The sequence below is a fragment of the Kitasatospora sp. NPDC057692 genome (assembly GCF_042799475.1).
Classification (GTDB): domain Bacteria; phylum Actinomycetota; class Actinomycetes; order Streptomycetales; family Streptomycetaceae; genus Kitasatospora.
In genome coordinates, this window is sequence record NZ_JBHVIV010000007.1 from 1 (window position 1) to 114,289 (window position 114,289).

92 protein-coding genes (1 of these 92 cut by a window edge) are annotated in these 114,289 nt (G+C 75.6%); 40 read left to right on the forward strand and 52 right to left on the reverse strand.

What is annotated here, in order from left to right; translation table 11 throughout:
- On the reverse strand, positions 1–10,019 hold a 10,019-nt coding region (locus ACFVFS_RS06160), incomplete at its 3' end, for a type I polyketide synthase (protein WP_380620680.1).
- Between the two features lie 588 nt (positions 10,020–10,607).
- Positions 10,608–11,666 (reverse strand): hypothetical protein, encoded by a 1,059-nt coding sequence (locus ACFVFS_RS06165; RefSeq protein WP_380620682.1) that lies wholly within the window; start codon positions 11,664–11,666, stop codon positions 10,608–10,610.
- A 347-nt stretch (positions 11,667–12,013) separates the two neighbouring features.
- Between ACFVFS_RS06165 and ACFVFS_RS06170 the strand changes: the two genes are divergently transcribed.
- Positions 12,014–12,571 carry a SixA phosphatase family protein gene (locus ACFVFS_RS06170; RefSeq protein ID WP_380620684.1) on the forward strand — a complete coding sequence of 186 codons (558 nt, stop codon included), beginning with the start codon at positions 12,014–12,016 and terminating at the stop codon, positions 12,569–12,571.
- Positions 12,572–12,784: 213 nt separating this feature from the next.
- On the opposite strand, the gene ACFVFS_RS06175 is transcribed toward ACFVFS_RS06170, so the two are convergent.
- The gene (locus ACFVFS_RS06175; protein ID WP_380620686.1) at positions 12,785–13,195 is read right to left on the reverse strand and encodes a RidA family protein; all 411 of its coding nucleotides are present in this window, start codon (positions 13,193–13,195) and stop codon (positions 12,785–12,787) included.
- A gap of 130 nt (positions 13,196–13,325) precedes the next feature.
- Here ACFVFS_RS06175 and ACFVFS_RS06180 point away from each other — a divergent pair, with 130 nt between their 5' ends.
- Positions 13,326–13,718, forward strand: a complete 393-nt coding sequence (locus ACFVFS_RS06180; protein WP_380620688.1) for a winged helix-turn-helix transcriptional regulator — start codon at positions 13,326–13,328, stop codon at positions 13,716–13,718.
- 1,078 nt (positions 13,719–14,796) lie between these two features.
- Here ACFVFS_RS06180 and ACFVFS_RS06185 read toward each other — a convergent pair.
- Positions 14,797–14,958: a hypothetical protein gene (locus tag ACFVFS_RS06185; protein ID WP_380620690.1), complete on the reverse strand. Its 162-nt coding sequence runs from the start codon at positions 14,956–14,958 to the stop codon at positions 14,797–14,799.
- A 139-nt stretch (positions 14,959–15,097) separates the two neighbouring features.
- Between ACFVFS_RS06185 and ACFVFS_RS06190 the strand changes: the two genes are divergently transcribed.
- On the forward strand, positions 15,098–15,676 hold the full coding sequence (locus ACFVFS_RS06190) for a hypothetical protein (RefSeq protein ID WP_380620692.1): 579 nt from the start codon (positions 15,098–15,100) through the stop codon (positions 15,674–15,676).
- 409 nt (positions 15,677–16,085) lie between these two features.
- Here ACFVFS_RS06190 and ACFVFS_RS06195 read toward each other — a convergent pair whose 3' ends face one another.
- Positions 16,086–17,555, reverse strand: coding sequence for an MFS transporter (locus ACFVFS_RS06195; RefSeq protein WP_380620694.1), 1,470 nt, complete (start codon positions 17,553–17,555; stop codon positions 16,086–16,088).
- Between the two features lie 261 nt (positions 17,556–17,816).
- Between ACFVFS_RS06195 and ACFVFS_RS06200 the strand changes: the two genes are divergently transcribed.
- The gene (locus ACFVFS_RS06200; RefSeq protein ID WP_380620696.1) at positions 17,817–19,298 is read left to right on the forward strand and encodes a hypothetical protein; all 1,482 of its coding nucleotides are present in this window, start codon (positions 17,817–17,819) and stop codon (positions 19,296–19,298) included.
- Positions 19,282–24,921: a hypothetical protein gene (locus ACFVFS_RS06205; protein ID WP_380620698.1), complete on the forward strand. Its 5,640-nt coding sequence runs from the start codon at positions 19,282–19,284 to the stop codon at positions 24,919–24,921. The genes ACFVFS_RS06200 and ACFVFS_RS06205 overlap by 17 nt, the downstream gene beginning before the upstream one ends.
- A gap of 213 nt (positions 24,922–25,134) precedes the next feature.
- On the opposite strand, the gene ACFVFS_RS06210 is transcribed toward ACFVFS_RS06205, so the two are convergent.
- Together ACFVFS_RS06210 and ACFVFS_RS06215 are read right to left on the reverse strand one after the other, a co-directional pair.
- The gene (locus tag ACFVFS_RS06210; RefSeq protein ID WP_380620700.1) at positions 25,135–25,425 is read right to left on the reverse strand and encodes a hypothetical protein; all 291 of its coding nucleotides are present in this window, start codon (positions 25,423–25,425) and stop codon (positions 25,135–25,137) included.
- Between the two features lie 200 nt (positions 25,426–25,625).
- Positions 25,626–25,913, reverse strand: coding sequence for a YciI family protein (locus tag ACFVFS_RS06215; protein WP_380620702.1), 288 nt, complete (start codon positions 25,911–25,913; stop codon positions 25,626–25,628).
- 196 nt (positions 25,914–26,109) lie between these two features.
- Between ACFVFS_RS06215 and ACFVFS_RS06220 the strand changes: the two genes are divergently transcribed.
- The gene (locus ACFVFS_RS06220; RefSeq protein WP_380620704.1) at positions 26,110–26,628 is read left to right on the forward strand and encodes a hypothetical protein; all 519 of its coding nucleotides are present in this window, start codon (positions 26,110–26,112) and stop codon (positions 26,626–26,628) included.
- A 36-nt stretch (positions 26,629–26,664) separates the two neighbouring features.
- Here the strand turns inward: ACFVFS_RS06220 and ACFVFS_RS06225 are convergent, their stop codons facing one another.
- The 3 genes from ACFVFS_RS06225 to ACFVFS_RS06235 all read right to left on the reverse strand — a co-directional run bounded on the left by ACFVFS_RS06225 (position 26,665) and on the right by ACFVFS_RS06235 (position 27,721).
- Positions 26,665–26,961 carry a hypothetical protein gene (locus ACFVFS_RS06225; RefSeq protein ID WP_380620706.1) on the reverse strand — a complete coding sequence of 99 codons (297 nt, stop codon included), beginning with the start codon at positions 26,959–26,961 and terminating at the stop codon, positions 26,665–26,667.
- Complete coding sequence (locus tag ACFVFS_RS06230; protein WP_380620708.1) at positions 26,931–27,278, reverse strand: hypothetical protein; 348 nt, start codon at positions 27,276–27,278, stop codon at positions 26,931–26,933. Before ACFVFS_RS06230 ends, ACFVFS_RS06225 begins: the two co-directional genes overlap by 31 nt.
- Before the next feature lie 188 nt (positions 27,279–27,466).
- Entirely contained in the window at positions 27,467–27,721 is a 255-nt protein-coding gene (locus ACFVFS_RS06235) for a hypothetical protein (RefSeq protein ID WP_380620710.1), read from the reverse strand.
- Positions 27,722–28,099: 378 nt separating this feature from the next.
- Here ACFVFS_RS06235 and ACFVFS_RS06240 point away from each other — a divergent pair, with 378 nt between their 5' ends.
- The gene (locus ACFVFS_RS06240) at positions 28,100–28,264 is read left to right on the forward strand and encodes a hypothetical protein (protein WP_380620712.1); all 165 of its coding nucleotides are present in this window, start codon (positions 28,100–28,102) and stop codon (positions 28,262–28,264) included.
- A gap of 38 nt (positions 28,265–28,302) precedes the next feature.
- On the opposite strand, the gene ACFVFS_RS06245 is transcribed toward ACFVFS_RS06240, so the two are convergent.
- The 3 genes from ACFVFS_RS06245 to ACFVFS_RS06255 form a co-directional block, all read right to left on the reverse strand.
- Entirely contained in the window at positions 28,303–28,698 is a 396-nt protein-coding gene (locus tag ACFVFS_RS06245) for a hypothetical protein (RefSeq protein WP_380620714.1), read from the reverse strand.
- A 340-nt stretch (positions 28,699–29,038) separates the two neighbouring features.
- Complete coding sequence (locus ACFVFS_RS06250) at positions 29,039–30,103, reverse strand: substrate-binding domain-containing protein (RefSeq protein ID WP_380620716.1); 1,065 nt, start codon at positions 30,101–30,103, stop codon at positions 29,039–29,041.
- Positions 30,104–30,271: 168 nt separating this feature from the next.
- Entirely contained in the window at positions 30,272–32,071 is a 1,800-nt protein-coding gene (locus ACFVFS_RS06255; RefSeq protein WP_380620718.1) for a beta-galactosidase family protein, read from the reverse strand.
- A 261-nt stretch (positions 32,072–32,332) separates the two neighbouring features.
- Here ACFVFS_RS06255 and ACFVFS_RS06260 point away from each other — a divergent pair, with 261 nt between their 5' ends.
- Positions 32,333–33,448: a substrate-binding domain-containing protein gene (locus tag ACFVFS_RS06260; protein WP_380620720.1), complete on the forward strand. Its 1,116-nt coding sequence runs from the start codon at positions 32,333–32,335 to the stop codon at positions 33,446–33,448.
- A 37-nt stretch (positions 33,449–33,485) separates the two neighbouring features.
- Here the strand turns inward: ACFVFS_RS06260 and ACFVFS_RS06265 are convergent, their stop codons facing one another.
- Positions 33,486–34,268 (reverse strand): sugar phosphate isomerase/epimerase family protein, encoded by a 783-nt coding sequence (locus ACFVFS_RS06265; RefSeq protein ID WP_380620722.1) that lies wholly within the window; start codon positions 34,266–34,268, stop codon positions 33,486–33,488.
- A 6-nt stretch (positions 34,269–34,274) separates the two neighbouring features.
- Entirely contained in the window at positions 34,275–36,206 is a 1,932-nt protein-coding gene (locus tag ACFVFS_RS06270) for a DUF2264 domain-containing protein (protein ID WP_380620724.1), read from the reverse strand.
- A gap of 325 nt (positions 36,207–36,531) precedes the next feature.
- Here ACFVFS_RS06270 and ACFVFS_RS06275 point away from each other — a divergent pair, with 325 nt between their 5' ends.
- The 9 genes from ACFVFS_RS06275 to ACFVFS_RS06315 all read left to right on the forward strand — a co-directional run bounded on the left by ACFVFS_RS06275 (position 36,532) and on the right by ACFVFS_RS06315 (position 46,658).
- Positions 36,532–37,884, forward strand: coding sequence for an ABC transporter substrate-binding protein (locus ACFVFS_RS06275; protein ID WP_380620726.1), 1,353 nt, complete (start codon positions 36,532–36,534; stop codon positions 37,882–37,884).
- Entirely contained in the window at positions 37,881–38,822 is a 942-nt protein-coding gene (locus ACFVFS_RS06280; protein ID WP_380620728.1) for a carbohydrate ABC transporter permease, read from the forward strand. Before ACFVFS_RS06275 ends, ACFVFS_RS06280 begins: the two co-directional genes overlap by 4 nt.
- On the forward strand, positions 38,819–39,724 hold the full coding sequence (locus ACFVFS_RS06285) for a carbohydrate ABC transporter permease (protein ID WP_380620730.1): 906 nt from the start codon (positions 38,819–38,821) through the stop codon (positions 39,722–39,724). The genes ACFVFS_RS06280 and ACFVFS_RS06285 overlap by 4 nt, the downstream gene beginning before the upstream one ends.
- 122 nt (positions 39,725–39,846) lie before the next feature.
- Complete coding sequence (locus tag ACFVFS_RS06290; protein ID WP_380620965.1) at positions 39,847–40,827, forward strand: hydroxyacid dehydrogenase; 981 nt, start codon at positions 39,847–39,849, stop codon at positions 40,825–40,827.
- A 90-nt stretch (positions 40,828–40,917) separates the two neighbouring features.
- A complete protein-coding gene (locus tag ACFVFS_RS06295; RefSeq protein ID WP_380620732.1) occupies positions 40,918–42,069 on the forward strand; it encodes a Gfo/Idh/MocA family protein in 1,152 nt (383 codons plus the stop codon).
- A 99-nt stretch (positions 42,070–42,168) separates the two neighbouring features.
- Entirely contained in the window at positions 42,169–43,317 is a 1,149-nt protein-coding gene (locus ACFVFS_RS06300) for a dihydrodipicolinate synthase family protein (RefSeq protein ID WP_380620734.1), read from the forward strand.
- Positions 43,314–44,168, forward strand: coding sequence for a sugar phosphate isomerase/epimerase family protein (locus ACFVFS_RS06305; protein ID WP_380620736.1), 855 nt, complete (start codon positions 43,314–43,316; stop codon positions 44,166–44,168). Before ACFVFS_RS06300 ends, ACFVFS_RS06305 begins: the two co-directional genes overlap by 4 nt.
- Positions 44,165–45,247: a glycerate kinase gene (locus tag ACFVFS_RS06310; RefSeq protein WP_380620738.1), complete on the forward strand. Its 1,083-nt coding sequence runs from the start codon at positions 44,165–44,167 to the stop codon at positions 45,245–45,247. The genes ACFVFS_RS06305 and ACFVFS_RS06310 overlap by 4 nt, the downstream gene beginning before the upstream one ends.
- A 112-nt stretch (positions 45,248–45,359) precedes the next feature.
- Positions 45,360–46,658 carry an LPXTG cell wall anchor domain-containing protein gene (locus ACFVFS_RS06315; protein ID WP_380620740.1) on the forward strand — a complete coding sequence of 433 codons (1,299 nt, stop codon included), beginning with the start codon at positions 45,360–45,362 and terminating at the stop codon, positions 46,656–46,658.
- 172 nt (positions 46,659–46,830) lie between these two features.
- Here ACFVFS_RS06315 and ACFVFS_RS06320 read toward each other — a convergent pair whose 3' ends face one another.
- From ACFVFS_RS06320 to ACFVFS_RS06340, 5 genes are all read right to left on the reverse strand, one after another.
- A complete protein-coding gene (locus tag ACFVFS_RS06320; protein ID WP_380620742.1) occupies positions 46,831–47,829 on the reverse strand; it encodes a helix-turn-helix domain-containing protein in 999 nt (332 codons plus the stop codon).
- Positions 47,830–48,181: 352 nt separating this feature from the next.
- The gene (locus ACFVFS_RS06325) at positions 48,182–48,520 is read right to left on the reverse strand and encodes a nuclear transport factor 2 family protein (RefSeq protein WP_380620744.1); all 339 of its coding nucleotides are present in this window, start codon (positions 48,518–48,520) and stop codon (positions 48,182–48,184) included.
- A gap of 152 nt (positions 48,521–48,672) precedes the next feature.
- Positions 48,673–49,278 (reverse strand): hypothetical protein, encoded by a 606-nt coding sequence (locus tag ACFVFS_RS06330; protein WP_380620746.1) that lies wholly within the window; start codon positions 49,276–49,278, stop codon positions 48,673–48,675.
- A 49-nt stretch (positions 49,279–49,327) separates the two neighbouring features.
- Positions 49,328–49,993 (reverse strand): HAD family hydrolase, encoded by a 666-nt coding sequence (locus ACFVFS_RS06335; RefSeq protein ID WP_380620748.1) that lies wholly within the window; start codon positions 49,991–49,993, stop codon positions 49,328–49,330.
- Positions 49,994–50,239: 246 nt separating this feature from the next.
- Entirely contained in the window at positions 50,240–51,034 is a 795-nt protein-coding gene (locus ACFVFS_RS06340) for an SDR family NAD(P)-dependent oxidoreductase (RefSeq protein WP_380620750.1), read from the reverse strand.
- Between the two features lie 237 nt (positions 51,035–51,271).
- Between ACFVFS_RS06340 and ACFVFS_RS06345 the strand changes: the two genes are divergently transcribed.
- Complete coding sequence (locus ACFVFS_RS06345; RefSeq protein ID WP_380620752.1) at positions 51,272–51,751, forward strand: GyrI-like domain-containing protein; 480 nt, start codon at positions 51,272–51,274, stop codon at positions 51,749–51,751.
- Positions 51,752–51,800: 49 nt separating this feature from the next.
- Here ACFVFS_RS06345 and ACFVFS_RS06350 read toward each other — a convergent pair whose 3' ends face one another.
- The 4 genes from ACFVFS_RS06350 to ACFVFS_RS06365 form a co-directional block, all read right to left on the reverse strand.
- Positions 51,801–52,829, reverse strand: a complete 1,029-nt coding sequence (locus ACFVFS_RS06350) for a homoserine dehydrogenase (protein WP_380620754.1) — start codon at positions 52,827–52,829, stop codon at positions 51,801–51,803.
- A 69-nt stretch (positions 52,830–52,898) separates the two neighbouring features.
- Complete coding sequence (locus ACFVFS_RS06355) at positions 52,899–53,363, reverse strand: phage tail protein (RefSeq protein ID WP_380620756.1); 465 nt, start codon at positions 53,361–53,363, stop codon at positions 52,899–52,901.
- A 208-nt stretch (positions 53,364–53,571) separates the two neighbouring features.
- Positions 53,572–56,541, reverse strand: coding sequence for an RNA repair domain-containing protein (locus ACFVFS_RS06360; RefSeq protein WP_380620758.1), 2,970 nt, complete (start codon positions 56,539–56,541; stop codon positions 53,572–53,574).
- Positions 56,541–58,286 (reverse strand): RNA ligase family protein, encoded by a 1,746-nt coding sequence (locus ACFVFS_RS06365; RefSeq protein WP_380620760.1) that lies wholly within the window; start codon positions 58,284–58,286, stop codon positions 56,541–56,543. The genes ACFVFS_RS06360 and ACFVFS_RS06365 overlap by 1 nt, the downstream gene beginning before the upstream one ends.
- 398 nt (positions 58,287–58,684) lie before the next feature.
- On the opposite strand from ACFVFS_RS06365, the gene ACFVFS_RS06370 reads away from it, so the two are divergent.
- The gene (locus tag ACFVFS_RS06370) at positions 58,685–59,284 is read left to right on the forward strand and encodes a choice-of-anchor C family protein (protein ID WP_380620762.1); all 600 of its coding nucleotides are present in this window, start codon (positions 58,685–58,687) and stop codon (positions 59,282–59,284) included.
- 169 nt (positions 59,285–59,453) lie between these two features.
- Here ACFVFS_RS06370 and ACFVFS_RS06375 read toward each other — a convergent pair whose 3' ends face one another.
- Complete coding sequence (locus ACFVFS_RS06375; RefSeq protein ID WP_380620764.1) at positions 59,454–60,137, reverse strand: CPCC family cysteine-rich protein; 684 nt, start codon at positions 60,135–60,137, stop codon at positions 59,454–59,456.
- A gap of 325 nt (positions 60,138–60,462) precedes the next feature.
- On the opposite strand from ACFVFS_RS06375, the gene ACFVFS_RS06380 reads away from it, so the two are divergent.
- Together ACFVFS_RS06380 and ACFVFS_RS06385 are read left to right on the forward strand one after the other, a co-directional pair.
- The gene (locus ACFVFS_RS06380) at positions 60,463–61,857 is read left to right on the forward strand and encodes a TolB family protein (protein WP_380620766.1); all 1,395 of its coding nucleotides are present in this window, start codon (positions 60,463–60,465) and stop codon (positions 61,855–61,857) included.
- A gap of 195 nt (positions 61,858–62,052) precedes the next feature.
- Positions 62,053–62,562 carry a hypothetical protein gene (locus ACFVFS_RS06385; RefSeq protein ID WP_380620768.1) on the forward strand — a complete coding sequence of 170 codons (510 nt, stop codon included), beginning with the start codon at positions 62,053–62,055 and terminating at the stop codon, positions 62,560–62,562.
- 48 nt (positions 62,563–62,610) lie between these two features.
- Here ACFVFS_RS06385 and fsxC read toward each other — a convergent pair whose 3' ends face one another.
- Complete coding sequence (fsxC, locus tag ACFVFS_RS06390) at positions 62,611–63,531, reverse strand: FxsC protein (protein ID WP_380620770.1); 921 nt, start codon at positions 63,529–63,531, stop codon at positions 62,611–62,613.
- A gap of 944 nt (positions 63,532–64,475) precedes the next feature.
- On the opposite strand from fsxC, the gene ACFVFS_RS06395 reads away from it, so the two are divergent.
- From ACFVFS_RS06395 to ACFVFS_RS06405, 3 genes are all read left to right on the forward strand, one after another.
- Positions 64,476–65,108 (forward strand): hypothetical protein, encoded by a 633-nt coding sequence (locus ACFVFS_RS06395; RefSeq protein WP_380620772.1) that lies wholly within the window; start codon positions 64,476–64,478, stop codon positions 65,106–65,108.
- Positions 65,109–65,256: 148 nt separating this feature from the next.
- The gene (locus ACFVFS_RS06400; protein ID WP_380620773.1) at positions 65,257–65,598 is read left to right on the forward strand and encodes a hypothetical protein; all 342 of its coding nucleotides are present in this window, start codon (positions 65,257–65,259) and stop codon (positions 65,596–65,598) included.
- 9 nt (positions 65,599–65,607) lie between these two features.
- The gene (locus ACFVFS_RS06405) at positions 65,608–66,315 is read left to right on the forward strand and encodes a hypothetical protein (protein WP_380620774.1); all 708 of its coding nucleotides are present in this window, start codon (positions 65,608–65,610) and stop codon (positions 66,313–66,315) included.
- A gap of 50 nt (positions 66,316–66,365) precedes the next feature.
- On the opposite strand, the gene ACFVFS_RS06410 is transcribed toward ACFVFS_RS06405, so the two are convergent.
- The 5 genes from ACFVFS_RS06410 to ACFVFS_RS06430 all read right to left on the reverse strand — a co-directional run bounded on the left by ACFVFS_RS06410 (position 66,366) and on the right by ACFVFS_RS06430 (position 73,059).
- Positions 66,366–67,937 carry a phytoene desaturase family protein gene (locus ACFVFS_RS06410; protein WP_380620775.1) on the reverse strand — a complete coding sequence of 524 codons (1,572 nt, stop codon included), beginning with the start codon at positions 67,935–67,937 and terminating at the stop codon, positions 66,366–66,368.
- A 73-nt stretch (positions 67,938–68,010) separates the two neighbouring features.
- Entirely contained in the window at positions 68,011–68,559 is a 549-nt protein-coding gene (locus tag ACFVFS_RS06415; protein WP_380620777.1) for an OsmC family protein, read from the reverse strand.
- Positions 68,560–68,587: 28 nt separating this feature from the next.
- A complete protein-coding gene (locus ACFVFS_RS06420; protein WP_380620779.1) occupies positions 68,588–69,334 on the reverse strand; it encodes a heparin lyase I family protein in 747 nt (248 codons plus the stop codon).
- Positions 69,335–69,471: 137 nt separating this feature from the next.
- Positions 69,472–70,875 (reverse strand): uracil-xanthine permease family protein, encoded by a 1,404-nt coding sequence (locus ACFVFS_RS06425; RefSeq protein ID WP_380620781.1) that lies wholly within the window; start codon positions 70,873–70,875, stop codon positions 69,472–69,474.
- A 510-nt stretch (positions 70,876–71,385) separates the two neighbouring features.
- Entirely contained in the window at positions 71,386–73,059 is a 1,674-nt protein-coding gene (locus ACFVFS_RS06430) for an FAD-binding dehydrogenase (protein WP_380620783.1), read from the reverse strand.
- Between the two features lie 722 nt (positions 73,060–73,781).
- Between ACFVFS_RS06430 and ACFVFS_RS06435 the strand changes: the two genes are divergently transcribed.
- Positions 73,782–74,582, forward strand: a complete 801-nt coding sequence (locus ACFVFS_RS06435; RefSeq protein ID WP_380620785.1) for an MHYT domain-containing protein — start codon at positions 73,782–73,784, stop codon at positions 74,580–74,582.
- A 76-nt stretch (positions 74,583–74,658) separates the two neighbouring features.
- Here ACFVFS_RS06435 and ACFVFS_RS06440 read toward each other — a convergent pair whose 3' ends face one another.
- From ACFVFS_RS06440 to ACFVFS_RS06465, 6 genes are all read right to left on the reverse strand, one after another.
- Entirely contained in the window at positions 74,659–76,224 is a 1,566-nt protein-coding gene (locus ACFVFS_RS06440; protein ID WP_380620787.1) for an alpha/beta hydrolase, read from the reverse strand.
- Between the two features lie 204 nt (positions 76,225–76,428).
- Positions 76,429–77,133: a nicotinamide riboside transporter PnuC gene (locus ACFVFS_RS06445; protein ID WP_380620789.1), complete on the reverse strand. Its 705-nt coding sequence runs from the start codon at positions 77,131–77,133 to the stop codon at positions 76,429–76,431.
- Between the two features lie 127 nt (positions 77,134–77,260).
- Positions 77,261–77,737 carry a riboflavin kinase gene (locus ACFVFS_RS06450; RefSeq protein WP_380620791.1) on the reverse strand — a complete coding sequence of 159 codons (477 nt, stop codon included), beginning with the start codon at positions 77,735–77,737 and terminating at the stop codon, positions 77,261–77,263.
- A complete protein-coding gene (locus ACFVFS_RS06455) occupies positions 77,730–78,254 on the reverse strand; it encodes a flavin reductase family protein (protein WP_380620793.1) in 525 nt (174 codons plus the stop codon). The genes ACFVFS_RS06450 and ACFVFS_RS06455 overlap by 8 nt, the downstream gene beginning before the upstream one ends.
- A 48-nt stretch (positions 78,255–78,302) precedes the next feature.
- Positions 78,303–79,649 carry an NtaA/DmoA family FMN-dependent monooxygenase gene (locus ACFVFS_RS06460; RefSeq protein ID WP_380620795.1) on the reverse strand — a complete coding sequence of 449 codons (1,347 nt, stop codon included), beginning with the start codon at positions 79,647–79,649 and terminating at the stop codon, positions 78,303–78,305.
- Between the two features lie 44 nt (positions 79,650–79,693).
- Positions 79,694–80,614 carry a ribokinase gene (locus tag ACFVFS_RS06465; RefSeq protein ID WP_380620797.1) on the reverse strand — a complete coding sequence of 307 codons (921 nt, stop codon included), beginning with the start codon at positions 80,612–80,614 and terminating at the stop codon, positions 79,694–79,696.
- Between the two features lie 132 nt (positions 80,615–80,746).
- Between ACFVFS_RS06465 and ACFVFS_RS06470 the strand changes: the two genes are divergently transcribed.
- Complete coding sequence (locus ACFVFS_RS06470) at positions 80,747–81,739, forward strand: LacI family DNA-binding transcriptional regulator (protein ID WP_380620799.1); 993 nt, start codon at positions 80,747–80,749, stop codon at positions 81,737–81,739.
- A 7-nt stretch (positions 81,740–81,746) separates the two neighbouring features.
- Here the strand turns inward: ACFVFS_RS06470 and ACFVFS_RS06475 are convergent, their stop codons facing one another.
- The gene (locus ACFVFS_RS06475) at positions 81,747–84,494 is read right to left on the reverse strand and encodes a cation-translocating P-type ATPase (RefSeq protein ID WP_380620801.1); all 2,748 of its coding nucleotides are present in this window, start codon (positions 84,492–84,494) and stop codon (positions 81,747–81,749) included.
- A 276-nt stretch (positions 84,495–84,770) separates the two neighbouring features.
- Here ACFVFS_RS06475 and ACFVFS_RS06480 point away from each other — a divergent pair, with 276 nt between their 5' ends.
- Together ACFVFS_RS06480 and ACFVFS_RS06485 are read left to right on the forward strand one after the other, a co-directional pair.
- Entirely contained in the window at positions 84,771–85,262 is a 492-nt protein-coding gene (locus tag ACFVFS_RS06480; protein WP_380620803.1) for a DUF1269 domain-containing protein, read from the forward strand.
- A gap of 109 nt (positions 85,263–85,371) precedes the next feature.
- A complete protein-coding gene (locus ACFVFS_RS06485) occupies positions 85,372–85,845 on the forward strand; it encodes a carboxymuconolactone decarboxylase family protein (RefSeq protein WP_380620805.1) in 474 nt (157 codons plus the stop codon).
- Positions 85,846–85,958: 113 nt separating this feature from the next.
- Here ACFVFS_RS06485 and ACFVFS_RS06490 read toward each other — a convergent pair whose 3' ends face one another.
- From ACFVFS_RS06490 to ACFVFS_RS06500, 3 genes are read right to left on the reverse strand one after another with little or no spacing between them, the layout of a single operon-like run.
- Entirely contained in the window at positions 85,959–86,960 is a 1,002-nt protein-coding gene (locus ACFVFS_RS06490) for a hypothetical protein (protein WP_380620807.1), read from the reverse strand.
- Positions 86,957–88,240 (reverse strand): MFS transporter, encoded by a 1,284-nt coding sequence (locus tag ACFVFS_RS06495; RefSeq protein ID WP_380620967.1) that lies wholly within the window; start codon positions 88,238–88,240, stop codon positions 86,957–86,959. The genes ACFVFS_RS06490 and ACFVFS_RS06495 overlap by 4 nt, the downstream gene beginning before the upstream one ends.
- 2 nt (positions 88,241–88,242) lie before the next feature.
- Positions 88,243–89,565 carry a discoidin domain-containing protein gene (locus ACFVFS_RS06500; protein WP_380620809.1) on the reverse strand — a complete coding sequence of 441 codons (1,323 nt, stop codon included), beginning with the start codon at positions 89,563–89,565 and terminating at the stop codon, positions 88,243–88,245.
- A gap of 432 nt (positions 89,566–89,997) precedes the next feature.
- Between ACFVFS_RS06500 and ACFVFS_RS06505 the strand changes: the two genes are divergently transcribed.
- From ACFVFS_RS06505 to ACFVFS_RS06520, 4 genes are all read left to right on the forward strand, one after another.
- Positions 89,998–91,383, forward strand: a complete 1,386-nt coding sequence (locus tag ACFVFS_RS06505) for a rhodanese-like domain-containing protein (RefSeq protein ID WP_380620811.1) — start codon at positions 89,998–90,000, stop codon at positions 91,381–91,383.
- A gap of 93 nt (positions 91,384–91,476) precedes the next feature.
- Positions 91,477–91,758: a metal-sensitive transcriptional regulator gene (locus ACFVFS_RS06510; protein ID WP_380620813.1), complete on the forward strand. Its 282-nt coding sequence runs from the start codon at positions 91,477–91,479 to the stop codon at positions 91,756–91,758.
- Between the two features lie 40 nt (positions 91,759–91,798).
- The gene (locus ACFVFS_RS06515; protein ID WP_380620969.1) at positions 91,799–92,188 is read left to right on the forward strand and encodes a DUF302 domain-containing protein; all 390 of its coding nucleotides are present in this window, start codon (positions 91,799–91,801) and stop codon (positions 92,186–92,188) included.
- A gap of 133 nt (positions 92,189–92,321) precedes the next feature.
- Complete coding sequence (locus ACFVFS_RS06520) at positions 92,322–94,517, forward strand: MMPL family transporter (RefSeq protein WP_380620815.1); 2,196 nt, start codon at positions 92,322–92,324, stop codon at positions 94,515–94,517.
- Between the two features lie 154 nt (positions 94,518–94,671).
- On the opposite strand, the gene ACFVFS_RS06525 is transcribed toward ACFVFS_RS06520, so the two are convergent.
- Positions 94,672–94,839, reverse strand: a complete 168-nt coding sequence (locus ACFVFS_RS06525; protein WP_376081403.1) for a hypothetical protein — start codon at positions 94,837–94,839, stop codon at positions 94,672–94,674.
- Positions 94,840–95,167: 328 nt separating this feature from the next.
- On the opposite strand from ACFVFS_RS06525, the gene ACFVFS_RS06530 reads away from it, so the two are divergent.
- The 4 genes from ACFVFS_RS06530 to ACFVFS_RS06545 are packed head-to-tail and all read left to right on the forward strand — an operon-like array spanning position 95,168 to position 98,720.
- Positions 95,168–95,998 carry a hypothetical protein gene (locus ACFVFS_RS06530; protein ID WP_380620817.1) on the forward strand — a complete coding sequence of 277 codons (831 nt, stop codon included), beginning with the start codon at positions 95,168–95,170 and terminating at the stop codon, positions 95,996–95,998.
- Positions 95,999–96,034: 36 nt separating this feature from the next.
- Positions 96,035–96,844, forward strand: coding sequence for a hypothetical protein (locus ACFVFS_RS06535; protein ID WP_380620819.1), 810 nt, complete (start codon positions 96,035–96,037; stop codon positions 96,842–96,844).
- On the forward strand, positions 96,841–97,683 hold the full coding sequence (locus ACFVFS_RS06540; protein WP_380620821.1) for a hypothetical protein: 843 nt from the start codon (positions 96,841–96,843) through the stop codon (positions 97,681–97,683). Before ACFVFS_RS06535 ends, ACFVFS_RS06540 begins: the two co-directional genes overlap by 4 nt.
- A complete protein-coding gene (locus ACFVFS_RS06545; RefSeq protein WP_380620823.1) occupies positions 97,680–98,720 on the forward strand; it encodes a hypothetical protein in 1,041 nt (346 codons plus the stop codon). The genes ACFVFS_RS06540 and ACFVFS_RS06545 overlap by 4 nt, the downstream gene beginning before the upstream one ends.
- A gap of 16 nt (positions 98,721–98,736) precedes the next feature.
- Here ACFVFS_RS06545 and ACFVFS_RS06550 read toward each other — a convergent pair whose 3' ends face one another.
- The 3 genes from ACFVFS_RS06550 to ACFVFS_RS06560 form a co-directional block, all read right to left on the reverse strand.
- Positions 98,737–99,534 carry an MBL fold metallo-hydrolase gene (locus ACFVFS_RS06550; RefSeq protein WP_380620825.1) on the reverse strand — a complete coding sequence of 266 codons (798 nt, stop codon included), beginning with the start codon at positions 99,532–99,534 and terminating at the stop codon, positions 98,737–98,739.
- 41 nt (positions 99,535–99,575) lie between these two features.
- A complete protein-coding gene (locus ACFVFS_RS06555; protein WP_380620827.1) occupies positions 99,576–100,583 on the reverse strand; it encodes a GlxA family transcriptional regulator in 1,008 nt (335 codons plus the stop codon).
- Positions 100,584–100,803: 220 nt separating this feature from the next.
- Positions 100,804–102,387: an FAD-dependent monooxygenase gene (locus ACFVFS_RS06560; protein WP_380620829.1), complete on the reverse strand. Its 1,584-nt coding sequence runs from the start codon at positions 102,385–102,387 to the stop codon at positions 100,804–100,806.
- A gap of 82 nt (positions 102,388–102,469) precedes the next feature.
- Here ACFVFS_RS06560 and ACFVFS_RS06565 point away from each other — a divergent pair, with 82 nt between their 5' ends.
- Positions 102,470–103,018 (forward strand): CGNR zinc finger domain-containing protein, encoded by a 549-nt coding sequence (locus tag ACFVFS_RS06565; protein WP_380620831.1) that lies wholly within the window; start codon positions 102,470–102,472, stop codon positions 103,016–103,018.
- A 57-nt stretch (positions 103,019–103,075) separates the two neighbouring features.
- On the opposite strand, the gene ACFVFS_RS06570 is transcribed toward ACFVFS_RS06565, so the two are convergent.
- Positions 103,076–104,113 (reverse strand): MsnO8 family LLM class oxidoreductase, encoded by a 1,038-nt coding sequence (locus ACFVFS_RS06570; protein ID WP_380620833.1) that lies wholly within the window; start codon positions 104,111–104,113, stop codon positions 103,076–103,078.
- A gap of 63 nt (positions 104,114–104,176) precedes the next feature.
- On the opposite strand from ACFVFS_RS06570, the gene ACFVFS_RS06575 reads away from it, so the two are divergent.
- Positions 104,177–104,740 carry a GNAT family N-acetyltransferase gene (locus tag ACFVFS_RS06575; RefSeq protein ID WP_380620835.1) on the forward strand — a complete coding sequence of 188 codons (564 nt, stop codon included), beginning with the start codon at positions 104,177–104,179 and terminating at the stop codon, positions 104,738–104,740.
- Between the two features lie 320 nt (positions 104,741–105,060).
- On the opposite strand, the gene ACFVFS_RS06580 is transcribed toward ACFVFS_RS06575, so the two are convergent.
- Complete coding sequence (locus tag ACFVFS_RS06580) at positions 105,061–106,014, reverse strand: GlxA family transcriptional regulator (RefSeq protein ID WP_380620837.1); 954 nt, start codon at positions 106,012–106,014, stop codon at positions 105,061–105,063.
- A 128-nt stretch (positions 106,015–106,142) separates the two neighbouring features.
- Entirely contained in the window at positions 106,143–106,970 is an 828-nt protein-coding gene (locus tag ACFVFS_RS06585) for a S1 family peptidase (RefSeq protein WP_380620839.1), read from the reverse strand.
- Between the two features lie 161 nt (positions 106,971–107,131).
- On the opposite strand from ACFVFS_RS06585, the gene ACFVFS_RS06590 reads away from it, so the two are divergent.
- Complete coding sequence (locus ACFVFS_RS06590) at positions 107,132–108,130, forward strand: GlxA family transcriptional regulator (protein WP_380620841.1); 999 nt, start codon at positions 107,132–107,134, stop codon at positions 108,128–108,130.
- A 108-nt stretch (positions 108,131–108,238) separates the two neighbouring features.
- On the opposite strand, the gene ACFVFS_RS06595 is transcribed toward ACFVFS_RS06590, so the two are convergent.
- The 4 genes from ACFVFS_RS06595 to ACFVFS_RS06610 form a co-directional block, all read right to left on the reverse strand.
- Positions 108,239–109,309, reverse strand: coding sequence for a phosphatidylinositol-specific phospholipase C domain-containing protein (locus ACFVFS_RS06595; RefSeq protein WP_380620843.1), 1,071 nt, complete (start codon positions 109,307–109,309; stop codon positions 108,239–108,241).
- 196 nt (positions 109,310–109,505) lie between these two features.
- Entirely contained in the window at positions 109,506–110,387 is an 882-nt protein-coding gene (locus ACFVFS_RS06600) for a glutaminase (RefSeq protein ID WP_380620971.1), read from the reverse strand.
- A 209-nt stretch (positions 110,388–110,596) separates the two neighbouring features.
- Positions 110,597–111,643, reverse strand: a complete 1,047-nt coding sequence (locus ACFVFS_RS06605) for a cytochrome P450 (RefSeq protein WP_380620845.1) — start codon at positions 111,641–111,643, stop codon at positions 110,597–110,599.
- A 115-nt stretch (positions 111,644–111,758) separates the two neighbouring features.
- Positions 111,759–111,980 (reverse strand): tryptorubin family RiPP precursor, encoded by a 222-nt coding sequence (locus tag ACFVFS_RS06610; RefSeq protein ID WP_380620973.1) that lies wholly within the window; start codon positions 111,978–111,980, stop codon positions 111,759–111,761.
- 384 nt (positions 111,981–112,364) lie between these two features.
- Between ACFVFS_RS06610 and ACFVFS_RS06615 the strand changes: the two genes are divergently transcribed.
- Positions 112,365–114,289, forward strand: the start of a protein-coding gene (locus tag ACFVFS_RS06615) for a tetratricopeptide repeat protein (RefSeq protein WP_380620847.1). It continues 1,990 nt past the right edge of the window; 1,925 of the gene's 3,915 nt are visible here — the first part of the coding sequence; its start codon is at positions 112,365–112,367; the stop codon falls past the right edge of the window.

Sequence of the window (114,289 nt, forward strand, 5' to 3'; positions counted from 1 at the left end):
ACCGTCCGACCGGCGACCACCACCCGGTGCTCCAGCGCCGCCCGACCCGAGGCCAGCGTCCGCGCCACCCCCACCGGATCGGCCTCAGGACGGTCGGCCGCCCAGTCCCGCAACCGCTCCGCCGCCGCACGCAGGGCCTCGGCCGATCGCGCCGACAGCGCCCACGGCACCACCCCGCCCGTACCCGCGGTCGTCACGGGCTCCGCCGGTTCCGGGGCCTGCTCGATGATCACATGGGCGTTGGTGCCGCTGATGCCGAACGAGGACACCGCCGCCCGCCGCGGCCGACCCGTCTCCGGCCACTCCGCCGACTCCGCCAGCAGTTCCACCGCGCCCGCCGACCAGTCCACGTGCGGCGACGGCGCGTCCACATGCAACGACTTCGGCAGCAGGCCGTTCCGCAGCGCCATCACCATCTTGATCACACCCGCCACACCCGCCGCCGCCTGGGTGTGCCCGATGTTCGACTTCACCGACCCCAGCCGCAGCGGTCGCTCGACCGGCCGGTCCTGGCCGTACGTCGCCAGCAGCGCCTGGGCCTCGATCGGGTCACCCAGCGTCGTTCCCGTCCCGTGCGCCTCCACCACGTCGACGTCCGCCGTGCTCAGGCCCGCGCCGGCGAGCGCCTGGCGGATCACCCGCTCCTGCGACGGCCCGTTCGGCGCCGTCAGACCGTTCGACGCACCGTCCTGGTTCACCGCACTGCCCCGCACCACCGCCAGCACCCGGTGCCCGTTGCGGCGCGCGTCGGAGAGGCGCTCGACCACCAGCAGGCCGACGCCCTCGCCCCAGCCGGTGCCGTCCGCGCCCGCCGCGAAGGGCTTGCAGCGGCCGTCCGCCGCCAGCCCGCGCTGGCGGGCGAACTCCACGAACACGTGCGGCGTCGACATGACCGTCACCCCGCCCGCGAGCGCCAGGTCGCACTCCCCCGAGCGCAGCGCGTTCGCCGCCAGGTGCAGCGCGACCAGCGACGACGAGCACGCCGTGTCGATGCTGACCGCCGGACCCTCCAGCCCCAACGAGTACGCGACCCGGCCCGAGACGACGCTCCCGACGCTGCCCGCGAGCAGCAGGCCCTCGTAGCCGTCCGGGGCCCGGTGCAGACGGGAGGCGTAGTCGTGGTGCATGACGCCGGTGAAGACACCGGTCCGCGAGCCGCGCAGCCCGGCGGGGTCGATGCCCGCGTGCTCCAGCGCCTCCCAGGAGGTCTCCAGCAGCAGGCGCTGCTGCGGGTCCGTCGCGCGGGCCTCACGCGGCGAGATCCCGAAGAACTCGGCGTCGAACTCGCCGGAGTCGTACAGGAAGGCGCCGTGCCGGGTGTACACCGTCCCGGTGCGGGACGGGTCCGGGTCGTACAGGGCGTCGACGTCCCAGCCGCGGTCGGTCGGGAAGCCGCCGACCGCGTCGGTCTCCTGGGCGACCAGGCGCCACAGGTCATCGGGTCCGGCGACGCCGCCGGGGTAGCGGCAGCCCATGCCGACGATCACGATCGGGTCGTCGTCCACCGGGGCGGCCGAGGGCGTCGGGGCGGACGCCGCCGGGGCGCCCGTCACCTCCCTGGTCAGCCGGGCCGCGAGGGCGGTGGCGCTGGGGTGGTCGAACACCACGGTGGCGGGCAGCCGCAGGCCGGTGAGCGTGTTGAGCCGGTTGCGCAGTTCCAGTGCGGTGAGCGAGTCGAAGCCCAGTTCACGGAAGGCGCGTTGGATGTCGACGGTGTCCGCCTCGCCGAGTCCGAGCACGGTGGCGGTCTGGCCGCGGACGAGGTCGAGTGCCGCGCGGGCACGGCGGTCCTCGGACAGCCCGGCCATCCGGTGCGCCCAGGAGGACGCGTCCCCGGCGCCGCCCGCCCGCCCGGCGCCCGCCGCCGCCCCGGCCGCACGCTGCAGCGGGGCGCGGACCAGGCCGCGGAGCACGGTCGGCACGGCGCCGGCCGCAGCGAGGTCGCGCAGCGCCGCGCGGTCGAGGCGGGCGGTGACGGCGTACGGCAGGTCGCGCCGCAGCGCCGCGTCGAACAGCGCGAGCCCGTCCTCGGTGGAGAGCAGGCCGATGCCGCCGCGCGCGAGCCGGGCGAGGTCGGCGGCGGCGAGGTGGCGGGTCATCCCGCTGCCCTCGGCCCACAGGCCCCAGGCGAGCGCGTTGCCGGGCAGTCCGGCGGCGCGGCGGTGCTCGGCCAGGGCGTCGAGGAAGGCGTTCGCGGCCGTGTAGGCGCCCTGGCCGGCGTTGCCGGTGACGGAGGTGACGGAGGAGAACAGGACGAACGCCTCCAGCTCCTGCTCCCGGGTCAGTTCGTGCAGGTGCCAGGCGGCGTCCGCCTTGGGGCGCAGGACGGTGGCGAGGCGTTCGGGGTCGAGCGTCTCCACCGTGCCGTCGTCGAGGACACCGGCTGCGTGGACGACGACGCCCAGCGGGTGCGCGGCCGGGATGGCGGCGATCAACGCCGCGAGCTCCTCGCGGCGGGCGGCGTCGCACGCGGCGATCGTCACCCGCGCGCCGAGCGCGGTGAGTTCGTCCCGCAGCCGCTCGCCGCCGTCCGTCCGCTGGCCGGACCGGCTGACCAGCAGCAGGTGGCGCAGGCCGTGCTCGGTGACCAGCCGCCGGGCGATCAGCGCGCCGAGGGTGCCGGTGCCGCCGGTGATCAGCGCCGTACGGTCCGGGTCCAGCGGGCGGGCTCCGCTCGGGGCCGTGGCCGGGGCGAGCCGGGGGCGGTGCGGGATCCCGTCGCGCAGGGCCAGTTGGGGCTCGTCGGCGGTGAGGGCGGTCCGCAGGGCGCGGCCGGAGCGCGCGGGGTCGTCGAGGTCGATCAGGGTGATCCGGCCCGGGTGCTCGGACTGCGCGGTGCGCAGCAGACCCCACACCGGGGACTGGCCGAGGCCCGGGACGGCGTCCCCCGGTCGGACGGCGACCGCGCCGCGGGTGACGACCACCAGGCGGGCGGCCTCCGGGCGGTCGCCGGCCAGCCAGGCCCGGACGGTGTCGAGGGCCCAGCGGGCGGCGGCGTGCGCGGCCTCGGCCGGGCTGTCGCCGGGGACGGCGGGAGCGGCGGGGACGGCGGCGACCACCACGGCGGGCGCCGGCTGCCCGGCGGCGGTGCGGGCGTCGAGTTCGGCGAGGCCCGGGAACGCGGCGCGCGGGTGGAGGCCGAGGTCGTCGGCGCCGAGGACCACGCAGTCCGGGTCCGCCCCGGTGGCGGGGGCGGGCAGCTCCGTCCATCGCAGTTCGAACAGCGTGTCATGCGGGACGGGTCCGGCCGGTGCGAGCCGGTCGGCGGGCAGTTCGCGCAGGCTGAGGCCGCCGACCGTGAGCACGGGCGCCCCGGTGGGGTCCTCGACGGCGAGTGCGGTGGTGCCGTCCGGCGCGGGCGACAGCCGGACGCGCAGCGCGGTGGCGCCGGTGGCGTGCAGCCGCACGTCGGTGAAGGCGAACGGGATGCGCGGGGCCGCGGCCCCGGCGGACGGGACCCCGTCGCCGGCTGTCCCGGCGGGGGCGTCGGCCAGCAGCAGCGGGTGGAGCGCGGCGTCGAGCAGGGCGGGATGGACGCTGTGCGCGGCCTCGCCCCGGCCGGGTTCGGCGGGCAGCCGGACGTCGGCGTACAGGTGGTCGCCCGCGCGCCAGGCGGCGGCGAGGCCCTGGAACCACGGGCCGTAGCCGTAGCCGAGGCGGTCGAGGCGGTGGTAGGCGTCGGCGAGATCCATCGGCTCGCTGCCCGCCGGCGGCCAGCTCCCCTGGGCCGTGGCGGTGGCGGGTTCCTCGGCGGCCGTCAGCGCGCCGGAGGCGTGCCGGGTCCAGGGCCGCTCCGCGGGCTCGTCGTCCGCTTCGCCCTCGGGGGCGGCCGGCCGGGAGTCCACGGTGACGGCGTGCCGGCCCGCCGGGTCGGCGGGGGCGACGGCCACCCGCAGCTGCGTCCACCCGGTGTCGGGCAGGACGAGCGGGGACTCCAGGGTGAGCTCCTCGACGCCGGGGCAGCCGGCGAGCGCGCCCGCCCGGAGCACGAGGTCGAGGAAGGCCGTGCCGGGCAGCACGACGGTGCCGGTGACCGCGTGGTCGGGCAGCCAGGGCTGGGCGTCCGCGGAGAGCCGGCCGGTGACCAGGGTGGTGCCGTCCGGGGTCGTGGTGACGGCGCCGAGCAGCGGGTGGTCGACGGCGTCCAGGCCGAGGTCGGCGGGACGGGTCTGCTCGGGACCGGCGGCCAGCCAGTAGCGGCGGCGCTGGAAGGCGTAGGTGGGCAGGTCGACGTGCCGGCCGCGGTGGCCCCCGGGGAGCAGCGCGTCGGCGGCGGGCTCCGCCCCGTGGACGATCGCCTCGGCGACGGAGGCGAGGAACTGTCCGGGGCCGCCGTGGTCGCGCCGCAGGGTGCCGATGGCCGTGCCGCCGGGGCCGTCGGTGCCGCAGGCGTCCAGGGTCTCCTGGGTGCCGATCTTGAGCACGGGGTGCGGGCTCGCCTCGACGAAGAGCCGGTGGCCGTCCTCGCTCAGGGCGCGCACGGCGGGCTCGAAGCGGACCTCCTGGCGCAGGTTGCGGTACCAGTAGTCGGCGTCGAGCGTCGTGGTGTCGGTCAGCAGCCCGCCGGTGACGGTCGAGTAGAAGGCGGTCCGGGCGGCGCGGGGCGCGAGGTCGGCGAGCGCGGCGAGCAGCGGTTCGCGCAGCGACTCGACGTGCGCCGAGTGCGAGGCGTAGTCCACCGGGATCCGGCGGGCGCGCAGCCCGGCCTGCTCGCAGTGGGCGAGGAGGGCGTCGAGGGCGTCGGCTCCGCCGGAGACGACCGTGGTGGCGGGGCCGTTGCGGGCGGCGATGCCGAGCTCGCCGCCCCAGGGGGCGAGGAGTTCGCCGGTCTCCTCGGCGGACAGCGGCACCGAGACCATGCCGCCGGTGCCGGCCAGGTCGAGCAGGGCGCGGCTGCGCAGCGCGACCACCTTGGCGGCGTCGTCCAGGGTGAGCGCACCGGCGACGTACGCGGCGGCGATCTCGCCCTGCGAGTGGCCGACGACGGCGCCCGGTTCGACGCCGACGGACCGCCACAGCCCGGCCAGCGCGACCATCACGGCGAACAGCACGGGCTGGACGACGTCGACCCGGGAGAGGTCGGGCGCGCCCGGCCGGCCGCGCAGCACGTCGGGCAGCGACCAGTCGGTCCAGCGGGCCAGCGCCGCCGCGCAGGCGTCCAGCTCGGCCGCGAACACCGGTGAGGCGTCGAGGAGTTCGACGGCCATGTCGGCCCACTGGGAGCCCTGGCCGGGGAACACCAGGACGGTCGCGCCGCGGGCGGTGGACTGGGCCCGGACGAGGGTGTCGGCCGGCTCGCCCTGGGCGAGCGCGGTCAGCCCGCTCAGCGCGTCGGCGTGCGTGCGGGCCAGGACGACGGCGGTGTGGTCGAACCTGGTCCGGGCGCGCAGCAGGGCGTGGCCGAGCGCCTGCCGGTCGGCGGGCCCGTCGGCCGCGTCCACCCCGTCGGGCCCGTCGGCTTCCAGGTGCCGGGCCAGTCGGGCGGCCTGGGCGCGCAGCGCGGCCTCGGTGCGGCCGGAGACGGTGAGCGGCACGGGCAGGTCCGGGTGTCCGCCGCCCTCGGCCTCCGGCGCCCGCCCGGCCTCGGCCGGTGCCTGCTCGACGATGACGTGCGCGTTGGTGCCGCTGATGCCGAACGAGGAGACGCCGGCCCGTCGGGGGCGCTCGGAGCCCGCGGGCGCGGGCCACGGGGTCGCGGCCGCCGGCACGGTGATCGCGCCGTCCGCCCAGCGCACCTTCGGCGAGGGCTCGCGCAGGTGCAGGACGCCGGGCACCAGCCCGTGCCGCAGCGCGAGGACGGTCTTGATCAGCCCGGCGACCCCGGCCGCGGCCTGGGTGTGGCCGATGTTGGACTTCACCGAGCCGAGCAGCAGGGGGTGTTCGGGCGCGCGGTCGGCGCCGTAGACGGCGAGCAGCGCGTGCGCCTCGACCGGGTCGCCGAGGGCGGTGCCGGTGCCGTGGGCCTCGACCACGTCGACGTCGCCGGGCGCAAGCCCGGCGGAGCCGAGCGCCTGCCGGATCACCCGCTGCTGGGCCGCCCCGTTGGGGGCGCTGAGGCCGTTGCTGGCGCCGTCCTGGTTGACGGCGGAGCCGACGACCAGCGCGAGCACCGGGTGCCCGTGCCGCCGGGCGTCCGACAGCCGCTCCAGCAGGACGACGCCGACGCCCTCGGCCCACGCCGTGCCGTCGGCGTCGGCGGAGAACGGCTTGCAGCGGCCGTCCGGGGCGAGGCCGCGCTGGCGGGCGAACTCGACGAACATCCCGGGCTCGGCCATCACGGTGGCACCGCCCGCGAGGGCCAGCGTGCACTCGCCGCTGCGCAGGGCCTGGGCGGCCAGGTGCACGGCGACCAGCGAGGAGGAGCAGGCGGTGTCGACGGTGACGGCGGGGCCTTCGAGGCCGAGCTCGTAGGCGATCCGGCCGGAGGCGACGCTCGGGGTGGTGCCGGTGAGCAGGTAGCCGTCCAGGCCGTCGGCGGGCTGGTGCATGCGCGGGCCGTAGTCCTGCGCGGTGGCGCCGACGAACACGCCGACGCGGTCGCCGCGCAGCCCGGCGGGGTCGAGGCCGGCGCGTTCCAGGGTCTCCCAGGACGTCTCCAGCAGCAGCCGCTGCTGGGGGTCCATCGCGAGCGCCTCGCGCGGGCTGATGCCGAAGAACTCGGCGTCGAACTCGCCCGCGCCGTCGAGGAATCCGCCCTCGCGCACATAGGTGCTGCCGAGTCGGTCCGGGGAGGGGTGGTGCAGCCTGCCGAGGTCCCAGCCGCGGTCCCGGGGGAACGGTCCGATGGCGTCCACGCCCTCGGCGGCCAGGCGCCACAGCTGCTCGGGGGTGTGGGCGCCGCCGGGGAAGCGGCAGCCCATGGCGACGACGGCGATCGGGTCGTCGTCCCCGCCGGCCGCCGGGGACGGCTCGGCGCGCCGCTCCCGCGCGGGCAGGGCCAGGGCGCGGGAGCGCAGGTGGCGGGCGAGGTCGGCGGGCGTCGGGTGGTCGTAGCCGGCGCTCGCGGGCAGGTCGAGGCCGGTCGCGGCGGACAGCCGCTGGAGGAGTTCGACGGTGGCGAGCGAGTCGAGTCCCGAATCGCGGTAGGCGAGGTCCGCGCGGACGGCGTCCCTGGTGGCGCGGCCGAGCACGGCGGCCGCGTGCGAGCGGACCAGGTCCAGCACCACGCGCGTCTGGTCGGCCTCCGGCAGCCCGGCGATCCGGCGGGCGAGCGGCGACGCCTGCGCCGCGGGCGCCGTCCCGGGCGCGGACTCCCCGGCGGCGGGCTCCGCGGACACGACGCCCTCGAACGCCACGCCCTCGGCCGCGACGTCCTCGGGGGCGGCGGCGCGCAGCCAGTGCCGGGAGCGCTGGAACGCGTAGCCGGGCAGCTCGACCCGGCGCCGCGCCGGTGCCGCGAAGAGCGCGGTCCAGTCGAGCGCGGCGCCCAGGGTGTGCAGCCGGGCGGCGGTCTCGGCCAGGGCGTCCGCCTCCGGCCGGCCGGCCCGCAGGGTGGCGACGGTGGCGAAGGCCTCGCCGCCCTCGGGCACCGGGCACTCCCGGGCCAGCGCGGAGAGGCTGCCGTCCGGCCCCAGTTCGACCAGGACGGTCGCACCGGCCTCGCGCAGCCGCTCGACGGCGTCCCCGAAGCGCACCGTCCCGCGCACCTGCCGCACCCAGTAGTCGGGCGAGCACAGCTCCTCGGCGGACGCCGGGCGGCCGGTCAGGTTCGACACCACGGGCGTCGTCGGCGGACGGAAGGCCAGCCCCCGCGCGACCTGCGCGAAGGCGTCGAGCATCGGCTCCATCCGCGGGGAGTGGAAGGCGTGGCCGACCCGCAGCCGCCGGGCCTTGTGACCCTGCGCCCGCCACTGCTCGGCGAGGGCGAGCACGGCCTCCTCGTCGCCGGAGACGACGGTGGCCGCCGGGCCGTTCACGGCCGCGATCGCGACCCGGTCCCCGAGGCCGGCGAGCGCCGCCGCGACCTCGTCCTCGCCCAGGCGGACCGCCACCATCGCGCCGCCGACGGGCAGTTGCTGCATCAGCCGGCCCCGGGCGGCCACCAGGGCACAGGCGTCGGGCAGGTCGAGGACGCCGGCCACGTGCGCGGCCGTGAGTTCACCGATCGAGTGACCGAGCAGCAGGTCGGGGACGACGCCCCAGTGCGCCAGCAGCCGGTACAGCCCCACCCCGACGGCGAAGAGGGCGGGCTGGGTGAACTCGGTGCGGTGGACGAGCTCCGCCTCCCGGCTGTCCTCGGGCGCGAACAGCACCTCGCGCAGCGGGCGCGGCAGGTGCGGATCGAGGTGGTGGCAGACCTCGTCGAAGGCGGCGGCGAACGCGGGGAACCGCTCGTACAGTTCGCGTCCCGCGCCGGGGCGCTGGCTGCCCTGGCCGGTGAACAGGAAGGCGGTGCGGCCGGGCCGGACCTCGCCGCTCACCACACCGGGGGCGGCGTCCGCGGTGCGCAGCGCGTCCAGGCCGGCCAGCAGCCCCGCGCGGTCGGCGGCGAGGACGACGGCACGGGCCGCGAGGTGGCTCCGGGTGGTGGCGGCCGACCAGCCGAGCTGCGCCGGCTCGACCTCGGGGTGGCGCAGCAGGTGGTCGTGCAGGCGGTCGGCCTGGGCGCGCACCGCCTCGGGCGTGGTGCCGGAGAGCGGGGCGAGGACCGGGACTCCGGGGTCCGCGACCGGCCCGGTGTCACCGGCGGCGGGCGCCGCCGGGGCCTGTCCGCTCCCGTCGGGCAGCCGTTCCGCCAGCACCACGTGGCAGTTGGTGCCGCCCATGCCGAAGGAGCTCACCCCGGCGACCAGCCGCCGCTCGGGCTGGGGCCAGGCGTCCGTCGCGTCCTGGACGCGCAGACCGAGCTCCGCCAGCGGGATACGGGGGTTGGGGGTCGCGTAGTTGAGGCTGCGCGGCAGCTCGCGGTGCCGGATGGCGAGGACCGTCTTGACCAGCCCGACGATGCCCGCCGCACCCTCCAGGTGACCGAGGTTGGTCTTCACCGAGCCGACCCGCAGCGGCGCGCCGGCCGGGCGGCCGGTGCCGAGCGCGGCGCCGAGGGCCGCCGCCTCCACCGGGTCGCCCACGGGGGTTCCGGTGCCGTGCAGTTCGACGTACTGCACCTCGGCCGGGCGGAATCCGGCCCGGCGGTGGGCCGCGCGGATCACCTGCTCCTGCGCCGCGGCCTCGGGCGAGGTGAGCGCCGCGCCGCCGCCGTCGTGGTTCATCGCGCTGCCCGCCACCACGCAGTGCACGGTGTCGCCGTCGGCGAGCGCGCGGGCCAGCGGCTTGAGCACGACGACCGCGCCGCCCTCGCCGCGCACATAGCCGTTGGCGCGGGCGTCGAAGGTGAAGCACCGGCCGTCCGGGGAGAGGCCGCCCAGCTTGCCCGCCTCGCCCGGGGCGTCGGGCACGAGGTCGAGGTTGACACCGCCGGCCAGGGCGATCTCGGACTCGCCGCGCCGCAGGCTCTCACAGGCCACGTGCACCGCGACCAGCGAGGAGGCCTGGGCCGCGTCGACCGTCAGGCTGGGGCCGCGCAGGCCGAACGCGTAGGAGACCCGGTTGGCGATCATGCTGCGGTGCAGGCCGGTCACCTGGCGCGCACCGGCCGCGATGCCCGCGCGGCGCAGCAGCACGGCGTAGTCGTCCCAGATCGCCCCGGCGAACACGCCCACCGGGCCGCCGCTCAGCCCGTGCGGCGGGATGCCCGCGTGTTCCAGGGCCTCCCAGCACAGTTCGAGCATCAGCCGCTGCTGCGGGTCCATGAGCACCGCCTCGCCCGGACCGATGCCGAAGAACTCCGGGTCGAAGCCGCTGACCTCGTCCAGATAGCCGCCGCGCCGGGGCCGGTCCGGCCCGTCGGCGGCGACCGCGCCGCCTTGGCGTTCCGGCGGCATCACATCGCGGCGGCCGTCAGGGAGTTCGCGAACGGAATCGCCTCCGGCACGCAGGAGTTCCCAGAACCCGTCCGGGGTGTCGGCCCCCGCCACACGGCAGGCGAAACCGACGATCGCGACAGCATCCGAATCGGCCATACCGTTCCATCACGTCCAGTCGATTAGCACGGGCGAGCGCGGGCAGCAGAACTCTGATTCGGGCGATCAATGATCCGCAAGCACCCGGTTTCGGCCAGCCGGACGCCATAAAAGGACATCGAAGTCACCCGAAGCCACTCGGCACTCTCCCGCCCCAGGGCCTGGAACTGCCCAAACGCGATCACCCGGCGAGCACACTGGTTCAGATCCCGCCATCGAGCGTTCCGAATCCGTACGTCCGATTCCGCTCCGAAAACCCCGATGAGATCCGGATCACTATTCGACCGCAATTCACTGGAGTCACACCCGTCACTCGACCGTGCGAACCCGATCCCGACCGGAGGCCCGAATTCCTCACTGCTCGAACATATGATGGATTATCGAAAGCGACGGCTTTCCGACCGTCCGGTGAATTCCGATCCATCGAGGACTGACCATCACCCGGGGAGCCCGGCGCCGCGCATCGCCGCCCAGCTCCTGACCAGCCCCCGCACCCTCCAGCGGCGACTCCGGACGGAGGACACCATGGCGGCGCGTCCGCCGCCGATCGGCCCCTGACCGGGCGCGCCGCCCCGAGCCCCTGCCCGGTCAGTCCGGGGCGGCGTCGGCGTAGCGGTCGGCGGCGAAGGCGCGGATCGCGTCGGGGACGCCCCGGCCCCGGTCCGGCAGGCGGTCCAGACGCACCAACGCGTAGATCTGGTGGCCGTCCACGGTGTGGGAGCGGTCGATGCCGAGTTCGGCGCCCGGTGCCGAGTACACCGCGAGCCACGGGAGCCGATCGGCCCGCCCCGGCACCCCTCCGCAGGTCACGGCGGAGAACTGCTCCCAGCGCAGGAACACCTCGTGCCCGGTCGCCTCACGGACCCCGATGCCGGCCGGGCCCACCCGCAGCCGCAGCGGCCGGCGCCAGTGCAGGACGGTCTGGAACACCAGGTAGGTCTCGACGAGGGTGAGGATCGGCCAGAGCGGGGGGCCGAGGACGACCGTCACGGGAACGGCGACGGCGGTGGCGGCGACCAGCAGCAGGAACGACCGGCGCCAGGCCTTGCGACCCGCGGTGAACAGCCGTTCCGGTCCGCCGCGACGGGGATCCACCACGTCCACCGGGCCGGCCGGGAGGACGCCGGGAGGGGCGCTTTCGAGCCGGGGCCCGGCGTGGCGGCGCAGCGCGTCGGCGAGGTCGGGGATCGGCTGGTCGAGGTCCTCGCAGTTCAGCACGGTGTAGGACCGCCCGCCGGAGCCGGACGTGTCGGGCCTGCGCGGCAGGGCCACCCCGGGCACCAGGGTGAGCACCAGCCGGGGCTTGGGCGGGACCGGCGGGGCGTCGTCCTGGCCGCGGGGCGTGCGGTCGGTGATCGGCGGGTGGAACAGTACGGCCGACTCGACGTGGTGCCAGGGCAGGCGGGCGTCGTGCAGGGTGATCCCGCCGTCGTCGATCCGCAGCCGGAACGGCTTCCCCAGGCGGGCCAGGTCGCGGAGCCCGATCAGACCGGCGGACGCCAGGAGCGCCAGGGCGAGCAGGGGCGCCGTCCCCGGCGGGGAGCCGGTGACTAGCGTCCAGGCGGCCGTGCCGGTCACCACCGCCAGCGAACAGAGGATGCGGAAACGGGCGCGTCGGCGGATCGTCCTCCGAATCGTGAACTCCACGTCCAGGCCTCCCTGTTGGACTGTCGCCGTCCCCCCGATCCTGCCCGTGCGGGGGCGCCGGGCGACCTCGGCTGCCGGGGTGTGGCCCGACCGTGACGCTCCCGGGACACCGCCTGCGGGCGCGGCAGCCGCTGATGCGGTCGACGGTCACGGCCTCGGAAGGCCCCGAGCGCGTCCAGGACGCCCGAACGCAGCACGGTGGTCGAACCGTTCGGGCCGCACATCCGGCTCCTCCCCTCCTTGACGGCGGCCCGGGGGAAGATCGACTCGCCAGGCCCGCCGGTTAGGCTGGGGCGGTGCACGGGAGCGTGCCCGTCGCGGGCCGCTTCCGGGAAAGGGGAAGCACGGTGAGTGTGGAGACCGGTCGCCGGATCGTTCTCATCCGGCATGCGCAGGCCGAGCGGGAGACGCCGGTCGACCAGGAGCGCCGACTGGACGAGCGGGGCCGGGAGGAGGCGTCCCGGGCCGGGCGGTGGCTCGCGGACTGCGGTGTCGTGCCCGACCTCGCGCGGGTCTCCGCCGCCCGGCGCACCGGGGAGACGTGGGAGCGGGTGAGCGCGGAACTGCTGACCCGGCAGCCCGGGGCGGTTCACGAGCAGGGGCTCTACGACGTCAGCGTGGCCGTCCACCGGCGGGAGGCCGGGGTCGGCGCGCTGGTCCCGCTGGTGCGGGAGACCGCCGACGAGGTCCGGACCCTGGCCCTCGTCGGGCACAACCCGAGCCTGCACGAGCTGGTCGGGCTGCTCACGGGGACGACGGGGCGGACGGAAGCGCAGGACGAGGTGCTGCGCCGGGTGACGGAGTCCGGCTTCCCCACGGCGTCCGTGGCCGTGCTGGACTTCGACGGCCCCTGGCGGAGCCTCGGGCACGGCACCGCCCGGCCGGCCGCCTTCTGGACGCCGTAGGCCCGGGTCCCGAGTCCCGCGGACCCGGGCAGGGCCATCGGCCTTTCGGGGACGTCGCCGTCGGAGCCCGACGGCTGATCATCCCGGAGGCCGGCGGCAGTGCCGGCGAGAGCGCCCTCGGCAACGCCGGGCAGCGGCTCCAGCGATTGTCCGCATGGCCGCCCGGCGGGTTCCGCGGGCCCGGGCCCGTCGGGTGCGTGCGCGGACCGGGGGTCAGTCCAACAGCGCGGTCGCCTCGACCTCCACCAGGACGTCCGGCTCGAAGAGGTGCTCGACACCGATGAGCGAAGCCGGTGGCATCGGCAGCGGCAGCCCGACCTCCCCGGCGACGGCCTCCACCCCGGCCATGAACGGTCCGATCAGCCCGGGGTGCCAGTGGGCCACGTAGAACGTCAGCCGGAGCACGTCCGCGAACGAGGCCCCGGCGCCGGCCAGGCCGACAGCGGTGTTCCGCAGCGCCTGGGCGACCTGCCCCGCCAGGTCGCCGGACGCCACCGGCGTCCCGTCGGCCAGGCGGGCGACCTGGCCGCTGACGTGGACGTGCCGGGCGCCGGTGCCGACGGCGACGTGGTGGTACGGGGCGGGCCGCAGCATGCCCTGCGGAGTGAAGTGGCGAACGGTCACGCTGGTGTCCCCTGTTCACGGGCGGCCGGACGACGGGAAGGCGCCGATGGGGCGCCCCTCTTGACGCCCGATCCGGTATCCGGAAGATACTTGGCAGCCCGAAGACACTTCAACGAGACCAGGTTTCGCCGTGGACACCGCCGACCCCGCAGGGCTGCGCATCGACGCCCCGCACCGTGAACTGCTCGACCAGGTGCTGGACAAGTGGTCACTCGCCGTGCTCGACCGACTGTGCGAACACCCCTGCCGCTTCAACGAGTTGCGCCGGGCGATCCCCGCCGTCACACAGAAGTCCCTGACGGCGACCCTGCGCCGGCTGGAACGCAACGGCGTGGTCGAACGCGAGGTCACCGCCACCCGCCCGGTGGCGGTCACCTACCGGATCACCCCGCTCGGCAAGACCCTGCGCCACCCGGTCGACGTCCTGCTGGCCTGGGCCGACGCGCACCTGCCCGCCATCGAGCACGCCCGCCGCGCCTTCGACGACCAGGAGGAGGACGGTCTGCGCCCCCGCGACCACTGAGCACCCCCGCCCCGCGGTGCACGGCCGACCCAGGTAGGCCCGGGTCGGAGGGGACGGCTCATGGATTCTCGTCCGTTGAGGCCGGGGGGTTCGGCCCTCGTGGTGCCGCAGTACTGTCGCCCGCCGCCGGGTCCCAGCATCCGCTCGGTGCGCTCAATGCCAGCCGGTGTACCCGTCCGGGCTCGGGGGCCCGTCGTTGGACAGGAAGCCGATCACGAAGAGGGCCAGCACGATCAGCGCGAGCAGCACGACCCAGAAAGTGCCCCCGGTCCTTGGACGGTACGGCGTCGGCGGAGGGTCCCACCGATCGCGTCGACCCCCGCCCCCGTCCTGGGCGGGCGCACCCTCACCGCCACTCTCGTCATCGGCCACCGCACACCCCTCCTGCCGGATCCATCGGACCTCCCCGCGCCGCCCGCGTCAACCCTCCCCGCAACCGTCGGCCCCCGACAGCCGTACAGGGGCGAACCGGCCCAAGCACCCGGCCGATGGCGGGGCGGCGGCCGGACAAGCGTTCCCATACCGCGGCTGAAGCGTTGTCGAACCCGCCGCGCCTAGTGTCCTGTCCGTGGGGCGACGGCCGCCGCGGACAGTGGGCCGCGACCGAGGAGGCCCGCCGAGCTGCCGGAACCGGGACGGGGCCGGGCCGGGGCCGGGGCCGGGCGGACGAACGACCATGTGGAGGAGACCCCTTGTTCGACACGCGCTCCCGACGGCTCAGTCGTCCTTCCGGGGCGCAGGCCGCACGCCCTGCGCCCGGACAAGCTCCTCAAGCGCCGCAACACGCTCCCGCAACTCCTCCACCTCTTGGTCGAGACGAGGAGAGACCGGGCCGAAACGGGACCTCCTCGGCGCCCCGGGGAGCGGCTCTCCCCCAGGACGGTGGACAAGGCCGATAGCGGCCACCAGCCGTCTGAACGGCGAGATCGGCACAGGAATGGTCATGTCCGGCAAGGTACCCGATCCCGTCCGACCGGACGACGGCAGGCGACCGCTCCCACACTCCACAGCACAACGCGGCCCCCGGCGCAGCGGAATCGGTTGCCGGGGAAGTTCGACGGGTCGGTGCGCGGGCGGGTCAGGCGCTCGGCCGGTCGCGGTGAAGCTCCGCGTCGCGCTCCCGGACGAAGTCCATCGCCTCCTGGGGCGTGCAGCCTGACGCGTCCAAGTACGTCTTGACCGCACGGATGACCCGCCCGCTCATGATCTCCCGGTCCACGCTCTCGCTCAGGTTCTCCATGGACCGACCGTACCGACAGCCACCCGACCGCGCCGGTCCATTTCACCCGGCAACCGGCCGGGAGGCACTGTCACTGGCACCAGGGATGATCGCGTGGTCGGCGCGGCCGCGTCGGCATCACGACTCCGAGGTGGCTCGAATGGATACGTGGCGGGAGCTGTCGGCGCTGGTGGAGGAGCGGTTGAAGTCGGCGTCGCCCGGTGAGCGCCGGGTCTTCGCCGCCGGTGTCGCGGAACGCCTCATGAGCCGCCACGAGGCATTGCCCGAGGACGATCGGGCGCCGTTCACCCTGAGCCTGCGCCCCCTGCTGAACTCCGTGTGGGCGGGCGTTCTCGGCGATTCCACGGCCTACTCGGCGGTGAACCGCGGTGTCGCCGAGTACATGCTCAGCGAGTACTGCCACAACGACGGCCAGGACGGCCCGGACGACGCGGACGAGTCCGCCGCGGCGGCAACCCTGTTCGCCGCGCACACCTACCTGTTCGGCTGCCACGACTTCGCCGTCTGGGCCAGCGGCAGGGCGGTCGAAGCCGTGGAGGAGGACGAGCTCCTGATCGACACGGACGAGGCACTGGCCTCCGAACTGCGGTGCCAGCTGCGGGATCTCGACCTCATCGCGGAGTTCTCCGAGGAACTCCGCTACTCCCTCATGGGATTGCCCGTCGACACGTCGGTCCGGCTCCGTGCGGAGCTGCGGAATCCCCTCTCCGGCCGGTAGCGGGCCGCCCGCCCGCGAAGCGGCCGCATGTCCCTCGCCCCGCCCCCGAACCGCGCAGCGGCGGCTCGTATCGTGTGCGAGCGAAAATGACCTGCTGGTGGGGAGAAGTGTGCGGTCCGAGGAACACGCGGCGTGGGGGCGGGACTTCCCGGACCGGTGCCTCCTGGTGCGGAGTACGACGACCACGAGAGGACGGACCGCGGACTCGGCCCCGGCGGCAGCTACGGCCACGGCACAAACCCGGGCCCGCCCGCCACTTCGGCGGCGGCGCCCCCGGCGCAGGGCGGTCGCCCCCGTCACCGCCGCAGCGCGCGGCCCCGGGCGCGGCAGGTCCCCGCTCGCCGGGGCCGCCGTCCGCCGTCCGCCATCCGCCGTCCGCCGAAGAGCCACCTCCGGCCGACGGCCGCGGTCAGCCGGTGGCCGCCCTGCGGCGGGACCACACCGACAGCCCGATCGCCACAGCCGCGCCGAGGAGCAGGACCGCCACCGCGACCCAGGTGGCGTGGCCGACCGCGTAGGTGAAAGCGGCGGGCGGGTCGCGGACTTCGGTGAGGCGATCCGCGAAGGTCGAGGTCATCAGCGTGCCGAGGATGCTGGTGCCGAGGACGGCACCGATCTGGCGGGCGGCGTTGACCGTACCGCCCGCCTCGCCCTCGCGGCCGTGCGGGACGTGGCTGACGGCGAGCGCGGTGGACGGGGCGTTGGCGAGGCCGCAGCCGAGGCCGAACAGGACGAAGGCGGCCGCGTATCCGGTGAACGCGGTGTCCGGTTCGATCCGGGCGAACAGTGCGGCCCCGGCCGCGGCCAGCAGGAGGCCCGTCGTGATCAGGACCCGCGGGCCCAGCCGGCGCACGAATATCCCCGCCAGGACCGAGGCCGCGATGAACGCCCCGAACTCCGCGAGGAGTTGGACGCCCACCTGGAGGGCGGTCAGCCCCCGTACCCGCTCCAGCCACATCACCTGGAGGAGGGACAGGCCGACGAAGCCGAACAGGACGGCCGCGGCCAGCAGGAGGGAGGCGCTGTAGGAGGGGTCGCGCATCAGCCGCAGGTCGACCATGGGCGCGGTGCGGCGCAGTTCGACGGCGGTGAAGGCGGCCAGCAGGAGGACCGCCGCCACGGCGGCGGCCACGGCCCGCGCGGAGCCGTAGCCGTGGTGGCCGCCGTCGATCAGCCAGAAGACCAGCAGCGCGAGTCCGGCGATGGCGGTGAGCTGCCCGGCCCAGTCCACGCGCCGCGCGGCCGGGTTGCGGGACTCGGCGACCCGGCCCAGCGCGACCGCCGCCGCGAGGCCGGCCATGACGATGTTGAGCCAGAACGCCGCGTGCCAGGTCGACCAGCGGAGCGCGAGGCCCGCGACGAGGGGGCCGACGGCCAGGCCCAGTCCGGAGGTGGCCGCCCATGCGGCGATCGCCCCGGCGCGGCGGCGCGGATCGCGGACGGCGTGGGTGATCAGCGCGAGCGAGCTGGGGGTGATCAGCGCACCGCCCAGGCCGGCGACCGCCTGGCCGGCGAGGACGGTGGCCAGGTCGTCGGCGCGGGTCAGGACCAGGGCGCCGGCGGCCATCATCGCGGTCCCGGCGAGGAAGACGCGCCGACGTCCCCACCGGTCGGCCAGCGCTCCCGCACCGAGCACGCAGGAGGCCACGACCAGGGTGTACATGCTCGGCACCCACACCATGTCGGCGGGGTTCACGCCGAGGTCGGCCTGGACGGAACCGAGCGTGCCGATGGTCTCCGTGGTCTGGAGGAACACCGTGAACAGCCCCAGGCAGGCGGCGACGAGGACCGGCCCGGGGCCGCTGTCGCGGACGCCGCCACGCTCCTCCGCCGCCACCCCGTCGGCGGCACGCGTGCGGGCGGATGGTGAAGCCCTCATTCCGGACTCCTCATTCGATCAGGCCCGCAGAACACCCGGGCCAGTTGGTTGGAAAGTAGGACTGACTCACTATAGGTGTGCAGGTTTGAAAATCAAACCATCAATCCACCGGGCCCACGCCCCGTTGCGCCCCCTGCACCACGGCGGCCGGACGCGCCCTCGGCGGTCCGGCGTTCGTCGCAGATCCGCTCAACGAGCCACAGCCGTACCGCGGTCGGGGATACTGGGCGGCCGGGAAGGCATTGGGGAGGGGGCCGGGACATGCCGGATCGTCAACACCTGGTGATGGTCGTGCCGGGCATCGGGGGCAGTCTGCTCGCGAGGAAGGGGGCGCCGGAGCGTCCGATCTGGTCGGCGGCCGTGCGCGACCTCACACTGCTGCACCGGCCGCAGGCGCTCAGCGTGGACGTGAACCCCCGGCTGGTGCCGGTGGGGCTGGTCCCGACGCGCAAGGCGGTGCCGTTCTGGACGCCGGTGCACGGCTACGACGGACTGCTGACGCGCCTGGGCGCGCTGCCGGGGGCGGTGCTGGACGACGGCACGCCGGGCGGGCGCACCACCGCGGCGACCGTCGTCGGTTTCGGCTACGACTTCCGCCTGGGCGTGCGCGACGCCGCCGAGCGGTTCGGGGACGCCGTCGACGAACGGCTCGCCGCGCTCTGGCCCGATCGCGGGACGCACGAGAAGCGATTGATCATCGTGGCGCATTCGCTCGGCGGGCTCGTCGCCCGCTACTGGCTGGCGCAGTCGAAGACGAACTGGAGCCGCTGCCGGGCCCTGCTGACCCTCGGGACCCCGCACGCGGGTGCCCCGAAGGCGCTGGACGTGCTCGTCAACGGGCTTCCGCTGCTGGGCGGCCACGTCCTGCGCAAGCGGCTGGGCCCGGTGCTCGGCACCTGGACGTCGATGGCCGACCTGCTGCCCGCCTACGCCGCCGTCCGGGCCGTGGGCCCCGCCGTCCGGGCCGCCGGCCCCGCGCGCGCCGGACAGGACGGCGGCCCGGCGTGGCTGTGGCCCGACGAGCTGCCCGTCCCCGGCCTCGCCGAACCCGCCGCGCGCGCACGCCGACTCCACCGGGGCATCGCCGACGGCTGGCGCGGCATCCCCCGGGACGGCCCGCAGGTCCTCGCCCGGATCGGCTACGGGCACCGCACCGTGCGCTCCGCCTCCTGGGACGGCACCCGCCTGCGGGCGTCCCGCGACGCCCCGGACAACGTCGACTTCGGCGCCTGGCGCGAAGACCTCGGCGACGGCACCGTCCCCGCCTTCAGCGGGCAGCCGTCCGAGCACCGCGGCCAGTACGAGAGCGGCCTGTTGGTCGCCGAGCGGCACGGCACCATCGCCGGCCTCGCCGAGACCGCCGACTGGATCCAGGGGCTGGAGGAGCGGCCCCGGGAGCTGCCGATCCGCGGCGAGGAGCGGCCCGTCGTGCTCGGCCTCGACCTCGACGACCTCCAGCTCACCGGGGCGGCGGTCGCGCTGAGCGCCTCCGTCGGCGGAACGGACGCCGATCTTCGCGACGTCCCGGTCTGGGCGACCGTCACCCCGGCGGCCGAGCCCGGCACCCTCCTGCAGGAGGCGCCGCTGGACCTCGACAGCGCCGGCCGCGCCTTCACCGGGGAACTGGACGCCCTCCCGCCGGGGCTGTACGACGTCCGGGTCACCGCCGAGGGCGTCCCGGGCGGCGGGGACCTCGCCAGCCTCGCCACCGTCGAGGTCCTCGACGATGCCGACCTCGACTGACGGCCCGGCGGGGCCGTCCGGGCCGTCCGGACCGCCCGGCTCCACGGTGCACTGGCCCGCCTGGTCGCTGGAGGGCGACCCGGCGGCCCTGGCCCGGTACGTGCTGCCCGACGCCGTCGCCCGGCACCTGCGGCTGCCCGCCGGATCGGACGAGTCGGCCGTCACCCGGCTGCGCACGGTCTGGGCGGAACTCTCCGGCGCCGGCATCCGCTACGCCCACGAGCCGCCCGGCTCCGGCACCGCCGGCCAGCCGATCCGGCCGCCGGCCGAGGTCCTGGTCGCCCCCGGCAACGGCACCTGCCTCGACCTGGCCCTCGTCCTGGCCGCGGCCTGCGGCCACGCCGGACTCCCGGCCGCGGTCGTCATCGTCGAACGCGGGCACCTCGCGCCGCTCCGCCACGCCCTCGTGGTCGTCGCCCTGGCCGGGGCATGGCCGCCCGACTGGACCGGCGCCGACCCGCTGACGAGCGCGCCCCCGGACCTGGACGGCCGCCTCCGGCCGCAACTGAACCGCCCCCGCCCGCTCGCCGCCCTCGACCCGGTCGGCCTGGCCCGGTCCCTGGGCACCGCCCGCACCGCCAACACCGCGCTGACCGTCGACGAGGCCACCGCGTCCGGCCACCGCTACCTCACCTCGGACACCTGGTCCTGGCGGCTCGGGCTACGGGTCGCCGGGCCGGGCGCACCCGTGTCCGAAGGGGAGCGCTACCGGCCGGCCGCCCTGCCCGCCGTCCTGCCCCTCGGCGAGATCCACCGCGAACGGGAAGCGGACGCGGCGCACCCGGACCGCCCGGACGCCTCCGCCCCTGCCTCCGCCCCCGGCGACCCGGACACCGACGGCCCCGCACTGCGCCTGCTGCGCCCCGAGTACCGGCTGACGCCCTTCCAGCCGCGCGACGAGCTGCCCGTCCTCACCGACCTGTGCGAACGCATCGCCCGGGGCGGCAGCACCGGGCTGGTGGTCGTGCACGGCGACGGCGGCTGCGGGAAGACCCGGCTCGCCCTGGAGGTCGCCGCCTGGCTGCGGCAGCGCGGCTGGTACGCGGGGCCCCTGCGCGAGGGCCTGCACCGGGCCGACCCCACCGCCCTCCCCTGGCTCGCCACCGTCACCTCGCCGCTGTGCGTGGTCGTCGACTACGCCGACGCCAGGGTCGAGGAGGTGACGGCACTGCTCAGCGTTCTGCGCGGACGGCAGGGACGGCCCGCCGCCGTCCTGCTCACCTCCCGCTCCGCGTACCAGGAGACCCCGATGGGAACGGAGGAGGCGGACTGGCTGCGCGACGTCCTCGACCGACTGATCACCGACGGCCATCCGCACCTGGTGGAAGGCTTCGCCCTCCCGCTGCGACACCCCCGCGGCGACGACGTCTTCGACGCCACCCTGGAGGCGCTGACCGGCACCGCGCCCCCCGATGCCCCCGACGCCCGCGACATCCGCGGGGGCCCGGCGCCCCGGCCGGAGACCGGCTCGGCCCACTGGTCCACCCTCGACCTCGTCCTGCTCGCCCAGCTGGTCGCGCTCGGCCGCACCGACCTGCCCGCCGATCCCGACCGCCTCTACCGCGAGACCCTCCGGCACGAGCAGCGCTACTGGGCCGCCGTCCACCGCCGCCTCTCCGGGACGACGCCCCGACGCGGTCTGCTGCAGTCCGCGGCGGCCTGTCTGACCCTGCTCGCACCCCCGCCGCAGGCCGCCGCGGCGGCCCTCGCGGCCGTCCCCGAACTGGCCCCGGCGGAAGCCGCGGGCCGGCGCCGGCTGATCGCCGACACCTTCACCGCATGCCTGCGCCCGGCCCCCGGGGAGGGGCTCGCCGTCCGCCCCGACCGGGTCGGCGACCACCTGATGGTGACGGTGCTCCACCGCGACCTGGCCGCCGCCGCCACCGCCGCGGACTCGCTGCTGGAACGCGCCCTGGACCACGCCGGCCCGAGCGGAACCCCCGCGGCCCTCGGCCGGCTCAACCGAGCCGGCCAGAACGGCCCGCTGCGCAGCGCCGGCCTCATCGAGACGGCGGTCGTCGCGGAGCCGGGGCGGTGGCGGGCGGTCCTCGACCTGGCCGCGAGCGAGCGCGGACCGGCCGCCGCGGCCCTGGAGAACCTGGTCGAGCAGCCCGACGGCCCCCTGCCGCTGGCGGAGCTGACCGACGCCCTTCCCCCGATCAGGCTGGGCCTGGTCACCCTGGCCCGGAAGGCGGCGGCCCGCCGCCTCACCGAGGCCGGAAGCGCCGACACCGCCCCGGCCGACCGCGCCCGCCTGCTGGCCGAGCTCAGCCAGCGGCGCGCCGACGAGGGCGACCTGACCGGCTCGCTGGCCGCCATGACGGAGGCCGTCGCCCTCCTGCGCGCGCTGGTGCGGGCCGAACCGGCGGCGCACCTGTCCGACCTCGCCCAGGCCCTCAACGACCAGGCGGTCCGGCGGGCGCAGACCGGCGACCGCGAGGGCGCCGTGGCGGCGGCCACCGAAGCCGTCGCCTGCTTCCACGACGCCACGGCCCCGCTCCTCGATCCCCGCACCCGCTCGTACGCCGGTGCGCTCAACAACCTCGCCGCCTGGCTCTCCGAGGTCGGGCGGGACGCGGAGGCGGCGGACACCATCGCCGAATCCGTCGCCCTGCGGCGCCGGATGTTCGCCGCCGACGCGGACGAGTACCGTCCGGACCTCGCCCAGGCGCTCGGCAACCTCGCCATCGCCCAGGCCGACACCGGCCGCCTCCCGCAGGCCCTGGACGCGGCGCAGGAGTCCGCCGAGCACTACCGGCTGCTCGCCGCGCGGGAGCCCGCGGCCTTCGCCCCGGACTGGGCCGACGCCCTCGGCAACCTCGGTGTCGTCCGGGCCGCCCTCGACGATCCCGCGGGCGCGCTCGCGGCCGGCGAGGACGCGGTCGCCGTGCGCCGGCAGTTCACCGCCGAGAACCTGCCGGGTCTCGGCGCAGGGCTGGCCGGGGCCCTGCAGAACCTCTCGAACCGGCGCCGGCGCACGGGCGACGACCGGGGCGCGGTGGACGCGGCCGAGGAGGCCCTGCGGATCCTGCGGTCGCTGGCCGTCGCGGAGCCGACCGCCCACGCCGCGGACCTGGCGGGCGTCCTGCTCACCCTCGCCCACGCCCGCAGCACGGCGGGCGACGCCTCGGCCTCACTGGCCGCCGCCACCGAAGCGGCCCGGCGCTACGCGGATCTGGCGGCCGACCTGCCGGACCGGTTCGCCCGGGACCACGCCGCCGCCCTGATCGCCGTCGCCACCGCCGCAGCCGAGGAGGGCGACCTCCGCTCGGCGGCGCGCGCCGCGGCCGAGGCCGTCGACCTCCTGACCCCCCGGGCCGAAGCCGCACCGCAGCGGTACGGCGGCGACCTGGCCGACGCCCACCTGGTCCTGTCCCAGGTCCGCTCCGCGGCGCACGACCCCGACGGCGCGGCGCGCGCCGTACACCGGGCGGTGCGGCTGCTGCGGGCCGCCGCCGGGGCCGGGCGGCCGGGCGCGCAGGAGGACCTCGCCCTGGCCCTGCGCCGGCTGGCCACCGTCCGGGCCGAGCAGGACGACCTCGCCGCGGCCCTGGCGGCGGCCCACGAGAGCTGCGAGCTCCACCGGGCCCTCGCGGCGACCGACCCCGCCGTCCACCGCGAGAGCCTCGCCGACGGCCTCGCCGTCCTCGCCCTCCTCCGGGACCGGGCGGGCGACCGCACCGGTGCGATCGACCTGCGGACAGAGGCGGTGCGACTGCTGCGACAGGCCCCGGTCACCGAGCCGGCCGTACGGTCCCGGCTGGCGGCAGCGCTCCACGAGCTGGCCCGGGAGCAGCTGGAGCGCGGGAACACCGACGCGGCCGCCGGGCCGCTCGCCGAAGCGCTGCAGCTGTGGGAGGAGGAGGCGGCCCACCAGCCGGACCGCCGTGCCGACCTCGGGACCGCGCTCACCACCCTGGCCCGCCTGCGCCTGGCCCTGGACGATGCGCGGGGCGCGCAGGAGGCCGCCGCCCGGGCCGTCGCCGCGCACCGGCCGCCGGCGGGGCAGGCCGGGAGGGTGGACCTGTTCGGACTCACCGACGCCTTCGGCGTCCTCGCCGACTGCGAGGCCCGCACCGGCGCGTGGACCGAGGCCGGCGCGAGCGCCGCCGAGGCCGTCCACCTGCTGCGCCAGGCGCTCGCCGCCGGACACCCGGCGGCGGCCGCCCACCTCGCCGAGGCCCTGAACACCGCCGCGTCGGTCCACGCCGCCCTGGGAGACCCGGCATCCGCCCGCGCCGCGATCGGGGAGGCCCTCACCCTGGTCCGCGGCCGCGCCGCCCACGGCGATCCCGAACGGCTCGCGGCCCTCGCCCGCTACCTGCACCAGGCGGGCCGGTGGAGTCTGGCGGCCGATGACCGGCGCGCGACCGCCCGGCACACGGCCGCCTCGGTCCGGCTCCACCGCCGACTGGCCGCCGTCGATCCGCTGCGCGCCCTGCCCGGTCTCACCCGCTCGACCGCCGCGCTCACCGACGCCACCGCCCGCCGCGTCCGGCTGCCCGGCCCGCGGCCGGTGCACCGTCTGACGGCCCGCCTGGCGGACGGCGTCGCCGCCCTGAGCTGGGCACGCAGCGCGCGGGCCGTGCGGCCGCCCGCGGCCCGCGCGTACGTCCTCGCCGCGAGCGCCCGCTGGTACGCCGAGCACGGGTCACCCCGGGCCGCCACCGCGCTGCGCGCCGCCGCCGGGTCTCTACGCGGCGACGACGGCGACGCCGCGACGGCCGCCTGTGTCCGCCGCGAGGTCCGGGCCGTCGCCCTCGCCCTGCGGCCACCGCCCGAGGGGCTGCCCGACTGGGCGCTCGCACCCGTCCGCGCGGCGGACGACGCCCTGATCGACGCCCTGCTGGCCGCGGAGGACTGGCCGCAGACCCGAACCGCCCTGCTCGCCGACCCCGCCACCGCCCAGGGCGACACCTGGGCCGCGAGCCTGCGCGTCCGGGCGGCCCTCGATCCCGGCCGCACCCGCCACGACGCGGTCGCCGCCCTCCTCTCCCGGATCCGCGACGACGGGCTGCCCGACACCCTCGCCGCCCTCGACGAGGAGCACGAGCGCACTGTCCTGCTCGACACCTGGCTGGCCGCGCCCACCTGGGACGCCTCGTTCGCCCACCTCGCCCGCCACAGCGACCGGTTGACCGCACCGGCGACCCGCGACGCACTCGCCCGCCGCACCGGTGACCCCGCCGCCCGCCGCCACCTCGCGGTCCTGCGCCTCCTGGCGGCCGGCCACCCCCCGGACCGGGTACGGCGGCTGACGTCCGGCCGGGCCCACGCCGCGACCACGGCACTTTCCGCCGTCGAGGACGGCGACACCGACACCGTGCGCAACCTCGCGGACCTGCACCCCGCGCTCCTGGAGGCCCCTGACACCGGCCCGCTGCTGCGGCTCGTCCTGGACACCAAGGCCGGCCGGTCCACCGAGGCGCTCGCCCTCGCCCGCCGCCTCGCCGCGGACACGCCCGCGCTCCGGCACCGCGCCGCCCTCGTCCGCCTGCGCCGGTACGCCGCCGCCGACCCGCGACGGCTCGAACGGCACACCGCTCTCGGCGAGGTCCTGACCGTCCTTGAGGAGCCGACCGGAAGACCGTCCCCGGGATCCGCGCGGCCCGCGGCCCCCTGAGCCCCCCGAGCCGGGTCGGCGGGGCGGCTCTGCGTCAGCCCGCCGGTCACAGACGTGCGGCCGGTGCGCCCTCACGGCCTTGCCCAGCGGGGCGTCCTTCACCTTCGAGATCGCCTGAGGAGGGGAGCCGGTCCTGAACGTCGCCGGCCTGCCGGGCGCCCATGACTGCCCGGCCCCGACTCCTCGGACGGCACCCTGGCGAGGTCCCGGGGGCTACTCCCCCGCGGCCCGGACCAGGAGCCGGAGCTCCCCGCGATCCGTGGGCAGGCCCGCTGTGCGCAGCCAGGCGTCCCGGTTGGCGATCGGGCCCCAGCACGAGTCCTTCTCCACCAGGGCCGCCAGGAAGGCGCTCTGTGCGCGGGTCAGGGCGGCCCCCTCCGGGTGGGGCTCGGGGAAGGCGAAGGCGAGCAGCGGTCCCCAGTCCAGGTCGACGGTGTGCTGGCCGCACAGGAGCACCGCGAACGGATCCGGGTCCGCCGTGGCGAGGATTTCGTGTGAGGACATGACCGCATCCTCCACCCCACCTCGGACAATCCCTCCGGTACGAGGACGGCATGACGCGGCTTCCTGGCCCGGCCCGGACCGCGTGGTTGCCGGGTCGTCCGGTGCGGGCGCGACGTGCCGTCACGCCGGCGCAGCGGCGTGACGGCCACTCGATGGCTTCCTCGGCCGGCAGGGCGTCCATGGTCACCGAGCGGTCCCGGTCAGGGGAGGAGGAACTTCAGTCGGTCGTCGGCCATGCCCGGAGCGATCTCGATGATCTCCGCGCGGACGACGTCCTGGGCGACGAACGGATCGGCCTTCACGCGCTCCTCCAGTGCTTCCTTCGAGCCGCCGTGGGCGAGGACCGCGCCGCCGAGGCCCGGCTCGATGCTGCCGACCAGCAGGAACACGCCCTCGTTCAGACCCTGCTCGATCCACTGCTGATGGCCGTCCATGTACTGGTCGGCGGCGGCCTTGTTGGCGGAGAAGCGCAACAGCACGACGAACATCGGGTTCCTCTCGGGTCGTGGCGCAGGTGCCCGCCAGGGCGGCGACGCCCTGGCAGCACCGGGCCGGATTGGGACGACCGTCCTATTCGAATCCTAGGACACCCGTCCTATGCCGTGTCAACGAGGGGCGGCGAACCGGGTCGAGGCTCTTCCGGCCGTTGTGGCAGGCTTCCAGCAGCTGAGAGGGGTGATGGTGATGTCGAGCGACGCGGTGCCGACGGCCACGGATGCGGAGTGGGACCCGGACGAGCACGTGCGGTTCGCCCGCTACCGGAGGGCGTTCGACGAGGTGGCCCCGGCGGAGGCGGCGGCCCTTGTCGCCCGGGTGCTCACCGATCCCGACCGGGGGATGGCGAACAGTGCCGTCTGCGAGTACCTCGGCAGGCGGGCCGCCGAACTGCTCGCGGACCCCGGCTATCCCGCCTGGTGCCGGGAGATGACGGGCGCCGTCGCGGCGGACGACTTCTCCGCACGGCGCCTCACCGAGTGGACCCTGCTGCGGGCGATGACCCTGGACGAGCCGTGGGACACCGAGAGCCTGCTCGCGGCCTCCAACTGGCTCCAGCTCCACAGCGCCGAGGAGTCCTCGGCCCCGGCCGTTCTGGACGTCCTGGCCGAGGGCGGCCGCACCCGCCGCATCCGCAACACCGCCAAGTCCCGGCTGTCCGCCCTTCAGCGATCCGTGCGGTCCATGCGGGCCGGATCGGGACACTGAGCGGTCGGACAGCGGGCGAGGGGCAGCGGCGGCCGGTCAGGAGGTGGACCGTGCGGGGTCGCGGCGGCCCAGCACGTCCGCGGCGGGCCACTGCTCGCGCAGGATCCGGGCGAGGAACGGGTGTTCGGAGCCCAGCACCTCGCTGGGGGTGATCCTGCCGTTCGCCCCGATCCGCTGCCCGCCGAGCCGGACGGGGGCCTCGATCAGTTCCCCGCCCCACGGCGCGACGGCGTTGCAGAGCCGGCCCTCGAAGCGGTGGCCGTCCAAGGTGCGGTCGTGGACCCGGCGGACGTAGTCGTCGATCACCTCGGCCGGGAGCCGCACCCAGACCATGTGGACGACGGTACGGCCGCGTCGCGCGGGGACGTGACCACCACGGCGCAGTCCACGAAGCAGGGCACGTCGGGCTGCTCGCCGACGTCCGGAACGGCGATCAGGTCGTAGTGCCGCTCGTCCCCGTGCCCGGCCGGGCCGACGCCGACGGCCCAGCCCTGCGGGCTCAGCAGCGAGTTGCCCTTGAGTTCAGCGCCCTCCGTGCAGCCGGGGTGGATCTCCTCCAGGGCGTCGCGCACCAGGGCCAGGAAGGCGAGGTCCGGGAGCCGGCCCTCGGAGGGCCCGGTGGCATGCGGGTCACGGTGCGTCCAGGACATACGGGTGATCATACGGACGCCGCGCCGGGCCCTCGACCGGCGCGTCCGCGCACGCCGTGGGCGGCGGCACCGCGGCGCGGCGTTCCCGTGCGGCGCGGTCGGTGTCCGCGCCGAGGACGGGGCCCGGCCGATCGCGACCGGGCCCCCGGGTCCTGACCGCCCGTCGGTGCGCCGGGCGAGCGCCGGGTTCAGCTCACACAGGTGATGATGACCTGCCAGTAGCCGGGCGCGATCACCTCGTTCTCCTGGCTGCACTGGTCGTTGGTGTACCCCGCGGCGTGGGCGGCGGCCCAGGCCCGGGGAGCGGCGATGCCGGGGTTGGGGCCGTAGGCCTTGAAGTACCTGATCGTGGCGGCCGACGCGCTGGTGGCGGTTCCGGCGAGGCCGAGCAGGGCCGCGGTCGTGAGGGTCACGGCGGCGAGGCGGCGAGGGAGCGAACCCATGGCTGTTCTCCACTTTCTCTGGTGGATCGCGAGGGATTCCGGCATGTGCAGGGTCACTGCAAGCAGGGACTGTAGCAACTGATGTGACTGGACGACAGATGCATGACAGGTGACGTCGATCAGGGTTGCCGGGTGTGCCTGATCCCCCGTCCGCGCGGGAACACTCCCGGTGGCCGGTACGGTCCGGGCCCGGTCCGGGCGTTCTCCGCCACGGGTGGACGCGGGGATGGGACACTTCCGGCCACGGGGGTTGCGTCCGTGGAACGCTGACGAGGGGGCGGAGTCGGTGAGGTTCGCGGCACCGATGAACCCGGAGGCCGCGGGCAGGCCCGCGCGTACGGGTGGCGGGCTCGGCGCCGGCCCGGACAAGGTCCTGCGATGACGCCGCCCGCGTGGCCCTGGCGGAGGAGGCCCGCCGCGCGGGACGGACGCGACGGCGGCCCTCTGGACGACTCCGGCGACCACGGCGGCGACGGTGTCGGGTCCGGCCTGCACGGCACCGCGGACGCCGAGGAGGCCGTGCGCGGATTCCTCGGCCGGTGAACCCCGGTCGGGTGGCGCGGCCGGTGGGCGGCGGGGTGTCAGGGGCCTGAGGTGAAGGCCGCGTCGACGGTCAGCAGTGTGAGGGCGCCGGCCTCGGCCGCGGGGCGGAGGTCGAAGACGTCGGTGAACGGTCCGGTCACCAGCAGCAGGGCGCCGTGCGCGCGCAGCGCGCGCCACCACTCGCGGCCGGCCGTGACCCGGGCGTCGAACCAGGGCTGACCGGCCGGGCGGCGCACCGTCAGGCGCGGCGGGGCCGCGGCCGCGGACCAGCCGGGCGCGGGGCCGTCCTCCAGCCCGCCCGCCTGCCGCGACCAGCCCTCCCCCGCGACCGCCGGGCCGGCCGCCCAGGCCGGCACCACCAGGGCCGGACGCCGGTCGGGCAGCAGCTCCGGCCACGCCCTGCCGGCAAGCCCCGCACCGGCGATGATCTCCATGACCCGTCCCCCGCTCCCTGCCCCTTCCCCGGCACACCCCCGCCCCGGGCACGGCCCATCATCCCGCATTCCCGTGGGCCCCACTGACACGTCCGGCCCGCACGGCCGCGCGGGTCGGTACTCGCCGTCGTCATCGTGCGCGCCGTCGCGATCGACGGCGGCGTACGACGTTCCCTTGCGCGGCCCGACGCCGCCGACGGGTTCCGCCGACGCGCCACGGACGCCGCCGTCGCGGAATGGGCGGCGCGCCGGCCGGAGGGCGGTGCACGGTGAACCCGTCGGCGGCGGCCGGGCGGCGGCGGGCCGTGCTCCCGGCGTGACGCCGCCCTGCACGGGGCGGTCAGGCTCCGGAGGACTCGCGGACCGTCAGGTCCGGCAGGAGGTCCAGGTGGTGGACGGGCAGGGCGGGTCCGGTGGCGGCCAGCCGGCGGACCAGGAGGTCCACGGCGGCGGCGCCGACGGCGCGTTTGGGCGGGGCCACGGCGGTCAGCGGCGGGGCGCCGAGGGCGGCGAACACGTCGTCGTAGGTGACCAGCGCGAGGTCCTCGGGGATCCGTACGCCGCGGGCGCGCAGCAGTGGCAGCAGTTGCAGGGCGTCCTGGTCGTTGTGCACCAGGGCGGCGCCGACGCCGTCGGCGACCGCCTCGGCGAGTTGGGCGGCGACGGCGTCGACGCCGGCGGCCGGGGTGCGGACGTCGATGACGGGTTCGGCGGGCAGGTCGAGGGTGCGGCAGGCCTCGGTGTAGCCCAGGCGGACCTGGTGGGCCGTCCAGGTGTCGGTGCGGGCCGCCAGGGCCACCCGGCGGTGGCCGAGGCCGGTGAGGTGGCGCAGGGCGAGCAGGACGCCGTGGCGGTGGTCGGAGCCGACCGCGTCCAGGGCTTCGGCGGGGCTGCCGGGGACCGGTCGGCGCTCCAGCAGGACGGCGGGGACGGGGAGTTCGGCCGTCCAGGCGTGGTCCTCGGGGCGGTCGGCGGCGGTCCAGTTCGGGGCGAGCAGCAGGCCCTGGACGCCGGAGGCGAGGAGCTGGTCGACCTGCACGCGGTCGGCGCTGGCCTCGTAGGAGGAGATGCCGAGGACCAGGTGGACGCCGGCCTCGGCGGCGGCGGTGCGCGCGCCGGCGATCACCTCGTCGAAGTACTGCACCACGGCGGGGACGAGCAGGCCCAGGGTGGGGGCCTCGGCGGGGCGCGGCGGCACGGGGGCGGGGGCGTCCGCGGGGCCGCCGAAGGAGACGGAGCCGTGGGTGCGGCGGAGCAGGCCGGCGTCGGCGAGGGTCGCGACGTCCCGGCGGACGGTGACGGCGGGCAGGCCGAGCCGCTCGGCGAGGTCCACCACCCGGACGGTGCCCAGGCCGCGCACCGTGTCGAGGATGCGGGCGCGGCGATCGTCCGCCGGGATCGGCATGGCACTCCCTGTCGGTGGGCCGGTCTGTCGGTGGCCGGTCTGTTCGGTGAGCAGGTCTGTCGAAGTGGACAGGAACCTACCACCCGGTCACCGGGCGGACTTACGGCCGGTGCGGGATCCCCGCGGGCACGGGCCGGAGGCCGGCGCGCGCCCGCGGGGCGGGAGGGGTCAGGAGCCGTACCGCTCCTCGGGGACGACGGGGCCGAGGTCGGGGCCCTCGACCAGTTCGACGCGGTCGCCCGGGCGGTGGAGTTCGAGGACCAGCAGCTCGTTGGCACCGGCCCGCCAGAGCGGCGCGGGGGCGTAGAGGGTGCGCTGCGGGCCGCGGTCCCAGTAGCGGCCGAGCGCGAAGCCGTTCAGCCAGACCATGCCCTTGGTGAAGCCGGGCAGGGCGAGGAAGCCGTCGGCGGGGGTGTCGACGGTCAGTTCGGCTCGGTGGAAGGCGGGCCCGTCGGCGGTGGAGGGCGCGCCGAGGGCGAGGGCCGTCGGGTCGTCGAGGGGCAGCGGGCGCACCTCCCAGCCGAACTGGTACTGCCGGTCGACCCGGACGCCGCCGGTGATGCCCTTGGGATCGTGCAGCAGCGGGCCGTAGTTGATCCGGCCGAGGTTCTCGACGAGCAGGTCGAGGACGGCGCCGCCCTCGGGCACCCGCAGCGGCAGGGCCTGCTCGGGGCGGTTGCGGTCGAGGACGCCGAGGGGTTCGCCGTCGAGGAAGACCTGGGCGCGGTCGGCGAGGCCGTCCACGCGCAGTTCGCCGTGGGCGAGCGGGCCGCGCAGGCGGGTGCGGTAGTGGATGAGGCCGAGGTTCTGGCCGAGCTGCTCCATCGGGCGGGGCTCGGGGAGGTGGTGCGCGGTGGAGAGCTCGCCGAGGGCGCCGTCGGCGCCGAGCAGCGGGCGGCTCGCGGTGACGGGGGCGCTGCGGGGGGCGAGGCGGGCGGGCAGCGGCGGCAGCGGGTGGGGGTTGGGGCCGAGGTGGCGTTCGATCACCTCGCGGAAGAGGTGGAACTTCTCGGTGAGTTCGCCGGCCTCGCCGACCGGGGCGTCGTAGTCGTAGCTGGTGACGTCCGGCTGGTACGCGGTGCCGTCGTGGTTGGCGCCGTTCCACCAACCGAAGTTGGTGCCGCCGTGGCCCATGTACATGTTGACCGAGGCGCCGGCGGCGAGCTGGGCGTCGAGGACCTCGGCGGCGTCCTCGGCGTCGCGCACGTGGTGCGGCGTGCCCCAGTGGTCGAACCAGCCGCACCAGTACTCCATGGTGACCAGCGGGCCGACCGGCTGGTGGCGGCGCAGGCAGGCGAGGGACTCCTCGGGGCGGGAGCCGAAGGTGCCGGTGGTGAGGAGTCCGGGCACCCGGCCGCCGAGCTGGAAGCCGTCCTCGGCGCCGTCGGCGGTGAACAGCAGGACGTCGACGCCGCGGGCGACCAGGGCGTCCCGCAGGTGTTCGAGGTAGGCGGTGTCGTTGCCGTAGCTGCCGTACTCGTTCTCCACGGCGACGGCGACCACCGGGCCGCCGTGCGAGGAGAGCAGCGGGAGCAGCACGGGCACCAGGTGGTCGAACCAGGCGTCCACGGCGGCGAGGAAGGGCGGGTCGAGGCGGCGCAGCCGCATCGCGGGGTCGGCGAGCAGCCAGCCGGGCAGGCCGCCGAACTCCCATTCCGCGCAGATGTAGGGGCCGGGGCGGACGATGACGTCGAGGCCGAGGTCGCCGGCGGCGCGGACGAAGGCGGCGAGGTCGCGGTCGCCGGTGAAGTCGGCGCGGTCGGGGGTGGGCTGGTGGAAGTTCCAGGCGACGTAGGTCTCGACGGTGTTGACGCCCATGGCGCGCAGCCGGGTGAGGCGGTCGGTCCACTGTTCGGGGCGGATGCGGAAGTAGTGGACGGCGGCGGAGACGATCCGGTGCGGACGTCCGTCGCGCAGGAAGGTGTCGCCGTCGGTGGTGAGGGCGGGGTGGGGGGCCTGGTCGGCCATCGGGTCCTCCGCGGGAGGGGAGCGGGAGTGAGGGGGTGTGGGACCTCGGCGGGTCCGGGCGCACGGCTGCGCGGGCGGCTGCGGACGGATCGGCGGCGGCCACCGGGGTCACCCTAGGAGTTTGGTGATCGCACGGTCAATCGATCGGCGATCATCCCCATTATTGATCAATTTTCGATCGAACGATACTCTTCGATCGGAATATCATCGGCTGACCGCTTCCGGACGACGCTTCGGCGGACACGACAGATGGAGGCCAGGATGGCCATCTCGGGGGAAGAGCGCCGCAGGCTGATCGTGTCGGCCGTCGGCGAGCTCGGCGGGCGGGTCCGCCTCACGGAGCTCGCCGACCGGCTGGGCATCCCGGCCGTGACGGTCCGCCGCGACGTCGCCGCGCTCGCCGACGCCGGCCGGCTCTCCCGCTCGCACGGCTTCGTCTCCCTGGAACGCCCCGACGCCGCCGGACCGCCGCTCGCCCCCGGCCCCGGGGAGGGCCGCGCCCTCGGCCTGCTGGTGCCCTCGGTCGGCTCGTACTTCGACGAGGTGATCGCCGGGGCCCGGGCCGCCGCCGCGGCCGCCGGGGCCCGGCTGGTCCTCGGCATCGCCCCGTACGGGGCGGGCGGCGACCGGCTGCAGGCCGAACGCCTGCTGGAGTCCGGCGCGGAGGGCCTGCTGCTGGCCCCGGGGCTGGTCCCCGGCCGGGCCGCCGGGGACTACGCCTGGCTGGACACCCTGCCGGTGCCCGCCGTCCTGGTGGAGCGCCGCTCCGCCACCCCGGACGGCCCCGGGTCCGGGCTGGACACCGTCGCCTCCGACCACCGCCACGGGGTGCTGAGCGCCCTGCGCCACCTGGCAGGGCTCGGCCACGGGAGCGTGCTGCTGGCCGCCCGGGGCGACTCCTGGACGGCCGCCGAAGTGCGGGCCGGGTACCGGGAGGGCACCCGGCTGCTCGGACTGCCCGAGCTGCCGGCGCTGGACACGCTCGGGCCCGGCAACCTGCCGGCCGACCCCGAACCGCTGGTGGCGCGGATCGCCGAGGCCGTGCGGTCCGGGACCCGGGCGGTGCTCGTCCACAACGACCAGGACGCGCTGCGGCTGGCGCCGCTGCTGCGCGCGCACGGCCTGGCGGTGCCCGCCGACGTGGCGCTGGTCGCCTACGACGACGTCTTCGCGGCGCTCGCCGCGCCCCCGCTGACCGCCGTCGCCCCGCCCAAGCGCGCGGTGGGCGCGGCGGCCGTCGACCTGCTGCTGCGCCGGCTGGCGGCCGGCGCCGAGCTGCCGGTGCACCGCACGGCGCTGCTCCCGGTGCTGCACGTGCGCGCCTCCTGCGGGGCCGAGCAGGCGGCGCAACGGCCGGGCGCCGCGCCCCTGGGGTGAGGGGCGCGGCGCCCGCCGGAGGCCTTCGCGTCCGGCCTCAGCCCGGCAGCAGCGCGGACAGGTGCCGCGCCCCGGGGCCCAGCTGCGGCGCGAGGGGCGCGGCGCGCGGGTGCCAGGGGGCCTCGTACTCCCAGGCCGCCCAGGTACCGGGCGGCAGCAGGCGCAGGCAGTCGGCGATCGGCAGCACGCCCGCGCCGAGCGGCAGCGGGGTCAGGTCGTCCGCCGAGGCGACGTCCTTGACCTGCACGTAGCCCAGGTGGGGACCGAGCTCCCGGTGGGTCCGCTCCGGGCTCTCGCCGGCCAGCCAGGTGTGCAGCAGGTCCCACAGCGCGCCGACCGCGGGGTGGTCGACCCGGCGCAGCAGTGGCGCCAGCGCGGCGCCGGAGCGGTGCGAGTCATGGGTCTCGACGAGGATCCGCACGCCGAGGTCCGCCGCCCGCGGGGCGGCCCCGCGCAGGCGGCGGACCGCGCGCTCGTCGGCCTCGGCCGCCGGACCGGGGCCGCCGTGCGGGAAGACCCGCAGGTGGCGGCAGCCGAGGTCGGCGGCCAGCCGCAGGTGGGCGGTCAGCTCGGCGAGCACCGGGGCGTCCGGCCCGGGGGCGGCGACGCCGACGTAGGAGGCGAGGGTCAGCGGGAGCAGGCCGGCCCGGGACAGCAGCCGGCCGGTGCGCCGGCGGTCGTCGGCGTCCAGCCCGAGGCGGACCGGCTGGTCGTCGGCGCAGCGCAGTTCGAGGCCGTGCCAGCCGTGGTCGGCGGCGAGGGCGGCGGCCCGGTCGAGCGGGATGCCGGGCAGGCCGAGGGTGGCGAGGGCGAGGGGCACGGCGGTTCAGTCCTGTTCGGCGGGGTCGACGGTGACCGCGCCGGGTGCCAGCCGGATCCGCAGGCCGGGTGCGCCGGCGGGGCGGACGGTCAGGACGACGGCGCGCGGGTCGCTCCCGTCCGGCCGGACCTGGAGGGTGAGGGCGTCGGCGAGGGCGGCCGGCCGCTCGGCGGCGGTCAGCCGGGCGGCGCAGGCGAACAGGGCGGAGCCGTCGGCGGGCAGTTCCCCGGTGAGCCGGGGCAGCGCCGCCTCGGGGCCGAGGGCGGTGCCGCCGGGGACGCGCGCGCTGTCCGCGGCGGTGAAGCCGTGCAGGGGGTGCAGCTCGGAGGAGAGCCGGCCGTCGGCCCGGACGCCCCCGCCGGGGTGCCGCTCGGCGCGGTTGCCCGCGACCGCCCAGCCGGTCTGGGTGACCGTGGTGCCGGCCGCTCCGCCGGTGACCAGGTGGGCCCGGAGCTCCTCGGCGCCGTGCGCCAGGGTGAGCGAGGTGACGGTGACGCCGGGCAGTTCGCGGCCGTCGGCGCGCGGGTGCCAGCGGGAGGCGGCCCAGCCGGGTCCGGTGCCGAGCGGGTGGACGCGGCCGCGTTCGGTCGGTCCGGCACCGGTCAGCAGGGCGAGGTGGTTGTCGGCGGGTCCCTCGAAGGCCGGCCCGGTGGCGGTGGAGTGGGCGAGCCGCGCGTAGTACGGGTCGTCGGGGCCGACGGCGTCGGCGGGCTGGTCGTCGCTGCCGTGGTTGTGCAGCCGCACCAGGCCGTCGGCGGCGGTGGACTGCACCAGCCAGCCGGGCCCGCGCAGGGCGAGGACGGTGTCGCGTTCCTCGGCGGGTGCGGGGCCCTCGGGCGCCGTCCACACCGGGTGGCCGGGCGGGAGCAGCAGGCCGAGGAAGGCGCTGCCCGCCCAGTACGGGGAGGCGGGGCCGGAGTAGACCTGGACGAGCCGGAGGTCGGGGCCGTGCCAGCCGAGGGTGAGCAGGCCTCGGTCGTCGACGGCGCCGCGGTCGAGGAAGTGGCGCAGGGCGCCGGAGGCGAGGCGGCGGGTGGTGCCGGGGGCGAGCGGGGTGTGGCCGGTGAGGGCCCCGGCCCAGAGCGGGGCGGTGGCGGCGAAGCGGTAGGTGAGCGAGCGGCCCTGGTGGACGGGCGCGCCGTCGGCCCCGAAGGTGTGGGCGTAGCCGGCCAGGTGGGCGGCGAGGCGTTCGCCGTACCGGGCGCGCAGGTCCCGGTCGTCGGCGAGGTGGGCGTGCAGGACGGGGTAGAGGTGCAGGGCCCAGCCGTTGTAGTGGTCGAAGGCGCGGGGGCGGCCGTCGGTGTACCAGCCGTCGCCGAGGTACCAGCGGTCGATGTGCTCCAGCCCGCGGCGGACGGCGGCGCGCGCCTCGGGTTCGGCGATGCCGGCCTCGGCGAGGAAGCCGCCGACGGACAGCGGGAAGAGCCGCCAGTTGTTGTCGTTGGGCGCGCGGTGCAGGGCGTCGGCGAGCCAGCGGCCGACCCGGTCGCGGACGGGTCCGGACAGCCGGTCCCAGAGCCAGGGGCGGGTCAGGCGCAGCGCGAAGGCGATGGAGGCGGCCTCGACCATGGCCTGGCCCCGGTCGGTGATCAGCGGCCAGGACTCGCGGTCGCCGTCGGCGAGGTCGCGTTCTCCGGTGGGGGTGCGGGTGCCGGCGTCGAGTCCGGCGGCGTAGTGCGCCAGCAGGCCGTGCGGATCGGCGCCGCCCGCGCCGGCCACCCGCAGGGCGGCGGGCAGGAAGGTGCGGGCGAAGCCCTCCAGGCCGTCGGAGCGGCGTCCGGAGCGGCTCGGGCGGGGGCCGGGCAGGTCGATCAGCGCCCCGGCGGGACTGGCGTAGGGGCGCACCGCGGTCAGCAGGCCGTCGGCCACCGCCTCCCAGTGGTCCCTGGTCCAGCCCGTGTGCGGGCTGAGGTCGCGGTCCTCCGGGGGCAGGCGCATGAGGGTCCTCCGTGATCGGGTGGTGAGCCGGAATCTAGGCAGCACCTGATCATTCGTCAAGCTGAGGCGATCAAATGAGCGGCTTGATCGGATTGTGATGTTGCCGGCCCAGCGGCCCATTGCCCCGATTTTTCGGCATTTCCGGTGGTCATGAGGGCGGCTTCGAGGGTCCGGGAGGTCGATCAGGTCAGATCATTTGATCCAAATCTCTTGACTCCGATCGCCTACCTGCTCAGGATGACAGCCAATCGCCCCCACCCTCTGCGGGCCCCGGCCGGAGCCACCGTTCCGGGGGCCGCGCACCCTCGTCCTAAGGAGCCCACCGATGCGCTCGACCCCCCTCTCCCGGCGCAGAGCCCTCCGCGCCGCCGCCGCGGCCACCTCGGCCGCGCTCTGCGTCACCCTGCTCGCCGCCTGCGGCAGCAGCGGCGACGGGGCCGCGACCGCCGCCGCGGACGACGGCAAGCCGGTCAGCCTGACCTTCTGGGGCTGGGCGAAGGGCACCAAGGACGTGGTCGCCGCGTTCAACGCGAGCCACCCGAACATCCAGGTCACCTTCGAGGAGATCCCGGCGGGCGCGGCCGGCGGCTACGCCAAGATCTCCAACGCGGTCAAGGCCGGCAACGCCCCCGACGTCTACAACGTCGAGTACCCGCAGCTGCCGGACTTCGTCAGCCAGGGCGCCGTCCAGGACATCAGCAAGCTGGTCGGCGGCGACCTCAAGGCCAAGTACCTGCCGCAGGCCGTCGAGCTCACCTCGCTCGGCGGCCGGACCTGGGCCCTGCCGCTGGACGCCGCCCCCCAGGTCTTCTACTACCGCAAGGACCTCTTCGCCAAGGCCGGCATCACCGTCCCCAAGACCTGGGACGAGTTCCGCACCGCCGCCCAGCAGCTGAAGGCCGCCCAGCCCGACACCCGCATCGCCACCTTCTTCCCCGACGACCCGACCACCTTCGAGGCGATGGCCTGGCAGAACGGCGCCCACTGGTTCAGCGCCGCCGACGAGGCGTGGAAGGCCGACCTGACCGGGCCGGAGACCCGCAAGGTCTCCGAGTACTGGCAGAAGCTGGCCGACGAGGACCTCGTGCGCGTCATGCCGTCCTTCAGCCAGCAGTGGACCGCCTCCCTGCAGAAGGGCGAGACGGCCGGCTACCTCGGCGCCACCTGGGGCGGCGGCGTCCTCAAGTCCACCGTCGGCACCACCCCCGAGGCCAACGGCACCTGGGCGGCCGCGCCGATGCCCAGCTGGGACGGCAGCCCCGCCAGCGGCATGCTCGGCGGCACCACCTTCGCCGTGTCCAAGGACAGCAAGAAGGCCAAGGCCGCCGTCGAGTTCGCCACCTGGGCGACCACCACCGCCGACGGCTTCAAGGCCCGGATCTCCTCCGGCACCTCCTCCGCCTACCCGGCCGCCACCGAGCTGGTGCCGGTCGCCAAGCAGGCCTTCAACACCGACTTCTACGGCGGCCAGGACCTCTACGCCCTGTACGCGGACGCCGCCAAGTCCATCAAGCCGGGCTGGACCTGGGGCCCGGCGATGGGCGTCACCAACGGCACGCTGAAGGACTCCTTCGGCAAGGTCGCCGGCAAGACCGGCACCATCGACGAGTCGCTCACCGCCGCGCAGCAGGCCACCCTCGCCGAGTTCAAGAACCGCGGGCTGAAGGTCGCCCAGTGACCTCCGGCGCCCATCCCGGCCGTACCGCCCGCGCCGCCGGCCGGCGGCGCGGGCGGTACGGGGCACCGGCCGTGCTGCTCGCCCCGTTCCTCCTGCTCTTCACCGCGTGCACGCTGATCCCGATCGGCTACGCGATCCGGCTCAGCCTGTTCACCGAACGCCGCTCCGGCCTCGGCTTCGGCGACGCCGAGACGGTCTTCACCGGGCTCGGCAACTACGCCCGGGCACTGTCGGACGCCGCGTTCCGCGACGGCTTCCTGACCGCCGCCCAGTACTGCCTGATCTACATCCCGCTGATGACCGGCCTGGCGCTCGTCCTGGCCCTGCTGCTGGACTCCACGCTGGCCCGCGCCCGGCGCTTCTTCCAGCTGACGCTGTTCATCCCGCACGCCGTGCCCGGCATCATCGCCGCGCTGCTGTGGATGTACCTCTACACCCCCGGCATCAGCCCCGTGCTGGACGTGCTGGAGTCCCTGGGCACCCAGCCCGACCCGCTCGGCCACCCGCTGCCCGCCGTGGTCAACATGGCGCTCTGGCAGTGGACCGGCTACAACCTGGTCATCTTCTACGCCGCCCTGCAGGCCATCGACCGCTCGGTGCTGGAGGCCGCCGTCGTCGACGGCGCCGGACCGCTGCGCACCGCCCTGAGCATCAAGGTGCCGCTGATCCGGCCCTCGATCGCCATGGTCGGCCTGTTCACCGTCATCGGCTCGCTCCAGCTGTTCACCGAGCCGATGATCCTCTACGGCACCTCGCCGGGCGTCACCTCCTCCTGGACCCCGAACATGTACGCCTACACGGCCGCCTTCGAGCGCCACGACTACGGGCTCGCCGCCTCCGCCTCGGTGCTGCTGGCCCTCGCCGCGGCGGGGCTCTCCTTCGCCGTCACCCGGCTCACCCGGGGCCGCTCCGAACGCCGGCGGGAGGCCGACGCATGACCACCACCGTCACCCGCCCCAGCAGCGCCCCGCCCGACCGGCCGGGCCGCGCGAACCGCCCGCGCCGTCCCTGGACGCTCTCCAAGGCCGCCGTCAACGGCACCCTGGTGCTGGCCACCGTCTACACCCTGTGGCCGCTCGGCTGGCTGCTGACCGCCTCCGCGAAGAACACCGCCGACCTCCTCGGCGGGAACGCCCTGGGCGCCGACAACTTCCAGCTCGGCCGGAACCTGAGCGACCTGGCCTCCACCGGCGACGGCATCTACTTCCGCTGGTACCTCAACTCGCTGCTGTACGCCGGGATCGGCTCCCTGCTGTGCGCGCTGGTGTGCGTCGCGGCCGGCTACGCCTTCCACGTCTACCGCTTCCCCGGCAAGGAGAAGCTGTTCGGCCTGGTGCTGCTGGGCGTGCTGGTTCCCACCACGGCGCTCGCCCTGCCGATGTACCTGCTGGCCTCCGAGCTCGGCATCGTCAACACCTTCTGGTCGGTCTTCATCCCCTCGCTGGTCAACCCCTTCGGCGTCTACCTGGCCCGGGTGTTCTGCGCCGGCTACGTGCCGAACGAGGTCCTGGAGGCCGCCCGGATGGACGGCGCCGGGGAGCTGCGGACCTTCTGGTCGATCGGGCTGCGGATGGTGATGCCCGGCTTCGTCACCGTGCTGCTGTTCCAGTTCACCGCCATCTGGAACAACTTCTTCCTGCCGCTGGTGATGCTCTCCGACAACCGGCTCTTCCCGGTCAGCCTCGGCCTGTTCAGCTGGAACGCCCAGACCAAGGCCTTCCCCGAGTACTACCCGCTGGTCATCACCGGCTCGCTGCTCGCCGTCGTGCCGCTCGTGCTCGCCTTCGTGCTGCTCCAGCGGCACTGGAAGGCCGGCCTGACCGCAGGGAGCGTCAAGTGACCCCGTACCCCTCCGGTGCCGCGACCGGCACCGCCGCCGTGACCGACACCGCCCCTACGCCCGACCGGGAGACCACCGTGCCCGACGGCCGGCCCGCCTGCCGCCCCCGCGCCGTCCTCGCCATGCACCGCGAGCTCGCCGGGCGCCTGATCGACCCGCACACCATGGCCCGGCTCGCCGCGCTGGCCGACCTCGACCCGACGCTCGTCCTGGACGACTTCACCACCCCCGAGGCCCGCGCGGCGCTCGCCGACGCCGAGGTGATCGTCTCCAGCTGGGGCTGCCCGCCGATCGACGAGGAGGTGCTGGCCGCCGCCCCGCAGCTGACCGCCGTCATCCACGCCGCCGGCTCGGTCAAGCACCACGTCACCGAGGCCTGCTGGCGCCGCGGCCTGCAGGTCACCTCCGCGGCCTGGGCCAACGCCCTGCCGGTCGCCGAGTACACCGTCGCCGTCGTACTGCTCGCCAACAAGCGGCTGCTGCCGATCCGCGAGGAGTACCGGCGCCGCCGCGCCCCGCACGACTGGCAGCTGGCGTACGCCACCGCCGGGAACTACCGGCGCACCGTCGGCATCGTCGGCGCCTCCCGGATCGGCCGGCGGGTGATGGAGCTGCTGCGCCCGCACGACCTGGACCTGCTGCTGCACGACCCGTTCGTCGACCCCGCCGAGGCCGCCCGGCTCGGCGCCCGCGCCGTGGACATGGACGAACTCTGCGCGGCCTCCGACGTGGTGAGCGTGCACGCCCCCGAGCTCCCGGCCACCCGGCACCTGATCGACGGACGCCGGCTCGCCCTGATGCGCGACGGCGCCACCCTGGTCAACACCTCGCGCGGCTCCCTGGTCGACCAGGAGGCGCTGGTGCGCGAGGTCGCCTCCGGACGCCTCGACGCCGTCATCGACGTCACCGAGCCCGAGGTGCTGCCCGCCGACTCCCCGCTCTACGAGCTGCCGAACGTCTTCCTCACCCCGCACGTCGCCGGCTCGCTCGGCGGCGAGCTGCACCGGATGGCGGCCGCCGCCGCGGACGAGCTCGCCCGCTACACCGCCGGGCAGCCGTTCGCCCACCCCGTCCTCGCCGAGGACGAACACCGCACCGCGTGATCCACCGCCGCGCCCCTGTGCCGCGCGGCCCCGCACCACGCGTTCCCGCACCACGTGCTCCCCGCACCAGCAACGAATCGGAGAACCCCCATGCCCCGCAGGGTGATCGGCATCGTCATGAACGGCGTCACCGGCCGGATGGGCTACCGCCAGCACCTGGTCCGCTCCATCCTGGCCATCCGCGACCAGGGCGGACTGCCGCTCGCCGACGGCGACACGCTGTGGCCCGAGCCGATCCTGGTCGGCCGCAGCGCCGACAAGCTCAAGGACCTCGCCGACCGGCACGGCCTCACCCACTGGACCACCTCGCTCGACGAGGCCCTCGCCCACCCGCTGGCCGAGATCTACTTCGACGCCCAGGTCACCCCCGCCCGGGAGACCGCGCTGCGCACGGCGATCGCCGCCGGAAAGCACATCTACACCGAGAAGCCCACCGCCGAGTCGCTGGAGGCCGCGCTCGACCTCGCCCGCCTCGCCCGCGACGCCGGGGTGTGCAACGGCGCCGTGCAGGACAAGCTCTTCCTCCCCGGCCTGCGCAAGCTCAAGCGGCTGGTCGACGGCGGCTTCTTCGGCCGGATCCTCTCGGTGCGCGGCGAGTTCGGCTACTGGGTCTTCGAGGGCGACTGGCAGCAGGCCCAGCGGCCGTCCTGGAACTACCGCGCCGAGGACGGCGGCGGCATGGTCCTCGACATGTTCCCGCACTGGCGCTACGTGCTGGACGGCATCATCGCCCCCGTCCGCTCGGTGTACGCGCACACCGCCACCCACATCCCCGAGCGGACCGACGAGCGCGGGCAGGTCTACCGGGCCACCGCCGACGACGCCGCGTACGGCGTCTTCGAGCTGGAGGGCGGCATCACCGCCCAGATCAACTCCTCCTGGGCGGTCCGGGTGGACCGTGACGAGCTGGTGGAGTTCCAGGTCGACGGCACCGAGGGCAGCGCGGTCGCCGGGCTGCGCGAGTGCCGCTTCCAGCACCGCGCGGCCACCCCCAAGCCGGTCTGGAACCCGGACCTGCCGGCGACCGAGCCGTTCCGCGCGCAGTGGCAGCGGGTGCCGGACAACGAGGAGTTCGACAACGGCTTCAAGGCGCAGTGGGAGCTCTTCCTGCGCCACGTGACCACCGGCACCCCGTACCACTGGGACCTGCTGGAGGGTGCCAAGGGCGTGCAGCTCGCCGAACTCGGCCTGCGCTCCGCCCGCGAGGGACGCCGGATGGACGTTCCCGAGCTGTCCCTGTGACGGCCCGCCGGCCGCATCCCGGCCGGCCACCGAGCACCCGGCCGCCGGGGAACCGACCACCCCGAAGCCGCCCGCCGACGAGACGAATGCGCTGACACCATGACCGAGATCGACCTGCCCGGCCACGGCCGGCTCCGGCTGCGCGAGCCCGCGGCCCCGCCCGCCCCGCCCGCCCCCGCCCGCTCGCGGACGGCCTTCGCCGCCGCCCACGTGGTCGCCGACCCGCTGGGCGACAACGCCCCCGGCGCACCCGCCGCCGTCGACTGGGACGCCACCCTCGCCTTCCGGCAGCACCTGTGGTCGCTGGGCCTCGGCGTGGCCGACGCGATGGACACCGCCCAGCGCGGCATGGGCCTCGACTGGCCGGCCACCCGCGAGCTGATCACCCGCTCCGGGGCCGCGGCCCGCGCCTGCGGCGGCCTGCTGGCCTGCGGCGTCGGCACCGACCAGCTCGCGCCCGGCCCCCGGTCCCTGGACGCCGTCCGGGCCGCCTACGAGGAGCAGCTGACCGTCGTCCAGGAGGCCGGCGCGCAGCCGATCCTGATGGCCAGCCGCGCCCTGGCCGCCGCCGCGCGCGGCCCGGAGGACTACCTGGAGGTGTACGGCGAGCTGATCGCCGCCTCCGAGCGGCCGGTGCTGCTGCACTGGCTCGGCGAGATGTTCGACCCGGCGCTGGCCGGCTACTGGGGCTCCGCCGACCTCGACGCGGCCGCCGCCACCGTGCTGGAGCTGATCGGCGCGCACGCCGACCGGATCGAGGGCATCAAGGTCTCCCTGCTGGACGCCGACCGGGAGATCGCCCTGCGCCGCGCGCTGCCGGCCGGCGTGCGGATGTACACGGGTGACGACTTCCACTACCCCGAGCTGATCCGCGGCGACGAACTCGGCCACAGCCACGCCCTGCTGGGCGTCTTCGACCCGATCGCGGCGACCGCCGCGGCCGCGCTGCGGGCGCTCGACGAGGGCGACCTCGACCGCTACGAGGAGCTGTTCGCGCCGACCGTGCCGCTGGCCCGGCACCTGTTCGCCGCGCCGACCTTCCACTACAAGACCGGTGTGGTCTTCCTCGCCTGGCTGGCGGGCCACCAGGACCACTTCACCATGGTGGGCGGTGCGCAGAGCGGGCGTTCGGTGCCCCACCTGGTGAAGCTGTTCCGGCTCGCGGACGCCGCCGGGGTGCTCCCCGACCCGGACCTCGCGGCCGACCGGATGCGCCGGCTGCTCGCGGTCGCGGGGGTGGCGGCATGAGCGGCGCCGGCGCGGTGAACGGCCTGGAGAGGCTGTCGCTCAACCAGATCACCACCCGGGGCTGGAGCCTGCCGGAGGCCGTGCGGGGCTGCGTGGACGCCGGCATCCCGGCCATCGGGCTCTGGCGGGACAAGGTCGCCGAGACCGGCCTGGCCCGCTCCGCGAAGCTCTGCCGGGACGCCGGACTCGCCGTCAGCAGCCTCTGCCGGGGCGGCTTCCTCACCGCCAACGGCCCGGAGGAGCGCCGGGCCGCGCTCGCCGACAACCTCCAGGCCATCGAGGAGGCCGCCGAACTCGGCACCGACACCCTGGTGCTGGTCGTCGGCGGCCTGCCGGCCGGCAGCCGCGACCTGGTCGGCGCCCGCGCCGCCGTCGCCGACCTGCTCGCCGAACTCGCCCCGCACGCGGGGGACTTCGGCGTACGGCTGGCGATCGAGCCGCTGCACCCGATGTTCTGCGCCGACCGGGCGGTGGTCTCCACCCTGGGCCAGGCGCTGGACCTCGCCGCCCCGCACCCCGCCGGGCAGGTCGGCGTCGTCGTCGACAGCTACCACGTCTGGTGGGACCCGGCACTGCGCGAGCAGGTCGCCCGCGCCGGGCGGGAGGGCCGGATCGCCTCCTACCAGGTGTGCGACTGGACCCTGCCGCTGCCCGCCGACGCCCTGCTCGGCCGGGGCCACGTCGGTGACGGCCACATCGACTTCCGCGCCCTCACCGACCTGGTCACCGCCGCCGGGTACGAGGGCTGGATCGAGGTCGAGATCTTCAACCAGGAGATCTGGGACACCCCGGGCGAGCTGACGCTGCGCACCCTGATCGAGCGACACCTGACCCACCTGGCCACGCCGTGAGGGTCGTCCTCGCACCGGACTCCTTCAAGGGCACCGTCACCGCCCGGGACGCCGCCCAGGCGCTGGCCGCCGGCTGGCGCTCGGTGCGGCCGGACGACGAGCTGCTGATCCGTCCGATGGCCGACGGCGGGGAGGGCACCCTCGACGCGCTCGCACCGGCCCTCCCCGGCGCCGTCCTGCACCTGGTGCCCGACTGCACCGGCCCCGACGGGGGGCCGGTCACCGGACGCTACGCGCTGCTGCCGGACGGAACCGCGCTGGTCGAACTCGCCGACACCGGCGGCCTGCCGCTGCTCGGCGGCGCGCCCGCCCCGCTCACCGCCGGCACCCGCGGCACCGGCGAGACCATCGCCGCCGCGCTGGACGCGGGCGCGCGGCAGGTGACCGTCGCGCTCGGCGGCTCCGCGTCCACCGACGGCGGCGCCGGGCTGCTGGCCGCCCTCGGCCTGCGGCTGCTGGACGCCACCGGCGCCGAGCTCCCGGACGGCGGCGGCGCCCTCGCCCGGGCCGACCGGCTCGACCGCACCGCCCTGCGCCCCGCCCCGCCCGGCGGTGTCCGGCTGCTGACCGACGTCACCAACCCGCTGCTCGGCCCCACCGGGGCGGCCGCGGTCTACGGGCCGCAGAAGGGCGCCGACCCGGCCCGGATCGCCCTGCTGGAGGCGGGGCTGCGCCGCTTCGCCGACCTGCTCGGAGGCGACCCGGCCCTCCCCGGCTCGGGCGCGGCCGGCGGCACCGCCTACGGCCTGGTGACCGCCTGGGGTGCCGAGGTGGTTCCCGGCGCGGTGGCGGTGGCCGAGCTGACCGGCCTCGACGAAGCCCTCGCCGGGGCCGACCTGGTGATCACCGGCGAGGGCCGGTTCGACCGCACCAGCCTGCTCGGCAAGGCCGTCGGCGAGGTCCTCGCCCGCGCGCGGCGGGCCGGCGTCCCCGCCCGGATCGTCGCCGGCGAGGCCGCCGACGCCGGCGCCCTGACCCTCACGGAGCTGTCCGGCGACCCGGCCGACGCCCGCCACCGGGCCGCGCACTGGCTCACCGCCGCCGGTGCCCGGCTGGCCCGCGCGCGGACGGCCGACTGACCACGGCCGCCCCCCCGGGGCGCCGGCGCCCGCTGGCGCCGGCTCCACGGTTCACCCGGACGCCGCCGCGTGGTGCCGGTGACGGAAGCCGTGGGTCACATAAACGGTTTGTATGAGAAACACTCACTACGTACAGGCCGGCCTCGCGACCTCCACCGCGCTGGCGGCCCTGCTCGTCTGCTCCCCCCAGTACACCGCGGCCGCCGCGGGGACCCGCACCTTCGCCTACACGGGCTCGCCCGAGCAGTACGTCGTTCCCGCGGGCGTCTGCGAGATCGCGGTGGACGCGTTCGGAGCCGCGGGCGGGAGCGCCGTCTACGGCTCGCCCGGCGGCAAGGGCGGCGAGGTCCGGACGACGCTCCAGGTCCACGCCGGCGACGTCCTCACCGTCGACGTGGGCCAGGCGGGGAGCGGCGGCGACCTCCTCGTTCCCGACAGCATGGCCTACGGCGGCTACGGCGGCGGCGGGCAGGGAGGGTCCGCGACCGCCGAGCACCGCCCCGGCAACGGCGCCATCGGCGCCGGGGGCGGCGGTGCCACCACCGTGACGGCCGCCGGCACCGCTCTGGTGATCGCCGGCGGCGGAGGCGGCGGCGCCGGCAGCTTCAGCGACAACGGAACCGGACGCGGCGGCGACGGCGGACAGGACGGGACCGACGGCGCCGACACCGGGGCGGCCCAGGCCGGCAAGGGCGGCAAGTCCGGCGGCCACGGCGGCGCGGGAGGCGCGGGCGGAACCGGCACCACCGGCTCCGACCACGACGGCTCCCCGGGCGGCGCCGCCGTCGGCGTCCGCGGCGGCGACGCGGCCGTCAACGTCGGCGACATCCACATGGGAACCGGCGGCGGAGGAGGCGGCGGGGCTCACGGCGGCGGAGCCGGCGGCTCCTCCACGGGCGGCACGCTCGACGCCGGAGGGGGCGGCGGAGGCTCCAGCCTCGGTCCCGCCGGTGCGGCCTTCACCACCGGAGCACGCAGCGGCGACGGCGAGGTCCGCATCGAGGAGCACGTCTGCGCCACTCCTTCCCCCTCTCCGACCGCCACCACCAGCCCCTCGCCCTCGCCGTCCCCGACCGCCACCACCAGCCCCTCACCGACCCCGACCGCGACCGCCACCACCAGCCCCTCACCGACCCCGACCGCGACCGCCACCACCAGCCCCTCACCGACCCCGACCGCCACCACCACGCCCAGCCCCACCCACACCGCGAGCCACGGCGGCACCGGCGCCCCCTCCCCCACCGGTGGCCCGAGCCACCACCCCGCACCCACCCCGCGACCGGGCGGCGGAGGCGGCCAACTCGCCGAGACCGGAAGCATGACGCCGGCGCTCCTGCTCGCCGGAGCGCTCTCGCTGGGGGCCGGCGCCGCCGCGCTCCGCCGCGCCCGCCGCAGGGACCGCCGCTCCTGAGCGCCGTCCGAGCCGCACCTGACGCCCGTACCGGTGCCCGGCCCCGCCCCGCGCGGGGGCCGGGCACCCTTCACGCAGTCCCGGGCGAGGGCCTCGACCCGCACGATCCCCCGCCTCTCGCACGGCATCGGCGCGCAGACCTCGTCGTCCCTGCGTGCGGCAGCGGCGCGGCTCACCCGGTTGACGGCGCCGGGGTGTTCCCGTCGAGGAACGTCCGGCGGTACTCGGCCGGCGGCAGGCCGTACGCGCGGCGGAAGCCGCGGCTGAATCCCGCCGGGTCGCCCAGTCCGTTGCGGGCGGCGATCTCGTGCACCGGCAGGCGGCGCAGCCGGGGGTCCGCGAGGTCGGACCGGCAGCGCTCCAGTCGGCGCCGGCGGATCATCGCCGAGACCGTCTCGTGCCGCTGCCGGAAGAGCTGGTGCACCGTCCGGACGGAGACGTGGTGGCGGGCGGCGATCGAGGTCGGGGACAGCTGCGGGTCCGCGAGGTTCTCCCCGATGAACGCCTCGATCCGCGCGAGCAGGACCGCACCGCGGGCCTCGGGCTCCAAGTGCGCGGGCGCGTCCATCTGCTGGGCCAGCAGGGCGTGGGCCAGGTGCATCGTCGCGGAGCCGAGCCGGGCGCCTTCCGGCTCCCCCAGCGCGGGCGCCTCCCGGAAGAGGGTGTGCAGGTGGTGGGCGAGGATCGCGCCGATTCCCCCGGCGGCGGGCATCCGGGTGGCCAGCACCCGGTCGACGCGGGTCTCCGGGAAGGGCAGGAGGCTCCTCGGCAGGTGCAGCACGATGCCGCGCGAGGGCCCGTGGTCGGCGCTGCTCCGCCCCTGGCCGGTGTAGGGGCGGGAGGAGCTCCACATGACGAAGTCCCCCGGGGACAGCACGGCCTCCCGGCGGGACTGCGCGATCCTCATCGATCCGCCCGCGATCAGCGTCAGTTCGTAGGCCTCCGGGTCGGACCGCCTGATCAGGGCGGGTGTGCGCTCCGACCGCAGGGCGGGGAACGACATCGAGGTCGCGTCCATGGTTCCGGTCGACAGCGTCTCCACCCTGCCGACGAAGTCGGCGGCGTGGTCGCTGGTGATCCTGGTCGGCGCCGGCCCGCGGCCTACGGTCTCGCACCACCAGTCGAACCGGTCCTCCGCCGGCAGCGACACCGTGTCCACCACGCTGAACACCCACAGCCTCCCGCCCCCGGCACACGCCGCGTTCGCCCACACGGTAACCGCGACGTACCGCTCTCCGGTATGCCGCGTCCGCGTGCCGGTGGGGGCGGGAGGGCGGTTTCAGCCGCCGTGCACGACCTCGTGCTCCCAGGCGTCCCGAGCAGGCGTCCCGAGGCTGGGTGTGCAGCCGCCGGTAGTGCTCGGCGATGACGTCCGGGTCGAAGGCCGTCCCCGGCGCGACCGGGCCGTACGCCGATCCCCGTGCTCCGTGGCGGAGTTCACGCACCGCGCGGCCCGGTGGTGCGAACCACCGGGCGTCACACGGGCATTCCCCCACCGCGCCGGACCCGTCGAGGAGGACCGCTCACACCGCTCCGCCGAAGAACACCCGCACCTCCCGGATCAGGCCCTCCCGCACCGTGATCGCCTCGACGTTGCGGTACCGGCCGCCCGTCGTCAACGCGTACTCGTAGTAGGCGAAGACGAGCCCGTCCCCGGCGGGCGTGACGCGCAGCAGACGCTGCTCCGTGAAGCGGTCGGCGGTGGGGAAGCACCGCCGGAAGAACGCGGCCCGGTCGATGCGGTCGTCCTGCGGGCTGGTGAAGGTGAAGTCGTCGGCGTACAGGGGCAGGGCCGCGTCCCGGTCCTGCGACCGGTAGTGGCGGAAGGCCGCCTCGACGACGTCCACGGCGTTCTCGTCCATGCGGTCTCCTCGTCCGTTCCCGGGAGGCTACCGCGCGGCTCGGACACGTGCGGGCCACCGGGCCGGGCCGGTGCCACGGCGCGGTTCCGGGTCGTCGGGGGAGGCCGTGTTCCAGGAGGGGTGACCCGCCCGTGCCCCGGACGGCCCGTCCGTCAGCGCAGGACGCCCACGAGGCCGTCCCCGCCCCGCGCGCACGCGAACGTGCCCGCACAGCACCGGTCCCACCCGGTGGGGGTGTCGAGCAGGGTCAGCCGCGACCACCGGTCGGCGGCCGGCGGCGGCCGGCGCAGCCACAGGCCCAGCCGGGGCACCGTCACATCGCCGGCGGCCGCACGGGACGGGTCGATGGGACCCGGTAGCACGGAGACGACGTCCCGGGCCGGATGCCCGAAGAGGTCGATCCCGTCCCACACCACCTCGGGCGTCGCGGCCGTGCGCGCGGACGCGTCGGCTTCGACGGCGATCAGGGTGAGGCGGTCGTCGCGGCCGGGTCCCCCGGCGGCGACGGTCAGCACGAGGCCGCCGAAGGAGGCGACGGTGTTCCACGCGTGGTCGAAGAGGATTCCGCCGAGCCACGCGTCATGGGCGTGCCGCAGCTCCGCGTAGTCGCGGCGGGTCAGCGTCATGCACTGCCGCGACCGGTGGCTTCCCGGTGTCGCCGCGAGCATCGCACCGGCCTCCTCGGCCGTCATCCCGAACCCGAGTGTCCCGGCACCGTCGGGCAGCACCACGCCGATCCCCGGCAGCAACTCCAGCATCGGCCCATTGTGCCCGTCCCGTGGCGGGGAGGCCCTCCGCGGGGTGGTGTCAGGCCGCTCCGGCGGGCGGGCCCCAGCGCAGTGCGGAGAGGTCGGGCACGACCAGGTCGGCGTGGGCGAGGTCGCCCGGGCCGTGCGAGGTGGTGAGGGCCACGCAGCGCAGTCCCGCGCTCTTGGCGGCGCGCACGCCGGCCGGGGCGTCCTCGAAGGCGAGGCCGTCGGCCGGGTCGACGCCGAGGGCGCGGCAGGCGGCGAGGTAGCCCTGGGGATCGGGCTTGCCGACGCTGACGTCCTCGGCGGTGACGATCGCCCGGAAGAGGCCTGCGCCGCCGACGCGGTCGAGCATCCCGGTGGCGTGGACGCGCCGCGCGGAGGTGACGACGGCGAGCGGCACGCCGCGGCCGTGCAGGTCGGCGAGGAACTCGGCGGCCCCCGGGACGGCGGTCGACGGCGGGCCGCCGGGGGCGGCGAGGTACCCGCAGGCCTCGTCGAAGAGCTCGTCGACGGTGCGGCCCGGGAAGCGGTGGACATGCTCGGCGAGGGCCTCCTGGCCGCGCCGCCCGGCGAACGTCGCCAGGACCGCTTCGTCGCAGGGCACCTGATGTGCGGTGAACAGGCGTTTCCAGGCGGCGCGGCTGCGGTGTTCGGTGGCCACCAGGGTGCCGTCGAGGTCGAACAGCGCGGCCTCGGCGTGGAGGTGGTGGAGTTCGGTCACGGCGGCTCACCCCTCGGTGTCGGGTGCCGGCGGGCGGGCTCGGGCGCCGGTGGACATGGCGCCAGGGGAGTCCACCGGAGTGTTCGGCACCACCGACCGGTTCGGCACCGACCGGTTCCGCACCGGCCGAACGGTGCTCCCCGGCCGGACCGGAGGGCCCGCAGCACCCACGCGCTCCGCAACGGGCACCGCTCGTCGAACGGGAGACCGGTCAAGGCGGGGACGCGAACGGGCAGCGCGCCCGGTTCAGGGCAGGATGGAGTCCACGTAGCCGCCGTCCACGCGCACGGCGCCGCCGGTGGTCGCCGAGGCCAGCGGGGAGGCGAGGTAGACGACCAGGTTGGCGATCTCCTCGGGCTCGATGAGGCGCTGCAGCAGGGACTGCGGGCGGTACTCGACCATGAACCTGTGCTGTGCCTCGTCCCAGGGCAGTTCGTCGCCGACGAGCTCGCGCACGAATCCCTCGACGCCGCCGGTGCGGGTCGGGCCGGCGATGACGGAGTTGACGGTGACGCCGGTGCCGGCCGCGTCCTTGGCGAACCCCCGGCCGACGGCGAGCAGCGCGGTCTTCGTCATGCCGTAGTGGATCATCTCGGCGGGGATGACCACGGCCGAGTCGCTGGCGAGGTTCAGGACGCGCCCCCAGCCCCGCTCCTTCATGCCGGGCAGGTAGGCGCGGATGAGGCGGACGGCGGACAGCACGTTGACCTCGAAGTAGCGGCGCCACTCGGCGTCGTCGATCTCCAGCGGGGCGGCGGAGCCGAAGATCCCGAGGTTGTTGACGAGGACGTCGAGCGCGGGCACGGCCTCCCGCACGGCGGCGGCGCCCTGCTCCGTCGCCAGGTCCCCGACCGCGCCGGTGACGTGGTCGCTGCCGGATTCGGCGGCGACGGATCGCACCGCCTGTGCGACGCGCTCCCCGTCGCGGCCGTTGACGGCGACGCGGGCCCCCGCGCGGGCCAGGCCGACGGCGATCGCGAGGCCGATGCCCTGGGTGGAGCCGGTGACCAGAGCGGTCCGGCCGGAGAGATCGATGCGCATGGCGGCTTCCCCTCGTCGAGGCTGGTGGGAGGTGACGGACCCGCCGACCACGATGCCGCCGCCGCGCCCCCGGCGCAGCGCGAGCTGCGCCGGGTTGCGCCATGCGCCACCCCTATCCAGACGCGGAATTCCAGGACGGGTCTTTTTCAAATTCCCGCCGAATGCATTTTATACATTGCTACGGTTGCCCCCGAAACCACCCGAACGGAGGACAAGGGAATGTTCACGCTGGAATTCATGCCGGAGTCCCATATCGCCTGTCTGCGTCGCACCGGGCCCTACGGCGAGGCGAACGGCATCCAGATGGAAAGGCTCAAGTCCTGGGCCGCCGCGCACGACCTGCTGCGGGCCGACTCCGCCGTCCTGGGCATCGCCCGGGACGACCCCGCCCGGACCCCGCCGCACGCCTGCCGCTACGACACCTGCCTCGTCCTGCCCAAGGACACCGAGGACACCGAGGACACCGGGGACCTCGGTGACCTCGGTGACGGCGACGGGCCGGGCAGCGAGGTCCGGGTCGACCGCCTCGCCGGCGGGCTGCACGCCGTCCTCACCGTCGCCCACACCGCCGAGGGCCTCGCGCAGGCCTGGGCCCGCCTCTTCGACCGCCTCGCCGCCCAGGGACTCGTGTTCGACGACACCCGCCCGGTCGTCGAACGCTACCGCCCCGACCTGCTCGCCCGGCACCTGTGCGAGATCTGCGTCCCCGTCCGGTGACCCGGCGCCGGCCGGGGCCGCCCGCGGTCGCATCCGCCGGCCGCCGACCTCAGCCGAAGCCGAAGCGGCCGACCGTGGTCACGTCGAGGGTGTCCTTGAGCATCGCGAGGGCCGCGCCGACCGGACTCGAACGGCCCCCGCTCACGGTGATGTCCCCCGCCTCGGGACAGCCGTAGACGACGGCCTTCTCCGGCCCGGCCAGGGCGTGCAGCGGATCGCCCGGCACGGTCTCCTCCAGCCTGACGGACACCACCAGGGGCTCGCCGGCGTTCGCGCCCGCCACCGCCCGCAGCCGGTTCCCCCGCTCGGCCGCGGCCAGCGCCGCCGGCGGGGTGCGCCCGTCCACCGGCTCCGTCCGCACGCGTACGGCCGACGGCTCCCACCCCCACAGCAGGGCCGCCAGCAGCCGTACCTTGGTGGCCGCGTCCTCGCCGGAGAGGTCCGCCGAGGGGTCGGCCTCGGCGATGCCTCGCCGCTGCGCCTCGCCGACCGCCTCCGCCAGGGACTCCCCCGCCGCCAGCCGGTCGAGGACGAAGGTGGCGGTCCCGTTGGGACACGCCCGCACGGAGACGCACCCGAGGGCGCGGACGCCGGCCCGCGCCAGGTCGGCCGCCGGCAGCGCGGCGCCGGTGGCCCCGGAGATCCTGATCAGGCTGCGGCCGGCCTGTGCGGCGTCGCCGAGTTCGCGCCAGTGGGTGAGCAGGTGACCCTTGGCCGCCGTGACCACGTGGACCCCGCGGCGCAGCGCCGCCGCGGCCTCCTCGGCGGCCTGCCGCCGAACCGCCGGTGAGGAGGGCAGCGCCTGTACCAGCACGCGCGCGGCGGCCAGGTCGAGGCTCCGCTCCAGCGACACCGGCGGCCCCCAGTCAGGACGCGGTGGCACCCGGCCGTCCGGGGGCGGGAGGCAGTGCGCGGAGCCGGTGCGGACGGCGCCGAGCCGCAGCCGGACGCCGTGCCGGCGGGCGAGTTCCGCGCCCCGGGTCCGCAGCAGTTCGGCGTAGGCGCGGCCGACCGGACCGTAGCCCGACAGCACCACCGCGACGTCCTCCGGCGGACCCGGCGCACTGGCGGTCGTCATGACGGGGCGTCTCCTTCCACGGGTGGACGGTCCTGGGCCCGCCCCGGGGCGGGAGCGGAGCGCGTCGGTTCAGTACTCGCCCTTGATCACGAAGAACGATCCGCGAATGGTACCGGCGAGCTTCGACTTCTGCCGTGCGAACTTGAACCGCGGGGCGAGCTCCTCCGGGACCTCCATGCCTTCGGAGAGCTTGAACCCGACCGCGCGCTTCTTGGCGTCGTCGACGGTGTACATCACATTGACCGCCAGGCCGCTCTCGTAGAACACGAAGGCCATGCGGATGTTCTCGACCTGGAAGGCCGTGGCCTCCAGCGGCTCGGAGGCGATGACGATCCCGCGTTCCTCCCGGAGGATCCGGTGCACCCAGTCGACGGCCTCCGGGGCGTCCGCCGCGGCCTCCACCGTGAACACGTGGTCGTACTTGTTCTTGAAGTACCGGGCCTCGTTCGCCCGCAGCCCGGCGAGCGCGTCCGCGACGGGCGACGACTCCAGGCCGACGGTCGATACGGTGGTGAAATCCACGGTGTAGGTCATGGCCGGTTCCTTCTCAAGGCGTGGACGGACGCGGAGCCGCCGGTCGGACACCGGACGCGAGGGCCCTCGGCCACGCCCCCGGAGCGGTGTGGAGCGGCTCGACGGGACGGCGTGACGTGCGGCGGCAGGGGCGCCGATCGTACCAATCGGGGGCGTCCCGGCCCGGGAGCGCTCGACCGGCGCGCCCGGGAGGAGCGGAGGCGGAGTCCTACCGCAGGGTCGGCACCGCGCCGCCGTCGGTGTGGGTGACGTGGACGCCGGGGAGGCCGCGGGACCAGGGCGTGGCGAGGGCGGCGAGCCGGTCGGCGCCCGGCGGGGCGGGGCCGAGGCCTATGGCGAGGGCGGTGCGGCCGTCGGCGGTCCGGTAGGGGCGCGGCCAGGCGTGGAGACCGGTGGTGCCGTCCTCCTCCAGGGCGGTGAGCAGGGCGCGGAGGCGGCCGCGGACGATCCCGAGGGACTCCGGGCCGGTGGTCACCACCGCCCAGGCGGCGTGCCGGCGGTGCAGCGGGGGCGGCGCGAGCAGACGGGGCCAGGGGTCGGTGCGGTCGGTTCGGTCGGTGCGGTCGGCGTGATCGGTGCGGTCGGTACGGTCCGTGTGGTCGGCGTGGTCGGTGGTGATCTCCCAGGCCCGGTAGAGCTCCTCGGTGAGCAGGTCGCGCGCGTCGGGGCCGAGTTGGGTGGTGCAGCTCCGGACGGGTGCGGACGGGGTGAGGACGGTGACCGGACCGGGGTGGGGGTCCGTCCGGTCACCGTGCAGGCTGATCGGGTCGCGCCAGTCCCAGCCCGCCCAGGTCTCGGCGAAGTACGGGAAGAGGTCGCCGTCGTGGGCGTCCGCCCGGAGGACGGTCCGGGCCGCGAGCACAGTCCAGGCGAGCGAGGGGAGCTGGCCGAAGGGGGCGGAGTACAGGCCGCGGGCCCGGGCCCAGGCCTTGACCTGCCGGGCGAGGCGGACGAAGCGGTCGTGCCGGTCGCCGACCGCCGACCGGATCGCCTGCGCGTCGGTGACGGCGCTCAGCGCGACGGCCGCGGCCTCGCCCAACTCGGCGCGGCGGGCCACGGCTTCGGCCGGGGCGACGGCGCCGGAGGAGACCACCGCGAGGTCGACCTCCAGGCCGTCCACCGTGAACCGCAGCCCCGGCACCCGGGCTCCGCGCACCTCGCGCAGCTCCCGGGCGTGCGGCAGCAGCGCCGCCAGCCGGGCGCGGATCCCGGCGAGGTCGGCCCGGCCGGGCAGTACGGCCACCAGGTCCAGGTCGGCGCCCTCCAGCGCACAGCCGAGCCGGCGCGAGCCGACGGTGTGGACCACTCCCTCGGGCAGCGCGGCGGCGATCCGCCCGGTCGACGTGCGGGCGGCGGAGCGGAGCCGCGGCGACTCGGGCCCCGACGGCCCGGGCCGCGACGGGGGGTCCGGTTCCTCGGGCAGCAGCCGGACCTCGCCGGTGCCCAGCGCCACCACGGCGCGCGGGCGCATCGGCTCGTCGCCGCGGCGGGACAGCACCACCAGCTCGCCCACCCGGGCCGTGGCCGGGTCGAGCCGGGCCGCGCAGTCGGCGGCGGCCCGCTGCGGGTCGGCGCTGCGGCCCAGGGTCAGATGGGGGGTGTAGCCCTCCGCCCGGCCCCGGCAGCGGGGGAAGCGCCGTACCAGGGCGTGCCGCAGGGCCGCCCACGAGGCGGGCGAGCCGGCGGCCGGGTCGAGCCACAGGGTGGCGTCCTCGCGGTGGCCGAAGGTGTGCACGCCGTCCAGTCGCGCGGCGAAGGGCGCCACCTCGGCGGCGGCCGCGCCCAGCAGTGGCAGGGCGCGGTCGAAGTCCGACTCCGGCACGAAGCCGAACAGCAGGTTGACGTGCGGCGGCCAGCGGTCAAACTGCGGGTCGTGGGCGGCGCGCAGGCGCTGGATCGGCGGCCACAGCTCCTCGGGGGGCAGCCAGGCGACGGCGGTGCGGGCGGTGGGCGCGCTGTCCAGGAGTCCGGCCGCCCCGTCGGCGCCGGGCGGGTCCTCGCCGAGGGCGAGGTCCACGGCCAGGCCGTAGTGGTCGGAGGGGTGCAGCCCGTCGGCCGTCGGGCGGTCGCCCAGCAGCACGGCCTCCGTGGGGCGGACGCGGTCGGTCCGGAGCAGGACGCGGTCGATCCGTCCGGCCCGGCCGGTCAGTGAGGAGACGGCGGCGAGCGGATTGGCGGCCGGGTCGAAGGTCGGGGTGTCGTCGCCCGGTCCGTGCACCTGCGTCCAGGCGTCGCGCGCCCCGAGGGCGGCCGCCGGACCCGGGCGGCCGCCGCCGCCGTGGCTGCCGCCACCGTCGTCGTCGACGTCACCGCGTCCGTCGTTGAAGTCGCCGAGGATCAGCAGCTCGCCCTCGACGCCGGCCAGCCCCCCGGCGAGCCGGATGAGTTCGGCCTGCCGGCGGACCGGGCCGTCCGGGGAGTGGTCGCTGCTCAGGTGGACGGCGGCGACGGTCAGCGGGGCGGTGCCGGTGTCGACGGCGAGGGCGGCGACGGCCTTGTGCGGCCCCAGGACGTGCCGTCCGGCCTCCAGCACCGGCAGCCTGCTGAGCAGGAGCAGCCCGTGGTCGTCGATGTCGGGCCCGGCCGGGTCGGTGCCCAGGGTGTAGGCCTCGCGGACCCAGGGCGCGGTCAGCAGGGCGGCGACCAGGGCCGGTTCGACCTCCTGCAGGGCGATCACGTCGGCATCGGCCGCCTCCAGCGCGGCGAGCAGCAGCGGCCGCCGCCGGACGGTGTGGATCCGGTCGGCGTCATAGCGGTCCCACAGGGTGTTCCAGGTGACCACCCGCAGGCGCACGGGCACCGCGCTGCCGGTGGCCGGCGTCCCGGTGGCCGACGTCCCGACCGACGCGCCCGGCCTCGGCTGCCAGCCGCCGTCCGGGCGCCAGGCGTACGGCGTCCCGGCGGTGAAGAAGGGCGCGGGCAGGCGGCGCGGCTCCGTGCGCCGTCCGGCCCCGCTGGTGTCCAGCAGGTCCGTGCCCGACGCCCGGTCCCACACCACCTGGCCGTCGGCCTCGACGAAGCGCACCCGGTGCCAGGGGATGTCGCCCGCAGCGGTGAAGGCCTCCAGGGGAACCCGCTTGGTGCGGTCGTCGCGCTGCCGCACGCCCAGGGTGAACCGGGCCGGGTCGAAGCGGGCGTCCCAGCGGATCCGCTGGCAGATCTGTTCGATGGGGCGCATCAGTCCTCCTCGCCGGCGAGGGTGCCCGCCGTGGACTCGACGGTGCCGCCCGCACCGACGTACCAGGTGCGGTGGGCCTGGCCGGGGTAGGGCGGGCTGTACCGGTGCAGCTGCGCGGTGAGCACCTCCGGCGGCACCGGGTGCGGCCGGAGGGCGTTGCGGCGCCGCAGTTCCGCCCCGTCGACGACCAGCACCACCTGGGTGAGCAGGGCGTCGCGGCGGTGGGCGGCGGCCTGGACGTGGGAGCGCTGGTGGCGGTTGAGCGAGGTGGCGTCCCAGACCACGGTGGCGGTGCCGGTCAGGGCGGCCTCCAGACGGTCCAGGCCCGCGCGCAGCACCTCGGCGTTCGCCCGCTGGTCGGCGCGCGAGCCGCGGGCGGCGCGCAGCTCGTCCAGCGAGATCCGGGCGTCGACGCCGGTGAGGGCGTCGGCGAAGGAGGTCTTGCCGCTGCCGGATGGACCGGTCAGGTGGAGCAGCCGGGGGAAGCGGCCCTCGCGCAGCCGCCAGGCGGCGGCGACCGCCTCCTCGACGGTGGAGATCCGCCCGAGCGCGTAGGCCTCGCGGGCCTGGGCCCAGCAGCGGTCGGCGGCGTCGCGGTCGAGGCCGGCCAGCTCCCGGAGCAGGCCGGTGCGCAGCCAGTCGAGCGGCGCCTCGGCCAGCAGGCCGGCCTCCTCGGCGTGCAGCGCCGACCAGGCGACCTGCTCGTGTTCCGGCGGGCTCTGGGCGGCCACCGCGGCCAGGGCGTGCAGCGCCCCGAGGTCGGCGGCGGCCGTGAGGCGGACCAGCCCGGCGCGGCGGTCCTCGTCCGGGTGGGGCCGCTGCAGGCTCGGGTGGAGCCCGACCAGGTCGGCGATCCGGCGGGCCAGCGGCAGTCCGAGCCGGCCGGCCAGCGCGGGTGCCAGCTCCTCGCGGCGGGCGGTGCGCAGCGCGGCGGCGAGCACGCCCGCGAGCCGGGCGTCGCCGGTGCGGCCGAGCGCGTCGAGCCGGTCGGCCATCTCGGCCAGCTCCTCGGGCGGGCGGAGGAGTTCGGGTAGGCCCGGGGCATCGCCGAGGGCGTCGGCGAGGACCTCGGCCAGGGCGGCCGGCTCGGGCGGGGCACCGGAGCGCACGGCCCACAGGGCGGCGTCCGGGCCGAGGCCGTTCTCGACCACGGCGGCGTGCATCCAGTGCGTGTCCGTGCGCACGTGCCGGGGGCGCACCCACTTGGCGACCCGCTGTCCGAAGTCCTCCCGGGTGAAGCCGCGGGCGGTCCGGACGACGTATCCCTCCTGGCGGTCGAGGTCCAGGCGCAGGGCGCGCAGCGCCCGTTCGTCGTAGCGGCCGCGCCACAGCACCGGCGGCGCCGGGATGCCGAGGCGGCGCAGGAAGCGGACGGTGTCGTCCCAGTCCAGGCAGTGGTCGCGGTCGGTCCAGACCGAGAATCCGTAGAACCAGCCCGCCAGGCCGGTGTACGGGATGGAGTGCCGGGCGAACAGGTTCTCCCCGCAGACGCGCCACCCGTCCGGGATCCGCCCGCCGACGCGTCCTTGCAGACCCTTGACCCAGGTCCGGGACGGGTGGTGCGCCGAGTCCAGCGACCGCGCGTGCAGGCCGTCCCGGTAGAGGGTGGTGTTCTCGCCGTCCAGCTTCTCGGTGACGACCACCTCCGCACCGGCCAGTCCGGCGAGGCTCGCGGCCCGTACGTCGTCCGCCGCCGCCCCCGGTGACCAGGGCAGGTGCGGCGTCCGAGGGTAGTGCACGCGCATGGCCGCCTCCCGGGAAGATCCGTGGTCAGCGCACACCGTAGGAGGGCTCGCAGGCATCGGCCACCGATTTTCGGGTGCGTTCCGCGGCAGCGGAGGCGGCGTCAGGCCCGGGGACCGGAGTGCGCCGTACGGACAGGGCGTGCACGATCGGCCGCACTCCCCCTGCGGAACCGTTCCACCGGCGGCGGTTCCGTGCGCCCGGGGCCTCCGGGACCGCCCGCATGCCCCGTACGGCGGGGCCGTCCGCCCTCAAACCGGCGCGAAGGAGCCCGCGCGCGGGCTCGCGCGACACCTGGCGCCATCGGTCCGGCCTTGGCAGGGATCACCCGGACGGCGGACGCTCGGTGCGCAGCCGCTCGCCGGCTGATCCCGTCCAACCAGCCCTGGGAGGGCCACCCATGTCGTTCCCGCGCGCCCGCACCGCCGTCGCCGCCCTGCTCGTCGCCGGGGCCACCGCCCTGGTCTCCCCCGCCCACGCGGCCGACGGCCACCGAGCCCTGAGCCGCTTCGACGACGGCAGCTTCGAGACGCCCAAGGCCCCCGCGAACGCGTTCACCAACCTGACCACCGGTCAGACCATCGGCCCGTGGAGCATCACCGCGGGCAACGTCGACCTGATCGGCGCCGGCTTCTGGCAGGCCGCCGAGGGCGACCAGTCGCTGGACCTCAACGGCTCCACCGCCGCCACCGTCGCCCAGAGCTTCACCACCGTCCCGGGGACCACCTACTCCGTCACCTACGCGCTGGCCGGCAACCCGGGAGGCGGGCCGGCCGTGCGGACCGGCCGGGTGCTGATCGACGGCCAGAACTTCCAGGACTTCTCCTTCGACGTCACCGGGAAGACCAGGGCCGCCATGGGCTACGTGGGGCACCAGTTCGCCTTCGTCGCGCAGGGCGCGTCCACCACGCTGAGCTTCGGCAGCACCGTGGCCGGGGCGTACGGACCGGTCATCGACAACGTCCAGGTGACGGAGTGCAAGCCCTGTTGCGGCGGGTGACCGGTCCGGGCCGCGCCGCGCAGCCAACGGCGCGAAACCCGCGGCGCAGCCCGGACAGGTGACCAGGACCCGCCCCACGCCGCCCCGCCCTTCCTCGCCCCCGGCGGAGGCGCGCACTTCGGTCCGCGGAGCCGGGCCCCCCTGGTCCGGCCTACGGAATCGATCCGGCCTACGGGTGGTACGCCACGCCGAACGCCGGTGCGGACTCCTCGAACCGGGCGAGCTGCTCGCGCAGCGCCGCCGCCGATTCGGGGCAGCGGCGTTCGAGTGCGGACCAGCCGGTGAAGCGGAGGTCACGGGGCATCGGGACGAGCCCCGTGATCGCGTCCCGGAACGCGTTCCAGTTCATCCCGTAGAACGGGGGGAACCCGAGCTCCCGCTGGAGAACGGTGTGCAGTCCGTGAACGTCGCGGACCGCGCCCACGTCGACGACCACCCGCCGGTCCGGGTCCGGATCGGGCGGCTCTCCGGGCCCCCAGAAGGACGGGAGCCACCAGCACAGCACCGACAGGTCGTCGGGCCAGGGGCGGGGGGAGGCCTCGTCCTCGTCCTCGTCCTCGAACAGGTCCGTTCGCGGATCGATCGGGCGCCATGCGCCGTCGAGCGGTTCGTCCTCGGTCGCCGGGCGGGCGAAGCGCCTGCCCCGCTGGTCGCAGGCCCCGTACGCCCGGACGTTCCGCTGGGCCTCGACGAGCGAGGGCCCGTGCGCACGGCCCCGGCCGAACGGACGGCGGAGGCGCTCCGGATCGTCCTCCCAGGCGCAGACCGGACAGACGCCGTACGACCCGGGCCAGCCGTCGGCCGCCTCGAAGACGAGGTGGCCGCAGCAGGTGCACGGACGCTTGGTATCCACCGGGGCAGTCTTTCCCGTCCTCGCGGCGACCCGCAACCGACTTGCCGCGGGGCGCCGCATGCCCGGCGCCGGGTGCCGCCGGCCGGTCGGAGGAACTGGCTGGAGGCGACCTGCGGCGGCCGGCCGGGAGGAGTGATGTGGTGCCGGCACTCGCATCGGCCCGATCGCGGAAAGGGCCTCCGGCAATCAGCTGATGGTACGTCATGGTTCATTCATTTCAATGCCAATCACCGCCCTGGCGTTGACCTCCGGCCCGTCCCGGCTATTGGCTCTGGACACCCGTTCGGCCAACGAGCGCCGGACGGAAACCCGTTGGGGAGGATCCATGCCCACACCGCACCACACCCGACTCCGCTCCACCGCCGTCGCCGGTGCGGCGGCCGCCGTCCTCGGCGCGACCGCCGTGGGACCGGCCGCCGCTCAACCCGCCGCCGCGCCACCGCGCGTCGAGAGAATCAGCCAGGCACCCGGCGGCGCGCAGGCCGACGGCGACTCCCACCTCGGCGGCCTCTCGGCGACCGGCCGCTACACCGTCTTCACCTCCGACGCCGCCAACCTCGTCCCCGGGGACACCAACGGCACCTCCGACGTCTTCGTCCGGGACCTCCTCACCGGGCGGACCGAGCGCGTCAGCGTCGCCGACGGCGGGGACCAGGCCACCGGTTCCTCCTCCGGGAAGGCGATCAGCGCCGACGGCCGCTACGTCGCCTTCGCCTCGGACGCCGCCGACCTGGCGCCCGGGGACGCCAACGGCACCTACGACGTCTACGTCCGCGACCGGGTCGCCGGGCGCACCGAGCGGATCACCGTCGGAGACCCGGCCCAGCCGCAGACCGGCGGCACCGACACCCCGGTGATCAGCTGGGACGGCCGCTACGTCGCGTTCGCCTCCGGCCGGGGGGACCTGGTGCCGGGCGACACCAATCACGTCGCCGACGTCTTCGTGCACGACCGCCGCACCGGCACCACCCGGCGCGCCAACGTCGCCGACGACGGCACCCAGGCCGAGAGCCCCGCCCGCCACCCCGCGCTCAGCGCCGACGGCGGCGCGGTGTCCTTCGTCTCCCGTGACAGCCTCTCCCCCGGCGGCGGTACGGAGGACGGCGGCACGGAGGACGGCGGCACGGAGGACGGCGACGGCACAGGCGCACCGCTCGCCAGGGCCCGCACCTACCCGCTGTACGTCCACGACCTGCGCACCGGCCGGACCCGCCCCGCCAGCATCGGCCCCGACGGTGCGACCTACGGCGTGCTCGACGGCGGGCTGAGCCCCGACGGGCGCTACGCGCTCTTCAGCTCCTACACCTCCATGGTCTCCGGCTACGCACACCCCCAGGTCTTCGTCCACGACCTGCGCACCGGCACCACCACCCTGGTCAGCACCGCCCGCGACGGCGCGCCCGGCGCCGGCGACGGCCAGTCGTACTCCCCCGTGATGACGGCCGACAACCGCCGGGTCTACTTCGCCTCGAACGCCGCCAACCTGGTGGCCGGCGACACCAACGGCGCCGCCGACGTCTTCCGACGCGACCTGTGGACGGGCACGGTCGAACGGGTCACCCTGTCCCCCGACGGCACCCAGTCCCCGGTCGAGTCGGACGGCCCCGCCATCGACGCGCTCGGCACGTCCGTGCTGATCGCCTCCGCCGACGGCGCCCTGCTGCCGGGGGACACCAACCAGCACCAGGACGTCTTCCTGCGCCGCCTGCCGCTCTTCTGACCGTCCGTCCCGCCCGGGGTCGGGAGTCGCGCGCCGGGTGGACGGCGGCGCGCTTCCGGCATCCGGGCGGGGCGGCTCCTCCACAGGACGGGGAAGCCGCGGCACTCCAGTGACGGACCGCCGCCGGCCCCGCGGAGAACGGTCAGGGAGCGTCCGCACAGAAGGTCCGCACCTGGTGGCCGGTATCGTGCCGGGGTGACCGAAGCTACCGGGTGGCCGCTGCTGTTCCTGGACGTCGACGGACCGCTCATCCCGTTCGGCGGGCCGGGGCCGTACCCGGTGTACGCCGGGGCGCGTGCCGAGGGGAATCCGCTGCTGTCCAGGATCGACCCGGGCCACGGCCCACGGCTGGCCGCGCTGCCGTGCGAAGTCGTCTGGGCCACCACGTGGATGGACACCGCCAACCTGTGCATCGCCCCGCTGCTCGGCCTGCCGCCGCTGACCGTCGTGGACTGGCCGGAGCCGTCCGACGACGAGGAGGAGCCGGACGAGTACGACGGGGTGCACTGGAAGACCCGCCCGCTCGTGACATGGGCGGGCGGGCGGCCCTTCGCCTGGGTCGACGACGAGATCACCCGCGCCGACCGCGCCTGGGTCGCCGCCCACCACCCGGCACCCGCCCTGCTCCACCGGGTCGATCCGCGGATCGGGCTGACCGACAGTGACTACGCGGCGCTCGAATCCTGGCTGCGACGGCCCTCCTGACGGCACACCGGGCCCTCCTTCGACAGGCCCGGCAGGCGGATCAGGCACTCAGCGGCTGTCGGCCTCGGAGGGGTCGCGGGCCGGTACGGAGCGCGCCGGCGTCGACGAGCCGGGTACGGCGGGCCCCGCCGGCGTCGACGAGCCGGGTGCGGCAGGCTGCCCGGGCTCGGTTCCACGGCCGACGGCCCAGCCCTCGGAGGGGTCTCCGGCCGGTACGGGGGGCCACGTCGGCACCGTCACGCCGGGCATCGGCCGCGGCTCGGGACCGAGCCCGAACTCGGCGCGGGCCGTCACCGGGTCGTCGACCTGCTCGAGTAGCCTGTTCTGGGCCATGGTGACCGTCGACAGGAGCTCGCGCTCGAAGTGCTCCCGCCGGACGTGGAGGCGAAAGAGCGGCTCGGGTCCGGACCGGTGCAACCAGGTGCGTGCGAACACCTCGCGCACCCCCTCCCAGAGCCGGGCGCGCGCCGGACCGGGCGGCGGGTCGTCGGAGCTGTCGGGCAGCAGGACGGCGGTGACCGGGTGGTTCTGCCGGTCGAAGTCGCGCAGCGCCTGCCGGTAGGGCTCCCGGCCGGCCGCCCAGGGGTCCACCAGCAGGACGCTGACCTCGTTGTTCTCCCGGGCCCGGTCCAGCATCTCGCCGAGGCCCGGGCCGATCTCCTCCAGCGAGGTGGAGTGCCCGGCGCGGGTCAGCGCCTGCTGAGCCTGCACCGCCAAGGACGGTGCGGCGGGCGGGTGGTAGGGCGCCCAGTCCCGGGCATGGCTGCCGTAGCGGCCACCGCCCGGTCCGGTGTCCTCCGAAGCGTGTCCGGCCGCGACGAACAGCCGGACCAGGCTGCCGCGGACGCCGGCGAGCGCCATCGCCCGCACCGGGAAGAAGCCCTCCACCCGCCCGAGGTCGAGGTCCCGCAGCTCGGCGACCCGCCAGGCGGCGGCCTCCCGCACCCGCTCGGCGACCGTCCGTACCACCGAGCTTCACGGACCGGCCGTCGGTCGCCAACTCGGCGCCGAGCAGCGCCATCAGGTGGTCGCGGGTTCCGCCGTCGAGGGCGGTCAGGCCGTCCTCGGCGGCACCGGCCACGGTGCGCGCCAGAACGGCGCGCGCGGCGGTGCGGCGGTGCTCGTCACCCGTGCTGTCGGCGGTGCCGGCCGCGTCGCGCAGCTCCGGGCGGTCCCGGAGTTCCGCGAGGGCGGCCTCGAAGTGGGGCAGCAGCTCCGCGGATTCCAGTGCCTCCCGCAGCTCCGGGCCGGGGGCGTAGGTCCGCAGGAACGCGGCGGACGGCGGCTCACCGGCCCGCATGAGGCCGCCCGCCGGCCGCGCGATCAGGGTGAGCAGCCGCAGCTCGTGCCACGGGTCGTGGTAGAGCACTCCCCAGGCCGCGACCTCGTCGTCGGCGGCGCTTCCTCCGCCGGTTCCGTCGTAGTCGGGGATCGAGGCGCCGCCCAGGGCCATCGAGGCGCCGAGGGCCTCGCCCCAGAAGCAGCCGTGGACCGCCGCACCGGGTCGTATCCCCGCCACACCGTCCCGGACGGCCCGCAGCGTCCGGGTGTACGACGTCGCCCGCACACCGGTGCCGTGGACGAAGACGATCGATCGGTTCATGCGTTCCCGCTCCGGCATCAGGTCCGACCGCGCCCGGCCGCACTGCGCGCTCGCTCGGATTCTAGGGCGCGGGCGCCCGGACGCGTGCGGGGTTGCGGATTTCCGGGCGCCCGCCCTTCCGACCCGCGGGTCGGCGACGGCCGGGAGGACGGGCCGGCGGGTCGGAAGGCGTCGGGTGCACGCCTGCGCTTTCGCGAAGTCGACTGTGCGGCAGGCAAGTTCAGCGCGGACGGGTTCGCGGGCTGGTCCGGGTGGAACAACCCGGAGAGGGGCGAGTCGGGGGCGGAGGCGGGGGCGGAGGCGGGGGCCGATGGACGTACTGGGCACCGCGGGGCTGGTGGCCGTCCCGGTCCTGGCCGGCTGGTCCGCGCTGCGGATCTGGCTGCGCGACGGCTCCAGGGTGCTCGACTACGCCTCCGCCGTGTTCTGGTCGGGCGTGGCGATCGAACTCGGCCTGAACGAGGGGCCCGGCTGGCTGCTGCCCGCCGGCTGCGCTACCGCCGGGGCCACGCTCGCGGCCCATCTGCTGGTGCTCGCCACCGCCGTGCTGAGGAGGCCGCCGGTCACCGTCGACCCGGCCGAGTTCCGGCGGCGGCTGCTGGAGACCTGCGCGGCGCCGAGCGCTCCGGAGGCCTTTCTCGCCGGGGTCGGCCCGGACGGGACGATCACCGTCCGGGGCCTGGAGGCCGCAGGGATCCCGCGCCACCGCCACCGCCCCGGTCCCGGCTGCGCCACCTGCTGCCTGGAGGGCATCGTCGGCGAACTCGCCGACAACGGCGCCGAGACCGTGGCCGAGTACCGGGCGCTGCTGCGCGGGCGGGCGAACCAGCTGTTCGTGCTGCGCCGCACCACCATCGGCCACCGGTGGACGGCGGAGCTCCGCCGGGTCCAGGGTTTCGCGACCCCGTTCGAGCACTCCCCCTGCCCCGAGCACCGGCTCTGACGCCGCGCCGGGCCGGGCGGCGGACGGCGACCGGACAGGGAGCGGACGGGGAGCGGACGGGTGGCGCGGGAGCGGGCGGGAGTGGTCCGGTTGGTCCGGATGCCGTCGTGCGGGTGCGGCGCGCGGGTCCTGCGGCCACGTTGAGGAGATGGACATCGTCGTCGTACTGGAACCGGACACACCGACCAACATCCGGCTCCTCGGACCGGACCACACGCCCGCGCAGCCGGAGGTCCCGGTGCGCCGCGCGCACACCGCCCCCACGGAGGCCTCCGGCGCCTGCGGTCCCCGCACCCTGTGCGGCCTGGACACCTCCGACATGACCCTCGCGCCGCACGGGGCCGAGCACCCCGACCGGCCCCGGTCCCGGCTGCACTGGCACACCTGCAGCACCTGCCGCAACGCCGGGGAGTCCCTCGTCCCCGGCGCGCCCGGTGACGGGGCCGCCGACACCGGTCCTTCGCCCGGGCCGGTGGCGATGGCGCCGTAGGCTGACCGGATGACAACTGACCGCAACACCGTGCTCGTTCCGGTGGTCCTGGCCGGACTTCTGCTCGGGACGGCCGCCTGCGCGTCGTCCGGCGGGGCCGGGGCCCCGTCCGACGGTGGCAAGCCCTCCTTCGCCAAGCTGAAGTCGACGGTGCAGGGCCTCGGTGCGGACCCGTCGTGCCCGTTCGGCCTGGACCTGGCCGGCGCGCTGAAGGCGGTCGGGATCGAGCGCGGTGTCACCCCGGCCGACGGCACGGGCGGCCGGCCGGTGCGGGCCGAGGTCGTACCGTCCGAGGAGGCCCGGCCGTTTCCGTCCGGTGTCACGCCCACCCCGGCGACGGCCTCGGTGCCCGCCCGGCCCGAGACCGTCCAGGTGTGGTGCTCCTACACCGCCGGAACGACCCCGGTGGAGATCGGCGTGCTCGCCGCCCCGGCCGAGCGGACCGCGGTCAACCTGGCCCTGCCCTACATCCAGCAGGCGGGCGGCCTCACCACCGACCAGCTGGTCGCGGCCTCCACCGACCAGCCCGCCCCCGGCACGGCCCGGACCACGCCCGGCCGCGGGACCGTCGGCATCGCCCGGCTCCCGGTCGCCGACGGGGGCGACCTGGCCCTGCTGGTCAGCCAGGGCACCGGGACGGCCGCCCCGGACCCGGCCCTGACCGGGGAGCCCCTGCGCGCGCTGGCCGAGAGGCTCGCCGCACAGCTGCACGTCTGACCGGAGGGGCGCGGCGGGCGGGCGGCCGGAGCGGCGGGCGGGAGCTCCCGCTAGCGGAGGTCCTCCAGGACGGCGCGGGCCGCGTTGTGGCCGGGGATTCCGCTGACGCCGCCGCCGCGGACCGCTCCCGCGCCGCACAGCAGGATGTCGGGGTGCGCCGTCGCCACGCCCCAGCGGGCCGCGGCGCTGTCCGGTTCCCCGGCCGCGAAGGGGAACGCCAGGTCGCGGTGGAAGATGTGACCGCCCGGCAGGCCGATCTCCCGCTCCAGGTCGAGCGGGGTCTTCGCCTCCACGCAGGGCCGTCCGTCGGCGTCCTCGGCCAGGCAGTCGGCGATCGGCTCGGCCAGCACCGCGTCGAGCTGGGCCAGGCTCGCCGCCAGGGCGCGCTCCTTGGCGGCCGGGTCGGCGAACAGCCGGGCGGGCAGGTGCAGGCCGAACAGGGTGAGGGTCTGCAGGCCCTGCCGGACGGCCTCCGGGCCCAGGATCGACGGGTCGGTGAGGGAGTGGCAGTAAATTTCCGACGGCGGCGCCGAGGGGATCCGGCCGGCCGCGGCCTCGGCGTAGGCGGTCTCCAACTGCCGGTAGCCCTCGGCGATGTGGAAGGTGCCGGCGAAGGCCTCGCGGGGGTCGGCGGCGGGGTCGCGCAGGCGCGGCAGCCGGCGCAGCACCATGTTGACCTTGAGCTGCGCTCCCTCCGGCGCGGGCCCGGGCTCCTCTCCCAGCAGCCGGGCCAGGGTCGCCGGGGCGGCGTTGACCAGGACCCGGCGGGCCGCCGCCGTCGCCTCGCCGTCCCGGTGGCGGTAGGTCACCTCGGCCTCCCCCGCGCCGCCGGTGGCGACGGCGGTGACCTCGCAGCCGGTGCGCAGCTCGGCCCCGGCCGCCCGGGCCGCCGCCGTGAGGGCGCCGGTGACCGCGCCCATGCCGCCGACCGGGACGTCCCAGTCGCCGGTGCCGTTGCCGATCACGTGGTAGAGGAAGCAGCGGTTCTGCCGCAGCGAGGGGTCGTGGGCGCGGGTGAAGGTGCCGATCAGGGCGTCGGTCAGCACCACGCCGCGGACCAGGTCGTCGGCGAAGGACTCCTCGATCGTCTCGCCCAGCGGCCGTTCGAACAGCGCGGTCCAGGCAGCGTCGTCGCCGAGCCGGCCGCGCAGTTCGGCCCGGGTGGGCAGGGGTTCGGTGAGGGTCGGGAAGACCGCCTCGGCGACGCTCCCGGTCATCGCGTAGAAGCGCCGCCAGGCCTCCCACTCGCGGTCGGTGCCGATCAGCGCGCGGAAGGACTCCCGGGTGCGGCCGGCGTCGGCGGCGTCCACCAGCAGCCCGGTGGGCCGCCCGTCCCGGACGGCGGGGGTGTACGAGGCGATCCGGCGCCGTCGCAGCTCCAGGCGCAGGCCGAGCTCGCGCACCAGGGTGCGGGGCAGCAGGCTCACCAGGTAGGAGTAGCGCGACAGCCGGGCGTCCACACCGGTGAACGCCGGGGCCGACACCGCCGCGCCGCCGAGCCCCGGGAGCCGTTCGAGCAGCAGCACCCGGCGGCCGGCGCGGGCCAGGTACGCCGCCGCCACCAGGCCGTTGTGGCCGCCGCCGACGATCACGACGTCGTACCGGGAGGACGGGTTCGCCATGTCCGGCACGGTACGCCACCCGGGCGGTCCGGGGAACAGCGACGGGCGGCGGCCCGGCGGGGCGGTCCGGCGGTCAGTCGCCCGCGGCGAGGCGGACGGTGACGCTGTGCTCGGAGCGGACCAGGCGCAGCATCGGGCAGCGGGCGTCCGCGGTGGCCAGCAGGTCCGCCAGTTCCTGCGGCGCGGCCGGGCCGCTCAGCTCGACCTCCGCCGTGAGGTCGTAGGGCACGGCGGGTGCCTCGGTCGGCACACCGAAGAACCGGGCGTCGTTGTTGCGGGCGTTCACCCGGACCTCGACCCGGTCCAGCGGGACGTCCGCCAGCGCCGCGACGCACAGGACCGTGTGGGTCAGGCAGGTGCTGACCACCGCGCAGAACAGCTCCGGCGAGGACGGGCCGAGGCCGAACCCTCCGATGTCGGGCCCGCCGTCGCCGATGAAGGACCAGTCCCCCACCCGGACCTTGCGGACCCCGGTCGCGTCGTCGGCCACGCAGACCGCGCCGACCTCCTCCTCCCAGTCCGAGCTCTCCGGCCGCCGCCGGGCGGCGTCGCGCATGGCCGCGCCCTTGTCGCGCAGGTGCTCGGCCAGTCCGGGCCGGGGTATCGCAGGTGTGTGCGTCATGGCCCGTAGCGTACGGGTCGGGGCGCGGTCATGATCCGGCGGTGGCGGCTTCCAGGGTGGTCGCCATGACCGGGCTGGTGAAGGTGTTCGTGGCGTCGCCCGTGGAGAGGTGGTAGGAGCCCCACTTGAAGTAGTTGCGGTCGCCGTCCCAGGTGGTCCCGGTGAAGGTGCCCGAGCCGGTGGTGAAGGTCTGCTTCACGCCGTCGAACCAGAAGTCGATGGTGCCGTCGGTGCGGCCCAGGCGGATCTTCAGCGCGTAGGAGTGCCACTGGCCGTTGGCGGTCGGCGCGGTCCAGAGGGTGTGGGCGACGTGGTCGGTGTCCCACTCCTGGAGGCGGATGCGCTTGGTCGTCGCGTCGATCTCGATCGGGTGGTTGGCCGTGCCGGTGCTGGGCGAGCACTTGAGCTGGAAGACGTAGCGGCTGTTGGTGTCCTTGATGTCCAGCTTGGAGGACCAGCCGAGGTAGAAGGTGTCGCCCTCCGTGAGGTTGGGGCCGAGCGTCTCGCAGCGCTCCTCGCCGGCGGCCTGGAAGGCGCGCCAGACGCTGCCCTTGGCGGGGTCCTGGACGACGCCGAAGTTGCCCGTGGCGCACTGGACGCCGGTGAAGGAGGACGGGCCCTGGGCGGTGCTCGGGGTCCACAGGACGGTGCCCGCCCCGGGGGCGGGGCTGTCGGCGGCGGAACTGTCGGCGGTGGCCCAGCCGCAGGAGAGCGCGAGCGCGGTGGCGGCGGCGAGGCCGACGGTGGTCCTGCGGTGGCGGGGCAGAAGGAACATGCTTCTCCCGGTGGATGAGTGGCCGCTCCGGACGTAGGAGGAGATTCGACCACCCTTCGTTCGGCCGGGCCAAGCAGAACGGCCGGAGAAGGCCCTTTCGGGCACCTCTCCGGCCGGCGGCGTCACCGGGCGCGGCGCTACCGGGCGCGCGGCTCCCCCGGGTCCTGGGAGTCGGTGTCGTAGGAGGAGGTGCCCTCGTCCAGCAGCGGCTCCTGCGTCTTGAGGTGCGCGGGGGCCAGGGCCCGCAGCACGTGGTAGCCGGTGATGACGACCAGGGTGCCCAGGGCGATGCCGCTGAGGCTGAAGGTGTCGGTGAACTTCAGGGTGACGTTGCCGATGCCGATGATGATGCCCGCGGCGGCCGGCACCAGGTTCAGCGGGTTGCGCAGGTCCACCCCGGACTTGATCCAGATCTGCGCGCCGAGCAGGCCGATCATGCCGTACAGGATGACGGTGATGCCGCCGAGCACCCCGCCGGGGATCGCGGCCACGACGGCGCCGAACTTCGGGCAGACGCCGAACAGCAGCGCGAAGCCCGCCGCGGCCCAGTAGGCGGCGGTGGAGTACACCCGGGTGGCGGCCATGACGCCGATGTTCTCGGAGTAGGTGGTGTTCGGCGGACCGCCGAGCGCGGTGGACAGCATGGAGCCGACGCCGTCCGCGGAGATCGCGGTGCCGAGCTTGTCGTCCAGGTTGTCGCCGGTCATCTCCCCCACGGCCTTGACGTGCCCGGCGTTCTCCGCGACCAGCGCGATCACCACGGGCAGCGCGACCAGGATCGCGGACCACTGGAAGGAGGGGCCGTGGAAGGCGGGCAGGCCGATCCAGTCCGCCTGGCCGACGCCCGACAGGTCCAGGCGCCAGTGGTCGGTGAGCTGTCCGCTCCCGTCCACCGAGTGGATCATGCCGAAGACCCGGTCGAACAGCCAGGAGATCCCGTAGCCGAAGAGCAGGCCGAGGAAGATCGCCACCCGGGACCAGAAGCCGCGCAGGCAGACCACGGCCAGGCCGGTGAACAGCATCACCAGCAGCGCCGTCCACTGGTCCTGCGGCCAGTACGTCGAGGCGGTGACGGGAGCGAGGTTGAAGCCGATCAGCATGACGACGGCGCCGGTGACGATCGGCGGCATCGCGGCGTGGATGATCCGCGCCCCGAACCGCTGGACCGCCACGCCCACCAGGAACAGCGCCACACCGACCACGAAGACGGCGCCGGTGACCGTCGCGCTGGTGCCGCCCTGCGCCCGGATCACCGCGGCCACGCCGACGAAGGAGAGCGAGCAGCCGAGGTAGCTGGGCACCCGGCCGCGGGTCGCGAGCAGGAAGATGACGGTCGCGACGCCGGACATCATGATCGCCAGGTTGGGGTCGAGCCCCATCAGCACCGGCGCCACGAAGCTCGCGCCGAACATGGCCACCACGTGCTGGGCGCCGAGCCCTGCCGTTCGGGGCCAGGAGAGCCGTTCGTCGGGGCGGACGACCGCTCCCGGTGCGGGCGTACGCCCGTCACCGTGCAGCTTCCAGCGCACGCCGAGATCCATGTGGGGGTTCGCTTTCTCTGTACTTCCGTGGGGCTTTCCGCACCATTGTCCTGGTCGCCCGGCCTTTCGTGTGCCACCGCCCCCCTGCTGACCTGCGCGGTTCCCGATCACCGTGGTCGCGCCCGGCGGTCGCGCCCGTTCGGTCGGGACGGCTCGGAACCGCCCGGCGGAGGATCGGTTCCGCTTCGGGGCGGGGGCGGAACCCTTGCGGGCGTGGAGCAGGGCGGCGGCCGGCGGGAGGGGGCGGCTGCCGAGCAGGGCGAGGCCGTCACCGTGCGCGAGCTCGTCGGCGAGGGCGGCGGCCGGCAGCTCCGCCCCCAGCACGGCGAGGTTGGCGCCCTTGGCGGCGGGCCGGCGACGGGCCGGCCGGGGGCGGCGCGGTGTTGGGCGTGGATCCGGGCCTGCTGCTGGAGGTCGGGCCGCGGGAGGCCGCCCACGGCCCGGCGGTCCGTCCCGGACCCGGCTGAACACCGGGACCGGGCGCGGGATCGGGGCCGGGGGGGGGACCGGTCAGGCGGTGGCCTCCGCCGCCGCGCGCCCGGCCGCGCGCCCGGAGAACAGGCAGCCGCCGAGGAAGGTGCCCTCCAGCGCGTTGTAGCCGTGCACCCCGCCGCCGCCGAACCCGGCGGTCTCGCCGGCCGCGTAGAGGCCGGGCACCGGTGTGCCGTCGGCGCCGAGCGCGCGGGAGTCGAGGTCGGTCTGGATGCCGCCGAGCGTCTTGCGGGTGAGCACGTGCAGCCTGACGCCGATCAGCGGGCCGGCGGCCGGATCCAGCAGGCGGTGCGGTGCCGCGGTGCGGCCGAGCCGGTCACCCAGGTAGCGGCGGGAGTTGTGCAGACCCTGCACCTGGGCGTCCTTGCTGAAGGGGTTGGCCAGCTGCCGGTCCCTGGCCTCGATCTGGCGGCGCATCGCCGCCGCGTCCAGCAGCGGGGTCCCGGTCAGCGCGTTCATCCCGGCGACCAGCTCCTCCAGCGTGGCGGCGGTGACGAAGTCCTCGCCGTGCCGCTTGAACGCCTCCACCGGGGCGGGCGCGCCCTTGCCGAGCAGCCGTTCACGGACGAAGGCCTTGCGGTCGCCGGCGGTGATGTCGGGGTTCTGCTCGGAGCCGGAGAGCGCGAACTCCTTCTCGATGATCTTCTGGGTGAGCACGAACCAGGAGTGGTCGTGACCGGCCAGCCCGGGGGCGGTGCGCAGATGGCGCAGGGTGCTCAGGGTGTCGTAGCCGGGCAGGCAGGGCTCGGGCAGGCGGCGGCCGAGGGCGTCGAACCACATCGAGGAGGGGCCTGGCAGGATCCGGATCCCGTGGCCGGGCCAGATCGGGTCCCAGTTGTGCAGGCCCTCGGTGTAGTGCCACATCCGGTCGCTGTTGACCAGGCGCGCCCCGGCCTCGGCGCTGATGCCGAGCATCCGGCCGTCGACATGGGCGGGGACGCCGGTGACCAGGTGCGCGGGCGGGGTGCCCAGCCGGGCGGGCCAGTGGGCGCGGACCAGGTCGTGGTTGGCCCCGATGCCGCCGGCGGCCACCACGACGGCCTGGGCGGACAGCTCGAAGTCCCCGGTCTCCTCGCGACTGGAGGCCGCGCCGCGGGCCGCGCCGTCCTCGGCCAGGACGCGGCCGCGCACGCCGGTCACCGCGCCGTCGGTGACCACCAGCCCGTCGACCCGGTGGCGGTGCCGGAAGGTCAGCAGCCCGGCGGCGGCCGCTCGCCGGGCGGAGCGGACGAAGGGCTCGACCACCCCGGTGCCGGTGCCCCAGGCGACGTGGAAGCGGGGCACCGAGTTGCCGTGCCCGTCGGCCCGCAGGTCGCCGCGCTCGGCCCAGCCCACCGTGGGCAGGAAGCGCAGCCCGTGCCCGGCCAGCCAGGAGCGCTTCTCCCCCGCGGCGAACTCGACGTACGCCCGGGCCCAGCGCACCGCCCAGCGGTCCTCGTCCTCCCGGCGGTCGAACTGCGCGCTGCCCTGCCAGTCGCTCCAGGCGAGCTCGAAGGAGTCCTTGACGCGCATCCGGCGCTGTTCGGGCGAGTCGACCAGGAACAGACCGCCGAAGGACCACCAGGCCTGGCCGCCGAGGTTGGCGGCGTTCTCCTGGTCGACGAGGATCACCCGGCGCCCCCGGGAGGTCAGCTCGTGCGCGGCGGTGAGTCCGGCCAGGCCGGCTCCGACGATGATGACGTCAGTGTCCATGGGTGTCCTCGGGGAAGTGCCGTCACGGGGCTGCTCGGAGGGCGGAGCGGCGACCGCGGGGGCGGTGCGCGAGGCCGGGCCGCCGGGGACCGCCGACTGCGGTGCGCCGCCGGGGAGTTGGCGTCCGGTCGGCGCGCGCCTCGGCGTCCTCGGCCGCACGTCAGGGGCGGGAAGTGACGGAAACGGTACAGTGTCCGGTTTTCGGCGACAAGACTCCGCCCTGGCCGCGGCTCCCCGCCCGGCGCCGCCTGCGCCGGGCCCGCCCGCAGGGGTCCGAGCCGCCCGCCCCTTCACGAAACTTCCCCGAAGAAGACCCCGTTAGGCCCTTGACCAGCGAGGGTCGTTAGTATGTATCCGCACGTGAGGCCCGGCAGACGGCTTCCCGTCGCACGCCCTGGGCCGACGACGCCCCCTGCCGCGTGCCCCGTCCGTCTGCCGACACCCCGTGGTACCGCCCGTGACCCTCGACGCCGGGCGGGCCGCGCGGGTCGCCGAACCAGGGCCGACGAGGAGCGATGTGACGGTACACCGACCGGGGCGGGTGCGGCCGCGGCCCGGTACCTGGGCCCCGCCGGCCGGTGGACCACTCCCCGCCAGCCCGTGTTCCCCGGGGGTTCCGATCGTTCGGGTACCCCTGGACCCGGGAGAACCGCGCCGCCCCTTGCCCGGCGCGGCCCCTTCCCGCCCGCATCCACCAACGACACGTCAGCTCAGGTACCTCCATGCACCCCCATACCGCCCCCATCGACGGCTTCCATTACGGCTGGATCAACCCGGTCCTCTCCTACGTGGTCGCCTGCATCGGAGCCGCGCTCGGCCTCCGCTGCACCGTCCGCGCCCTCAGCCTGCCGCCGCGCCGGCGGCTCGGCTGGCTGCTGCTCGGCGCCGCCGAGATCGGCTGCGGCATCTGGACGATGCACTTCATCGCGATGCTCGGCTTCACCGTCACCGGTTCGACCATCCTCTACAACGTGCCGATGACGCTGTGCAGCCTGCTGCTGGCGGTCGTGGTCTGCGGCCTCGGCATCCTCTACGTCGGCTACCGGCCGCGCGGCCTGGCCACGCTGCTGATCGGCGGCACCGTCATGGGCCTGGGCGTCGCGGCGATGCACTACCTCGGCATGGCGGCGATGCACGTCCAGGGCCGGGTGTCGTACGACACGATGATCGTGGCGGCCTCGATCGCGATCGCCGTGGCCGCGTCCGCCACCGCGCTGTGGATGACGCTGAACATCACCGGCCTGCCGGCCTCCCTGGCCTCGGCACTGATCGCCGGAGTCGCCGTGGTCGCCATGCACTACACCGGCATGGCCGCGGTCTCGGTCACCCTGGACGGCCGCACCCCGGTCGGCGGGCTGCCGGCCTCGCAGTTCATCACCCCGCTCGCGGTGGCGATCCTCGTGCTGCTCGCGCTCGGCGGGATCGCGCTGATGCTGTCGCCGCAGGACACCTCGCTCTCGGGCCGGGCCGATGCCGCGCGGCCGGAGCCGGTGCGGGTGCCGCTGTTCGAACGGCAGGGGTGATCCGGCCCCGGACCACCCGGACGGCCCGGCGCGGGAGGCTCCCGCGCCGGGCCGTCGCCCGTTGTCCCCGCGGGGCCTACGGCCGGGCGGCCGGGCAGTCGGTGTCCTGGGCGGGCAGCACGCCGTCCAGGAGGTAGCGGTCGACGGCGGCGTCCACGCAGCTGTCGCGCGGCGCGAACATGCCCGCGTAGACGGTGTGCCGGAAGGCGCCGCGCAGCGTCACCAGGCGGGAGCCGGTCAGCGCGCGGTGGGCGGACAGCTGGCCCGGGTAGGTGGCGGCCGGGTCTCCGTCGGCGCCGACCAGCAGGACCGGCACGGCGTTGCGCACCCGGGTGGGCGGTTCGGCGGGCTCGGCGGGCCAGTAGGTGCACGGCGTGAGGTTGCGGGTGAGCGGGCCGAACAGCGGCTCGTCGGCCCGGTGGGCCTGGATGTCGCGGTAGTAGCCGAGCGGATCGCGCGAGGCGGCGCGGTCGGCGCACATGATCGCGGTCTGCACGGCGGCGTAGCCGCCCGTGTCAGGGGCCGTCAGGCCGGCCAGCACCGCTTCCAGCCGCGCGGTCGGCTCCGCCGGACGGCCCTCGGCCGCGTCGGCCAGGACGCGCACCAGCGCGGAGAACTCCTCGTAGGCGGCGGCGTCGTCCCCGGCCGCCACCGACCACAGCACCTGCGGCAGGGCCCGGGCGTCGACCCGGTGGGTGCCGACCGCCAGCGGCGCGCGCCCGGCGGCCAGGCGCACCCGTTCGACCGCGGCCAGCACCTCGGCGGTGGTCGCGCCCAGGTGGTGGCGGTCGTCGTGGCGGGCCGCCCAGGCGGCCCAGGCGGTGAGCGCGGCCGCCATCGCGGGGCCCTGGGTGGCGGTCAGGTCGGGTCCGAAGCGGTCCGGGTCCATGGCGGCGTCGAACACCACCCGCCCGACCCGGTCCGGGAACAGCTGGAGGTAGACCTCGCCGAGGTAACTGCCGTAGGACGAGCCGAGGTAGGAGATCCTCGGCTCGCCGAGGACCGCGCGCACCAGGTCCATGTCCCGGGCGGTGTTGCGGGTGGAGATGTGCGGCAGCAGCTCGCGGTACGGCGCGCAGCGGGTCGCGAGGTCCTTGGCGACCTCGGCGGACCGGTCGAAGGTCAGCCGGTCGGGGCCGGCCGAGCCGGGGCCGGCCGCGGGCCAGCCGCAGTCGAGGGGGGTGCTGGCGCCGACGAAGCGCGGGTCCATGCCGACGATGTCGTAGCGGGCGCCCAGGTCGGGCGCGGCCCCGCGCAGGGCGAGGGCGAGGTCGCGGGCCGGGACGCCGGGGCCGCCGGGGTTGTAGAACAGCGTGCCCAGGCGGCGGGCCGGGTCGGTGGCGGGCAGCCGGGAGAGGGCGACCCCGACGGTCCGCCCCTCCGGGCGGCGGTAGTCGAGGGGGACCGCGACCTCGGTGCAGCGGGCGCCGGCGGCGTCGAGATCGGCTCCGGCGGTGTCGTCCGGGCCGGTGGCGCAGGCGTGCCAGGACGGCTGCTGCCCGCGCAGCGCGGCGAGCGGATCGGCGGTGGCCGACGCGCCCGGCGGCGGCGCGGTGGCGCCGGCCGCCGGTACGGCCGACGCTGCGAGAACGGTAAGGGCCAGGGCCGCCACAGCGGCGGCCGGCCTAGCGGCGCGGATCACGGTTTTCCCCTCGGGTGCTTCAACGGGCCGTCGGGGCGACGGTAGGCGCGGACGCCCGGCGGGCGCATCCGCCGCCGGTACCGCTCTCCCCCGCCGAAGTACCTCTCCACTTCTGCTACTTCAGGACCACGCGCCCCAGGGGCGGGGGCGGCCGCGTCCTGCGGGCCCGGGGACGCTCGCAGGACGCGGCCGGTGCTCCGGGGGCTACGCCCCGGTGGTCGTGGTGGTGTCGGTGCGGCCCTCCAGGACGACGGCCGGCTCCAGCGGGGAGGCGATCTCCTGGCCCTTGCTGTGCGAGGCCCAGTCGCGGATGCCGACGAGGACCATGACGAAGAAGATCCCGTAGACGATGCCGGAGAAGTACAGCTCGGAGTGGATCGCGAGGGGGACGCCGACCAGGTCGACGGCCAGCCAGACGAACCAGAACTCCACGTACCGGCGGGCCTGGGTGTACATCGCCAGGATCGAGCCGATGAAGATCCAGGCGTCGGCGAGGACCATCCACCAGGGGGCGCCGGGGTAGAAGGAGGCATCGGTCGCCTTGAGCAGGGAGGCGAACGCGAAGGTGCCGACGGCCATCACGGCGATCAGGACCGACCGCTCCCGCCAGGAGGCCCAGCGGACGTTGATCGTGCCCTCCTGCTGCCGGCTGCGCCGCCAGGTGGCCCAGCCCCAGGACGCCGAGGCGATGATGACGACCTGCCGGGCGGCGTTGCCGCCGAGGTGGACGTTCAGGCTGGCGATGAGCAGCAGGACCGAGCCGAGGATCTGCACGGGCCAGGCGACGAGGGAGCGGCGCAGGGCGAGCCAGACGGTCGCGAGCGCCAGGATGTTGCCGAAGAAGTCCGACCAGTAGACGGGGATGCCGAAGAAGCTGAACTGCTCGTTCAACCATTCGAGTGCGCTCATGACCTACACCTTTGTTTGCTGGGGGAACAAGCCTGGGTGTGAGCTGCGGCCCCGCGAGGGGGGACGGGGCCGGTGACGAGGCGTGGGGCACGGCGGTGGGGGTGGCGCCGTGCGTGCGGGGGGTGCCTCAGGGGGATGTGACGGTGCTGCGGTGCGCGGCGAGCGCTTCGTCGCGGATGCGCCGCCCGCGGTCCGAGGCGAGGAGGGCCTCGGAGCGCCGGACGTCCTCCCGCACGGCGCGCACCAGCGCGGCGGGGGACGGGAACTTCACGGTGTCGCGGATCCGTTCGGCGAACCAGACGGTGACCCGCTCGCCGTAGACGTCCTCGTCGAGGTCGTGGCAGTACGCCTCGACATGGACGTCGGCGGTGTCGCAGAAGGTCGGGTTGGACCCGACGCTGATCGTCGCCGGGTGGGCGGCGCCGGTGCGGTGGCGGACCACCCAGCCGCTGTACACCGCGGCCGGCGGGACCGGGGAGTCCGGACCGGCCGCGATGTTGGCGGTGGGGAACCCGAGCCCGTGGCCCCGGCCGGCGCCGTGCACCACCGTGCCGGTGAGGTGCGGGCGGGCGGCCGGGGTTCGGGGCCCGGGAGTCTCAGCCATGGGGCAGGAGCTCGCGGAACTGGCTGGTGTGGAACACCAGCGGCTCCACGCCGGCGAAGAGTTCGACGCTCAGCAGTTCCAGGAGCACGATCTCGTGGTCGCCGCCGTCGTAGGTGGCGCCGACCCTGGCGGTCAGCCAGAGCGCGGCGTCCTCGATGAGGACCGCGCCCTCGGGCGTCGCCGTCCAGCCGACGCCGTCGAAGCGCCTGGCCTCGCGGGAGGCGAGGCGCCGGCAGAGCGCGCCCTGGCCGCTGCTGAGCACGCTCAGCCCCACCACCGGGGCCTGCGCCAGGCGCGGCCAGGTGGTGGAGGTGCGGGCGACGCTGACGGCGACCATCGGCGGCTCCAGGGATATCGAGACGAAGGAGCTGGCGGCGAAGCCGACCGGCTCGTCCCCGCGCAGCGCGCTGATCGCGACCACGCCGGTGGGGTAGGCCCCGAAGGCCTGTCGCAGGGTCGCCGCGTCCAGCTCCGCCGGCGCGGACGTCCCGGCCGGGTCGTCGGCAAGGGTGGCCATGGTCATCGACATCCTCTCGTCATCCTCTCGTCGCGGGTGCGGTACTGCTCAGTGCCGGTACCGGGCGGCGGGGTGGCTGGCCGGCAGCGCGCGGTCGCCCGAGCCGGTGAGCCGCTCGCGCAGGCTCTCGCCCTCGGTGTACTCGCCGCGGAAGACCCCGCGGGCCCGGAGGATCGGCAGCACCGACTCGACGAACTCGGTCGTCGAGGCCGGCTGGACCGCCGGGGAGAGCAGGAACCCGTCCAGGTCGGCGCCTTCGGCGAGGGCGCAGATCTCGTCGGCGATCTCCTCGGGCGTGCCGACGACCGGGCGCGCGCCCACGCCGTGGGTGTGCCAGTCGGCGAGGACGTCGCCGACGGTCTTGCCGGCGAAGCGGGCGACCTGGGTCTGCGACATCTCGGTGGAGAGCTCGGTCATGGGCGTGTCGGGCGCGTAGGAGGAGAGGTCGAGCCCGGTGAACATGGCGTAGCTGGCGACGGTGACCTCGGGCCGCTGGGCGTCCAGGATCCGCTGGTAGCGGCGCTCGGCGTCGGAGGTGGTGGCGCCGACGACGCAGGAGAACGCCGACATCACCTTGACCTCGTCGGCCCGGCGGCCGGCCTTGACGGCCTCCTCGCGGATGGCGGCGGTGTGCGCGGCGAGCTGGGCGACCGAGCCGCTGCCCACGAACATGCACTCGCCGTGGCGTCCGCCGACCCGGCGGCCGGCGGGCGAGGCCCCGGCCTGGAAGAGGACGGGCGTGCCCTGCGGGGAGCGCGCGGTGTTGCCGTAGCCGTGCGAGCGGAAGAACGGTCCCTCGTGGCTGACCAGGTGGACCTTGGCGGGGTCGGCGAAGCGGCCGTCCTTGTCCTTTTCCAGGGCGTCCGGTTCCCAGGCGCCCTCCCAGTACTTGTAGACGAGGTCGAGGAAGTCCTCGGCCATCCGGTAGCGGTCGTCGTGCGCCACCATGTCCATGCCGAAGGCCTTGACCGCGGTGTCGGCCGTGCCCGTCGTGACGACGTTCCAGCCGATCCGGCCGCCGGAGAGCTGGTCGAGGGTGGCCATCCGGCGGGCGAAGGCGTACGGCGGCTCGACCAGGACGGAGCCCGTCATCACCAGGCCCAGGTCGGTCGTCGTCGACAGCAGCGCGGAGGCCACCACCACCGGGTCGAGCCGCGGCAGGTCCAGGGTCTCCTCGGTGGCGATCGCCGGGCGGCTGCCGTCGATCTCCGACCAGCCCCAGGCGTCGGCCAGGAAGAGGAAGTCCAGCTTGGCGTCCTCGCAGATCGCGGCGAGCTCGCGCCAGTACCCGAGGGTGTCGAAGAGGTGCCGCCGGCTGTCGGGGTGGCGCCAGGTGGCGGTGCCGCTCGCGTTGGTCTGGGCGTTCTCGAACAGGCCGATCTTGAGGTTCTTCATGGGTGGTTCTCCGTAGTGCTGTGAGGGACCCGTGGGGGGAGGTGTCAGGGGGCGGAGGGGAGGGAGGGGGCATCGAGCTGGGCCGCGTAGGGCATGGAGGACTGGGCGCCGAGGCCGGTGACGGCGTGCGACGCGGCGCGCACGGCCCGTTCGACGGCGGCCGGCAGGGCGGTGCCGCGGCCGAGGGAGTCCGCGAGGGCGCCGCAGAAGGTGTCGCCGGCGCCGACGGTGTCGACCGCGTCCACGCGCGGCGCGGGGACGTGGGCGACGCCGCTGCCGTGGGCCTGCCTGAGCAGGGCGCCGTCGGCCCCGAGGGTCACCACGACGGCCCGGCACGGGAGCGCGGCGTGCTCCAGCAGCTCGCGCGCCTCGGCCGGGCCGGCGGGCCGGGCGGCGCCGAGCAGGGAGGCGAGTTCGCCGAGGTTGGGGACCAGGACGTCGACCGCCGCCAGCACCCGCGGGTCGACCGGGCGGGCCGGTGCGGGGTTGAACACGACGGTCCCGCCCTGCTCGCGGGCCCGCAGGACCGCGAGGTCGACGACGTCGGGGGCGATCTCGTTCTGCACCAGGACGACCTCGCCCAGCGAGCGGACCAGCCGCTCGGGCAGGTCCTCCACCGCGAGGGCGGCGTTGGCCCCCGGGTTCACCACGATGGTGTTCTCGCCCGCGCCGTCGACGACCACGGCGGCGAGTCCGGTCGGTTGCCGCTCGTCCGTCCGCACCGCGCCGACGTCGACGCCCTCGGCGGAGAGCGCGGCCAGCAGGCCGGCCGCGTCCGCGCCCACCCGGGCCACCAGGCGCACCCGTGATCCGAGGCGGGCGGCCGCGACCGCCTGGTTGGCGCCCTTGCCGCCGGCCCCCTCGGCGAAGTGCCGCGCGAGCACGGTCTCGCCGGGGTGCGGCAGGCCCTCGACGCTCAGCACGAGGTCGCGGTTCACCGAACCGACGACGGTGATGGACGGCATTGAGGCTCCTTTGGGAGATCGATTTCCGACATGCTGTACCAGCACCCCCCGGCCGTCAAGTAGCCTCCTCGTGAAAAGACCGCCCCGATGTCGTGGCCTCCGACCGCCCACCCCTCCCGAAGGACACCCCACGTGACAGCGCCCCGACTCCTCGACGTGGCCGAGGCCGCCGGCGTCTCCCGCGCGACGGCCTCACGGGTACTCGCCGGCACCCCGCGCAACGTCGACCCCGAGCTCGCCCGCCGGGTCGAGGAGGCCGCCCGGCGGCTGGGCTACCAGGCCAACCACTCCGCCCGGGCGCTGCGCACCGGCACCACCGGCGCCATCGGCATCGTGGTCCCCACCCTCGCCAACCCGTACTTCGTCCAGCTCGCCGACGCCATCGCCCAGCACGTCCGGGCCGCCGGCGGCACGCTGATGGTCTCCGACGCGGCGAACGACCCGGCGATCGAGGCCGAGCAGATCGACACCCTGCTGGCCGGCCGGGTCGACGGCCTGTTCGTCGTCCCGGTGTCGGCCACCGAGTCCGGCCCCGCCCTCCGCAGCGCCGCCGCCCGCCACCCCGTCGTGCTGTTCGACCGCTGGGCCACGGGATCCGGCACCGTCGCGGTGACCCTCGACAACGCGGCGGCCGTCCGACTGCTCGTCGACCACCTGGAACAGACGGGCCGTCACCGGATCGCGCTGGTCGCGGCGGACCAGGCCTCCTCCTCGGGCGCCGAGCGCCTCGCGGCCTTCACCGGGCTGCAGGGCGAGGGCGCCACCACCGTCCTGCTGCCCAACTTCACCACCGACGCCGGGCGGACGGCCGGGCGGCGGATCGTCGAGCAGCGCGACCGGATCGACGCCGTCGTCTGCGGGGCGGACGTGCTCGCGGTCGGGCTCGTCAGCACCCTGCACCGCTCGTCGGTCGCGGTGCCCGGGAAGATCGCCGTCACCGGCTTCGACGACACCGAGATACTCGAACTCTTCGACCCGCCGATCACCTCGATCCGCCACCCGCTGTCCGCCATGGCCGAACGCGCACTGACCCTGCTTCAGGCGCCCGCCCGGGAACGAACCGAGCGGGTCGAGCGCTTCCAGCCCCAGCTGGTCGTCCGCGCCTCGACCGACACCGGCTCCTGACCCGCCGTCACTCCTCGGCCCCCGTCGCGCGGACGGGGGTCCCGCCGGCGGCCGGCGACCGACGGGCCAGCAGCTTGCCCAGCTCCCAGAGCAGCAGCAGCGCGACGGCCGCCAGCAGCGCCCAGCCGAACTGCCGGGCGTCGAGATCGGTGGTCCCGAGGAGGCGGTGGAACGCGTCCATCTGGGTGACCAGCACCGCCAGGACGAACTCCGCCAGCGCGGCGATGTTCATCTGCCGGCTGTCGAAGGTGCTGACGGTCAGCACCGAAGCGCGCTCGCTGCGGCACTCGAAGGCCGCCACGATCAGGCAGAGTGCGAAGGCGGTGAACGCGATCGAGTTGCCGACCCGCAGGCTGTCGTAGTGCGCCTCGCCCAGTTTGATCAGCCCCAGCAGGGCGACCGTGACGGCCAGCCCGGCGAGCCCGACGGTGGCCACGACCGGCCCGGTCAGCACCGTCTCGCCGCGCGGGCGCGGGGTGCGCCGCATCAGGCCCGGGCTCTCCCGGTCGAAGCCCAGGGCGAAGCCGAACGGGGCGTTGACGACGAAGTGGATCCACAGGACCTGCGCGGGCGTGAACGGCTCCCCCGCCGCGAGGTTGAGGACCGCGGCCCCGAGGAAGGTCAGCACGAAGGTCACCAGGAGCACCAGCACGAACCGGATGTACTTGGTGAGGTTGTCGTAGAGCTTCCGCCCCTCCGCCACGGCGTGGACGATGGTCGCGAAGTTGTCGTCGGCGAGGACCATCCGACCCGCGTTCTTGGCGACGTCGGTGCCGCTGCCCATCGCGATGCCGATGTCGGCGGCCTTGATGGCGGGCGCGTCGTTCACCCCGTCACCGGTCATCGCGACCACGTCGCCCTTGCGCTTGAGCGTGTCGGCGAGCAGGACCTTGTGCTCCGGCGCGACCCGGCCGACCACGCCGATGGCGTCGATCCGGGCCAGCCGCTCCCGCTCGGGCAGCGCGGCGAAGTCGGCGCCGAGCACGGCCTCGCCCTCGATGCCGAGCTGCCGGGCGATGGCCGCGCCGGTGGTGACGTCGTCCCCCGTCACCATCCGGACCCGGATGTGGGCGGCCTGCGCGCTGGCGACCGCGGCCCTGGACTCCTCGCGCGGCGGGTCGACCATGCCCACCAGGCTGGTCATCCGCAGGTCGGTGACGAGCGCCAGGAGGTCGCCGTCCGGGTCGAAGTCCGCCGGGTCGAGGTCCCGGACGGCCCCGGCCATCACCCGCAGGCCCTCGCCCCCCATCCGCTCGGTCTGCGTCCGGGCCCGCTCGCCGAGGTCCTGGTCCCAGGGGATGCCCGCCCCGCCCGCCAGCGCGGAGGTGGCGCGGGCCGTCACCGCCGGGGCGGCCCCCTTCACGAAGCACCGCACCACCGGCCGGCCGTCCGCGTCCTTCGCCGCGTTGAAGGTGGCCATCAGCTTGTAGCCCGGGTCGAACGGCAGCGTGGCGAGCCGGGGGAGGCGCTCCCGGGTCCCCTCGATGTCCAGCCCGGCCTTGTGGCCCAGGACGAGCAGGGCGCCCTCGGTCGGGTCCCCCACCACCCGGCCGTCCACCAGCTTCGCGTCGTTGGCGATCAGGTAGGGCAGGACGGCGTCCTCGATGCCCGCCGAGGAGCCCGCCGCGTGGTGCACCTTCCCGTCCAGGCGGTAGCCGGTGCCGGAGACGGTGTAGCGGTCGGTGGGGCTGAGGACCTCGACGACGGTCATCTGGTTCATCGTCAGCGTGCCGGTCTTGTCCGAGTTGATCGCCGAGGTGAAGCCGAGGGTCTCGACGGACGGCAGCTCCTTCACGATCGCGTGGCGCCTGGCCAGGTTGAGGCTCCCGACGGAGAGGATCACCTGGCTGACCGTCGGCAGCGCCTCCGGGATGGCGGCGACGGCCAGCGAGACCGCGCTGACGAACAGCGCGTCCCACGCCTGGTCGCGGCTGCGGCCGAGGGCGAACATGACGACCATGGTCAGACCGGCCGCCGCCGCGATCCACAGCGTCAGGGTGTTGAGCTCCCTGGTCAGCGGCGACTGCTCCCTCTCGGTGGCCGACAGCATCCCGGAGATCTTCCCCAGCTCGGTGCCGGCGCCCGTCGCCGTGACGACGAGCAGTCCGCTGCCGTGCGTGACCGGGGTGTTCATGAACGCCATGTTGGTCTGGTCGCCGGGCCCCGGCCGGTCGGCCGTCACCGTCCCCGCGTCCTTCACCGCCGGGACGCTCTCGCCGGTCAGCGCCGACTCGTCGATCTGCAGGGCGCTGGCCTGGACGATCCGCCCGTCCGCCGGGACCTCGTCACCGGCCGAGACGAGCACGACGTCGCCCACGACCAGTCGCTCCGCCGGGACCTCGGTCTCCGTCCCGTCCCGCCGGACCCGCGCCGTGGCCTCCATCATCGACTTCAGCGCGTTCATCGCGCTCTCGGCCTTGCCCTCCTGGCGCAGGCCCACCACCGCGTTGAACAGCGTCAGCACCAGGAGCAGCACCGCGGTGGTCCACTCCTCGATCGCCAGCGAGACCACCGCGGAGGCCACCAGGATGATCTGCATGTAGCTGCGGTACTGGTCGAGGAAGCGCAGCCGACCGGGCCGCGGCTTCTCCTCGGGGAGCGCGTTCGGCCCGTTCACGGCGAGCAGTTCGGCCGCCCGGGCGGCGGTGAGCCCGAACGCCGGATCCACCCCGAGCCGCGCCGCGACCTCCTCCGGGGACCGGGCGTACCACCGTTCCGTCTCCCCTCGCCCCGCAGGGCCGGGCTGCTCCGCCATCGCCACTCCTCACGATCCGGGACCCCCGCCGGGCACTCGACGGCGGCCGGGCCCGACCGCGGCCCGGGACCCGACGGCGGCCCGGATCGACCGCGGCCCGGTGCGTCCCGCCGCGCGGGAGAGTGCTGCCACGCTCCGGCCGGTCGGCGCCCGGGGCAATCCGGCGGCGTCCTTCCGGTGGTCCCCGGTCGCCCGTCCGGCCGCCGTGCCTGGCGAGGCCCGGGGCCCGGACCGACGATGGGCCTGTCGTACGTTCCCGCTCGGCCGGAGGCCATGATGGCGACCCTGACGGTATGGCGCTTCCCCACCGCGGCCGGGGCCGAGGAAGCCCTCGACACGCTGCGGAAGCTGCAGCGCCAGGAGCTGATCACGCTCCAGGACGGGGCCGTGGTCAGCTGGCCGGGGGACGCCCGCAAGCCCAGGACCCGCCACCTGGGCGACCTGACCGGCATGGGCGCCCTGGGCGGGGCCTTCTGGGGGTTCCTGCTCGGGATGATCTTCTTCGTCCCCGTGCTCGGCGCGGCGGTGGGCGCGGCCGGCGGCGCACTGGGGGGCCATCTGGCGCACGTCGGCATCGACGACGACTTCGTCCAGCAGGTCCGGCGGACGGTGACGCCCGGCAGCTCCGCGCTGTTCGTCCTCAGCTCCGACGCCGTGCTCGACCGGGTGAGGTCAGCGTTCGAGGGACAGCACGCCGAACTCATCGAGACGAACCTGTCGGCCGACGAGGAGGCCCGGCTGCGCGAGGCGTTCACCGAGGGCGGGTGATCCCGGCCCGCGACGGCCACCGTGTGACGCAGGCCACACCGGAACGCTGTCACATTCCGCGCCGCTTCCCGGTCAGAGGGGTGAATCACTTCGACTTGAGGAGCACACCATGGACGCCCGTCTCGACTACTTCGGCAACGGCGTCGGGGCCAAGGTCCTGCGGCACATCAACTCGGCGGGCAAGGCGCTGTCGGACTCCGCGCTGCCGCACGCCACGCAGGAGCTGGTGAAGATCCGCGCGAGCCAGATCAACGGCTGCGGGTTCTGCACCGACATGCACACCAAGGACGCCGCGCACGCGGGAGAGACCGCCCTGCGGCTCAACCTGGTGGCGGTCTGGCGGGAGGCCACCGTCTTCACGGACGCCGAGCGCGCGGCGCTGGAGCTGACGGAGCAGGGCACCCGGATCGCGGACGCCGCCGGCGGCGTCACCGACGAGGCCTGGGCGAACGCCGCCAAGTACTACGACGAGGACCAGTTGGCCGCGCTGATCTCGCTGATCGCCGTGATCAACGCCTACAACCGGATCAACGTCATCAACCGGCAGCCCGCCGGGGCGTACCAGCCCGGCCAGTTCGGCTGACCGGCCCCGCGAGCGGCGTCCGGGCGGGTGGGCCCGTCCTCCCGGGGACGGCCGGGGACGGCCCGGGTCGGCCGGGTCGGCCCGCACGGCGTATGCGGGCCGACCCCGTCCGGTCAGTGCGCCGGCGCCGGCGGGACGGCCACCGGTGAGGAGCCGCCGGGGACCAGCAGCCTCGGTGCGCCGGTCCCGTCCGCGGGGACGGACCACAGGTCGCTGCCCTTGCCCTCGCGGGCCGGGAGGGCGTAGCCGAGGGTGGCGTCGTCCAGCCAGGCCGCCTGGTCGTCGACGCTGTGCGACTCGGCCAGCGGGTGCTCCCGCAGGTCGGCCAGGTCGAGGACGTAGAGCCGCCAGGGGGCGGCCGGGTCGTCCGAGACCTTCTTCTTGAAGGCGATCCGGGTGCCGTCCGGGGAGAGCGAGGGGCACTCCACGTTCTCCCGCAGGGTGCGGGCCGACCACGCCCCGAGGTCGCCCTCGACCAGGTGGGTGCGGCCGCCGGTCGCGACGGTGGCGTAGAAGCGGTTGTCGTCGGCCGCGAAGTTGACGCCCCAGTAGTTGACGTCGGCGGCGTGGTACCGGCCGCCGCCCATGGTCAGCGGGATCTCCTCGATCGACTTGACCAGGTAGCCGGTGCGCAGGTCCAGGATCGACGTACGGGTGGAGAAGCCGCTCTTCGCGTAGGAGTCGCCGACCGCGAAGGTGGTCCAGGAGAGCACCTGCCCGGAGGGTGACACCCGGGCCCGGTTCGGGATGCCCGGCACGGTCACCGTCCGCAGCTCGGTGAAGGCCCGGTCGTAGACCACCGCCTGGGTGCGGGCCGGGGTGCCGGGCAGCGCCCGCAGGCACAGGGCCCGCTCCCCCGCCGCGTAGAACCGCGCGCAGGACGGCCCGTCGGGCGCGCCCGGGGTGCGGGCGACCCGCCCGGTGGCGGTGTCGCGGTAGTAGAGGCCCGGCTCGTGCAGGGTGAACGAGGCCTCCGCCGCGACGAGGCGCTGCCCGCCGCCGCGCTCGCGGGCGTGCAGCACGTAGCCGATCGAGCCGCCCAGCAGGACGAGGACGGCGAGGACCAGCACGGTCGTCCGTGCCTTCCCGGTCGCCCGGGGGTTCAGCGGGTTCACGGGTTCTCCCTTCCCGGCAGGATCCGCCAGGCGGCGGCGAGGGCGGCGGTCAGGGCGAGGGCCGCGGCCAGCAGCGCCGGGCGCGGCCCCCACCAGGTCCAGGCGACGCCGAAGCCGGCGGCCCCGACCAGCCGGGCCAGCGCCTGCCCGGTCTGCAGCACCGCGAGCCCGCCCGCCCGGCCACCGGCCGGAAGCACCGGCCCGGCCAGCGCCATCAACACGCCGTCGGTGGCCGCGTAGAAGACGCCGAGCAGGGCGAGGACGAGGACGGCGCTCGGCCAGCCGAGCGGCGCCAGCAGGGTGAGGTAGGCCCCGAGCAGGGCGACGTGCCCGAGCAGGAACGGGGTCCGCCGCCCGGCCCGGTCCGCGATCCGCCCGGCCGGGACGGCCAGCAGCAGGTAGCACGCCGCCGCGCCGAGCGGGAGCAGCGGGAAGAGCACCGGTTCGAGGTCCAGTCCGCGCTGGAGGAGCAGGTAGAGGAAGGAGTCGCCGATCGTCGCCGCCCCCAGCAGCGCGGCGGCCGCGGTCACCCGCCGGAAGACGGGGTCGCGCAGCACCCGGTGCTTCGGCCGGGCCGGCTTCGGCGCGGCCGCGACCGGCACCGGTGCGCCGGACAGCCCCGCGCCGGACAGCCCCGCGCCGGACAGTCCCGCGCCGGCCGGGACGAAGAGGACCAGGACGAGCACGCCGAGCAGGCCGGTGGCGAAGCTGACCACGAAGACGGCGTCGTACGCGTCCGCCGTCGCCCACAGCACCGCGAAGGCGACCAGCGGACCGAGCAGCGCCCCCGTAGTGTCCATCGCCCGGTGCACGCCGAAGGCCCGGCCGAGCGCCTCCGGCGGTGCGCTGAGCGTGATCATGGCGTCCCGCGGGGCGGTCCGCACGCCCTTGCCGAGCCGGTCGGCGGCCAGCGCGGCGGCGATCCCGCCCGCCGCGCCGCCGGCCAGCAGCAGCCCGAGCCGGGAGAGCGCCGACAGCAGGTAGCCCGCCCCGGCGACCGTTCGGTGGCGCCCGCCGCCCCGGTCGGCGAGCCGGCCGCCGAGCAGCCGGACCAGCGCGGTGGCGCCGTTGAACAGCCCGTCGAGGAAACCGAACTGGAGGGGTGAGAGGCCGAGGCCCAGCACCAGGTAGAGCGGCAGCACGGCGGTGACCATCTCCGAGGAGACGTCGGTCACCAGGCTGACCGCCCCGAGCGCGACGACCGTGCCGGGGACGCGCCGCCCTGCCCCGGCGGGGCGGGGCGGCGCGTCCGAGCGGCGGCCGGTGGTGGCCAGGTACATCATCAGTGGCAGCTGTAGGTCGGGCTGGTGTCCTTGACCTGGCCGTCCGCGCCCACGTAGGTCCAGCCGTAGCCGGAGTCGGTGAAGTCCAGCTTCAGCACGCCGTAGTCGCCGCTGATCCGCTTCTGGCTGTTGGGCTGGACCTGCTCGATCGGGTAGGGCTCGGCACCGCCCATCCCGCCGACGATCTCGACGATCCCGTCCGCGGCGGCCTTGCCGTCCGGGTTCTGCGGGGCGAACCGCTCGTAGTGGTGGTCGTGCCCGTTCAGCACCAGGTCGGCCTTGGCGTCGTAGAGGATCCGCCACACCGGCCGGGAGACCGGGTCGTTGCCGTGGCCGCCGGAGGAGTACAGCGGGTGGTGCCAGTAGGCGGCGACGCACTTCTTGGCGTTGGCCGCCAGGTCGGCCTTCAGCCAGTCGATCTGGGCGCTCTGGTCGAAGGCGTTGGAGTCCAGCGCGACGAAGTGCCAGTTGCCCTCGTCGAAGCTGTACCAGCTCTTGCCCTGCGGGTAGGCGATGCTGCCGAAGTACGCCTTGTACCCGGCCAGCGACCCGGCCGGGTCGTAGGTCTCGTGGTTGCCCGGCACCGGGTGGGTCTTGGCCTTGAACGCGCCCCAGCTCTTGTCGTAGTAGTTCTTGAAGTCCGCCAACCGGGCGTCGTCGTACTGGTTGTCACCCATCGTCAGATAGAACCTCGGGTCGATCTGCTGGGCCAGCGCGGCGGTCCTGGGGTGAGCGCAGCCGCTGTCCGAGGCGGTGCACTGGGCGGCGATGTCGCCGGCCGCCACCACGGTGAACGCCCCGCCCGACGGCCCGGTGGGCGAGCCGGTGGGCGAGCCGGTCGGCGACGGGCCGCCGCTCAGGGCCCCGTACACCTCCAGCTCGAACAGCGAGTACCCGTACGAGGTGGCGCGCGCCGTCCCGTACATCCGGACGTAGCGGCCCTTGCCGGCCAGGCCCGTCCAGTCGTCGGTCCCGCCGTTGCCGGCCTTCTCCTCCGCGATCGCCGTCCAGGTCACCCCGTCCGCCGACACCTCCAGCCGGTACGCCTTGGCGTACGCGGCCTCCCAGCTCAGCTTCACCCGCGAGACGGTGGCGTTCGCCCCGAGGTCCACCCGCAGCCACTGCGGGTCCTTGCCCTCCTCGCTCGCCCACCGCGTGGTGGAGCTGCCGTCGAACGCCTTGGCCGCCGCGTACGAGGATCCCTCCGTGGAGGAGGCCGTCGCGGCCTTCCCGCGCGAGAGCAGCGGATCGGCCGCCGCTCCCGCCCGCCCGGGCCAACCGAGCACCAGGCCGCCGAGCAGAACGAGCACGGCGGCGAACACACCGACATGGACAGGCCTTACCGAGACGCCGGAACGCATCCTTGTCCTCCCTGACCTTGCAAACGGTGAGAGCTGGACTCCGGTGCACACCAGGCACGCGTCCACCGGCAAAAGCGGTGATCACATCACCGCAGCGGCCGGGTCAGAGCTCTCGCTGAGCACGTCGCGCCCCATCCGGTGCGGGCGCCGCGCCGAGCCGCCGCCCGGGAGCGTAGTAGAAAGTAAAGTTTCCTGACAATACCCGGCGGCCGCCGAACTCCCGTCCGAATCCGGCACCGGACCCCCTCCGGCCCCGCCCCGCCGGGGACGAACCCCCTCAGTCCGGGCGTCGCCCTTCGCCGAAATTTACCCCCGGGGGTATGGTGGGAAGCGACGGATACCCCAGTGGGTATTTTTCGGACCCGGATGCCATCGGATGCAGGAGCGATCCACGTGTTCTTCGCCCAGTACTACCTCGACTGTCTCTCGCAGGCCTCCTACCTGGTCGCCGACGAGACCACCGGCCGCGCGGTCGTGATCGACCCGCGCCGGGACATCGACGAGTACGTCGCCGACGCCGAGGCGCACGGCTTCACCGTCGAGGCCGTCATCAACACCCACTTCCACGCCGACTTCCTGGCCGGACACCTGGAGCTGGCGGCCCGCACCGGCGCGTGGATCGGCTACGGCCGCCGGGCGGTCACCGAGTACCCGATCCGCGGGCTCGCCGACGGCGAGCGGATCGGCCTGGGCGAGGTCACGCTGCAGATCATGGAGACGCCCGGGCACACCCCCGAGTCGATCAGCGTCCTGGTGTTCGAGCAGGCCGCGGACACCGTCCCGTACGGCGTCCTGACCGGCGACGCGCTGTTCATCGGCGACGTCGGCCGCCCCGACCTGCTGGCCTCGGCGGGCACCACGGCCGAGGAGCTCGGCCGGATGCTCCACCGCAGCGTCCAGCACAAGCTGATGGCCCTGCCCGACGAGGTCCGGGTCTTCCCCGCCCACGGCGCCGGCTCCTCCTGCGGCAAGAACCTGTCCACCGAGCGCCAGTCCACCATCGGCGCCCAGCGCGCCACCAACTACGCCTGCGCGCCGATGAGCGAGGACGCGTTCGTGGCGATCGTCACGGCCGGCCAGTCCGCCGCCCCCGGGTACTTCGGCCACGACGCCGCCCTCAACCGGCAGGACCGCGGCCTGTTCGACGCCGCGCTCGCCCACCGCCCCCTCACCGCCGAGGAGTTCGCGGCCCACCGGCGCGACGGCGCGGTGGTCGTCGACGCCCGCAGCCCGCAGGAGTTCGCGGCCGGACACCTGCGCGGGGCCGTCAACGTCCCCGCCGACGGCCGCTTCGCCGAGCAGGCCGGCGCCGTGCTCACCCCGGACGCCGCCCTCCTCGTCGTCGCGCCGGACGGCCGCGAGGGCGAGGTCGTCACCCGGCTGGCCCGGATCGGCTTCGACCGCACCGTCGGCCACCTGGCCGAGCCCGACACCGGCCTGGCCGCCCTCGCCGACCAGCTCGCCCCCGCGGCGCGACTCACCGTCGACCAGCTGCGCACCGCCCTCGCCGCCGAGCACCCCCCGCTGGTGATCGACGTCCGCACCTGCGGCGAGCGCGCCGAGGGCGCCGTCGAGGGCTCCGTGCACATCGCGCTCAACGAGCTCCCGGGCCGCCTCGCGGAGATCCCGGCGGACCGGCCGGTGGTCGTCCACTGCGCCGGCGGCCACCGCTCCTCGATCGCCGCCAGTCTGCTGCGCCACCACGGCCGCGACGAGGTCGCCGACCTGCTGGGCGGCTACGCCGCCTGGGACGCGGCGCACCGGCCCGCGGCGGTCTGAGCCGCGCGGTCTGAGCCGCGCGGGCGGGACCCGACCAGGGAAGCCGGCCCGGGCGGACGAGCAGCCGCGGGCCGGACGAGCAAGGAGAAGGACATGTCGCAGGAACCGACCGTCAAGGTCGACGAGGACGCGCTCGGCCCGGCGCTCAACCGGCTGCGGCGGGCCCAGGGCCAGCTCAGCGGTGTGATCGCGATGATCGAGTCCGGGCGGGACTGCCGGGACATCGTGACGCAACTCGCCGCCGCCTCCCGCGCCCTCGATCGGGCCGGGTTCAAGATCGTGGCCAGCGGCATGCGCCAGTGCACCGCCGCGGGCGGCGGCACGCCGCCGATGAGCGAGACCGAACTGGAGAGGCTGTTCCTCGCCCTCGCCTGACCCGCCACCCCCCACCAGGAAGCCAGGAATGGAGCACCCCATGGACTACGGGATCCCCGTCACCCTCGACCTGCCCTTCGCCGAGACCGTCGAGCGCGTGCGCGCCGCGCTCGCCGAGCAGGGCTTCGGCATCCTCACCGAGATCGACGTCCGCGCGACCCTCAAGGCCAAGATCGGCGAGGAGATCGAGGACTACCTGATCCTCGGCGCCTGCAATCCGCCGCTGGCCCACCGCGCCCTCCAGGCCGACCGGCACATCGGGCTGCTGCTGCCCTGCAACGTCGTGGTCCGGGCGGACGGCGGCCGCACCGTCGTCGAGGCGATGGACCCGCAGCTGATGGTCCAGGTCACCGGGCGGCCCGCGCTGCAGGCCGTCGCCGACGAGGCGGCCACCCGGCTGCGCGGCGCGCTGGCCGCGCTGACCGGCTGACCGACCGGCCGGCCGCACCGCCGACCGGACGAACGACGGGGCCCGCCCGTGGCGGGCCCCTCCCCTTGGCCCCGCATATACCCCCACCCGTATTTTCGCGCCCCCGCCGGGCGCCGCAGGAACGGAGCGACCCGTGAAGCACCCGGACACCACCCTCGGCCGGCCGGCCACCGCCGCGCCGTCCGAGCCGCCCCCTCCCCCGGGCCTGCTCGGACGGCTCGGCACCTGGTCCGTCCGCCACTTCAAGGCCGTGCTGGCCGGCTGGCTGCTGGTCGTCGTCGGCCTCGGCGCGTTCGCCCCGCAGGTGACCTCGGCGCTCTCCGGGGCCGGCTGGCAGGCCGACGGATCCGAGTCGGTGAAGGTCCGGCAGATCGCCGAACAGCACTTCGCCGGCAACGCCTCCTCCGCGCTGCAGATCGTGGTCGCCGCCGACCGGCCGATCACCGAACCGGACGTCCAGCAGGTGATCGCCCGGGCGGGCGAGATCGCGGCGGCCGACCCCCGGGTCTCCACCGTGGTGGCGCCGCAGCCCGGCGCGACCATCGCCCAGGACGGCCGGACCGCCGTCCTGCTCGCCGGCGCCAAGGCCTCCCCCGACGACATGGTCCGCGCGGCCGACGACCTCAAGGGACCACTGAACGCCCTCTCCGGCGACGGCGTCGACGTCCACGCCACCGGCGCGTCCGTGCTGTGGAGCGACTTCAACAAGGCCAACCACGACGCCATGATGAAGTCCGAGATCATGTCCTGGCCGGTCACCCTGGCCATCCTGGTGCTCGCCTTCGGCTCGCTGGTCGCCGCCGGACTGCCGCTGATCCTGACCATGGCCGGACTCGCCGCCTCGGCGGGCTCACTGGTCCTCATCAGCCACCTGTTCCCGGTCTCCATCTGGGCGATGAACTTCGCGATGATGTTCGCGCTCGCCCTCGGCATCGACTACGCGCTCTTCCTGGTGGTCCGCTTCCGCAGCGCCCGGGCGGCCGCCGCCCGCCGGAACCCGGCCCGGGAGGGCCGGCTCAGCAGCACCGCGGCGGTCGCCGAGACCATGGACACCGCGGGCAAGGCCGTCCTGCTGTCCGGCGCGACGGTGCTGGTCAGCCTCTCGGCCGTGATGCTGGTGCCCTCCCCCGCGTTCCGCTCGATGGCCGGCGGCATCATGCTGGCCGTCCTGTTCGTGCTCGCCGCCACCCTCACCCTGCTGCCCGCCGTCCTCGGCCGGCTCGGCCACCGCGTCGACGCCCTCGCCCTGCCGTGGGTGAAGACCGGCGAGCACCGATCGCCGCGCTTCGCCGCCTGGGGCGAGCGGCTGTGGAAGCACCCGCTGCGCTACGGCGCCCTGGCCCTCGCCGCCCTGATCGCGCTCGCCGGGCCCGTCATCGGGCTGCGGACCGCCATGCCCTCCATCACCGTGCTGCCGGGGGACGCCAGCGCCCGCGCCGGCTACACCGCCGTCCAGCAGGCCTTCGGCCCCGGGGCGCCCGGCACCCTGCAGATCCTCACCCCCGCCGCGGGGGCCGCGGACGTCGCCGCCGGCGTGGCCGCCACCCCCGGGATCGCCGGTGTGATGCCCGCGCAACCGGCCGCCGACGGCTCCGGCTGGTCGATGGTCCAGGCCGTTCCCACCGTGGACCCGTCCAGCCCCGACCTGGCCCGCACCGTCGACGCGCTGCGCGCCGAGCTGCCGTCCGACGCCCTGGTCGGCGGCGCCGCGGTGGAGAACCTGGACCTCCAGCACCTGCTGACCGAGAAGACCCCGCTGGTCATCGGCGTGGTGATGGGCCTCGGCTTCCTGCTCCTGCTGGTCGCCCTGCGCGCCCCGCTGATCGCGGCGCTCGGCACGGCCGCCAGCCTGCTGTCCACCGGCGCGGCCTTCGGCGTCGCCCGGCTGGTCTTCCAGGACGGGCACGGCGCGGGGCTGCTCGGCTTCACGCCGCAGGGCTTCCTGGACGGCTGGGCACCGGTGTTCTTCTTCGCGATGATCTTCGCCATCGCGATGGACTACACGGTCTTCCTGCTCGCCTCCGCCAAGGAGCACTACGAGCGCAGCGGCGATCCGCGCGAGGCCATGGTCGGCGCGCTGGCCCACTCCGGCCGGGTGATCTTCGCGGCGGCGGGCGTGATGGTCGCGGTGTTCTTCACCTTCGCCCTGTCCGGGCCGCTCCCGCCCAAGGAGATGGGCATCGTGCTCGGCGTCGCCGTCCTCCTGGACGCCGCGCTGGTCCGCCTGGTGCTGCTGCCGGTCCTGCTCCGCCTGACCGGCGCCGCCGCCTGGCGCACCCCGGCCTGGCTCGACCGCGTGCTGCCGAAGATCTCCTTCTCGCACGACTGAGCCGCGTCCGGCCCGCCCCGAAGGCCCGGTCCGCCCCTGTGGCGGTCCGGGCCTTCGGCGTTCTGTGTGCGGAGGAGGCCGGTGCCCTGCGCGGACACGGCAACGGGCCGTGCCGGGGATTCCCGGCACGGCCCGATCGAGCGGCTCCTCAGGTTCAGCGGCGGCCGAGGAGCCTCGCGAAGAAGCCCCCGCCCTTCTGCGCGTCGCGGTCGCAGGCGCAGCGGTCGGCCTTGGCGACTCCGGCGAGCACCTGGTCGACGTGCATGCCGCACCCCGCGTAGCTCGCCTTGCCGCAGTTCCGGCACGTCGTACGTCGACACATCTCAGGACTCCTCGCATCAGGGGAAGAGGGCTGCTCCCTCTCCTCCCAGTATACGGGTGGGGGTATTTTTTCGGCCTGAACCCACCCGACACGAGCGGCCCGAACCCAGGGAGAGCACCCGGAAACCAGCGGAACGATTTCGGTTCGATCACGGCGTGTCCCTTTGGTCGGACCTTGGGAGGGAGTGCGGTGATTGATCTTGTTGGCGGCGGAAGCGGCGCGCTCTCATAATTCCAGCCAGAAGCGCTACGGGCGGCCGTGAGAGCCGCCGCGAGGTGCCCACGAGCGGCCCGTGCGCACACTTCCCGACCTTCCCTGGGGGAACCCCTTGTCCGCGCACGATCACGTGCCACCCGTCGTCGATCCCGGCCCGGCCGCCGATCCCGGCCCCGCCCCCGGACGGCGGCTGCCGCGCGCCGCCGCCGTGGCGCTGGCCACCACAGGCCTGCTCGCCGTCACGGCGGTCAGCGCCACCGTGACGGTGGCCGTCGGCAAGCCCGGCAACCGACCGGCCGTCACCGCGGCGGCGGTCGCACCGACTTCCGCGAGCCCGACCGCGTCGCCCTCGGCCTCACCCACGGCCTCACCCTCCGCCGCCGCTTCGGCGAGCGTCGCGCCGCCCGCTCCGGCTCCCGTTCCGACGAGCACCGTCACGGGCACCGTCAAGGACGGCCGGCACGACGGCGACCTGCGGTACTTCCTGCTCCCCATCCCTCAGGGCGGCGAGTCCTACGGCCCGGCCGACGGCATACCGCTGTCCGACCAGGAGCTGATCGAGGAGGCCGGCGACGGGGCGGACATCATGCGCACCCTCCGCTCGCTCGGCTACAAGGACGCCGTCACCCGGACCTACCGCACGGCGGACGGCAAGGCCGAGGTCACCGTCACCCTGCTGCGGTTCGCGAGCGCCTCGCAGGCGGAGTTCTTCGCCAAGTACGACACCAGGGACCTGCCCACCATCGAGGTCACCGGCGACTCCGCCGCCCGCGGGTACATCAGCAAGCCCAAGCAGGCGGCCTACACCGGCTCGATGAGCGGCATCTCCAGTCAGGGCGACGTGGAGTACACGATCGACGTCGAGGTGAAGGGCGACCCGGACAAGGCGCTGCTGAGCGATCTGATGAAGCGCCAGCGCGACTGGCTGACCTCCGGCCGCTGACCCCGCCGGCCCCTCCCTCTTCCCTGGAGTCCTCGCGTGACCACCGAACCCGTGGCGCCGTCGCCCGTCGACGAGCCGCCGCCCCCGCCCGTCGCACCACCCGCGCCGCCGTCGGCCGAGCCGGCCACCGGTTCCCTCCCCGACCCGGCGCCCGCCCGGCGTCCGCGCCGACCGCGTCCGGTCCTGCTGCTGGTCTCCGGGCTGGTGCTCGGAACCGCCGCCGGCGGAGGCTTCGGCTACGCCGTCCAGGCGAACCGCCCGCCGACGCCGCTGCCACCGATCCAGGTGGCGCTGCCGACGTACCCGTCGGAGGTGCTGGACCAGGCGGCCGCCGCCGCGGCCACGCCCCCGCCGCTCGCCATCGACGGCGACCTGCGGAAGCTGCTGATCGAAGCGCCGGGCGGCAGCAAGCCCTGGGACGACTACCCGGACATCCCGACCTGGGTCACCGTCGGCGACCGCGCCGAGCACGTCGGGAAGTCGGCCTCGGTTTTCACCACCCTGAACCGGGGCGGCTTCCGCCGTGCGGCGGAGGTCAACTGGCAGAAGAACGGTCTGATAGTCCGGGTCTCCCTGGTCCAATTCGGCCCCGACTTCGCCAGCGAGGCGAACAAGGCCAAGTACGGGATGACCTATCTGGAGCCCTTCGCCGCCGATGCCAACGGCGGCTACCAGGTCGAGGACAAGCCTTCGTATTGGGCCGAGACGACCGAGCCCTTCTATCCCGGCGTCGCCTTCGCGCAGCGCGGCACCGTGTTGATGGAGATCAAGGTCTTCGGCGAGAAGCCGGTGGACGCCGAGTTCGTGAAGGACCTCGCCAAGCAGCAGTGGGAGCGGCTGAAATGACCGACAGCAGTGTGACCGACCCCGTGGTCCCCGGGCCGTCGGCCGAGGCCGCCGAGTCCCTGTCCCCGACCCCCACCCAGGTTCCGGCCCCCGCCTCCGCCACGACCCGCCGGGTCCTGCGCGCCGGCGGCGCGACCGCCGCGGCGGCCCTGGCCGGCGTGGTCATCGGCGTCGGGATCATCGAGATCCGGTACGACGATCCCGCGCCGGTCGCGGTCGCCGCACCGGCCACCGCTGTCCCCGCCCCGACGGCCGCCGCCACGCCGTTCGGCGCGAAGTCCAACGGCAACCACTTCGGCTCCCTGCGGGACCTGCTGCTGCCCGTCCCGACCGGCTTCGAGCTCGGACCGGACGCCGGAGGCGACGGCAACGACACCGAGCTGACGGCCGACCAGCTGGCCGCCGCGTTCGACGACGACCTCGGCGAGATTCCCAAGGAGAAGCGGGACAAACTCCGCCAGTCCTGGAAGGACCTGCACGTCAAGGCCAGCGGCGTGCGGACCTACAAGAGCCAGAGGGGCGACCTCGTCATCGGGATGAAGCTGCACCAGTTCAACCAGCAGGAGGTGCAGACGATGAACGAGTACACGGCCGTGTTCACAAGTGACACCGGGCTCTTCCGGCTCGGCCCGACGGTGCCGGGCCACCCCGAGGCACACTGCTACCTGCTGCCCGCGCCGCCGTCCGCGCCCATCGACCGGATGAACTGCTCCGCGGCCGAGGGCGACCTCCTGGTCGTGATGACCGCCGAGGGCGTGGCGCCGCTGTCCAAGGACACCATCGTCGCCCTCCTGACCCAGCAGCTCGACCGCCTCGCCCGCCCGGGAGCCTCCGTATGACCGACAGCAGCGACACCCCCGCCGTGCCGGACGGCCCGGCGCTCCCGGTCGCTCCGCCGACGCCTGCCGACCCCGCCCAGGCCGCTCCCACCGCCGATGCTCCCGCCACCGACGTTCCCGCGACCGACATCCCCCCGGCCGACGGGCTCCTCACCGACGTCCCCCCGGCCGACGAGGGGCGCACCGCCCGCAGCACCCGTCGGCGGAAGGCGGCTCTGCGCTGGGGCGCCGCCGCCGTGGTGTGCGCGCTGGCCGGAACGGGCAGCGCGCTCGCCGTCACGGCGCCCGAGCGCACCGACCTTCCGGGGCTGGCCACCAAGGGCGACGGCCGGTACACCTTCCCTCCGCTGGTGCTGCCACCGCTGCCGTCCGGCAAGGCCGCTCCCAAGGAGAACAAGAGCCGGCACGCGGCCGACCTACGAGGTCTGCTCCTACCCGTGCCCAAGGAGGCCGGCGGCTCGCTCGTCCCGGCCGCGTTCCCGCCGCCCGCCGCAACCCCGAGTGCGAGTACGAGCGTCGGCGCGACCGCGTCGGCCACCTCCTCGGCCTCCCCTGCCGTGTCCCCCTCGACCGGGGCCACACCGGGAGCCGTCGCCGATCCGATCGTCTGCGACGCCTTCGCCGACGCCCAGAAGGATCCGGCCGCAGTGCGCTCCGTCCTGTTCCAGAACGCCTGCCGGGCCGCCGCCGTCCGCGAGTGGACCGCCGACGACGGCACCCGCACCCAGATCCGTCTGCTCGCCTTCGGTTCCTCCTTCGAGGGCCGGTCCGCCTTCACCGGACTGCGTGACAACGCGGCCCCGAAGGACGTCCCCGAACTGGCGGCGTTCACGCCCCCGGACTGGGACACCGTGTTCGACGTGAACTTCGCCGTCTTCGTGGCCCGGCCCTCCGCGCCCGGCGCCGAGTCGACCGTCCGGCTGGCGTACCTGTCCGCGGGCGACCTCGTGGGCGTGGTCACCATGACCAACCCCAAGGGCGTACCCGCCGCCGCGTTCCGCCAGGTGGCGACCCTCCAGTCGGACCTGCTGGCCTGAGGACGCGGCCCCGGCCTCAGGCCCGCTCGGCGACCCCGGCCGTCTCCTCGTCCGACGCGCCGGCCGGCTCCTGCGGCCTGACCCGCAGGCGGCCCCGGGCCGCGCGGCGCTCCAGCCTGCGCTGTTCCGCCGCCGCCCAGCGGGCGGCGCGGGCCGGGTCGAGGGGGGTGCCGTGGCCGACGTGCAGCCGGGTGGGCCCGAGGTCCAGCATCGCGCGGAGGCTGGCGAGGTTGGCGAGCGGGTCGTCGTGGAAGGGCGGGTTGGCCGGGCGGCCTCTGATCAGCCCCATGAAGGAGTTGGCGATCAGGTCGCCGGCCACCAGGTCGCCGTCGTCGGTGAGGACGGCGACCGAGCCGGCGGTGTGGCCGGGAGTGGGGATGATGCGGCCGTCGACGCCGAAGTCCGCGAGGGCGGTCTCGCCGTGGAGCAGGAGGTCGGGCTCGAAGGGTTCGGCCTGTTCGTGCAGCTTCGGGCTGCGCGCCATGAGCCGTCCCATCGGGCCGGTCGGCAGGTACGGCTCGCGGACCCGGCCGCTGCGGTAGGGGCCCAGGTCGGCGGCGTGCGCGGCGATCGGCGCGCCGGTGAGGCGGCGCAGCTCGGCGGCGGAGCCGAAGTGGTCGATGTGGCCGTGGGTGACGACGACGAGGCGGACGTCGGCCGGGTCGACGCCGTGCGCGGCGACCTGTTCGACGATGCGCCGGCCGCTGCCGGGCGTTCCGGCGTCGACGATGACCGGGTGGCGGCCGAGCAGAAGGTAGGCGTTGACTGCGTGCCGGCCCAGGACCGGTACGGGGATGACCTCGGTGCGGGACAACTCGGTGCTCCTCGGGGAAGGGGTGCGGGTCGTGTGGTGGTTCAGCGAGCGGTGGCATGCGGCCGGAACCGGCGCCGGTACTCGGCCGGGGTGGCGCCCAGACGGCGGCGGAAGGCCCGGTGCAGGGTCTCCACCGACCCGAGCCCGCTGGCGGCCGCGATGTCGGGCAGGCTGCGCGCGGACTCCTCAAGGAGCCGGCGGGCCGCCTCCACCCGGACCGCCTCCAGGTAGTCGGCCGGGGTGCGGCCGGTGCACGTGCGGAAGACCCGGGCGAAGTGGCGCACGCTCAGGTTCATCCGGGCGGCCATGGCCTCGACCGGGATCCGCTCGCCGAGATGCTCGTCGATCCAGCGCCGGAGCTCGTCGACCCGGTCGTCGGCGCTCGCCTGGAGGGAGAGCGGCACACTGAACTGGGTCTGCCCGCCGGGGCGTTTGACGTACATCACCATGGCGCGGGCGGCGTCCAGGGCGATCGCCGGACCGTGGTCCTCGGCCACCATGGCGAGCGCGAGGTCCATGGCGGCGGTCACGCCCGCACAGGTCCAGATCCGTCCGGCGCGGATGAAGATCGGCTCCGGGTCGACCGCGATGTCCGGGTACCGCGCCGCCAGTTGACCGGCGGTGAGCCAGTGGGTGGTGGCGGGCAGACCGGCGAGGAGTCCGGCCTCGGCGAGCAGGTGGACGCCGGCGCACACTCCGCCGACGCGCCGGGCGGCCGGAGCCGCCGTGGCCAGCCAGCCGACGACCTCGGGGTCGACGACGGCCTCGTAGCGGCCGTCGGCTCCGGCCATGGCACCGGCCATGGCACCGGCCACGAGCAGGGTGTCGGTGCCCGCGCCCACCTCGGCCAGCGCCCGCTCGGCGACCAGGGCGATCCCGGCGGCGGTGGGCAGCGGGCCGGTCCGTGCGGCGGCGATCTCGACCCGGTACGCGGGCGCGTCGCCTCCCACCAGGCGGGAGGCGACGGAGAACACCTCCGCCGGGCCGGTCACCTCCAGCAACTCGACTCCGGGGAAGGCGGCGATGACGACGGTGCGCGGTTCGGGCATACCGTGATCCTTCCGCCGCCCGGGCCGCGTCCGCAATGACCGGGTTCTGTCAGATCCGGCCATCGCTCCCGGTCGCCCACCCGGTCGTCCGCCGCCTCGGGCGGCACCCCCGCCGTCGTCCCGGTGCTGGACGCGGCCGGTCCCGCCGCGCTCGACGGACCGTTCGACCGGGCGTCGGAGGGCGCGGGCGCGGCGGATCGGCCGCGAGGGCCTGCCGGGCTCAGGCCCGGGGCGGCGCGGCCCCGTCCGCCGAGAGGATCCGGCGCAGCACGCCGAGCAGTTCCGCGTCGTCGGCGGGCGGGTGCGGGGCGCGCCAGGCGAGGTGGCCGTCCGGGCGGACGAGGAGGGCTCCGGTGCCGGGGAGGCCGGACAGGTCCGTCCACCTGGCCGCACCGACCGGCACGGGGTGCGGGGTGACGGGCAGGCCCGCCGCCGTGGCGGTGGCGGCCTGCCGAAGCCAGGCGGCGTCGGCGGCGGGGGTGAGGAGGGTGAAGCCGGGGCCGACGAGGTCCAGGGTGGAGGCGGCGCCGGGAGGCCCGGCCAGGCCCAGGTGCGGCAGGCGGCCGCCGGGGACTGCGCTCCCGTGCTCACAGGTCGGGTCGAGGGGCGGAAGGGCGGGGGCGCCGGGCTCGTCGAGGACGGCGGTCGAACGGTAGACGGCGGTGAGCAGCAGCTCGTCGTCGATCCGGTAGCCGGCGCGGGCCCGGGAGTTGGCCAGCGAGAGGTCGACGACCTGGCGGGCGACCGGGCGGCGTTCGTCCTGGTAGCTGTCGAGCAGCCGCTCGCCGGCGCGGCCGTCGAGAACGGCGGCGAGCTTCCAGGCGAGGTTGTCGGCGTCGCCGATGCCGGTGTTCATGCCGTGGCCGCCGGTCGGCGGCACCACGTGGGCCGCGTCGCCCGCGAGCAGCACCCGGGAGCGGCGGTAGGCGGCGGCGAGCCGGGCGTCCATCCGCCAGGTCATGGTGTCGCGGACGGTGACGTCGAGCCCGGGCAGGCCGGCCGCGTCGCGGACCAGCCGGGCGAGCGCCGCACGGTCGGCGAGGAGCGCGGCGAGGTCCTCGCGCGCGGGGTCGTAGGGGTACTGGTAGACCCAGTGGCGGTCGTTGTCCACGGCCAGGAAGCCGCCGCCGCTCGGGGCCGTGAGGAAGTAGGAGGCGCTGGCCCGGTCGGCCACGACCTCGCCGAGCGGGGCCTCGAAGCGGATGCTGAGGAAGTGGCCGAGGCCGGTCGGGCCCTCCATCGCGATGCCGGCGCCCTCGCGCACGGTGCTCGCCGCGCCGTCGCAGCCGACCAGCCAGTCGGCGTGCACGATGTGCCGCGCACCCGTCTCGCGCTCCTCCAGCTCGGCGCGCACGCCCCCGTCGTCCTCGGTGAAGGCCAGCAGCCGGGTGTGGAACCGGATGTCCGCGGGGGTGCGCTCCCGGGCGTGTCGCAGCAGCAGGGCCTCCAGGGCGTCCTGGGAGCAGATCAGCCCCGGCGCGGGGGTGCGTTCGGCGCCCGGTCGCGGTTCGGCCGCCACACCGGTGCGGACGAAGTCCGGGTCGACGAGGTCCCGGCCCCGGTAGAAGAAGACGTGCTCGGGCGGGAGCCCGGCCCGGCGGAGATCCGCCTCCAGCCCCAGCCGCCGGAAGACCTCGGCCGAACGCGCCGAAACGCCACGGGCCTTGGGGTGGCGGGAGGTCGCCGGGTGCGCCTCGATCAGCAGGTGGCGCACGCCGTACCGGGAGAGCAGCAGCGAGAGCGTCAGGCCGACCGGGCCTCCTCCCACCACCAGGACGGACGTGTTCGTCGGCCATGACCGCATACTGCCCCCTCGGGTTGTAACGCTCAACTATGATTTCGACGTTACCATGACGGTGTCCGACACGACCGGAAGGGACGGACGCATGACCGACGACCTCCAGGGCGGCAATCCGCGGGGGCTGCTCTTCGTCGCCGAACTCGCCAACACCGTGCGGCAGGACCCCGCGGCGGGAGCCGCCGAACTCCAGGCGCTGCTGGAACGCCACCAGGGCCCGCCGTTCCGGCTCACCGAGGCGGACGCCCGGGAGCTCCGGGAGGCCGCCGCCCCGCTCGTCCGCCTGCTGGGCACCGAGGACGCAGACCGGGCCGCCGAGCAGATCAACGCGCTGCTGGACCGGTACCCCGCGCGACCCCGGCTGGTGCGGCTGCCCGGGCGGCCCTGGTCGCTGCACACCGAGGCGCCGCCGGACGCAAGCCTCACCCACTGGCTGCTGTCGACGGCCGCCCTGGCCCTCGGCCTCTGGCTGAGCGAACGCGGCCGGTGCGCCTGGGGCCGGTGCGCGGCGCCCGGCTGCGAGCGCTTCTTCGTCGACACCGGGCGCCGCACGCCGCAGCGCTACTGCACGCCGCGCTGCGCCACCCGGGTGCGGGTCGCCGCGCACCGGGCCCAGGCGCACCGGGCCGACGGCTGACCGCTGACGGCGGGGCGGCCGACGGGTCGCGCCGGCGGGTCGCGCGAGCGCCCGTGCTCAGACCAGCCCGGCGGCCTCGGCGAGCAGGCGGTAGGAGTCCAGCAGCTCCGCCCGGTCGTACGTGCTGGTGGTCAGCAGGAACTCGTCGGCGCCGGTGCGTCCGACCAGCGCCGTGAGGTCGGCGAGGGCGCGCTCGGGGGTGCCCGCGAGGTGGCCGGTGAGCGCCTGCTCGAAGGCGGCGCGCTCACGCGGGGTCATCGACCGGGCCAGGACCTCCTCGGCGGGTTCGAGCGGGGAGAACTCCCCGTGGGTCCGGCCGTGGGCGCTCGACCAGGCCTCCGGGACGAGCAGCGCGCGGGCCCGCTCCTCGGTCCGCGCGACGGCGACCGTCCCGGAGACGACGACGTAGGGCCGCTCGGCCCGCGCGGAGGGGCGGAAGCGCTCGCGGTAGCGGTCGATCGCCGCCAGCATCGCCTCCTCCCCGCGCGCCGCCGCGATCACCAGGGGCAGCCCCGCCTCGGCGGCCACCTCCGCACCGGCGCCGGTCGCCAGCACGAACGCGGGCACGTCCAGGCCCTCGGCGGGCCGGGCGTGCACACCGCCGGGGCCGCGCGCGGCGGGGTCGAACCAGGAGAGCAGCTCGGCGAGTTGCCCGGGGAAGCGGTCCGCGGCGTCCTTCTCCCGCCCCAGCGCCCGGCGCACCCCGTCGGTGAAGCCCACCGACCGGCCCAGGCCCATGTCGATCCGGCCCGGGAACAGCGCCTCCAGGACGCCGAACTGCTCGGCGACGACGAGGGGCTGGTGGTTGGGGAGCATCACCCCGCCGGTGCCGACCCTGATCCGGGAGGTCGCGGCGGCCACGGCGGCGGCCAGCACCGTCGGCGCCGAGCCGGCCACCCCCGGCACACCGTGGTGCTCGGAGACCCAGAACCGGTGGTAGCCGAGGCGTTCGGCCTCCACCGCGAACGCGACGGTGTCCCGCAGCGCCCGGGCGGGCTCCTCGCCACGGCGCGTGCGGGAACGGTCCAGGACGGAGAGGCGGAGGGCGGGCGCGGCGGTCACCTCGGTGCCAACGGCCGACCGCCGCGCCGCCATTCCCCGGCGCGCCGGGCGGAAATTCGCTTGCGGGCGCCGGCGGCCCGCCGATAGCAATGTGACATGCTACAGACCTCCCGCATCTTGCTGCGCGCCCGCCACGACAGCGACGTGCCCGTACTCCACACCGAGCTCTACGACGACGTCGTCACCCGCTCACGGGCCGACACCCGCCCCTGGCGGCCCCTGGCGGCCGACTCCCCGGAGTCCCCGTTCGTCGTGGGGCCGGGCGACGACGGGGTCGCCTTCTTCTCGGTGGTGGACGTGGCGTCGGGCGAGCTGGCCGGGGAGGCGCTGCTCTGGGGCATCGACGCCCACCAGCGGCGCGCCCACCTCGGCCTCGCGCTGCGGCCCGGGTTCCGCGGGCGCGGCCTGGCCGGCGACCTCGTGCGGCTGCTCTGCCACTACGGGTTCACGGTGCGCGGGCTGAACCGGCTGCAGGTCGACACGCTGGCGGACAACCTGCCGATGATCAAGGCCGCCACGGGGGCGGGGTTCGTACTGGAGGGCACGCTGCGCCGGGCCGCCTGGGTGTACGGGGCGTTCGAGGACGAGGTCGTGCTCGGGCTGCTCGCCTCGGAGTGGACCGGTCGGCCGGATCCGGCGGAGGCCACCGACGGAGCCTGAGCCCCTGCGCGTCCGCGCCGGCCGCTGTCCTCGGTGCGCTGCCCGTCGAGCGAGCCTCCCCGGCCCCGGTGGCGATCCGCTCGCGGTCACCGGCCGTCGGCCCGAACCGGGCCGGGCGGGCGGGCGGGCGGCCCACAGCCTCGGGGAGGGCTCGGGCACGTGCGCCCGCCCACCACGTCGACGGTTGCGAGCCTTCGTCGAAGCGCTCCGGTGAAGGGCGCTGGCCAACCCCGGCCGGACCACGAGGTCCGCGGCGCCCGGGCGCCCGGGCGCACGACCGTCCCCTCTCCCTCAGCCCCCGCGCAAGCGGTGGTCCGGCGTCACCGCCGCCGGTGGCGGGCGCGGTAGGCGCGCGGGGTGGTGCCGGTGAGGCGGGCGAAGTGCGGGCGCAGGGTCGCGGGGGACGCGAAGCCGACCAGGGCGGCGATCGCCTCGACCGGCTCGTCGGTCCGTTCGAGCAGGTCGCGGGCGCGCTGGACGCGCAGGCGGAGCAGGTGGCGCGGGGCACTGAGGCCGGTACGGGCCAGGAAGTGCCGGTTGAGGCTGCTGATGCTGACGCCCGCGTGGGCGGCGATGTCGGCGGGGGTGAGCGGCAGGTGGAGATTGCGCTCCAGCCACTCCAGGGTCGCGTCCAGCCCGCCGCGCTCGGCGAGGGTGCGGTCGATGGACTCGGCAACCCGTTCGGCGTGGGCCAGCAGCGGGCTGAGCAGTTCCCGGCGGGTCCGGTCGGCCGCCCGCTCGCCGTGGTCCTCGGCCAGCAGGCGCAGACAGACGTCCAGTCCGCCGAACACCCCGCCGGAGGTGCGGAAGGGGCCGTCGACGATCAGCGTGCCGCCGGGGTCGACCTCGATCCGGGGGTGCCGGCGGGCGAGCTCCCCGATGTGGCGCCAGGCGGTGGTCGCCCGGCGGCCGTCCAGCAGACCGCTGGCGGCGAGGACGAGCACGCCGCTGCCGTAGGCGCCGATCCGGGCGCCGCGGGCGGCCGCCGCGCGGAGCGCGTCGAGCAGTTCGGGCGCCGGGTCGTCACCGCCGTCGCCGTGCGCGGGCAGCAGGAGGACGTCGGCCCCGGCGGCGGCGTCGAGGCCGTACGGGAGCTCGGCGTCGACGGGGGCCGGGGCGCCGAGTCGGACGGTACCGGGGGCACCGGCGGCGCAGAGCCGGACGTCGTAGGCGATGCCCGGGTGCTCACGGGCGGCGGTGCCGAAGACGAGTCCGGGGGTGGTGAGGTGGTGGCCGGGCAGGCCGTCGAGGGCCAGGACGGCGATCACGGGCATGGCGGCAGCGTAGTCCGGGGGTCGAGAAGCGGCGGGGCGGGGGGGGCGGGTGGGGCGAAGGCCCGGCGCACGGGCGGCGCGATGCGCCGGGCGCAGCAGCGTGCGGGTGCGCCGGGCCGGCGCGGGGATCAGTCGCCGTAGGCCCGGAGCGTGGCCCGGATCCAGTCGGCGTAGGCGGGCACGTTGGTGTAGAGCCCGGGCCCGGTCGAGCAGGTCGGATCGTTGTCGCCGTCCCCGGAGGTGGTGCCGACCAGCTCCCAGCGGCCGCCCCGGCCGCGCTGGATCTGCGGGCCGCCGGAGTCGCCGATGCAGGCCATCGCGCCGGGCACCGGGCTCACCGTGCACAGCCGGGTCAGACCGGCCCGGCCCGGGTCGCACTCGTTGACCGCGCCGATGCGGGTGTCGAGCTGCCGCAGCCGGTCGGAGAAGGCCGCCTTGGTGATGTCTGTGGTGTCGACGGTGGTGCCGAAGCCCAGCAGCCGGGTCGGCGTCCCCGGGGCGCCGGCCCGGCTCGCGATCGGGATCGGCGTCTGCGGCGCGGCGCGGTCCAGGCGGACGAGGGCGAGGTCGTCCCGGTTCGCACCGGCCGCAGCGCCCAGCGTGTAGCCGGGGTGGGTGACGGTCCGTTCGATGCCGCGCACGGTCCCGCCGGCGGTTCGCCGGTCGGAGGCGATGCGCACGATGCCGTCGGGCCGCACCAGCGTGGTGTCGACGCAGTGCGCGGCGGTCAGCACCCAGCGGGGGTGGACCAGGGCCGCACCGCACACGCCGTCGTCCAGCCCGGCGTCGGGGACGGTCATCGGGATCGAGGCCATGAAGGGGTAGCGCTCGGTGGCCGTGCTGCCGTTGACGATGGCACCGGCCGGGCCGGCCAGGGTGGCGGTGCAGGCCGCGGCGGCCAGGGCGACCGTGGCGACGCGCGCCGCGCGGCGGACCCGGGAGACGTTGCGGGACATGGGTGGTCCGTTCGTTCGAGGGCGTGCGCCAGCACGCCCGGGAAGGTGGGGAACCGGCCGCCGAAAGGTCGTTGACCTGCGGTGCCGGCACGTCCCATCCTTCGCCGCGGCCCCCGGGGGCCGACAGCGGCGGCGATGTCACCCTGGGCTAAATTCTGGACATGCCCGTGATCGCCGCCCTGCTGCTCGACGGGGTGCCCGGGCATCACGTCACCACGCCGGCCGTCTGCTTCGGCACCGCCGACCGCTGCCACCCGCAGGTCTCGTACGAGGTGCGGCTCTGCGCCGCGCCGGGGTTCCGCTCGACCGGCGGCCCCGCCGCCTTCGGCCTGGCAGCACCGTGGGGGCTCGACGGGCTGGCACAGGCCGACACCGTCCTGGTGCCGGGGCACGAGGGGCACCTCGACGGTCCGCCGCCCGAGGTGGTCGGGGCGCTGCGGGCGGCCGCCGAACGGGGGTGCCGGATCGGGGCCTTCGGCGCGGGGACCTTCGCCCTGGCCGCGACCGGCCTGCTGGACGGCCGCCGGGCCGCGACCGCGCGCGGCCTCGCCGCCGAGTTGGCGCGGCGCCACCCCCGGATCGAGGTGGACCCGGACGGGGTGGTCGTGGAGGACGGCCCGTTCCACACCGCCGCCGGCGTCCTGGGCGGGGTCGACCTCTGTCTGCGGCTGATCACCGCGGACCACGGGGTGGCGGTGGCGGTCGAGACGGAGCGCCAGATGTTCCTGGACCTGCGCGCCGACGACGCGCCGGCCCCCGGGGTGCCGCTGTCCGACGGCGTGCTCGGGCCCACGCTCGGCTGGCTGGAGGCCCGGCTCGACCGGCCGCTGACGCTGGACGACATCGCCGGCCAGGCCGGGCTCACCGTACGGGGGCTGAGCCGCCGGTTCCGGGCGGAGACCGGTCTGCCGCCCCTGCAGTACCTGTTGCGGGTACGGATCCAGCGGGCGCAGCGGCTGCTGGAGCGCGGCGACGAGCCGGTGGCGAGGATCGCCGCCCGCACGGGGCTGGGCACCCCGGCCAATCTCCGCCACCACTTCCAGCGGTACACCGGCACGACCCCGAGCGTGTACCGGGCCGCGTTCCGGTCGCTGGTGAGTTCGCTGACCGGCTCGGAGGACGGCCCGACGGGGCCGGACCGGGGCGCCGCGGCGCACTGACCCGGGACGGGGGTCGCCCCTCGTCCACGGCCGGACGGCCCGGCCCCGCGGATCGGGGGCGGGTCGTCCGGGCGGCCGCGGGCGGGTCAGCGGCCCGCCGCGGGCGGGTCAGCCGCGGGTGAGGACCAGCGACTGGACCTCGGGGAGCCGGCGCCAGTCGCTGGAGACGATGCTCGCGTGGGTGCGGGCGAGCTGTTCGGTGCGGGTGCGGGCCTGGTCGGCGGTGGGGGCGGTGTTGCTGATGGCGGGGGCGACGTTGTGGGCGTCGGTCATCGTCAGCAGGTAGTGGTTGGTGTCGTACCACCCGGTGTCGACGCCGTTCACGTAGGTGGCGGCGTCACCGTCGAAGACCACGAACCAGGGGCGGATCGAGGTCTCGCTGTACCGGGTGCGCGGGTCGCCGGACGCCGCCCCGAGCGCGGTGGGGAACATCCGGGCCTCGCCGACCCGCCCGGCCGCGGCCAGGTCGCGCAGGTACCGCGCGTACTCGACGTCGGTGTGCAGGGTGTCGAACGGGTTGTCCAGCTCGACGGTGCCGGGGATGACGTAGACCAGGGCGCGGCCGGCCAGTGCCGACCTGGTCGGCCAGTTGCCGGCCCGGACGGCGTCGTCGAGGGTCGGGTAGGAGCCGCCGCCGGGCTTGGCCAGCAGGTCGGCCGGGCGCAGCGCGGCGGAGCCGAGGTGGGCGGCGATCAGCGCGTCGAGCTGGGCGGGGCCCATGCCGAGGTTCCCGGAGAAGCCCGGCTTGAGCTCCAGCTTGATCACCAGCGGGCCGGCGGCGGGGTGGGCGCCGAGCCAGAGCCGCACGTCGTCCAGGCAGGCGTCCAGGTTCTTGTTGCCGCCGCCGGAGTAGAGCTGGGCGGCCGTGGTGGCGCTGACGCAGTTGTTGGTGTTGCCCAGCGGGTTGGAGTGGCTGACCTTCCACTCCTTGGTGATGGCGTTCGGCCAGGCGTCCAGCTCGATCATGCCGGTGCCGGTGTCCAGGCCCTGCGCGAGGTAGCCGAAGGCGGCCGGGTCGTAGGTGTTGTGCAGGCCGACGGTGGTCGCGGAGCCGAACGGGAGGTCGCCCGGGGCGCTCCCGGGGGCGGCCTGCGCGGCGCCGCCGACGGGCAGGACGGCGGCGGCCGCGGCGAGCAGGCCGGCGGTGAGGGTGCCGATGAGGGTACGGCGGACGGTCACGGTGTCAGTCCCCTTGTCAGTGCGCCTGCTGGCCGGCGCGTCGTCGGCGGTGGCTCCCGCCGGTGCAGAGCATGTCCCGGCCGGCCATCGGCCCGGTGAAGAGGACATAACAACTTCGTGACCGTCAGCTTCCGACCCGTCACCGGACGGAGCCGTGGAGGTGGGCCGTGCGGCCGTCGCGCCCCCGCCACCGCCGTCAGAACACGGACCAGCCGGTGGCCGTCGTCAGGGCGTCCAGGGCGGCGACCCCGAGCACCGAGTTGCCCGCGGCGTCCAGGCCGGGGCTCCAGGTGCAGACCGCGCCCCGGCCGGGCAGGACCGCGAGGACGCCGCCGCCGACGCCGCTCTTGCCGGGCAGGCCCACCCGGTAGGCGAACTCGCCGGCCGCGTCGTAGGTGCCGCAGGTGAGCAGCACGGCGTTGATCCGCTTGGCCTCGCTGCGCGACAGCAGGCGCGAGCCGTCGGCGCGCACGCCGTGACGGGCGAGGAAGAGGCCGGCCAGCGCCAGGTCGCGGCAGTCGGCCTCGATCGCGCAGTGCGCGTAGTAGTGGGCGAGCACGTCCTCGACGGGGTTGCGCAGATTGCCGTAGCTCGCCATGAAGTGCGCCATGGCGGCGTTGCGGTGGCCGTGCTCGGCCTCGGAGGCGGCCACCGCGCGGTTCACGCCGACGGCCGGGTCGCCGGACTCCGCGCGCAGCAGGTCGAGGACGGCGCCGACCGCGTCGCCGGTGAGTTCCAGCAGGCGGTCGGTCACCACGAGGGCGCCGGCGTTGATGAAGGGGTTGCGCGGGACGCCGTGCTCGGACTCCAGCTGGACCAGGGAGTTGAACGGGTTGCCGGAGGGCTCACGGCCGACACCGGTCCACAGGCCGTCACCGCCCTCGGCGAGCGCCAGGGCGAGGGTGAACAGCTTCGACACCGACTGGACGGAGAACGGCTGCCGCCAGTCCCCCGCGCCGAAGACCCGGCCCTCCACGGTGGCGACCGCCATGCCGAACGCCGTCGGGTCGGCCTCGGCGAGCGCCGGGATGTAGTCGGCGACCCGGCCGCGCAGCGGCGAGCGCACGGCGGCCGCCATGGCCTCGTGCACCAGGGCCTGGTGGTCCACTTCCCGGTGGCCCCCGGCCGCGCCGGTGCCGTTCGGGCCGCCCGGGCCGTCGAGGTGGCCCGGGTCCTGCAGGTCGTTCGTGTCGTTCACCGCGCCATTGTCGTCGCCGCGGGTCGGCGGGGTGCGGGCGGGGGCGCGTCCGGGGTGTCGGACGCGCTCCCGCCCGGCCGCGCACGCCCTCAGCGGCGGACCATCCGGACGCCCGAGACCTCCAGCAGTCCGTCGAGCTCGACCCGGCCGACCCGCTGCTCCGGGCTCACCACCAGGCCGTCGCGGCGGACGACGTCGAGGATCCGCTCGGCCAGCGGCATCACCATGTGCCGCCCCCAGCACCGTTCACCGGCGTGCCCGAACGGCAGGTAGCCGGGTTGGGTGTCCGGGTCGAGGTCCTTCCAGCGCTCCGGGCGGAAGGACTCCGGGTCGTCCCAGAGCCGCGGGTCGCGGTGGCTCAGCAGCGGGAGCATCAGAATGTCGTCCGCACCGCCGATCCGGCCGTCGACGGCACCGAACTCCGGGGAGGCGACCCGCAGGATGTTCCAGGAGGGCGGCAGCAGCCGCAGCGCCTCCAGCAGCACGTCCCGGTTGGGCACGTCGTCGGCGAAGGGCGCTCCGAGCCAGACCGCGTTGGTCACCAGCGCGGCCACGGTGAAGCAGATCGGCGCCGCCACCCGCCGGTAGAGGTACATCGCGTAGCGACGGTCGTCATACGTCTCGGCTTCCAGCACCCGGGCCGCCAGATTCGACAGCGGGATTTCCGTACCCGGCTTTCCGAGCATCGCCGTTCCGGCCGCGACGGCCATCCAGGTCAATTTCGGAGTGAGTTCCAGCCGGCGGTCGACGAGCACCCGGAAACGGAGGCTCTCCTGCCCGAAGACGAGGTCGCGGAGATAGACGTGCGGGGTGTGCGGCCATTTCCCGGCGAGGTCCGCCCCCTCGGCCAGGGGCTTCTTCAGCGCCGTCCGGACGTCGGCGGAGACGGCCTGCATGAGCGCGGACGCGTCGGCGCGCGTCACGAGCCGGCCCCGCACGGGCTTGAAGGTCGGGCGCTCCTCCGCGTTGGCCGGCCTGCTGCGCAGCAGGCCGTCCATGAGGTCGGCGCCGGCGACCCCGACGGTGTCCGCCTCCAGGCGGAACAGGTCCTGACCTCGGTACCTGCGCAGGAGTTCGTCGATCCGCGGGGCGAAGAGGGTGACGCGGGCGCTCCGGCCGGTGCTGGACATAGCCATCCATGACTCCAAGGGTGAGCGGCCGTGGCGGCCGGCTCGCGATGAGCGGGCCGTGCCCGGCGAGCGCGGGTGGCACTCGCCGGGCACGTGTCCGACGGCGGACGAACCGCCGGGACTAGATCCAGCCGTACCAGGCGTAGGCCTTCAGGCTCTTCTCCGGCATGACCTTCTTCACGAAGTGAACGAGCTTCATGACAGCACCTCCATCTCGAAAGGGAACGATGACGAACAACTCTTCGGCGGGCGGCCCGCGCTGCACGAAATCCGCGGTGGACCCGGCAGAATTCCCGCTCCGCTTTCCGCCGCCGGGAAAAAGTGAATCCCAACCCGAAAACACGGTCAAGTGACGCAGGTCACCCGCAAGATCGACGGGCCCGCGGGTTTGACGCCCCCTCGGCCCGCCGGAACCACCTTGACGCGAGCGCGACATCGCTGGTCAACGCCACGGCCGTCGATGTCCCCCAGGTGAACGGAGCCTTCCGTCCGGAAGGACGAACGGAGGCCCCGCCATCCCGACGGAACGTTCGGTCTGCCCCTTGGGGCAGCCCGCCTGCCCCTTCCGTTCCGCTCCCCGGGCCAGTGGGCTTCGACCGATCGTTACCGCGCACTTCGCACCCGGGCGCCCGGTGCGGTGGCGACGCCGCTACCCTGTGCTCCGCAGCGGAACGGCCGACCGGCCGCCAAGCACTCGCTGGGGGCGATTGTGGTCGAACGTCTGGTGGTGGATCTCCACGCCGACGGCCGGATGTCCGTGACGGAGTGGCCGCCGGGGGCCGACGTCCCGGCGCCCGCCGCCGACGCCGGATGGCTGCGCAGACCCCTGGACGACACCGCCCTGGAGAACCTGCGCTGGTACCTGGAGGACCACCTCGGGACCCCGTTCGGGGCGTACGGAGAGCGCGGCCCGCACATCGCCCGCCAGCTCCCGGGCTGGGGCGCGCGGATGTTCTCCGCGCTGCTCGGCGACGGCCCCGGCCGCGACGCCTACCTGCGGGCCCGGGCCCGCGGCGGCGGTCTGGAGCTGGTGCTGCGCTCCGACTCCGCGCCGCTGCTCGGCCTGCCCTGGGAACTGATGACGGATCCGGGGCGCCCGGTTCCCCCCGCGCTCGACGGCGTGGTGGTGACCCGCTCACCGTCGTCCGCCGACCCGTTCGACGCGGTCACCGAGGCGGACGGGTCCCGGCTGCGGGTGCTGCTGGTGGTCACCCGGCCGGACGGCGCCGCGCACGCCGCGCCGCGGACGAGCGCGCTCCCCCTGCTGCGGCGGCTCGGGCCGGGCCGCGACGCGGTCGAGCTGCGGGTGCTGCGCCCGCCGACGCTCGCCGGGCTCGGCGAGACCCTCCGCGAGGCGCGCGAGGAGGGCCGGCCGTTCCAGATCGTGCACTTCGACGGCCCCGGCGTGCTCCCCGGGGCCAGGCCCGGCGACACCGCCGCGACCGGTCGGCGGGCGCAGGCCTTCCGGGGGCACGACCCCGAGGACGTGCTGGTGTTCGAGCGGCCGGACGGCGGCGCCGACCCGGTGCCGGTCCGGCGCGCGGCCCGGCTGCTGGCCGCCACCGAGGTGCCGCTGGTGGTCCTGGGCGCCCACCGGTCGGGGGACCCGGCCGGCGAGGCCGAGGCCGCCGCGGCCCTCGTGCTGCTCCAGGAGGGCGCCGGCGCCGTGCTCGCCCTGCCCTACCGCTTCGGCGCGACGGCGGCCACGGCGTTCCTGACCGCCGTCTACGAACGCCTCCGCCGCGGCGACCGGATCGCGCGGGCGGTGGCGGTCGGCCGCCGGCGGCTCGCCGAGGAGAACCGGCGCGTCTCCGTCAAGGGCCCGCTGCCGCTGGCCGACTGGACGGTCCCGGCCCTCTACCGCCGCAGCGAGCTGGCGTTCCCCGGACTGCGGGCCGAGCAGGACGCACCGGAGCACGGCCGGCTCCCCGACGCCGTCGCCGCCGGGTCCGGCACCGCCGCGGACCCGGACGCCCGGGACGGCCTGGAGGGCCTCGCGCCCGCCGGGGCGTTCGTCGAGCGGGCCGGGCTGCTGCTCGACCTGGACACGGGAGCCCGGCTGCACCGCGCGGTCGTCCTCCACGGCCCCGCGGGCGTCGGCAAGACGGAACTGGCGAAGGCCTTCGGCCGCTGGTGGCGGGACACCGGGGCGGTGGACGGGCCGGAGGCCGTGGTCCTGCACTCCTTCGAGCCGGGCACCGCCTCGTTCGGCCCGGCCGGGGTGGTCGACCGGATCGGCCGCCGGCTGCTGGCCCCCGAGGACTTCGACCCGCTGGCACCGGACGAGCGTCTGGAGGCCGTCGAGCGGGAACTCGCCACCAGGGACGTGCTGCTGATCTGGGACGGCGTCGAGTCCCTGCACACCGGGCCCGATCCGGCGGCCGCCACCCCGGCCCCCACCGAGGAGGAGCGTGCCGGTCTGCGGGCGTTCCTGGAGCGTGCGGTCCGGCGCGGGCGCGGCGCGGTCGTGCTCACCAGCCGGACCCGGGAGGACTGGCTGGGCTCCGGGCCGCTGCGCGTCGAGGTGCCCGGCCTGGACCCGGACGAGGCCGTCGAGTACGCCGACCGGCTGCTCGGCCCCGACCCCGACACCGTCCGCAAACGCGGGCTGCGGGTGTTCGGCCAGTTGCTGGAGTGGCTGGACGGCCATCC

Excerpts from the sequence above, each read along its gene's own strand:
- ACFVFS_RS06275 (WP_380620726.1), top strand. The coding sequence starts at position 36,532 with ATGCGCTCGACCCCCCTCTCCCGGCGCAGAGCCCTCCGCGCCGCCGCC.
- ACFVFS_RS06430 (WP_380620783.1), bottom strand. The coding sequence starts at position 73,059 with ATGGACACTGACGTCATCATCGTCGGAGCCGGCCTGGCCGGACTCACC.
- ACFVFS_RS06260 (WP_380620720.1), top strand. The coding sequence starts at position 32,333 with ATGGCCATCTCGGGGGAAGAGCGCCGCAGGCTGATCGTGTCGGCCGTC.
- ACFVFS_RS06255 (WP_380620718.1), bottom strand. The coding sequence starts at position 32,071 with ATGGCCGACCAGGCCCCCCACCCCGCCCTCACCACCGACGGCGACACC.
- ACFVFS_RS06230 (WP_380620708.1), bottom strand. The coding sequence starts at position 27,278 with ATGTCCTGGACGCACCGTGACCCGCATGCCACCGGGCCCTCCGAGGGC.
- ACFVFS_RS06405 (WP_380620774.1), top strand. The coding sequence starts at position 65,608 with ATGACAACTGACCGCAACACCGTGCTCGTTCCGGTGGTCCTGGCCGGA.
- ACFVFS_RS06220 (WP_380620704.1), top strand. The coding sequence starts at position 26,110 with ATGTCGAGCGACGCGGTGCCGACGGCCACGGATGCGGAGTGGGACCCG.
- ACFVFS_RS06450 (WP_380620791.1), bottom strand. The coding sequence starts at position 77,737 with ATGGCTGAGACTCCCGGGCCCCGAACCCCGGCCGCCCGCCCGCACCTC.
- ACFVFS_RS06365 (WP_380620760.1), bottom strand. The coding sequence starts at position 58,286 with ATGCGCGTGCACTACCCTCGGACGCCGCACCTGCCCTGGTCACCGGGG.
- ACFVFS_RS06215 (WP_380620702.1), bottom strand. The coding sequence starts at position 25,913 with ATGTTCGTCGTGCTGTTGCGCTTCTCCGCCAACAAGGCCGCCGCCGAC.
- ACFVFS_RS06600 (WP_380620971.1), bottom strand. The coding sequence starts at position 110,387 with ATGGCGGCCGCCGTGCGCTCGCCGCTGCGCGGCCGGGTCGCCGACTAC.
- ACFVFS_RS06400 (WP_380620773.1), top strand. The coding sequence starts at position 65,257 with ATGGACATCGTCGTCGTACTGGAACCGGACACACCGACCAACATCCGG.
- ACFVFS_RS06570 (WP_380620833.1), bottom strand. The coding sequence starts at position 104,113 with ATGGCGGCGCGGCGGTCGGCCGTTGGCACCGAGGTGACCGCCGCGCCC.
- ACFVFS_RS06555 (WP_380620827.1), bottom strand. The coding sequence starts at position 100,583 with ATGCCCGAACCGCGCACCGTCGTCATCGCCGCCTTCCCCGGAGTCGAG.
- ACFVFS_RS06455 (WP_380620793.1), bottom strand. The coding sequence starts at position 78,254 with ATGGCCACCCTTGCCGACGACCCGGCCGGGACGTCCGCGCCGGCGGAG.
- ACFVFS_RS06300 (WP_380620734.1), top strand. The coding sequence starts at position 42,169 with ATGACCGAGATCGACCTGCCCGGCCACGGCCGGCTCCGGCTGCGCGAG.
- ACFVFS_RS06475 (WP_380620801.1), bottom strand. The coding sequence starts at position 84,494 with ATGGCGGAGCAGCCCGGCCCTGCGGGGCGAGGGGAGACGGAACGGTGG.
- ACFVFS_RS06415 (WP_380620777.1), bottom strand. The coding sequence starts at position 68,559 with ATGACGCACACACCTGCGATACCCCGGCCCGGACTGGCCGAGCACCTG.
- ACFVFS_RS06410 (WP_380620775.1), bottom strand. The coding sequence starts at position 67,937 with ATGGCGAACCCGTCCTCCCGGTACGACGTCGTGATCGTCGGCGGCGGC.
- ACFVFS_RS06290 (WP_380620965.1), top strand. The coding sequence starts at position 39,847 with ATGCACCGCGAGCTCGCCGGGCGCCTGATCGACCCGCACACCATGGCC.
- ACFVFS_RS06355 (WP_380620756.1), bottom strand. The coding sequence starts at position 53,363 with ATGACCTACACCGTGGATTTCACCACCGTATCGACCGTCGGCCTGGAG.
- ACFVFS_RS06590 (WP_380620841.1), top strand. The coding sequence starts at position 107,132 with ATGCCCGTGATCGCCGCCCTGCTGCTCGACGGGGTGCCCGGGCATCAC.
- ACFVFS_RS06190 (WP_380620692.1), top strand. The coding sequence starts at position 15,098 with ATGGATACGTGGCGGGAGCTGTCGGCGCTGGTGGAGGAGCGGTTGAAG.
- ACFVFS_RS06560 (WP_380620829.1), bottom strand. The coding sequence starts at position 102,387 with ATGCGGTCATGGCCGACGAACACGTCCGTCCTGGTGGTGGGAGGAGGC.
- ACFVFS_RS06185 (WP_380620690.1), bottom strand. The coding sequence starts at position 14,958 with ATGGAGAACCTGAGCGAGAGCGTGGACCGGGAGATCATGAGCGGGCGG.
- ACFVFS_RS06240 (WP_380620712.1), top strand. The coding sequence starts at position 28,100 with ATGACGCCGCCCGCGTGGCCCTGGCGGAGGAGGCCCGCCGCGCGGGAC.
- ACFVFS_RS06340 (WP_380620750.1), bottom strand. The coding sequence starts at position 51,034 with ATGCGCATCGATCTCTCCGGCCGGACCGCTCTGGTCACCGGCTCCACC.
- ACFVFS_RS06585 (WP_380620839.1), bottom strand. The coding sequence starts at position 106,970 with ATGTCCCGCAACGTCTCCCGGGTCCGCCGCGCGGCGCGCGTCGCCACG.
- ACFVFS_RS06305 (WP_380620736.1), top strand. The coding sequence starts at position 43,314 with ATGAGCGGCGCCGGCGCGGTGAACGGCCTGGAGAGGCTGTCGCTCAAC.
- ACFVFS_RS06425 (WP_380620781.1), bottom strand. The coding sequence starts at position 70,875 with ATGGATCTCGGCGTGCGCTGGAAGCTGCACGGTGACGGGCGTACGCCC.
- ACFVFS_RS06525 (WP_376081403.1), bottom strand. The coding sequence starts at position 94,839 with ATGTGTCGACGTACGACGTGCCGGAACTGCGGCAAGGCGAGCTACGCG.
- ACFVFS_RS06485 (WP_380620805.1), top strand. The coding sequence starts at position 85,372 with ATGGACGCCCGTCTCGACTACTTCGGCAACGGCGTCGGGGCCAAGGTC.
- ACFVFS_RS06605 (WP_380620845.1), bottom strand. The coding sequence starts at position 111,643 with ATGGCTATGTCCAGCACCGGCCGGAGCGCCCGCGTCACCCTCTTCGCC.
- ACFVFS_RS06545 (WP_380620823.1), top strand. The coding sequence starts at position 97,680 with ATGACCGACAGCAGCGACACCCCCGCCGTGCCGGACGGCCCGGCGCTC.
- ACFVFS_RS06435 (WP_380620785.1), top strand. The coding sequence starts at position 73,782 with ATGCACCCCCATACCGCCCCCATCGACGGCTTCCATTACGGCTGGATC.
- ACFVFS_RS06380 (WP_380620766.1), top strand. The coding sequence starts at position 60,463 with ATGCCCACACCGCACCACACCCGACTCCGCTCCACCGCCGTCGCCGGT.
- ACFVFS_RS06360 (WP_380620758.1), bottom strand. The coding sequence starts at position 56,541 with ATGCGCCCCATCGAACAGATCTGCCAGCGGATCCGCTGGGACGCCCGC.
- ACFVFS_RS06330 (WP_380620746.1), bottom strand. The coding sequence starts at position 49,278 with ATGCTGGAGTTGCTGCCGGGGATCGGCGTGGTGCTGCCCGACGGTGCC.
- ACFVFS_RS06565 (WP_380620831.1), top strand. The coding sequence starts at position 102,470 with ATGACCGACGACCTCCAGGGCGGCAATCCGCGGGGGCTGCTCTTCGTC.
- ACFVFS_RS06575 (WP_380620835.1), top strand. The coding sequence starts at position 104,177 with ATGCTACAGACCTCCCGCATCTTGCTGCGCGCCCGCCACGACAGCGAC.
- ACFVFS_RS06465 (WP_380620797.1), bottom strand. The coding sequence starts at position 80,614 with ATGCCGTCCATCACCGTCGTCGGTTCGGTGAACCGCGACCTCGTGCTG.
- ACFVFS_RS06480 (WP_380620803.1), top strand. The coding sequence starts at position 84,771 with ATGGCGACCCTGACGGTATGGCGCTTCCCCACCGCGGCCGGGGCCGAG.
- ACFVFS_RS06345 (WP_380620752.1), top strand. The coding sequence starts at position 51,272 with ATGCCGGAGTCCCATATCGCCTGTCTGCGTCGCACCGGGCCCTACGGC.
- ACFVFS_RS06250 (WP_380620716.1), bottom strand. The coding sequence starts at position 30,103 with ATGCCGATCCCGGCGGACGATCGCCGCGCCCGCATCCTCGACACGGTG.
- ACFVFS_RS06285 (WP_380620730.1), top strand. The coding sequence starts at position 38,819 with ATGACCACCACCGTCACCCGCCCCAGCAGCGCCCCGCCCGACCGGCCG.
- ACFVFS_RS06270 (WP_380620724.1), bottom strand. The coding sequence starts at position 36,206 with ATGCGCCTGCCCCCGGAGGACCGCGACCTCAGCCCGCACACGGGCTGG.
- ACFVFS_RS06460 (WP_380620795.1), bottom strand. The coding sequence starts at position 79,649 with ATGAAGAACCTCAAGATCGGCCTGTTCGAGAACGCCCAGACCAACGCG.
- ACFVFS_RS06350 (WP_380620754.1), bottom strand. The coding sequence starts at position 52,829 with ATGACGACCGCCAGTGCGCCGGGTCCGCCGGAGGACGTCGCGGTGGTG.
- ACFVFS_RS06510 (WP_380620813.1), top strand. The coding sequence starts at position 91,477 with ATGTCGCAGGAACCGACCGTCAAGGTCGACGAGGACGCGCTCGGCCCG.
- ACFVFS_RS06420 (WP_380620779.1), bottom strand. The coding sequence starts at position 69,334 with ATGTTCCTTCTGCCCCGCCACCGCAGGACCACCGTCGGCCTCGCCGCC.
- ACFVFS_RS06515 (WP_380620969.1), top strand. The coding sequence starts at position 91,799 with ATGGACTACGGGATCCCCGTCACCCTCGACCTGCCCTTCGCCGAGACC.
- ACFVFS_RS06315 (WP_380620740.1), top strand. The coding sequence starts at position 45,360 with ATGAGAAACACTCACTACGTACAGGCCGGCCTCGCGACCTCCACCGCG.
- ACFVFS_RS06370 (WP_380620762.1), top strand. The coding sequence starts at position 58,685 with ATGTCGTTCCCGCGCGCCCGCACCGCCGTCGCCGCCCTGCTCGTCGCC.
- ACFVFS_RS06235 (WP_380620710.1), bottom strand. The coding sequence starts at position 27,721 with ATGGGTTCGCTCCCTCGCCGCCTCGCCGCCGTGACCCTCACGACCGCG.
- ACFVFS_RS06580 (WP_380620837.1), bottom strand. The coding sequence starts at position 106,014 with ATGCCCGTGATCGCCGTCCTGGCCCTCGACGGCCTGCCCGGCCACCAC.
- ACFVFS_RS06225 (WP_380620706.1), bottom strand. The coding sequence starts at position 26,961 with ATGGTCTGGGTGCGGCTCCCGGCCGAGGTGATCGACGACTACGTCCGC.
- ACFVFS_RS06325 (WP_380620744.1), bottom strand. The coding sequence starts at position 48,520 with ATGGACGAGAACGCCGTGGACGTCGTCGAGGCGGCCTTCCGCCACTAC.
- ACFVFS_RS06395 (WP_380620772.1), top strand. The coding sequence starts at position 64,476 with ATGGACGTACTGGGCACCGCGGGGCTGGTGGCCGTCCCGGTCCTGGCC.
- ACFVFS_RS06200 (WP_380620696.1), top strand. The coding sequence starts at position 17,817 with ATGCCGGATCGTCAACACCTGGTGATGGTCGTGCCGGGCATCGGGGGC.
- ACFVFS_RS06205 (WP_380620698.1), top strand. The coding sequence starts at position 19,282 with ATGCCGACCTCGACTGACGGCCCGGCGGGGCCGTCCGGGCCGTCCGGA.
- ACFVFS_RS06245 (WP_380620714.1), bottom strand. The coding sequence starts at position 28,698 with ATGGAGATCATCGCCGGTGCGGGGCTTGCCGGCAGGGCGTGGCCGGAG.
- ACFVFS_RS06195 (WP_380620694.1), bottom strand. The coding sequence starts at position 17,555 with ATGAGGGCTTCACCATCCGCCCGCACGCGTGCCGCCGACGGGGTGGCG.
- ACFVFS_RS06495 (WP_380620967.1), bottom strand. The coding sequence starts at position 88,240 with ATGTACCTGGCCACCACCGGCCGCCGCTCGGACGCGCCGCCCCGCCCC.
- ACFVFS_RS06445 (WP_380620789.1), bottom strand. The coding sequence starts at position 77,133 with ATGAGCGCACTCGAATGGTTGAACGAGCAGTTCAGCTTCTTCGGCATC.
- ACFVFS_RS06210 (WP_380620700.1), bottom strand. The coding sequence starts at position 25,425 with ATGTCCTCACACGAAATCCTCGCCACGGCGGACCCGGATCCGTTCGCG.
- ACFVFS_RS06295 (WP_380620732.1), top strand. The coding sequence starts at position 40,918 with ATGCCCCGCAGGGTGATCGGCATCGTCATGAACGGCGTCACCGGCCGG.
- ACFVFS_RS06540 (WP_380620821.1), top strand. The coding sequence starts at position 96,841 with ATGACCGACAGCAGTGTGACCGACCCCGTGGTCCCCGGGCCGTCGGCC.